The sequence below is a fragment of the Runella sp. R0.1_18 genome (assembly GCF_057652155.1).
In genome coordinates this window covers 288,357-391,154 of record NZ_JBYFCK010000006.1, presented here as the reverse complement: position 1 = coordinate 391,154, position 102,798 = coordinate 288,357, and the positions used below count along the sequence as shown (strand labels likewise).

95 protein-coding genes, 1 tRNA gene and 1 other RNA gene (1 of these 97 cut by a window edge) are annotated in these 102,798 nt (G+C 45.2%); 54 read left to right on the top strand and 43 right to left on the bottom strand.

What is annotated here, in order from left to right; all coding sequences use genetic code 11:
• Positions 1-197: 197 nt before the first annotated feature.
• Positions 198-2,033, top strand: a complete 1,836-nt coding sequence (locus tag AC23P2_RS13865; protein ID WP_487773751.1) for a tetratricopeptide repeat-containing sensor histidine kinase — start codon at positions 198-200, stop codon at positions 2,031-2,033.
• A 45-nt stretch (positions 2,034-2,078) separates the two neighbouring features.
• Here the strand turns inward: AC23P2_RS13865 and AC23P2_RS13860 are convergent, their stop codons facing one another.
• The 4 genes from AC23P2_RS13860 to AC23P2_RS13845 all read right to left on the bottom strand — a co-directional run bounded on the left by AC23P2_RS13860 (position 2,079) and on the right by AC23P2_RS13845 (position 9,093).
• A complete protein-coding gene (locus tag AC23P2_RS13860) occupies positions 2,079-3,476 on the bottom strand; it encodes a hypothetical protein (RefSeq protein ID WP_487773750.1) in 1,398 nt (465 codons plus the stop codon).
• 20 nt (positions 3,477-3,496) lie between these two features.
• A complete protein-coding gene (locus AC23P2_RS13855; RefSeq protein WP_487773749.1) occupies positions 3,497-4,744 on the bottom strand; it encodes a cysteine dioxygenase in 1,248 nt (415 codons plus the stop codon).
• A gap of 430 nt (positions 4,745-5,174) precedes the next feature.
• On the bottom strand, positions 5,175-7,937 hold the full coding sequence (locus AC23P2_RS13850; RefSeq protein ID WP_487773748.1) for a M14 family metallopeptidase: 2,763 nt from the start codon (positions 7,935-7,937) through the stop codon (positions 5,175-5,177).
• A 211-nt stretch (positions 7,938-8,148) separates the two neighbouring features.
• Positions 8,149-9,093: a LysR substrate-binding domain-containing protein gene (locus tag AC23P2_RS13845; RefSeq protein ID WP_487773747.1), complete on the bottom strand. Its 945-nt coding sequence runs from the start codon at positions 9,091-9,093 to the stop codon at positions 8,149-8,151.
• A 115-nt stretch (positions 9,094-9,208) separates the two neighbouring features.
• On the opposite strand from AC23P2_RS13845, the gene katG reads away from it, so the two are divergent.
• A complete protein-coding gene (gene katG, locus AC23P2_RS13840) occupies positions 9,209-11,428 on the top strand; it encodes a catalase/peroxidase HPI (RefSeq protein WP_487773746.1) in 2,220 nt (739 codons plus the stop codon).
• 53 nt (positions 11,429-11,481) lie between these two features.
• Here the strand turns inward: katG and AC23P2_RS13835 are convergent, their stop codons facing one another.
• Entirely contained in the window at positions 11,482-11,787 is a 306-nt protein-coding gene (locus AC23P2_RS13835; protein WP_487773745.1) for a hypothetical protein, read from the bottom strand.
• Positions 11,788-11,857: 70 nt separating this feature from the next.
• Positions 11,858-12,181, bottom strand: coding sequence for an AAA family ATPase (locus AC23P2_RS13830; RefSeq protein ID WP_487773744.1), 324 nt, complete (start codon positions 12,179-12,181; stop codon positions 11,858-11,860).
• Between the two features lie 215 nt (positions 12,182-12,396).
• On the opposite strand from AC23P2_RS13830, the gene AC23P2_RS13825 reads away from it, so the two are divergent.
• Positions 12,397-14,856, top strand: coding sequence for a DUF5686 and carboxypeptidase regulatory-like domain-containing protein (locus AC23P2_RS13825; RefSeq protein WP_487773743.1), 2,460 nt, complete (start codon positions 12,397-12,399; stop codon positions 14,854-14,856).
• A gap of 294 nt (positions 14,857-15,150) precedes the next feature.
• On the opposite strand, the gene AC23P2_RS13820 is transcribed toward AC23P2_RS13825, so the two are convergent.
• A complete protein-coding gene (locus tag AC23P2_RS13820; RefSeq protein WP_487773742.1) occupies positions 15,151-16,026 on the bottom strand; it encodes an Rpn family recombination-promoting nuclease/putative transposase in 876 nt (291 codons plus the stop codon).
• Between the two features lie 143 nt (positions 16,027-16,169).
• Between AC23P2_RS13820 and AC23P2_RS13815 the strand changes: the two genes are divergently transcribed.
• Positions 16,170-16,505 carry a PadR family transcriptional regulator gene (locus AC23P2_RS13815; protein WP_487773741.1) on the top strand — a complete coding sequence of 112 codons (336 nt, stop codon included), beginning with the start codon at positions 16,170-16,172 and terminating at the stop codon, positions 16,503-16,505.
• Positions 16,502-19,123, top strand: a complete 2,622-nt coding sequence (locus AC23P2_RS13810; RefSeq protein ID WP_487773740.1) for an ABC transporter permease — start codon at positions 16,502-16,504, stop codon at positions 19,121-19,123. The genes AC23P2_RS13815 and AC23P2_RS13810 overlap by 4 nt, the downstream gene beginning before the upstream one ends.
• A gap of 66 nt (positions 19,124-19,189) precedes the next feature.
• Here the strand turns inward: AC23P2_RS13810 and AC23P2_RS13805 are convergent, their stop codons facing one another.
• The 7 genes from AC23P2_RS13805 to AC23P2_RS13775 all read right to left on the bottom strand — a co-directional run bounded on the left by AC23P2_RS13805 (position 19,190) and on the right by AC23P2_RS13775 (position 39,424).
• A complete protein-coding gene (locus AC23P2_RS13805) occupies positions 19,190-20,308 on the bottom strand; it encodes an OmpA family protein (protein ID WP_487773739.1) in 1,119 nt (372 codons plus the stop codon).
• A 34-nt stretch (positions 20,309-20,342) separates the two neighbouring features.
• On the bottom strand, positions 20,343-29,852 hold the full coding sequence (locus tag AC23P2_RS13800; protein ID WP_487773738.1) for a SpvB/TcaC N-terminal domain-containing protein: 9,510 nt from the start codon (positions 29,850-29,852) through the stop codon (positions 20,343-20,345).
• 31 nt (positions 29,853-29,883) lie between these two features.
• A complete protein-coding gene (locus AC23P2_RS13795; RefSeq protein ID WP_487773737.1) occupies positions 29,884-31,773 on the bottom strand; it encodes a DUF8202 domain-containing protein in 1,890 nt (629 codons plus the stop codon).
• Between the two features lie 37 nt (positions 31,774-31,810).
• The gene (locus tag AC23P2_RS13790; protein WP_487773736.1) at positions 31,811-32,644 is read right to left on the bottom strand and encodes a porin family protein; all 834 of its coding nucleotides are present in this window, start codon (positions 32,642-32,644) and stop codon (positions 31,811-31,813) included.
• A gap of 377 nt (positions 32,645-33,021) precedes the next feature.
• Positions 33,022-33,504, bottom strand: a complete 483-nt coding sequence (locus AC23P2_RS13785) for a hypothetical protein (RefSeq protein WP_487773735.1) — start codon at positions 33,502-33,504, stop codon at positions 33,022-33,024.
• A gap of 321 nt (positions 33,505-33,825) precedes the next feature.
• A complete protein-coding gene (locus tag AC23P2_RS13780; RefSeq protein ID WP_487773734.1) occupies positions 33,826-36,603 on the bottom strand; it encodes a M14 family zinc carboxypeptidase in 2,778 nt (925 codons plus the stop codon).
• A 52-nt stretch (positions 36,604-36,655) separates the two neighbouring features.
• On the bottom strand, positions 36,656-39,424 hold the full coding sequence (locus AC23P2_RS13775) for a M14 family zinc carboxypeptidase (RefSeq protein WP_487773733.1): 2,769 nt from the start codon (positions 39,422-39,424) through the stop codon (positions 36,656-36,658).
• Positions 39,425-39,680: 256 nt separating this feature from the next.
• Between AC23P2_RS13775 and AC23P2_RS13770 the strand changes: the two genes are divergently transcribed.
• Complete coding sequence (locus tag AC23P2_RS13770) at positions 39,681-42,860, top strand: S41 family peptidase (protein ID WP_487773732.1); 3,180 nt, start codon at positions 39,681-39,683, stop codon at positions 42,858-42,860.
• A gap of 115 nt (positions 42,861-42,975) precedes the next feature.
• Positions 42,976-43,485, top strand: a complete 510-nt coding sequence (locus AC23P2_RS13765; protein ID WP_487773731.1) for a DUF4494 domain-containing protein — start codon at positions 42,976-42,978, stop codon at positions 43,483-43,485.
• A 44-nt stretch (positions 43,486-43,529) separates the two neighbouring features.
• Here AC23P2_RS13765 and AC23P2_RS13760 read toward each other — a convergent pair whose 3' ends face one another.
• The 9 genes from AC23P2_RS13760 to AC23P2_RS13720 form a co-directional block, all read right to left on the bottom strand.
• A complete protein-coding gene (locus tag AC23P2_RS13760; RefSeq protein ID WP_487773730.1) occupies positions 43,530-44,357 on the bottom strand; it encodes a toxin-antitoxin system YwqK family antitoxin in 828 nt (275 codons plus the stop codon).
• Positions 44,358-44,392: 35 nt separating this feature from the next.
• Entirely contained in the window at positions 44,393-45,136 is a 744-nt protein-coding gene (locus AC23P2_RS13755) for a toxin-antitoxin system YwqK family antitoxin (protein ID WP_487773729.1), read from the bottom strand.
• Positions 45,137-45,186: 50 nt separating this feature from the next.
• Positions 45,187-45,942, bottom strand: a complete 756-nt coding sequence (gene deoC / locus AC23P2_RS13750; protein ID WP_487773728.1) for a deoxyribose-phosphate aldolase — start codon at positions 45,940-45,942, stop codon at positions 45,187-45,189.
• Between the two features lie 49 nt (positions 45,943-45,991).
• The gene (locus AC23P2_RS13745) at positions 45,992-47,320 is read right to left on the bottom strand and encodes a tetratricopeptide repeat protein (protein WP_487773727.1); all 1,329 of its coding nucleotides are present in this window, start codon (positions 47,318-47,320) and stop codon (positions 45,992-45,994) included.
• A gap of 91 nt (positions 47,321-47,411) precedes the next feature.
• Positions 47,412-48,449: an oxygenase MpaB family protein gene (locus tag AC23P2_RS13740; protein WP_487773726.1), complete on the bottom strand. Its 1,038-nt coding sequence runs from the start codon at positions 48,447-48,449 to the stop codon at positions 47,412-47,414.
• A 14-nt stretch (positions 48,450-48,463) separates the two neighbouring features.
• Positions 48,464-49,456, bottom strand: a complete 993-nt coding sequence (locus tag AC23P2_RS13735; protein WP_487773725.1) for a mevalonate kinase family protein — start codon at positions 49,454-49,456, stop codon at positions 48,464-48,466.
• A 111-nt stretch (positions 49,457-49,567) separates the two neighbouring features.
• Complete coding sequence (locus AC23P2_RS13730) at positions 49,568-51,349, bottom strand: M56 family metallopeptidase (RefSeq protein WP_487773724.1); 1,782 nt, start codon at positions 51,347-51,349, stop codon at positions 49,568-49,570.
• Positions 51,350-51,476: 127 nt separating this feature from the next.
• Positions 51,477-51,842 (bottom strand): BlaI/MecI/CopY family transcriptional regulator, encoded by a 366-nt coding sequence (locus AC23P2_RS13725; RefSeq protein ID WP_122931478.1) that lies wholly within the window; start codon positions 51,840-51,842, stop codon positions 51,477-51,479.
• 121 nt (positions 51,843-51,963) lie between these two features.
• Positions 51,964-52,413 (bottom strand): RidA family protein, encoded by a 450-nt coding sequence (locus AC23P2_RS13720; RefSeq protein ID WP_487773723.1) that lies wholly within the window; start codon positions 52,411-52,413, stop codon positions 51,964-51,966.
• A 94-nt stretch (positions 52,414-52,507) separates the two neighbouring features.
• On the opposite strand from AC23P2_RS13720, the gene AC23P2_RS13715 reads away from it, so the two are divergent.
• On the top strand, positions 52,508-52,807 hold the full coding sequence (locus AC23P2_RS13715; RefSeq protein WP_487773722.1) for an SCP2 sterol-binding domain-containing protein: 300 nt from the start codon (positions 52,508-52,510) through the stop codon (positions 52,805-52,807).
• A gap of 53 nt (positions 52,808-52,860) precedes the next feature.
• Here the strand turns inward: AC23P2_RS13715 and AC23P2_RS13710 are convergent, their stop codons facing one another.
• From AC23P2_RS13710 to AC23P2_RS13655, 12 genes are all read right to left on the bottom strand, one after another.
• Positions 52,861-53,040, bottom strand: a complete 180-nt coding sequence (locus AC23P2_RS13710) for a histone H1 (RefSeq protein WP_122931480.1) — start codon at positions 53,038-53,040, stop codon at positions 52,861-52,863.
• A 263-nt stretch (positions 53,041-53,303) separates the two neighbouring features.
• Positions 53,304-53,861: a DinB family protein gene (locus AC23P2_RS13705; protein ID WP_487773721.1), complete on the bottom strand. Its 558-nt coding sequence runs from the start codon at positions 53,859-53,861 to the stop codon at positions 53,304-53,306.
• 1 nt (position 53,862) lies between these two features.
• The gene (locus AC23P2_RS13700; RefSeq protein ID WP_487773720.1) at positions 53,863-54,213 is read right to left on the bottom strand and encodes an MmcQ/YjbR family DNA-binding protein; all 351 of its coding nucleotides are present in this window, start codon (positions 54,211-54,213) and stop codon (positions 53,863-53,865) included.
• Between the two features lie 7 nt (positions 54,214-54,220).
• The gene (locus tag AC23P2_RS13695) at positions 54,221-54,409 is read right to left on the bottom strand and encodes a DUF6728 family protein (protein WP_028523084.1); all 189 of its coding nucleotides are present in this window, start codon (positions 54,407-54,409) and stop codon (positions 54,221-54,223) included.
• Between the two features lie 12 nt (positions 54,410-54,421).
• Positions 54,422-56,410, bottom strand: coding sequence for a (E)-4-hydroxy-3-methylbut-2-enyl-diphosphate synthase (gene ispG / locus AC23P2_RS13690; RefSeq protein WP_487773719.1), 1,989 nt, complete (start codon positions 56,408-56,410; stop codon positions 54,422-54,424).
• Between the two features lie 91 nt (positions 56,411-56,501).
• Complete coding sequence (locus AC23P2_RS13685; protein ID WP_487773718.1) at positions 56,502-57,740, bottom strand: chorismate-binding protein; 1,239 nt, start codon at positions 57,738-57,740, stop codon at positions 56,502-56,504.
• Between the two features lie 132 nt (positions 57,741-57,872).
• The gene (locus AC23P2_RS13680) at positions 57,873-58,430 is read right to left on the bottom strand and encodes a hypothetical protein (RefSeq protein ID WP_487773717.1); all 558 of its coding nucleotides are present in this window, start codon (positions 58,428-58,430) and stop codon (positions 57,873-57,875) included.
• Positions 58,431-58,565: 135 nt separating this feature from the next.
• Positions 58,566-58,829: a Txe/YoeB family addiction module toxin gene (locus AC23P2_RS13675; protein WP_487773716.1), complete on the bottom strand. Its 264-nt coding sequence runs from the start codon at positions 58,827-58,829 to the stop codon at positions 58,566-58,568.
• Positions 58,826-59,098, bottom strand: a complete 273-nt coding sequence (locus tag AC23P2_RS13670) for a hypothetical protein (RefSeq protein WP_472487699.1) — start codon at positions 59,096-59,098, stop codon at positions 58,826-58,828. Before AC23P2_RS13670 ends, AC23P2_RS13675 begins: the two co-directional genes overlap by 4 nt.
• 216 nt (positions 59,099-59,314) lie before the next feature.
• Entirely contained in the window at positions 59,315-59,794 is a 480-nt protein-coding gene (locus AC23P2_RS13665) for a helix-turn-helix domain-containing protein (protein WP_487773715.1), read from the bottom strand.
• A 47-nt stretch (positions 59,795-59,841) separates the two neighbouring features.
• A complete protein-coding gene (locus AC23P2_RS13660; protein WP_487773714.1) occupies positions 59,842-60,423 on the bottom strand; it encodes a hypothetical protein in 582 nt (193 codons plus the stop codon).
• Between the two features lie 89 nt (positions 60,424-60,512).
• Positions 60,513-61,283 carry an HIRAN domain-containing protein gene (locus AC23P2_RS13655; RefSeq protein ID WP_487773713.1) on the bottom strand — a complete coding sequence of 257 codons (771 nt, stop codon included), beginning with the start codon at positions 61,281-61,283 and terminating at the stop codon, positions 60,513-60,515.
• Positions 61,284-61,505: 222 nt separating this feature from the next.
• On the opposite strand from AC23P2_RS13655, the gene AC23P2_RS13650 reads away from it, so the two are divergent.
• The 24 genes from AC23P2_RS13650 to AC23P2_RS13535 all read left to right on the top strand — a co-directional run bounded on the left by AC23P2_RS13650 (position 61,506) and on the right by AC23P2_RS13535 (position 75,593).
• Complete coding sequence (locus AC23P2_RS13650) at positions 61,506-61,760, top strand: hypothetical protein (RefSeq protein WP_487773712.1); 255 nt, start codon at positions 61,506-61,508, stop codon at positions 61,758-61,760.
• Between the two features lie 493 nt (positions 61,761-62,253).
• Complete coding sequence (locus AC23P2_RS13645; RefSeq protein ID WP_487773711.1) at positions 62,254-62,511, top strand: hypothetical protein; 258 nt, start codon at positions 62,254-62,256, stop codon at positions 62,509-62,511.
• 37 nt (positions 62,512-62,548) lie between these two features.
• Positions 62,549-62,827 (top strand): hypothetical protein, encoded by a 279-nt coding sequence (locus AC23P2_RS13640; protein WP_487773710.1) that lies wholly within the window; start codon positions 62,549-62,551, stop codon positions 62,825-62,827.
• Between the two features lie 124 nt (positions 62,828-62,951).
• A tRNA-Met gene (locus AC23P2_RS13635) sits at positions 62,952-63,023 on the top strand.
• A gap of 133 nt (positions 63,024-63,156) precedes the next feature.
• Positions 63,157-64,620: a hypothetical protein gene (locus AC23P2_RS13630; RefSeq protein ID WP_487773709.1), complete on the top strand. Its 1,464-nt coding sequence runs from the start codon at positions 63,157-63,159 to the stop codon at positions 64,618-64,620.
• Between the two features lie 34 nt (positions 64,621-64,654).
• The gene (locus tag AC23P2_RS13625) at positions 64,655-65,026 is read left to right on the top strand and encodes a hypothetical protein (protein WP_487773708.1); all 372 of its coding nucleotides are present in this window, start codon (positions 64,655-64,657) and stop codon (positions 65,024-65,026) included.
• 5 nt (positions 65,027-65,031) lie between these two features.
• Positions 65,032-65,781 (top strand): DNA adenine methylase, encoded by a 750-nt coding sequence (locus AC23P2_RS13620; protein ID WP_487773707.1) that lies wholly within the window; start codon positions 65,032-65,034, stop codon positions 65,779-65,781.
• A 37-nt stretch (positions 65,782-65,818) separates the two neighbouring features.
• Positions 65,819-66,229 (top strand): hypothetical protein, encoded by a 411-nt coding sequence (locus AC23P2_RS13615; RefSeq protein WP_487773706.1) that lies wholly within the window; start codon positions 65,819-65,821, stop codon positions 66,227-66,229.
• A gap of 41 nt (positions 66,230-66,270) precedes the next feature.
• The gene (locus AC23P2_RS13610) at positions 66,271-67,047 is read left to right on the top strand and encodes a DNA cytosine methyltransferase (protein ID WP_487773705.1); all 777 of its coding nucleotides are present in this window, start codon (positions 66,271-66,273) and stop codon (positions 67,045-67,047) included.
• A gap of 24 nt (positions 67,048-67,071) precedes the next feature.
• Entirely contained in the window at positions 67,072-67,452 is a 381-nt protein-coding gene (locus AC23P2_RS13605) for a hypothetical protein (RefSeq protein WP_487773704.1), read from the top strand.
• Complete coding sequence (locus tag AC23P2_RS13600) at positions 67,430-67,891, top strand: hypothetical protein (RefSeq protein WP_487773703.1); 462 nt, start codon at positions 67,430-67,432, stop codon at positions 67,889-67,891. Before AC23P2_RS13605 ends, AC23P2_RS13600 begins: the two co-directional genes overlap by 23 nt.
• Positions 67,836-68,117 (top strand): hypothetical protein, encoded by a 282-nt coding sequence (locus tag AC23P2_RS13595; RefSeq protein ID WP_487773702.1) that lies wholly within the window; start codon positions 67,836-67,838, stop codon positions 68,115-68,117. The genes AC23P2_RS13600 and AC23P2_RS13595 overlap by 56 nt, the downstream gene beginning before the upstream one ends.
• Positions 68,114-68,500, top strand: coding sequence for a hypothetical protein (locus tag AC23P2_RS13590; RefSeq protein WP_487773701.1), 387 nt, complete (start codon positions 68,114-68,116; stop codon positions 68,498-68,500). The genes AC23P2_RS13595 and AC23P2_RS13590 overlap by 4 nt, the downstream gene beginning before the upstream one ends.
• Positions 68,501-68,517: 17 nt before the next feature.
• Positions 68,518-69,072 (top strand): hypothetical protein, encoded by a 555-nt coding sequence (locus AC23P2_RS13585; protein WP_487773700.1) that lies wholly within the window; start codon positions 68,518-68,520, stop codon positions 69,070-69,072.
• Positions 69,073-69,339: 267 nt separating this feature from the next.
• The gene (locus AC23P2_RS13580) at positions 69,340-69,606 is read left to right on the top strand and encodes a hypothetical protein (protein WP_487773699.1); all 267 of its coding nucleotides are present in this window, start codon (positions 69,340-69,342) and stop codon (positions 69,604-69,606) included.
• Between the two features lie 70 nt (positions 69,607-69,676).
• Positions 69,677-70,576 (top strand): adenine nucleotide alpha hydrolase family protein, encoded by a 900-nt coding sequence (locus AC23P2_RS13575; protein WP_487773698.1) that lies wholly within the window; start codon positions 69,677-69,679, stop codon positions 70,574-70,576.
• 58 nt (positions 70,577-70,634) lie between these two features.
• Positions 70,635-70,943 carry a hypothetical protein gene (locus tag AC23P2_RS13570; RefSeq protein WP_487773697.1) on the top strand — a complete coding sequence of 103 codons (309 nt, stop codon included), beginning with the start codon at positions 70,635-70,637 and terminating at the stop codon, positions 70,941-70,943.
• A gap of 167 nt (positions 70,944-71,110) precedes the next feature.
• Positions 71,111-72,028 carry a hypothetical protein gene (locus AC23P2_RS13565; RefSeq protein WP_487773696.1) on the top strand — a complete coding sequence of 306 codons (918 nt, stop codon included), beginning with the start codon at positions 71,111-71,113 and terminating at the stop codon, positions 72,026-72,028.
• 1 nt (position 72,029) lies between these two features.
• Positions 72,030-72,440 carry a hypothetical protein gene (locus AC23P2_RS13560; protein ID WP_487773695.1) on the top strand — a complete coding sequence of 137 codons (411 nt, stop codon included), beginning with the start codon at positions 72,030-72,032 and terminating at the stop codon, positions 72,438-72,440.
• Positions 72,437-72,826 carry a DUF1353 domain-containing protein gene (locus AC23P2_RS13555; protein ID WP_487773694.1) on the top strand — a complete coding sequence of 130 codons (390 nt, stop codon included), beginning with the start codon at positions 72,437-72,439 and terminating at the stop codon, positions 72,824-72,826. The genes AC23P2_RS13560 and AC23P2_RS13555 overlap by 4 nt, the downstream gene beginning before the upstream one ends.
• Positions 72,823-73,212, top strand: coding sequence for a hypothetical protein (locus tag AC23P2_RS13550; RefSeq protein ID WP_487773693.1), 390 nt, complete (start codon positions 72,823-72,825; stop codon positions 73,210-73,212). The genes AC23P2_RS13555 and AC23P2_RS13550 overlap by 4 nt, the downstream gene beginning before the upstream one ends.
• A 97-nt stretch (positions 73,213-73,309) precedes the next feature.
• Positions 73,310-73,561 (top strand): hypothetical protein, encoded by a 252-nt coding sequence (locus AC23P2_RS13545; protein ID WP_487773692.1) that lies wholly within the window; start codon positions 73,310-73,312, stop codon positions 73,559-73,561.
• A gap of 54 nt (positions 73,562-73,615) precedes the next feature.
• Complete coding sequence (locus tag AC23P2_RS13540) at positions 73,616-74,176, top strand: hypothetical protein (RefSeq protein WP_487773691.1); 561 nt, start codon at positions 73,616-73,618, stop codon at positions 74,174-74,176.
• Entirely contained in the window at positions 74,097-75,593 is a 1,497-nt protein-coding gene (locus AC23P2_RS13535) for a hypothetical protein (RefSeq protein WP_487773690.1), read from the top strand. Before AC23P2_RS13540 ends, AC23P2_RS13535 begins: the two co-directional genes overlap by 80 nt.
• 14 nt (positions 75,594-75,607) lie before the next feature.
• Here the strand turns inward: AC23P2_RS13535 and AC23P2_RS13530 are convergent, their stop codons facing one another.
• The gene (locus AC23P2_RS13530; RefSeq protein WP_487773689.1) at positions 75,608-75,958 is read right to left on the bottom strand and encodes a hypothetical protein; all 351 of its coding nucleotides are present in this window, start codon (positions 75,956-75,958) and stop codon (positions 75,608-75,610) included.
• A 119-nt stretch (positions 75,959-76,077) separates the two neighbouring features.
• Between AC23P2_RS13530 and AC23P2_RS13525 the strand changes: the two genes are divergently transcribed.
• From AC23P2_RS13525 to AC23P2_RS13430, 20 genes are all read left to right on the top strand, one after another.
• Entirely contained in the window at positions 76,078-76,446 is a 369-nt protein-coding gene (locus AC23P2_RS13525; protein WP_487773688.1) for a hypothetical protein, read from the top strand.
• Positions 76,447-76,478: 32 nt separating this feature from the next.
• Positions 76,479-77,771: a hypothetical protein gene (locus AC23P2_RS13520; protein WP_487773687.1), complete on the top strand. Its 1,293-nt coding sequence runs from the start codon at positions 76,479-76,481 to the stop codon at positions 77,769-77,771.
• 57 nt (positions 77,772-77,828) lie between these two features.
• On the top strand, positions 77,829-78,806 hold the full coding sequence (locus tag AC23P2_RS13515; protein WP_487773686.1) for a DUF6712 family protein: 978 nt from the start codon (positions 77,829-77,831) through the stop codon (positions 78,804-78,806).
• A 24-nt stretch (positions 78,807-78,830) separates the two neighbouring features.
• The gene (locus AC23P2_RS13510; RefSeq protein WP_487773685.1) at positions 78,831-79,640 is read left to right on the top strand and encodes a hypothetical protein; all 810 of its coding nucleotides are present in this window, start codon (positions 78,831-78,833) and stop codon (positions 79,638-79,640) included.
• A complete protein-coding gene (locus AC23P2_RS13505) occupies positions 79,559-80,176 on the top strand; it encodes a hypothetical protein (RefSeq protein ID WP_487773684.1) in 618 nt (205 codons plus the stop codon). Before AC23P2_RS13510 ends, AC23P2_RS13505 begins: the two co-directional genes overlap by 82 nt.
• Positions 80,173-80,409, top strand: a complete 237-nt coding sequence (locus AC23P2_RS13500) for a hypothetical protein (protein WP_487773683.1) — start codon at positions 80,173-80,175, stop codon at positions 80,407-80,409. Before AC23P2_RS13505 ends, AC23P2_RS13500 begins: the two co-directional genes overlap by 4 nt.
• A gap of 53 nt (positions 80,410-80,462) precedes the next feature.
• Positions 80,463-81,353 carry a hypothetical protein gene (locus AC23P2_RS13495; RefSeq protein ID WP_487773682.1) on the top strand — a complete coding sequence of 297 codons (891 nt, stop codon included), beginning with the start codon at positions 80,463-80,465 and terminating at the stop codon, positions 81,351-81,353.
• A complete protein-coding gene (locus tag AC23P2_RS13490; protein ID WP_487773681.1) occupies positions 81,340-81,840 on the top strand; it encodes a hypothetical protein in 501 nt (166 codons plus the stop codon). The genes AC23P2_RS13495 and AC23P2_RS13490 overlap by 14 nt, the downstream gene beginning before the upstream one ends.
• A 2-nt stretch (positions 81,841-81,842) precedes the next feature.
• A complete protein-coding gene (locus AC23P2_RS13485) occupies positions 81,843-84,119 on the top strand; it encodes a DUF5977 domain-containing protein (protein WP_487773680.1) in 2,277 nt (758 codons plus the stop codon).
• A gap of 7 nt (positions 84,120-84,126) precedes the next feature.
• Positions 84,127-85,563, top strand: coding sequence for a hypothetical protein (locus tag AC23P2_RS13480; protein WP_487773679.1), 1,437 nt, complete (start codon positions 84,127-84,129; stop codon positions 85,561-85,563).
• Between the two features lie 186 nt (positions 85,564-85,749).
• Positions 85,750-86,259, top strand: a complete 510-nt coding sequence (locus AC23P2_RS13475; protein WP_487773678.1) for a hypothetical protein — start codon at positions 85,750-85,752, stop codon at positions 86,257-86,259.
• A gap of 51 nt (positions 86,260-86,310) precedes the next feature.
• Complete coding sequence (locus tag AC23P2_RS13470) at positions 86,311-90,342, top strand: hypothetical protein (protein WP_487773677.1); 4,032 nt, start codon at positions 86,311-86,313, stop codon at positions 90,340-90,342.
• A 29-nt stretch (positions 90,343-90,371) separates the two neighbouring features.
• Positions 90,372-90,860, top strand: a complete 489-nt coding sequence (locus AC23P2_RS13465) for a hypothetical protein (protein ID WP_487773676.1) — start codon at positions 90,372-90,374, stop codon at positions 90,858-90,860.
• A 137-nt stretch (positions 90,861-90,997) separates the two neighbouring features.
• Entirely contained in the window at positions 90,998-91,543 is a 546-nt protein-coding gene (locus tag AC23P2_RS13460) for a hypothetical protein (protein ID WP_487773675.1), read from the top strand.
• Positions 91,544-91,603: 60 nt separating this feature from the next.
• Positions 91,604-92,374 (top strand): S49 family peptidase, encoded by a 771-nt coding sequence (locus AC23P2_RS13455; RefSeq protein WP_487773674.1) that lies wholly within the window; start codon positions 91,604-91,606, stop codon positions 92,372-92,374.
• 6 nt (positions 92,375-92,380) lie between these two features.
• Positions 92,381-92,797: a hypothetical protein gene (locus AC23P2_RS13450; RefSeq protein ID WP_487773673.1), complete on the top strand. Its 417-nt coding sequence runs from the start codon at positions 92,381-92,383 to the stop codon at positions 92,795-92,797.
• A gap of 39 nt (positions 92,798-92,836) precedes the next feature.
• A complete protein-coding gene (locus tag AC23P2_RS13445; RefSeq protein ID WP_487773672.1) occupies positions 92,837-93,805 on the top strand; it encodes a hypothetical protein in 969 nt (322 codons plus the stop codon).
• Positions 93,806-93,896: 91 nt separating this feature from the next.
• Entirely contained in the window at positions 93,897-94,658 is a 762-nt protein-coding gene (locus AC23P2_RS13440) for a hypothetical protein (RefSeq protein ID WP_487773671.1), read from the top strand.
• A 72-nt stretch (positions 94,659-94,730) separates the two neighbouring features.
• Positions 94,731-94,958, top strand: coding sequence for a hypothetical protein (locus tag AC23P2_RS13435; protein ID WP_487773670.1), 228 nt, complete (start codon positions 94,731-94,733; stop codon positions 94,956-94,958).
• 40 nt (positions 94,959-94,998) lie between these two features.
• Positions 94,999-95,265, top strand: coding sequence for a hypothetical protein (locus AC23P2_RS13430; RefSeq protein WP_487773669.1), 267 nt, complete (start codon positions 94,999-95,001; stop codon positions 95,263-95,265).
• 324 nt (positions 95,266-95,589) lie between these two features.
• On the opposite strand, the gene AC23P2_RS13425 is transcribed toward AC23P2_RS13430, so the two are convergent.
• On the bottom strand, positions 95,590-95,868 hold the full coding sequence (locus tag AC23P2_RS13425; protein WP_487773668.1) for a hypothetical protein: 279 nt from the start codon (positions 95,866-95,868) through the stop codon (positions 95,590-95,592).
• A gap of 381 nt (positions 95,869-96,249) precedes the next feature.
• Here AC23P2_RS13425 and AC23P2_RS13420 point away from each other — a divergent pair, with 381 nt between their 5' ends.
• Positions 96,250-97,053 carry a DNA adenine methylase gene (locus AC23P2_RS13420; protein ID WP_487773667.1) on the top strand — a complete coding sequence of 268 codons (804 nt, stop codon included), beginning with the start codon at positions 96,250-96,252 and terminating at the stop codon, positions 97,051-97,053.
• Positions 97,054-97,162: 109 nt separating this feature from the next.
• On the opposite strand, the gene AC23P2_RS13415 is transcribed toward AC23P2_RS13420, so the two are convergent.
• The 6 genes from AC23P2_RS13415 to tsaB form a co-directional block, all read right to left on the bottom strand.
• Positions 97,163-97,408: a hypothetical protein gene (locus tag AC23P2_RS13415; protein ID WP_472486972.1), complete on the bottom strand. Its 246-nt coding sequence runs from the start codon at positions 97,406-97,408 to the stop codon at positions 97,163-97,165.
• Complete coding sequence (locus AC23P2_RS13410) at positions 97,401-98,321, bottom strand: amidoligase family protein (RefSeq protein ID WP_487773666.1); 921 nt, start codon at positions 98,319-98,321, stop codon at positions 97,401-97,403. Before AC23P2_RS13410 ends, AC23P2_RS13415 begins: the two co-directional genes overlap by 8 nt.
• A 372-nt stretch (positions 98,322-98,693) precedes the next feature.
• Positions 98,694-99,926, bottom strand: a complete 1,233-nt coding sequence (locus AC23P2_RS13405; protein ID WP_487773665.1) for a phage integrase SAM-like domain-containing protein — start codon at positions 99,924-99,926, stop codon at positions 98,694-98,696.
• Between the two features lie 254 nt (positions 99,927-100,180).
• Positions 100,181-100,555: a transfer-messenger RNA gene (gene ssrA, locus AC23P2_RS13400) on the bottom strand.
• Between the two features lie 242 nt (positions 100,556-100,797).
• A complete protein-coding gene (locus AC23P2_RS13395) occupies positions 100,798-101,925 on the bottom strand; it encodes an outer membrane protein assembly factor BamB family protein (RefSeq protein ID WP_487773664.1) in 1,128 nt (375 codons plus the stop codon).
• 51 nt (positions 101,926-101,976) lie between these two features.
• On the bottom strand, positions 101,977-102,669 hold the full coding sequence (gene tsaB / locus AC23P2_RS13390; protein ID WP_487773663.1) for a tRNA (adenosine(37)-N6)-threonylcarbamoyltransferase complex dimerization subunit type 1 TsaB: 693 nt from the start codon (positions 102,667-102,669) through the stop codon (positions 101,977-101,979).
• A gap of 69 nt (positions 102,670-102,738) precedes the next feature.
• Here tsaB and AC23P2_RS13385 point away from each other — a divergent pair, with 69 nt between their 5' ends.
• Positions 102,739-102,798, top strand: the 5' end (the start) of a protein-coding gene (locus tag AC23P2_RS13385) for a UDP-N-acetylmuramate--L-alanine ligase (RefSeq protein ID WP_487773662.1). Its footprint extends 1,308 nt past the window's final position; only the first 60 of its 1,368 coding nucleotides appear in the window; its start codon is at positions 102,739-102,741; its stop codon lies beyond the right edge, outside the window.

Below are 102,798 nucleotides of genomic sequence, written 5' to 3'. Positions count from 1 at the left end.
ACGCCTTCAAGTCTGATATTTCTTTGATCAACTCTTCCATAATCTCATCTATGCAAATAGCGTACCTAAACAGTTACGATATTTCAATAAGCCTCTCAATCTCTTTTTAACGTAACTAGAATATTGTTCAATTGAAGTATGATAGCTACTACTATTTACGTTATATTTGTTGTCGTTTATATTTTCCACAAGCGTTTATGAGAAAACTTCTCCTCTTTGTTATCATTCTATTCTGTTGCCAATTATCCGTTTTTTCCAAAAACTCAGTGAGTTTTGATGAGCTTGTTACCGCCTACAAAAAGGCAAACTCGGACACCGCCAAACTACGGATTTTGTTTTCCGAAAAACCAACAAAATATACCGATAGGGCAGATGAGTTATTACCACTTTACCATGAGGGGTACCGTTTGGCCAAAAGGAACAATGATAAAGTAAATCGTTTTAAAGCCGTTCACTATATTGCGCTTACCTATTTGTACGGAAAAGTTGATGAATCAACGGCCTTTCAGTGGTTACAAAAAGCGTTGATAGAAGCCGAAAACGCCCAAAATAACCTATTTATTGGCTGGGTTTATTACGCCATGGGAATCATTCATCACCACCAAAACAACCGCCCCGAAATGTATAAAGTCATGTACACGGCGATTGAATACCTTGAAAAAGCCCCTGATCCCGTTGATGGTCCCTTTATTTCAATTTCACAAAATCTCGAAAACGATAAAAAGTGGGATGAGCAAGTCATTGTAAATCGACGATTGGTTAAACTAATGGAACGAACCAACGCCGACCCTTTTACCAAGATTACAGCCTATAATAGTTTGGTAGATGCCCTGAAAAATCACCCCGATAAAAAAGAAGAACAAAACCTGTATCACGCCAAAACGATGGCTCTAGTGGACAAAATCTCGGCAACTAACCTTGATTTAGACGACAAACTGATTGTCGCCTCCATCTATTTCAAAAATGACCGCCTCGACTTAGCCATCAAACACGCCAATGAAGTAGCATCGCTTCGCGATACGGTTGGGTTTAATTTGCCAGCAAAAGGTACGGCTTTTGAACTTTTATCAGAAATATACGAAAAGAAAAAACAATACGCCCTTGCCCTCGAATATCATAAAAAATTTCACGCCATCGAAAATCAGCAAGTTATCGAGCGACTTACGGACGATGCAGGTAAAAAAGTTATTCAAGCCGAAGCCGAACGTGATGTGGCAATTAAACAAAAGGAAGTGGAGAAACAACAGCTTTTTACCTATTTAGCAATCGCCGTCGCTTTGTTAATTTTGGCGCTAAGTGGCTCTATTTACCACTTTTATCGCAAAGAACAGTCCAGAAAAAAAGAACTTCAAGGTATCAATTCCACCAAAGACAAACTTTTTGCCATTCTTTCTCACGACTTACGCTCACCCATTATTGGCCTAAAAAACTATTTGATGCTGGTCAATTGGGGCGAATTGAGCCAAGAAGAGTTTAAAGAATCAGCGCAAAGTCTTACGTCTCAGCTTGGTTCAGTGTATGACATGTTAGAGAATGTTTTGCACTGGTCGGTCTCGCAACTCGGTGGTTTTTTTCCAAAGAAAAAATTAATCCACATTCATCCTATCATTGAAGAGCAAGTAAACATTTTAATTCATTCATTTAAAACTAAAAATATTAATGTACATAATTTAACCGCTTCAGAAAACCAAATTTGTATTGACGAAAATCATTTTATCATTATCATACGGAACCTGCTTCACAACTCGTTAAAATTTAGTCACCCTGGCGGTAATATTCTACTAAATTACAGCATAACAAAAAATAGTAACTTTATTGAAATAAAAGACTCAGGCGTCGGAATGTCACCAGAGAAAGTAAAAAGTTTATTCCAATTAAGTAAACAAACTTCTCAGGTTGGAACAGGCCGTGAAAAAGGAACAGGTCTCGGTTTGGTACTTGTGAAGGAATTGGTCGAAGCCAATGGCGGCAACATTGTGGTCACGAGCAAACCCAACGAGGGGACAACATTTAGACTTGAATTCAAAAAATAGCCCCCTCCGTGGTCTTTGGAGAGGGCTATTTTACACTACAAATCCTTAATCCAAATCCACGCTACCATCACGGCTTACCATCGGGATAGGTTTGCGTTTTGCAGCCCGAAGCATTCCCTGCTTAGCCGCAGGAGGCGGCAAAAGTGCCATAAAATTACGAATACCATTGACCAATTGAAACGAATAATCGCCCGTCGTAAACTTAGTTTCGTTTCCTTTAGAGTCCTTCTGGGTAATCGTCGTTACCCCGCACGGAATGGTGCTAAAGTAGGTTTGAAAATCTTGGTACGTGTATTTTTTTGCTCCAAAGTTGGCAATACTGGCAGGAACGCCTTCGTCGCTAATCGCCGCCCGCGCGTGGCACGAAATACACGAAGAAATGGGATTATCCACGGGGCCGTTCATGCGCCCACCCATCCCGAGGTGCGTCACATACGCTTTGTTTGAACCCGCAGGCGGCACCGTTAGCAAGCTCTGGTTAATGACCGATTGCTTGAGCGATGGGTTGTATTTGTTGGACACGTTCAACATCGTCGAATCGCCCGAATCATCGCCCCACATGAGTCCCACAGGCACCATACGATCTACCCACGACGAGCCCGACTGTGACGCGTCATAAATGAAAGTCCCATACACCCAGCCCGAAGTTTCGGTAGCTCGCTCATCTTTGATGGCGATGTCGAGCTGCAACAAACGCACATCTTTATTGACACGCTCCGCGTAGGCATTGTACGGATAAAAGATATTGGCCGTCCACTTTTTAGAATTGGCCAAATACGGTACTTGCGTGGTATCTGCTTCGGTAAAAAGTAATTTAAAAGCCACCGTTCCTTCGGGGAATGTACTCTGTTTTACCGCAGGTTTTTCTGGATTTTTCCACACTTTACCCATCGTGTAGCCACCAGGTTGGTTATAAAATGCTATGGCGTAGGTTTGATAAGGTACGGTTTGAGCAGCGGCCAAAGTTCCGACAGGAATGGTGATTTCGCGCGTGAGTCCGTGTAAGCACTCCCGACCCGAGTTTTGGCCTTTTTCGGCAGGGCGCTTACCATCGTCGTGCATCCAAGGCGCGCTGTACCACTGCCGAATGGCATTTTTTTGCACGTTAAAATCCACCTCCAAATTGCCTTCCATCGCATACGAGAGGACGGTTTTCATGTATTTTTGATAATCGGTACGAAAATCCACCTCCATCCAAGGTTCCGCTGCATTCACATCAAATGTGTCGGGATACGCCTGACTAAGCGAAAAGGTATCTTTGGTGCCAGCTGGAACGGGAAAAATGGGGCAATAGCTGGGAAAATTTCCCGCAGCTGAACTCGTGATAACGAGCGCTTCGGAAGCCGAAGAAGTAGTTTGCTCTGAGCCAGTTTTACAGGCGAGCATCATCAATCCACCCACGGCTGCCATGGCCAAGGTGTTCGTAAATCGTTGAGAATTCATACGGTTGAGACGGGTTTTAGTTATAAATTGCTTTTGAGAAATTGTTCTTCCTGTTCCTTCAAATGGGCATCCCATTCGCTTTTCATTTGGGCTTTGAACCAAACAAAATCAGCGTCCGAATCGGGTTCGTAATGTTCGGTATTCCCTTTTGTACCAAGGTAGTCGAAATAATCGTAGTGCGTTTGGTCCTCCGCATCGTACATGTAGCACTGAATTGTAATGCACGTTTCGACGTTGCCGTCTAGGTTTTTGAGCTGGTGGATTTGATTCATTTCGGGGCTAATCCACGTAATATCGTCTTTTGAAAACGTAGCCACCGCAAAGCCTGCGACACTTTCTTCGTCGTCAGTGCCTAAAAATGGAAAAAGTTTGACCGAAATCGCCCCGTGCAACACCCGAATGATGGCATTGGCTCCCGCATGATTGTGAATGGGGGAATAATGCCCTGGAGGCCAAATTTCCATCACATAGGGTACCCCAGGCGACTCCCCACTGTTGACTCCCAGGGTAATACGCAAATAGGTTTTATTAAGATTTTTCTCACCAAACTCGCCACTTTTTTTGATAAGGGTGGCATTACACCAACCGTCTGGATTGGCAATACTGTACTCAATGGCCTGCGAAAACTGCGGAAACGACTCATCATCAAGCACAAAGCGCTTTCCTGCTACGTTGTCGTAGAGTTTTTGGGCAATGGTCGAAAGGTTTGATTTAGGTAAAAATGAGTTATTGGCAATGTCGCCCATGGTCAATTCTTCCGTATTTTTCACCCTCAAAGGCGACGATTGTACGATGGGGTCACGCAACAATTTGATAGGTTTGAAAGCATCAACTGAGGGTACTTTAATCGTGGTGAGTTTTTCCAAAAAGCGCACCAATTCGTGGTTTTCGTCGGTCGTATTGCCTTCTAAAACGTATTGAAACGACATCGTTTCTAACCGCGCTTCCCCCACCCCAAACTTAATAGCGCGTTGGTGTGCATCAAGACTTATCCAATAAAACGCATTTTTGTTCTGAACCAAGCCCGTATTGGCGGTTGCTAAAGGGGTGTCTTCCGACATCCGCGACAGCTCTAAGGTACCCACTCCGAGGGTAAAACGAAGGCCATCTTTGTAAAAAGTATCCCAGAAGGAAATGGATACAGTTGTTCCTTCTAAGTTAGCTGGTTCGGTGACTGAAAACAGGAATACCCCTTGCCCGTGAATTGGTAAAACGTAGGTTTTTACCCCACTTTCTTCCATTTCGAGTGCGGGCGCGGAAAATTCCACTGGGGGAAGTAAACTAATTGCCCGTGGCAAATTTTTTTGCGAGTTACTGTAAGACATAAAGCGTTGAGTATTAATTGTTAAATAGGCAAAAATGACCAAACCATACGTTTTGAAAACGTACTAAATGGACAGAAAAAAGGAGAAAAACCGCTTTTAGGGAGCTATTGTTAGCGGTGAGGTAAGAAGATTAATGTTCTTTTTTTCATAATCGTTAACGTTGAGGTTTAAGCATTTAAGACTTGCGAGCAAGATAGAAAAAAAAGTACATTTTTCAACACATCTACTATGAATAAATGACAATTATTTAACTCCCAAAACGGCGTCAGAGACGCCGCACCTTTTCGCCCCAAATTACAGTTTGGGGCGTACTACTGCAAAAAACGCCAAGCTACCGAAGCAACTTGGCGTTTTGAACGGAGTCAACTAAACGTTAGTTGGTCGTATAAAGTTGGTTAAACAGCAACTTAAACGTTCCTTGTGATTGGGCACGGAAGGTAATTTCTGGCCCAAAAACGGTGAGTTTTCCAGAGCCAATTGGTGCTTCAAAAGCAGCTACGCCATCGCGCAGGTAGCTTTGTCCCCACGCCCATCCCGAGCGGAGCGGCTTGTCGGCAGTAAACCAAATCAACGGTTTTACTTCACCTTTGGCAACGGCTGCTGGCGCCAATTTAAACACAGGGCTTGAGTCAAAATAGACGTCAGCTTGGTTGGCCATTCCCCACGTAGCAGCTTGCGTCGAATCGAGCGTTACGCGCAACAAACTTCCTGGAATGTAGTATTTTTCGGCAGGCAATGGACGCTCTACCCCTGCATTTGTCATTTCAGTAAGTGCATTACGTACTGGCAAACCAAGGTGATAAGCAAGGTTGGCACTGGTACCGATGGTCACAATTTTCCCACCTTCTTCCATAAACTTCTTCAATTGTGGAATCGACTTGTCAGCCGTAATACGTCCCAATGAAGCACGGAACTCCGCTGGAATATCATCGGCTTTGGGTTCACCTCCCGCAAAAGCCGCATACGGGTCATTTTCACGACCTGCGCTTGGTGGCGCAGGAATCGCGCGCGTTACGAATACTATTACGTCATATTTTTTACGCAACTCACCCGCGTCAACTTCCTGCGAATAAATCACTTGCATTGGAAAACGATATTGTTCCATCAACAAACGTACCCAACCCGAAGGCATCGAACCGCCATAAGTATCCCACAAAGCAATTCGCGAAGGCGCTACTTTTACCAACGTACCCGTAGGTTTTTTGGCAACACCCACGGCATCTACCCCCAATTCTTTGGCTGCTTTTTCCAACAATGGCTTCACTTTCGCCGAAGCTGGCACATAAAACGCACCCGCCTCCGCGCTTCCTGCCCCTTGTGGCAAACGGAATACTGGAATACCTGCACTCAATAAATCATTCACGGCAATGTAAACGTTGTTGGCTTGGCTGCTCAACGTATAACCTGCTGGGGCAGCTGCGTCCACTTTACCCGTTACTGACTGAAGCTCTCCGTAAGGAATTGCTTGGAATGGCCCTTCAAAACCGTTTAAGATACGGTCAAATTTCACACCCATTTGGTAAGCCAACGTCCAACCTGCGGCATCGTAAGGACGCGTTGGAGGGCCACCTGGATAAGGGAAGTCGTTGGGGTGATCTTGCGGTTCAAACATATCCAACACGTGCGGACGGAACGACTGAGCGGTTTTTACCACGAACGAACCTGCGGGGTAAGTTTTGCCTTCTACCGTAAAATCGGCAGTAGCTTTGTGTACCTGAATACCTGTACGAATCAAGGCATTGACAAATTTTGTAGCTGTTGCCACATCCGCTTGCACTGCTGGAATGATGTAGCCACGCGCGTCACGTGTTTTAGGATCTTTCAACACTTGGTCGTAGTACTTGGCAGGGATTCCGCCACGCATTCCGAATGGATCGGGTGCTTCTGGAGCCGCAGGTTTTTCGGTTTTGTCGTTTTTCTGGGCTTCTACGATGGCTTCTGATTTTTTGGGAGAAAGTGTCCAATAATCTTTACTTCCACGTTCGATGGAGTTTTTACCCATTACATATATATTGTACAACAATTCGTCGTGGTGACGAGCTGCATAGTCCAACACGGCATAATTACACGATACCGAGTAATCAATTGACTGCTTAAAGTACCATTTTTGAGGCGTTACGGGGTATGGTGTATTGCCGTTTGGAATCAAACGATTTGGCACCAACGGTACGGTTTCGGGTGTTGGTCCACCGATGATTTCAGTCAACAAACCGATTTGATTGTGGAAGTGCGTCGTCGTACGCAAGCCTCCGTTGTACCAAGTCGAGAAAACCGAGCCACCCAAACGCGTGAAACCAGGTTTTTCTTCGGCAATCAAACGATTAATCATCGCCGCGCCTAGGGCATCAATTCCCGTAATCATCAACGGGTGAAAGACGTAGTTAAAAGGGTCACGATAAGGAGGCCCCGCCAACACTGACCCCGCAGGCCCACGTTGGTGGTGGTTATACATAATCTGCGGAATCCAGTCAACAAACAACTGACGACCTACGTTTTGGGTTTCTTTCAACTGCAACATAAAGAAATCGCGGTTGTTGTCGTGACCTGCGTATTTTTGATACAAGCGAGGCAATTGTCCCAACGAACGTTTCTCAGGCGTTGCGTTACGCATATACCAATTAGCAACCAATTCTTGTCCGTCGGGGTTAATGTGGGTCATCAAAATCACCACATTGTCAAGAATACGAGTCACTTCCGCATCTTTACGCGAAACAAGCTGATAAGCTGTTTCGATGAGCTGCATCCAAGCTACCGTTTCGTTGGAGTGAATTCCTCCATCAATCCAAACAATGGCCTTACCTTCATTGGCAAGGGCGCGGGCTTGGGCGTCGGTTAAACCTTCTGCGCGCGCCATTTTGGTTGAAATTTCTTGGTAACGCGCCAATTTTTTGTGGTTTTCGGGCGACGTTACGATCAACATAGGTTGGTCGCGGCCTTCTTCTGTTTTACCAATGTTTACTAATTTAACACGGTCAGAAGTGGCTAATTTTTTAAAATAAGCCTCGGTTTGGGTGTAGGTGGCAAGCATGTAATCGTCGCCAATGTTGAAGCCAAAATGCTCCTTAGGCGTTGGGATTTGCGCCCACCCAACGTGGCATACAAGCGCCAGGATTAAAAGCGGTAACAGTTTTCTCATTAGGATATTTAGTTTGTTTGTGGTCAATACGGGCAGAACACCCAATTCACTCCACAAAGTAATAAGAAAATGAGAAAACTGGACGATTGGAGGGGCGTTTCAGGGAGTTTTGTTGATAAATCCCCGTTATTTAGCGATTTGTGGGTTGTCGGGCACTTTGTCACCCCTCCTGTCGTCGGAACCATAAACCCGAAACCATAAACGGTAAAAACTACACCAACGCTGTCTCAATGACTTGTTTCTGGCTGCTGGTCTTCATTGCTTCGGGAATGTGCGCCAAGATTTCGGTTTTGAGGGCTTCTATCAACTTTTCTTTGACAAAATACCGAAAACTCGCAATGCCTATCTCCCGTACTGGGGCGGGCAATTGAAAATGGCGAATGTTATTTTTTTCTTGTTCGCTCAAATCACTGACCGCCAAGGCAGGTAAAACCGTAATGCCTTCGTTGATTTCAACAATTTTTTTAATCGTCTCAATACTCGCCGAAGACAAATCAACCTGACGAAAATGGCGCTCCTGCACTTTCAACTCACAAAGGTTAATCACCTGATTGCGCAAACAATGCCCTTCGTCCAACAACCACAAGCGCTTGAGATCAATGTCTTTAGGAAGTAGGTACTTTTTGGTTAGTAGTTGGTCGGTTTTGGCCGTATATACCACAAACTCCTCGTAAAACAAATGCTGAACGGAGATGTCCGTATCTTGTAACGGAATCGCCAGCAGCCCCGCATCTAACTGATTTTGTTTCAACTGTCGGATAATTTCATTGGTTGTTAGCTCATGAATTTGTAATTTTATCTCTGGATATTTCTGCAAGAAAGAAGGCAGAAATAACGGAATCAAGTACGGAGAAAGCGTCGGGATAATCCCTATTTTTAGCGTTCCTTGCATGTGTTGCGTATCCGACTCCACCAATTCGCGAATACGAGCAGTTTCTTTGAGGATGACCTTGGCCTGCTCTACAATTTTTTTGCCAATTTCAGTAGGCACCACGGGCTGCCGACTGCGGTCAAAGACCTTGACCCCAAGCTCATCTTCCAATTTTTTAATCATCATACTCAAAGTCGCCTGGGTAACAAAACACTTTTCGGCCGCCGTAACGAAATGTCGGTAGGTATCAACAGCAATAATGTATTCTAGTTGTTGAAGATTCATATAGATAAAATTTATGCAAATATAGAAAATATCAGTTTGGTAGATACCGCGTATATCCCTACTTTTGACAAAAAATCAGAAACAACAAACCACTTCAAACCACAACCTCACACAGATGGATTCAGTACATCACAATGGCAATGGCGAAGGTAAATGCCCATTTTCTGGGGCAGTACTAACCAAAGGCGCAGGCGGCAGAGGCATGGCCAACCGCGACTGGTGGCCTAACATGTTGAAATTGAACATTCTTCGTCAACATTCTACGTTGTCGAACCCAATGGACAAAGGCTTTAACTACGCCGAAGAGTTCAAATCACTTGATTTACAAGCGGTTAAAAATGACCTTTTCGAATTGATGACCACCTCACAAGATTGGTGGCCAGCCGATTATGGTCACTATGGCCCATTCTTTATCCGTATGGCGTGGCACAGCGCGGGTACGTACCGCACCGCTGACGGGCGCGGAGGCGCTGGTACTGGAACTCAACGCTTTGCGCCATTAAACAGTTGGCCAGACAATGGCAACCTCGACAAAGCTCGTTTGTTGCTTTGGCCTATCAAAAAGAAATATGGCAAAAAGCTCTCTTGGGCTGATTTGATGATTTTGGCAGGAAACTGCGCTCTTGAGTCAATGGGTTTCAAAACGTTTGGCTTCGGTGGTGGTCGTGAAGACATTTGGGAACCCGAAGAGGACGTGTATTGGGGAGCAGAAAAAGAGTGGTTGGCACTCAGCAACAACCCGCACAGCCGCTATTCTGGTGAGCGTAACTTGGAAAATCCGTTGGCAGCTGTACAAATGGGCTTGATTTACGTCAACCCAGAAGGCCCAGATGGCAATCCAGACCCACTTGCTGCTGCGCACGATATTCGCGTGACGTTTGGTCGCATGGCCATGAACGACGAAGAAACTGTTGCTTTAATTGCAGGTGGTCACACATTTGGAAAAGCACACGGTGCTGCTGATCCAGGTCAGTACGTTGGTGCAGAACCCGCAGGAGCTGACATTACGGCGCAAAGCATGGGATGGCTCAACTCATACGAAACAGGAAACGCCCAATATACGATTACGAGTGGTTTGGAAGGAGCTTGGACTTCGACTCCAACGAAGTGGAGCAACAACTATTTTTGGAACCTCTTCGGATACGAGTGGGAATTGACAAAAAGCCCAGCGGGTGCGCACCAGTGGAAACCGAAGCACGGCATGGGAGCTGATAGCGTACCTGATGCTCACGACCCATCAAAACGCCACGCCCCTATCATGTTTACGACTGACTTAGCGTTACGTTTTGACCCTGCTTACGAAAAAATCTCGCGTCGTTTCTACGAAAACCCTGACGAGTTTGCTGATGCGTTTGCCCGTGCATGGTTCAAATTGACGCACCGCGACATGGGTCCACGTGCTCGCTACCTTGGCCCAGAAGTACCCGCAGAAGAATTGATTTGGCAAGACCCAATTCCTGCTGTTACGCACGATTTGATTAATGACCAAGACATTGCATCGCTCAAAGCCGCTATTTTGGCGTCAGGATTGTCAGTATCTGAACTCGTGTCAACCGCTTGGGCTTCGGCTTCAACTTTCCGTGGTTCGGACAAGCGCGGTGGAGCCAACGGCGCACGCGTTCGTCTTGCTCCTCAGAAAGATTGGGCAGCCAACGATCCTGCACAATTGGCTAAGGTATTGGGAGTATTGGAAGGTATCCAAGCCTCGTTCAACAAGCCAGTATCTATCGCTGACCTTATTGTGTTGGGTGGAAGTGCGGGTATTGAGCAAGCGGCGAAAAACGCAGGACTTGACATTACAGTGCCATTTACCCCAGGCCGTAGCGATGCGTCACAAGAACAAACTGACGTAGAATCGTTTGATGTACTTGAGCCAATCGCCGATGGTTTCCGTAACTTCTCTAAAGGGACTTACACCGTTTCAGCCGAAGAAATGCTCGTTGACAAAGCGCAATTATTGACTTTGACAGCGCCAGAAATGACGGCGTTGGTGGGTGGTTTGCGCGTTCTCAATGCCAATACTGGTAAGTCGAAGCATGGCGTATTTACTGACCGTCCAGAAACGCTTACCAACGATTTCTTCGTTAATTTGATTGACTTTGGTACTACTTGGAGAGCTACGTCAGATGCCCAAAACGTATTTGTAGGCAGCGACCGCGCTACGGGTGAGCCAAAGTGGACTGCAACGCGGGTTGACCTTATTTTTGGTTCAAACTCTGAGCTTCGTGCCATCGCCGAAGTGTATGCTTGCGAAGATGCTCACGAGAAATTTGCGAACGATTTCGTAGCTGCTTGGACGAAGGTGATGAACCTCGACCGTTTTGATTTAGCATAAATAGCCTATTCTCTTATATGCTCCGCGCGGTGGCCTCCCAGTAGGTCACCGCGTTAAATATTATTGAGTACTCGGCTCACTTCACTTACCGACATACCTGTCAGCTTTGCAAGTACCTCTACCGAAAGCCCTTCTGAATACCCTTTTTTTATCACTTCAATCGCTTTTGATACTTCTCCTTCTATTTTGCCTTCTATTTTGCCTTCTTCAAAAGCAGTATCTAACGAGTTTTTCAAATCACGGTAATATTTCAAACTATCTTCATAAGACTGCAATTCCTTATTCGGTTCTTCTCCAAACAACTTCTTAAAACCTAAGTCAGTAAAAGGATTGACGTATCGCTCTCTTATCTCGCTCATTTTCTTATGATTGGCTAACAAAAATACAATTTTTCGGATTAGGTGTAGTCTTTTAAACGTTAATCGTCATCTACATTACACTCGAAAAAAGGCGGTTTGTCAATACTACCTGAATTTCATCAGTAAAAATCAATGTCTTAGCTTTATCAACTAATCGTTGGTTTTTGAGAAAAAATAAGGCTTGGATTAATTGCTCAAAAGACACAAATTGTTCAAACGGGCCTCTATCGTCTGGCAATTCTAAGTTCAGATAGATATACTGTTGAAATTGTTGAGCGAAATGATTGACAATTGTCGTTTTCCCAACTTGCCTTGCACCTCTTAGTACCAATGGTTTTCGCATTGGTTTTACTGACCATTCTTCTAGTTCTTTTAATAAAGTCCGATTGAACATGTCATAAAAAAAGGGCAATTTTTTGGAATTTTTGTCACAGAATTAGGGTAACGCCTAAAAAAGATGCTGATTTCTTAGGCGTTGAGGCGAACCCTCCCGAAAGTTTTAGAACTTTCGGGAGGGTGGTGTTAGACTAATTTTTATGTCTCTACATAACAGAAATACCTATTGACTCGTTAGAGAATCAACAGCCATTCCTTAAACCAACCATCGTCTTGAGAACTCCTTTATTTATTTTATTCTGCCTTTTTGTTGTCGTACCAGCCTTTTCCCAAGAGTTTTACCAGCTACGCGGGTTTGTGTACTCCGAATCCAACGAGCCTATCCCTGGCGTCACGGTGCGGGTAGTCAATGCAGGTACGGGGACCATCACCGACAAAGATGGGCGCTACCAAATCAAATTATTAGAGGGCCTCAACCGTATTTCGGTGTCGTCGATGGGCTACCAGACCGAAGTGTTTGAAGTAGTAGCGGCCAAGAATCTGGTCAAAAACGTTTACCTAAAAATAGACCAAAAGCAACTCGATGAAGTAGTAGTCAAGGTCAAAAAAAAGGATTATTCGTACGAAGTCATCAAGCAGGTACTCCAGCGTAAAGACTCGCTACTGAATCAATATCAAAACTACCGTGCCAAAGCCTATATCAAGAGCGTTGAACGACTTGAAACCAAAAAAGTTGCTCCCAAAAAAGACGATGACACGCCCGCCAAAGTAGAAGACGCACTCAAAAAACCTGTGCTCACCGACAGTATCCCCAAATTAAATCTCTTTGAATGTCAGTTAGTCCGACACCAAAGTCGGGTAGGACAACAAAAAGAAGAGCGCGAAGCTGTTAAGCGGATTGGCGACCAAAGTACGCTGTTTTTTAAGTCGGTGACCGATGGGGAGTTTAATCTTTACCAAAACCACCAAAAAATCGCGAAAATTGGTGACAATGAAATTACCTCTCCGTTGAGCGACCTGACGTTTTTGAGCTATCGTTTTCAACTGTTGAAGTACTACATCGACGGCCCGCATAAAATCTACCAAATAAAAGTCATCCCTCGCGAGCTGGGCAACGCGCTCTACGAAGGCACCATCGAAGTCATTGAGGACGAGTGGGTTTTACGCAACGTTGACCTTCAAATCACCAAGCGCGGACTACTACGTTATGATGAGTTTGGCGTAAAACAGCAGTTTGAACTTGTGCAAGGGCGCTGGATGCCGACGCGGGTCACGTACCATTGGAAAGTAAAAGAAGGCAACACCAAGAAAGCAGGTAAAACCGAAGTGTTGCAGTCCGATTACGCTTTTGATTTAACCCTGCCCAAGCGCTTTTTTGGGGACGAGGTGGGTGTAACAACCGCCGAGGCGTACAAACGCGATACAACTTTTTGGGAACAGATTCGTCCGCAGCCGTTGACCCGAGATGAACAGAAATTTATCAAAGAACGAGAGCGATTAGAAGCCTTGGTAAATTCTAAAGCATACTTAGATTCGATTGATAAAGTTTTTAACCGCATCACCATTCCCAAAGTCGTCTATCTGGGTATGGGGCACATCAACCGAGAGAAAAAGATGACTTGGCACTTTGACCCCGTTTTAGGACTGGTTGACCCGTTGGCCATTGGTGGGTGGCGGGTTCGCTACGGAGCAGGTTTTTACAAACGTCAAGAAAATCGAAAACAACTATGGCTCAATAGTAACTTAGGCTATGGATTCAAAAACAAAGATGTCATTGGTTTTGTCAATGTCAGCTACTTTTATAACCCTCTCAAGGTCTCCAACATTAGCCTGTCGATGGGCTCAGGATTCAACGTCATCAACGGAGCTGCAACGATCAGCGACATTGCCCGACGTAGTAACTTTTACCGAAATCGGTACATCAATCTTACCCACCGAACCGAGCTTTTCAACGGCTTTTACTTCAGCGCCCAAGCCTATTACGAAACCCGTAGCGACTTGTCGAATTTCCAGTTTAGCTCACTCGGCGACCGCATTTTTAGTAACAATACACCCCAACCCTTCCCAACGACGCACATTTACCGAACCGTTTTCGGTATCGACTATACGCCACGTCAACTTTACCTGCGTGAGCCAAACGAGAAAGTCATTTTGGGATCTAACTACCCTACTTTTAGTCTGAGCATCGACCGTGCCTGGCCTGTTTCGGGCAAAAATACCAACGTTTACACCAAACTCTCCGCCTCTATTCACCAAACGTTCAACGTCGGAATCATCGGCACGTCGGAGTATCGCATCAGTGCGGGTAAGTTTTTGGATACCACGAGCCTAGCCGTGATGGACTACTCCTACATGCGGGGCGGCGACCGCTATTTTTTCTCGCCTGCCATGTACACCTATCAGCTTATCCCACAGACATTTCCTGTATTTAATTGGCATTTAGAGACGCATTATGTACATCAGTTCAACGGTTTTCTGACCAGTAAAATCCCATTTTTAAATAAAACCAAAATCCGCGAAATGGCAGGAGGTGGCTTTTTGTACGTCCCCGAACGGAAATTTCAGTATTCGGAATTGTATTTTGGGTTAAATCGCATCTTCAAAATCGGTCGGGAGCGGATACGCTTAGGTGCGTATTATGTCATCGGTCAATCCAACACTTTTGGGGTGAGCAACGGCATCAAATTCTCGATTGAGCCTTATAATGCCGCTAAAAATACGTGGAGTTTCTAAATTGAAAACACATAGTTCACTTAGAGTTTTCACATAAACTCGTGCTCTATATGAAAATTCTAATGTGTTACTCCGCCCGAGTATTTTTTAAATCCATAAAATCCGTGTCTAATCCGTATCGTCCGTGTGCTCAAATCGTCAATAATGGCACACGGATAACACGGATAGAACAGGTTCACACGGATAAAAGGTAGATAAAATAAAAATCTTCGACTACAGTACTAATGTGTCCTATGTGTTAAAAAAATATTTTACATACAAATAATGAAAGTACAAAATTTGGCAGAAGGCAAACTATAGCAAATTTTCTTTCAATCTTGCAATCAACTCCAATGGTAACTCTGTTATCTCACCTACCAAATCAATAGGAAGCCCCTTTTTTAACATATTAGAAGCTATTTCGGTGGCTCGTTCTTCCTTACCTTTAGCTTCACCTTCGTCAAAGGCAGTATCAATAACGTTCTTGAGATCTCTATACGATTTTAAGCTTTCCTCGTATTGCTCTTTCTCTTCATGACTAAATTTAGCTATTTCTGCTGCCTCGAATAGACGTTGAAATATCCGATCTTGGAGTTTTTGTGGCCTTTCTGTTAGGTTCGGCAAATGTTTCAGCACAAAGAGCCATTTATCATAGGCCGTTTCTAACTCATCTTCCGACTTGTTAAAATGTGGCATTTCAAGATAAACAAAAGTCAATTTATCATAAAATACATCTCCCTTTTGGTTTTTCAATTGCACCTCATGCCGTACTTCTTTGATCAAATTACCCTTAGAATCATCATCATTAAAGGTAAAATCTAAAATTCCTACGGTATAGACCGCCGAAAGTCTATAATTCCAGTCCCCTGCTTGAGCTTGTTCTTGAATGGGAAATGTGGAATAAAAAACACTTCTATCCTTAAAATAATTTTGCTTGGCTTTTTGCATTTCCACAATAAACCGTTCTCCACTTGGGCTTACGCAATACAAATCAAAAATAGCTTTTCGATCCATTTCTGTATGCCCTATATGCTCGTTCCTACGGTAACTCAAATCAGCTACTTTCTTTTGTTGAGGCAGAATGACTTCATTTAAAAAGTTTATTAATAAGTCTTTATTTGGCTCAGTGCCAAAGAGCTTCTTAAATCCAAAATCAGTAAACGGATTAATGTATTTTTCTTTGAATGTCATTGATTTCTTCATTTAGATTGCAAAGTTACGCTTTTTAAATTCTAAAGTTTAGGATATTTCTGGGCAGAAAAATATTTTACATACAAATAATGAATTTATAAAACCTATTTTACATACATTTACAGAATAAATAGAAACAGTCAATGAAAGGAACAAATTTGGGGGAGTTTGAGGAATTGGTTTTACTCACAATTGCAGCACTTGTTAGCGATGCTTACAGTGTAGCGATTTGCGACGAATTGGAGAAACATACGGGCAGGGCCGCCAAATTAGGCGTTGTCCATGCTGTTCTTAATCGACTGGAAGAAAAGGGCTTAGCTAAAAGTTTTTTGGGAGAAGCTACCAATGCACGCGGCGGAAAACGTAAACGCTACTACGAAGTAACCCAAGCGGGAAAAATGGCACTGGTCAACGCCCGTGAAGTTCGCGAAGGACTTTGGCGAATCATCCCCGACCTCAACCTTGGCGGTGCAGTATGAGTCTCCATCCCGAACCTCCCCGCAGGGCACAGCAACTTTTGAAGTGGTATTGTCGCCCCGAACTCGCCGAAGATTTACAAGGCGACCTCTACGAATTTTTTGAGCGTAATCTTCAACGCCGTGGCCTTCGCTACGCCCGTTTTATTTATTGGATAGACGTCCTGAAGTTTATCCGACTTTACACCCTACGTGCGCCCAATTTTTATTCATTTTTTACTCATACCATCATGTTTAACAGCTATTTTAAAACATCACGACGCAGTTTGGTTCGCAACAAACTCTTTTCAGCCATCAACATTATCGGACTTTCCATCAGTATGTCGGTGGGATTATTGATGATTTCTTTTTTGAGTGACTTGCTTTCTTACGATGATTTTCACGAAAAAAAGAGCCGTATTTACCGCATCAACACCTCACTCCAACCCACGGGACAACCCTCCATTGAACTCGCCTCGGGGTCGGTGTTGGCGGGCAAAAAAATTCAAGAAACTTTCCCCAACGTGGAGCAAGTGACGTTATTACGGCGTGGCTTCGGCGGGGATGCCAAAGTCAACGAAACAACACTTCCCCTCAGTGGCTTGTGGGCGGATGCGTCCTTTTTTAAGGTGTTTACCTTTCCGTTACTTTCTGGAAATCCTTCCACCGCGTTAAAAAACCCCTACACGATTGTTTTGCCCGAAAAAACGGCCCAAAAACTGTTTGGGGACACCGACGTGCTGGGCAAAAGTATTCGATTTGATACCACCGAATACACCATCACGGGGGTTATGAAAGACATTCCCAAACTGTCTCACTTACGTTTTGAAGCCTTGGTTTCTTTCGCCAGTATCGAACTCCAAAAACCCGATTTTGACGGTGGTTTTATGAGTTGGGGCAACGTTTTTTCAAATTATACTTACGTAGTACTACCCGAAAACAGCTCGCTTGAAACCCTGCAAGCAAACCTCGATAAGCTTTGTTTGTCGGAAAACAAACAACTTAAAAATCAACAAATTCAGTTGAGTCCCCAATCCTTAAACAGCATTACGATTGGCAACCGCTTAGAAAATGCCATTGGCCCCACCATGAACCAAATAACCATCTGGATACTGGCAGGCTTGGTGCTGGTTGTCATTTTATCGGCCTGTTTCAATTACACCAATCTCTCCATCGCGCGGTCGCTTCGCCGAGCACGGGAGGTGGGCGTGCGCAAAATCATTGGAGCATTTAAGGAACACGTACTGCTCCAATTTATTACTGAGTCGGTGCTTATTTCTCTGATGGCGCTGCTGTTGGCCTTTTTACTTTTTCTGGTGCTACGGGCACAGTTTTTAGGTCTAGCCCCTCAGCTTACCGAAATTGTTTCACTAGAGCTTTCGCCCAAAATCATCTTCTATTTTATCGGTTTATCGGCCTTGGTGGGCATTGCTGCGGGTTTCTTACCTGCGTTATTTTTTGCCCGTATCAAAGCCATACAGGTATTAAAAGATGCTTCTTCAATGCCTCTTTTCCGCCGCGTTAACCTCCGCAAAGCGCTTATCGTTGTTCAATATACGTTCTCCCTGATTTTCATCACTACCACTATCCTTGGTTATCATCAATACAAACATTTTATCGTTTTTGACCTTGGATTTTCTACCGAAAACATCCTGAATATCAATCTACAAGGCAATAAAAGTGAAACTCTTCGCAAAGAATTGGCCGAAATCCCAAGCTTGACTGACATTTCCACCTCTCGAATCGTCACAAGCCTAGGAAGCGTGTATGGCACCATGATCAAGTATAAACAGCCTGACGACTCTTCCAACATCGCCCAAAACTACGTGGACGAACGCTATTTGCCCTTACACGGGCATCGACTGCTTGCGGGACAACATTTTAGGCCACGGGCTAAAAGCGAAGAAAGCTCAGATGTCATTGTAAATGAGCAAGTCATAAAACGATTCAACATCGGCGGCGGTCATCCGACCAAGGCCATCGGAGAACAAATCAAAACCCTAGATGGGAAAAAGTTTACCATTATTGGAGTGGTTAAGGACTTTCATTACCGAACGGTAGAACACCGCATTGAGCCTTTTGTGTTTTTTTATTCCCCCAACGAAGGCAACCTTAACCTCAAAATCAACGCCAAAGACTTGCCCGCCACCATGGCGCAAATTGAAGCCGTGTGGAAGCGCATTGACAAGGTTCATCCTTTGGATGCCCATTTTTACGACGATCAAATCGAAGAAGCCTACCGCCAATTTTCGGTTATCGTGAAGGTTATTGGGTTTCTGGCCTTTTTAGCCGTTTGCATTGCTTCGTTAGGCTTGTTTGGGATGGTCGTGTTTACGACCGAAACCAAACTCAAAGAAATCAGCATTCGTAAAGTGCTGGGTGCCAATGAACCTTCGTTGGTTTATTTTCTTAGCAAAGGATTTTTGGGGTTGTTGGTACTTTCGGCGGCCATTGCTCTGCCTAGCACGTATTTGTTGTTTGACAAATTGGTACTTACCCAATTTGCCTACCACCAGCCCATCCATTTTTGGGAATTAACGGTCGGTTTTTGGTCAGTTTTGACGCTAGCGATTGTCCTTATTGGCTCTCAAACTCTAAAAGCCGCCCGCACCAATCCTGCGAATGTGCTGAAGAATGAGTAGTGATTTGTGTTGTGCTCGAAGGCTTTGCTTTTGAGCACAACACTCACTGGTCGAACCCAAGGTTTTTCATTTGTTCAAAATCACAAACTCAATTCGGCGATTTCGATACTGGTCGTTTTTACTGTTTTCAGGATACACCATCGGTTGCTTCATGCCGTATCCTGCATACGATAGGCGGGTTTTATCGGAACCATTTGCAACCAAAAACTCATACACTTCTTTGGCACGATTGATAGAAAGATCGTACTGACTTGTTTGTTTGTCATATACATCTTGCCCCAAATCGCCACAACAAACGTGCCCACGAATTTCCAATTTAAGATCAGGATGGGTTTTAAGCGCAGTTGCCACCGCTTCCAATGCTGCCAGGTTGGTGGTGGGCATGAGGTGGTAGCCAAACTCAAAACTCAGCCGTCGAATGATGATTGCATCGCCCACTCCACTGTTTTGCAAGCTGTCTAAGAAAGCCCGAGCAATGGCCGTTCCCTTGGTTTTTTCAGGTATTTCTTTCACTCCTTTGGTGTAAAAAACGTGGGTAGTATCATTGGCTACATAAATTTTACGGGTGATGAACAGGGTCGTTTTTACCTGCCACATCGTCGTATCAATGTGTAGCGTATCGCCCTTTAGCGGTTTTCGGTTGCCCACCAAATAGGCCAAAGGAAAAGGGGGCAACAGTTGAATGAGGGTATCTCTGATTGAAACTGTTTTAATGGCGGGTTTGGACGGAAGCGAGTCACGATATACAATCACCGTTTTTATTTTTTTTGCAGTGTCTTCTTGCGCATAAACTGTAATCCACACAACGCGATTTTCGGCATCAATATAGGGCTTCGTTCGTTCGACAGGATTGCGACGACCATAGCCAATGATGGCATGAATGTTTACGCGAGCGAAGCCGTTGGCCATTAAAAAACTCTTTACCGCCAGTGCGCGTTTGAGCGACAGGCTGTCGTTGAGGGCATCGGAACCGTGGCGGTCGCCGCGCCCAACGATGTTGATGTGTGACTGGTTTTTGTGCTGCACGGCAAAGTCTTTAAGCAACGTTTTAGCCGCAGGACTCAGCCCAAATTTCCCCTCCGAAAAATAGATTTTGAGCAAGAGGCTGTCCTTTTGGGCATGGACTTGCTGGATGCTCAAGAGGATGAAGAGCAGGGAGAATATACTAGGGTGGTTATTCTTCATAATAGGTGTTTTTGTTATAAGAAAGTAAAAGCCATCATTCGGCTTTTACTTTCTTTTTCTTTTGCTGTAACTCTAAATTTGTTTTTTTTCCTGCATACCATATCGCATCTCCTGCTCCAGTAATCTTGACTATATGATGCCCCAGAGGAGTAGCTGTAGCAGCTTGAGTTAACGCTACTTCAGCTTGAGTCAATGATATAGCAGCGTTCATAAATTCTCCATTCTTACGTTCTGCATTTGCACGTGCTCGATGTGCATTAGCCTCTTTTGAAGCATTGGTAAGTGCAATAGGATCAAAGCCTGTTAAAAGCTGAGAAGCAGAAGAAAGCCATGGTATCATTTTTTTCAAGTTAAAACGCTCACCAGACCAAGGAGTCCATCCGTGAGCTGTTTCTGCATCATGTGTTGCCCACCAAGATCTGCCCACTTTGGGAGGAGTAGAACTTGCCGATTGGGGTTGTTTGGCCATTCGCTTTACATGAGGGCCTGACCTTTGTCTAAGCCCACTTGGTTTATCTCCTGGGGCATTTCCATCGGGGTCTGTTAGTATGATGGGTCGTTGATATACATACCCATATACTTCTAAATTGTGGGGATTAAATACGCCCTCATTACGATTACCGTCCAGATACTCCCCAAAAATCGGCGGGTCAACTGATAACCACATTGAACTTGTAGCATCATAATACCTCGCTCCGTAATAATACAATCCCGTTTCGGCATCTCGTTCTTTGGCATTGTACAAATAGGGGGTTGCATCGGAACTGTTACGTTCTTCAAAAAACGTTTCTCCAAACGCCGAATACTCTACGTGTTGAACGGCTTCTCCTAGCACGTTGCTTACGTAGGAAGTACTTCCTAAATGGTCTCCGTGGTAAAAATATTGGTTGAGCTCTGCTATGTGTCCCGTTCCCCGAAACCCATACCCTGCCTTTACAGAGTCATTACTCGGAATCGGACTGACATAAATGGGTGGGCCGTTGGTTGGTTTGGTGGTATTGCCTGGCCACCCAGCAGGGATGTTCCCTGCGGTACTGTCCACCAACACGGGCGGTGCAATACCACTGTTTTGGGGTTCGGCATAAAACAATTTTTGGGTCGGTGGGCCAGGGCTAACCCCCAAAGTAGCATAATAATTGACCCGGTCTTGTTTCAACTGCGCAGCTCGCTGAATGTAATTGACTCCCCCTGCCGTCAGTGCCGATTGAGGAAAAGAAATATTGGTAAAATTTCCCGTACCAATTTTGGAAACAATCCGCTCAGTTTCGACGTAAATGTGTTTGGTAAAACCCGTCCTTCTACATACCAAATACGGACTTACATAAACCGTATAATTGTCGCGGTGGTTGATGGTGCCCGCCGCAGCGCCGTTGAGCCAAGTCCCTTGCACTCCGCCACTGCTTTTTATCGCCCTCTCGCCCGCCGCATCGTAGGTGTATTCGCTGAGTAGGCCGCTGTCGAGGATGGCCATTAAGCGATTGTCTTCGTCCCAAAAATACTCGGCACTACCGAAAGCCGTGAGGTTTCCGTTGAGGTTATACAAGCTTTTTTTGTTGCCAATCTGAGTGGGTTGGTGGGGAGCAGTGCCACCGTATTGGTAGTTATATTCGTAATTTCCCGACGTGTCGCGTTTTGTTAATTTTTTGCGGAGGATGTTCGACAAATTATCGTAGGCCATTCCCAACATATAGGACGCCGTGTCTTTGCTGCTTTCGTACTGCCCCGTGGCGGCGACGAGTCGGTACAAATTGTCGTAGCTGTATTTTTGACTGGCTTTTCCTCCAAGTTTTCCTTGTTGAGGTGGGCTGTTGTTAATAATCCCTGTGATGTTACTGACGGCATCGTAGGTATAGCTGTTGTTCAGCATCAAACGACCACTTGCTGCCGTGGTTTGCAAGCCTTTAAGGCGGCGACGCTGCTCATCAAAGGTATAATTCATTTCGGTGCCATTGCCGTACTTCATATACACTTTGGCTTCGTATTCATCGTAGCCTATTTTGCTGACGTACGAATACGCATTCCCCGTCTTTTGTCCATCGATACTGTACAAGCTACCTGCCCGATTGTAGTGATAATTAACCACTTCACCGTCGGGGTAAGTCATTTTTTTGAGGCGATTCCAAGTGTCATATTCTTGCTCGCTGACGTAGGTAGTATAAAAAACTTCATTGACCAACACCGTCCGAATCTCTTTGGTGACTTCGCCTAATTTTCCATAGAAAAGCTCTCGCCCACCGCTGGCGTCTTTTACCAGCGTCATCCGCCCCGCTCGATTGCCCGAGTTGGGAGCGCCGTAGCTATAACTTACTTTGTTTTGGTAATAAATGGGATAATCGATGTCCACAATGCGTTCGTAATCGTAACCGTACTTGATAGCCCCTCCTTTTGCAATTGCTTTTCGAAGTTGGGCGCTTGTTTTTTGTAATAAGTTCCCAGCCAAATCGTAGCTAAATTCGGTTAAACCCGCATCAGGATGCAAAGTGCTAAGACGACGTCCTAGGTTGTCATAAGTATTAACAATGTTATTTTTAAGGTGGTCTTCTACCCGCAACAATTCACTCAGGGCATTGTAGAAATAATTGGTAACAATCGTTCCATCGGGGCCTCCATACTGCCTTACTTGGACTTGACGCCCTCTTACATCGTCCAATTTTTCAATTTTATTCCCCAGCCCATCCTTGCTTTCGGTAATGAGCTGATTATTAAGTACCGAGTAGCTCATAGTTTCAACCGTACCATCGGCCAATTCTCGCCGCACCACTCGGTCGGTGATGTCATAACTGACTGATTCGAGGAGGTTTCCAACCGTGGTTGATAACTTGGCATTTTCAGCGCCCAGCGCCTCTGTCGTAGGGTAATACTTCTTGACAACCCGTCCGAAAGCATCGTATATATCGCCCCCCGATACAATCATTTTTAATTCATCGGCGAGGTTTTTACCTCTAAAAAGTGCCCCCATTTTTTTGGTCTCAATTTCTCTCCCCAAACCATCCATAAAAGTCACAATGTCGATGGAGCTGTCGTATTCAGGGTCGTAGTAACGGGTAATGGCGTACGGGGTGCTGGCCTCGGGATGGTACTCAAAGGCCAAGGTGTATGCTTTGCCCTCGGCCAATTCATAAGGCCCCGTAATGGTACTAATACGTCCTCGGTTGTCGATTCCGAATCGAATTGGTTGGTTTTGAATACTGTTGCTTTGTATTTTATTTCCAAAACGGTATTCATACTCCGCCGTACTGCTATAGCCATAAGCGTCAGTGGTTTTTACGGGGTAGCTGTGCGTTACGTTGTCGTAGGCATATTGATAAAACATGCGTTGTCCTCGGTAATTGGCGGGACGTAAAAGTTTACTCAAATTACCGTATTCGTCGTATTCAAGGTCATAATTGGCCGAAGTTCCATCGGCTAGAAACGCTCGCACTTGGGTGAGATGCCCTTTGCTATCTATGGCGGTAACTCGTCTTCTTTTGGTTCCTTCAACCGTTGTCACAACTACCTCCGCAGGAATGTTTTTGAGGTAAGTAACCTCGTTGTTATGGTACGAAACCTTGGCAGTGAGCAAGTCTTGGGGCGTGCCATTGCCCGCATCAATGAGCTTGCTGATGTTTCCAAAAGAATCATAATCGTACTGCATAAACGTACTCGCACCTGCTACGGCCTTTCCTTCGTATATCCATTTATCGTTTCGAATCAGGGCAGGAAAAAACACGCTGTCGCGCACGGCTCTTAACTCATAGGTGTTACTACTTTCATTGAATTTATTACCCGCAGCGTCGCGCAAGATTTCGTTTTTGAGCAACCCTTTTAGGTAATAGTTTTGGTTCAAAAAAACTTCCTCAGAAGTACGGTACACCGCATTGTTGTTGGCGGTATTTAGCTCTTCAGTAACGACATTTGCAAAACCGTAAAACTCTCTTTCACGGCGATCATAACGTCCGTTGGCATAACGAAACCGACTACGCAGGGTATCTATCCCGTCGCCCGCTACACCATCGTACACTTCTAAGCTACTCAACGCCCACACGCTTTGGGACGACATTTCGTAGGTATTGCCCAAGCGTTCGTAATTCATTGAAAAATAAGAACCTAAAGGCCGTTGAACGCGCCGTAGCATATTGGTACGCCCAATGGTAGAACTACGCACCGACAAATCTCCTTCGTTTTCGGAATGTACCACGTCGAGGTAACCATCGCCATTAACGTCCAGCAACTGATCCATTTGTCCCGAAACACCGTGACCAACATTAAAAGAAGGGTTAATACAAATTTTTATGATGATAATGTTGATGGCAATGGTCAGGGCGGCGTTGATGGACTCCCCAACGGAAACAGTTTTATTGAGACTTGTCGCTCCTTTCCACAGCAGCGGGGGGCCAAAGCGGTTGCCCATATTCAATTGAACCGTCAGTGGATTGGTCGAGGTAATTCGGTCGGGTAAGCCATCGCCGTTGATGTCTTGGAAGGTCAGTTGGGTATTATCGTCACTGCGCGACATTCCAATGCCCGCTTCAATGGTTCCCGAAAAGAGGTTTACCCCAATTCCCGCCCCAAAGCTAGTAGATTTACTTTCTTCGATATTTTCAAAATTCCAGCGCTCGGGAGTCGCAAACGAATACCCGAGGTTTAGGGCTACTTCGCCATTTTTATACACTTTATCGGGCAAACCATCGCCATTCATATCAATCCAAGCCGCCGTGCCTGATTGTTCGTTGTAGCCCACACTTCCCGAAAGACCAATAGAGGTATTTGCTGAATTATGTTCACTTCGGGAATTGGAGGCCGTTTTATTATTTTTAGCACCGCTTCCACTACGTTTGTTAGAAGCCGAAGCTTTGGGAAACTTTCCGCCCAAACTAAGCCCAAATGAGTTGGCGGAGGTGTTGGTGGGCAACAGTGCATTGGGTCGTCCCTTCGATTCTAGCCCTCCATTTGGCAAAGTAAACTGTACATCATTGACGTGCAAAACATCGGGATAATCGTCCCCGTTCATGTCCATCATGTCGAGCACATTGGTCGTTGAGGCCTTGGAATAGCTACCCGAAATCACAAATCCCCCCGCAAGGCTATTGACATCACTTCGTTCGATTTTGGAAACCGCCGTCAACGACGCCCCAGCGCCCAACATCAGGCTATCTACGGTCACATCGTGCTTCCACAAACGGGAGCTACTCATGGTCGTTTTTGACACAAATACCGAACTATCGCGCCCTATCCACGCGTTTTTTGTCGCATTGCCGTACAGCGGGCCAAAATCCGAATTAGTAGGGCTTTGCACACTTTTAAGGGAATTGGGGTCTTTTCGGTAGCTGACTGTGTCGGCGAGTATTTTTTTGTAATCAATATTTTTCAGTTCGTTGAAATTCAATTTTGACTCATCCAAAGGGCCATTGCCTTTGTCGCCCGCGAACGAAAACTGTCCCCATCCGCGAAAAAGCGGGCTTAACTCATCGTCCGAATTGGTATATATTCCTGCTGGCAGCACCTTATGCAGTACTTTGCGGTGTTTTCCTGTAGAGTCACTTACGAGCGTATCTATTTTGCTACCATAGCCAATTTGTTGCATGGCTTTGGCAAAACCCACGTTGGGTACGTGATATTCAACAAAAATGGGGGTTTGGGCGGGCAAAATGAGCGATAGCGTATCAACCGCCCCCGCGACCTTCCCGCTTTTCACCTCAACGATTCGCTTGGCTATCACCGCATTAGGGCTTTTGATGGTAAAAACAACGGTTCCACTACTGTCGGCCTTGAGAGAAACCAACGGATACAAACGAACTGTATCCGAGGTGTTTTTTTCGACGACGGGGGTAGGTGAAAACCAAGTGGTATAATTGTTATTTTCTGGCACTATCCCCCCTTTTTGTGTCACAGGCTGGCGCGTCGAAACATCCACAAACGTTAATTCATAGTTTGGCGACCAACGCACTGCCGTTCGGTCAATGTACGAATCGGCATATATTTCAAACCGTAACAAGTCTTTGGCCGTTACATTTAGTACGGTATCTTTCAGCAGGCCACTGGCGTTGGTATTCCCTGCAAATACTTTCTGAAAAGGGATAGAAATACCCCCCAGCGAATCCTTCCGAACGATTCGAACAATGACAGTATCCGAGGTAATTGACTTGAAAAAATCACCCGAAATTTTTAAAGTTCCCGAAGCAGGAATCCCTAACGGCTGAATGGCACTGAGGATAAAGTCTTCGGAGGCTTGGTAGTGCCGCATATCTTTTTTGTTGACATCCAGCACGGGTGAAACCGCGCTCACGTAGTCAATGATGGGATCCCACGCCACTTCGTCGTTTTCCCCATTATATACCGACTGTACCCTAAAATAGACTCGATCGCCTTTTTTTACCCTTATATTATTCACTCCTGTCGGAATTTTAGGGGTAAAGTTTCCCGCGCCAATGGCATCGCTCCACACGATTCCGTCTCGTACCTGAATACTCACCCTTACCCCATCTTCTTTTTTTGACCGAAGGCTGTCCGCTGCTTTCAGCAATTGAATGGGGCCTGAAATACGAACTGCTCCGTCGAAAGGTGCCGTCCAAAAGCGTATGATGTCCTGTAAGGGAAACTCTTTTTCTTGGCGGTGTTGCAAGGCCGTATCTGGGGCAAAAAAAGTTTTATCCACCGTTCCCCCCAAAAAAAGCGGATTGGGAGTACGGGTACTCGTTCGTTCAAAGATAGGCTCCCCCTGCGGGTCGAGGTGGTTGAAAAAAACCTGTCCGTCAGAAGCAATGTCTATCAAACCATCTCCGTTAAAATCAGACAGGTAGGTGGTGGTCGTGGTGGTGGTATTGGTATAATTATACCCAAAAAAGCCCAAAGGCGGGACAATTTGTAAACCCAATGAGAACGAAAGCGCGTTGCTGGCACTAAAATCGTTGACGCCACTGATGGGCTTTAAACCTCCAAAAGTATTGGCATTTTTTAGATTGGCCCGATAAAACAGCCGATTCCCTAGTTTAATGATTTTGTCAGGAAGACCATCACCATTGATGTCCGTCATGCTTACCACCCCTTCGTTGCCCGTGTAGTCAAACTCAAAACTTCCTCCCACCGTAAACTGCTTGGTCCAGCCATCGCCAATAAACCCCACGGTGAGGGCCAACCCTGCCCCAAAGCTGTTAGATTTTTCGGTACTCAGCACCGAACTCTGGTCATTAAACCCTGGAATGGGATTGATGATACCACCTTTCGCACCATCATTCTCTACTTTCCATTTTGTCAATTCGCCCAACGGAGCGTAACCTGAGGACGCAAGAACATCATCGTAATAATCGAAACGATGCGTATAAAACTCCTTTCCTGCATCATCTAGTTCGGTCACGCTTTCCAACAATGTTTTGTAAAAAGCCCCTTCTTTGTATTTCAAATCGTAAGTACGAACAAGCTGATTTGTAAATGTTATCGTAACTTTTCGGAGCAAATCGGCCGTGACCATTTTAAAACCATAACGGGCATCAATACTAACATCTTTCCGCTGTGGCTCCCTCAATTGTCGGTCTCTCGTAAACGTCACCGTATAAGGCCCTTCGGTGGAAGCTTTGTTCGTATAATTAATTTTATCAATGTACAGTTGTTGACCCAGCCTACCACCTACTACCCCTGGGTCTTTTACATTGACGTAGGTATATTGTACTCGGTTATCGTCCAAGTCGCGCGTTTGTACCAACGCCCAATAGGCTATGTTTCCTAGTGTATCTTTGAGAACGGCCTCGTCCACTACGCCTTTCTCAGGTAAACCTCCGTAAAAATTTTTAACCCCGTTCTTATTGGTAACTTCCCACCAATAATTCGACGGATGCGAACCATGACGGACGATTTTATCAAATTTCCCCTCCACTCGTGGAAAAAATTCTTTTTCAGTGCCGCGTTTTTCCAACGTAGCTCGGTGAGCCGTGGGCGCCAATTGTCCCCCTTCCAACTGATACGTTTCGGTCTCCCATTGTGCATCGTACCTCGGCACACCCCAACGAGTATCTAGGTTTATGGAAGGTATAGACAAATCCCAGCCTAACCCCAACCAGCCATTGCCCCCACCATTGTTGTAGCGGATGCTTAGTTCTGGCTGCATTCCTTGCCGCCCCACAGGGAGTTTTAGACCAAAATCCAACGCCGCATTGCCCATGTTATTTGCCGTGGGCGGCGCTATCATTTCAATACCCGTCGAAGGGTCGGCAGGTTTAAAATCTTTAATGGTCGTAGGCGCATAGCCTTGCGTTTCGGGGGATTCGGGCACTTTTATAATGCCATTAATCATGTCCGTAAAATGCAATGTATGAGACAAAACTACGTTTGAGGGCATCGCCATCGAATCTAACGGTAGAACAAACCACTTGCGGGTTTGCTCATCAAAATAATAAGTGCGTATGTCGCTGGCCGTGTAGCCTTCAGGAATGAGCGTACTATCGTAAGGAATACTCAATTGGGCGGCTTTACTAAATTGACTTCCGTGCGGCAAGAAACGATACCCTGCCGCCCCCGCTGTTACGTTGACCATGTCTTCGTTCAACGCAGGCAAGTCGATTGCGCGTAGGGCAGTGATTGAAATTGTTTTACTTTGGGGCAAAGCAAAAGCAGGAAGCTGAATCGACGCGCCGTTTGAAATCGCGGTCGTACCCAAGGTTAAATTCAGCCCTTTTTCACGGTCAAAACGCCCCAAACTTTCTCCTTTCCTCGCCTCAGGCTTGTAAACTTGATCGGCTTTTTCAGAGCGAATAAAGACAATGTCCTTGGTAAAGACTTCACCATTGGGAAAGGTGGCTTGCAACGATGTGCTAAACGATGTCTTGCCAGGGTTGGTAAGCAACGCTTCAAATTCACCACGATATACAGGGATGCGTTGGCCACCGCAGGTCAACAAAACAGGTTCTTTCGAGCCCCCTTTTTGCGATTGAGGAAGGCGGATTATTCCTTTGATGTATGCGTTTTGTCCATAAAAAACGCTATCGGGTTGGTTGAGAACAATCGCGTCCTTTCCCTTTGGCTGGTGCTTAAAAACGATGCGTACTTGTTTAACTTCGTAATGATAATTCGCCCCCAAAGGCAACGAAAAACGAATGACATTGTCGCCAGAATGCAAAAGTGTCAAGGGGATGGTCTCTTGTTGGCTACGCCACGCCTTATTGAGCTGCACAAAATGCGCCCCAATCGCCTGCGATTCATTGATGCTTCGTGCAACAGACTCGTGGGTGCTTACACCGTACAGGTCATACGCCAAAAATGCTTGAAAGTCAGTACCAGGCAGCTCAGGAATTTGTACGTGAAATACATTATCGAAAGGACTATCAATTGATTTTTTGTCCGTCGTCCCAATGCAACCATAGGCAATATCTGCATCGAATCCATATCTTACTGGCTTTGAAACAGGTACACTTACCACCGAAAGCGTTTTAGTAGTGGGGAATCCCTCCGTTTCAAAAACGTTGGTTGTTTTAATTTTTGAACCATAAAACGCAAACAAAACAACAAGCGAGGCAACGGCCACCCCTCCTTTGGCAAAAACAGACACCCATCGAATGGGTCTTAGGGTTTTCAAAAGGTGGATTAATTGGTGCGCATTTTTCATTTTATCGAACGATAAATAGTTTATGGGTTGTCACTGACGTGCCCGACTGCAACACAATTAGATAAAGGCCATGCGTGGTTAGCTGTTCACTAAACAGGTACTGGTCAGCCCCGAAAGCCTCATCGGTAAGTACTTGCTTTCCTTCTGCTGAGAAAATAGACACATGAACGGGAGCAGGTTGATGCAACCTCACTTTGATTGTAAACCTTCCGCTGGAAGGATTAGGATACACTATTTCCGAATGAAATACGCTGATTTGTGGGCCATCTACTTGGATTTCTCGGGTTGAACTACAGCCATTTTGAGTCGTAATAAGTGTATAAATACCTTGTTGATTCAACTCAATTTCAGGCAATTGCGACTCTATCTTATCGGGACTTCGCCAGCGATACGTTATCCCAGCGGGCATATTTTCAGCCGCGTTGACTCGAACGGGCGCAGCACCTTCCACCAAATAGTAGGTATCAGACAAACCCAGCGGTAACGGCGCTTCGGCGGGGTTGACCCAAAACGAATCAACGTACATTTGCTGCAACGCGTCCGTTACGTTGAGGACATAATGGCCCGCAAAAAGACCGCCGAATTGTGCAGTCGAAAGCACTTCTGACTGCTGACGATGGGTCACAAATCCAGTCGATTTATTAAAAATTGTGAGAGAATAAGGTGGCTGCCCCCCAAAAATACGCACCTCAAACTGCCCCAAATCGGGTTGTGAACAGCTCGGAGTTGTTACTTTAGTGGTTACGAGCAGGTCTTGCGCTACGACAAAAGAAAAGTGATTTTTTTGTAACTTATTCATTTTCCAAGTCGTATTAAAATAAGCCAAACCCTGCTTATCAAGGCTTTTCATTTTAAAAAAACAGGTTGTCAAAGGCGCAAACTCGCCCGTTCCTGTGGTATCTACCGCCAGCCAAAACACAGGATTTGGGGGAATGGCAGCAAACACCTGTTTCGTATCCCATACAACCTCCGTCTCCCACAAGTTCTTGCCCAAAGAAGATACAAGCCCTTTTCTTTTCAAAAACGTTGGCATTCCTATCGTTTTGGGAGCAGAAACGAAGGCTTGGTCATTGTCTCCCCACAACAAATACTGGTGATTGTCGAGGGGGGAAGGCGTCGAAATAGTGAGCAAATTGGGAGAATGACTACTACTAGCGATTTTCTGCCACCAGCCCGAGGCATCGTCACGGCCAATACCCGCAATGTTGTGGTGAAAAATGGGGGATTCTTCCCCATTCCAAAGGGTTTTACCTAAACTATTCACGTACTTCCCGCTCGATTCAGTGAGCGTAATTCCGTATTTTAGTGCCAGATAAGACGCTACTTTTAATCGTTCTTCACGGTCAAGAACTCGGTTAAAAGCAATCAGTTCAGGCACCAGTCCGTTAAAAACGCTGACGGGCAACTCAGGGTAAGTAGGTAGATTGCCGATGTTCCATGTCTGCTCAGCTACTTCACTACTATCGACGGATTTTAATTGCCCATAAATAGCAATTTTTGGCATAGTAGGCGCCAAATCCGTAAAATTCATGTATCTCATCGCTTCCAAATCAGCCATGCGTTCGTTGGTCAGGACAAGGCTTGTTTTCTGATTTTTATCAATGCTCCAAATCAGTTGGTCTTTTTGTCGTTCTTTTGTCTGATATACCGTAAAAAAAGTGGTGCTTGGCAATTTAGCCTTCCCTAATGGGATTGAAAGGCCATTGGAGGTAGTAAGCCGCCTAGCAGGGTGGAAATTGAGCCGCTCGGCGTTAGTACTGTCTGCCATCCACCATCGAATGACTCCAGCTACCCCTCCAGGCGAAGGTGTTGGCTGATTTTGGGAAAACGACGTTGAGGCTCCCCAACAAAAGACAACGAAAAAAAAGGCTTTAATAGAAGCTGAGTTCATAGGAGTAATGGTTACGATTGTGACAGAATCGACGCTACTAGCTTCTTGGTTTCTTGATGAGAAGAACTCGTTTTTTGGGATAGCTACTCAAAAACTCCCAGCCCAAAGTAAATTGAATTGTATTGTTGGTATTTTTATTTTCGATAAAATTATACGCGTTGGCTTCGGTACGAACCATGTCCGTCAGGCCATAATGATAACGTGCTTCAAGGTTGAGTCCCCACCCTACAAATTCATACCCAAGCTGGAAATTTAGCCCAAAATTGTTTTTTCCTTTCAGTACATTTCGAAGTTGCTGTTGTTGTTCGAGGTCGCTACCAAAAGCGGGCAATTTTCCTGCCCCGCCCGATGTGTAATTGATTTTTTCGGGGGTTAAATTTAGCCCCAATTGGGGACCTACTCCCACATTAAACCCATGCAATCCATCGTGTACTTTTTCAAACGGATACAGCTTCAACATCAGCGGGAAGTTAAGGTAACGGTAGTTGAATTGCAGGGTATAGTTGAAGTCTTTCTCCAAATTGTTGAAAGCCAATTCAGTACCTTGCTGGGAATATAAAACGTCCAAATTGAGCGAAGCAATGGTATTTTTCAATTCCCAATTGATGCCAAATCCACCCGTAAATCCCCATTTTCGGTTATTATTCAAGGTATAATTTGTAAAAAATGGCTCACTCAATATGGTTGTTTGTAAGGCACCAATGCCCGAATAAACCACTCCTCCTTTAAGCCCAACTCGCAAACCGTCCACTGTTTGAGCTTTAGAAAACTGTACAAAAAACCCGCAAAAGAGGAGAAAAAAACAGCATGTAGTTTTCGCTGCCGTTGAGTAACAGCGTAACGGATAGGAAGTACTAATTAGCGCTTTCATTGTTGAGAGTAGTTTGTTCAAACACCGACAATTGTTTTTTCTATTTCCCGCCACTCCGACAATGCTTTTTTTGAGCAGTCGTCAAAGTTCTATGTTGATTTTTGGCGTTGATAGCTCCCGTATAGGATATACGTTTAGCTCGTATATCTTGGAATTGAATTGTGCCAGCTACAAAACTTACCACTATTACGGTAGAAAGTGCCGATAATGAACATAAAACATCCGACGGTAATAAGGGCAAAACTGCGAAGAGGCTTATTTTTCCATTTAGCTAGGGTATCGTAAAACAAGGTAAAAAAGAAAATTGAAATAACCTACTGAAAATCAGTATATTTTTCACCTAAAGAGTTGTTATTTTTTTTGCATTTCATCCCCCCCTATTTTACCCGAAAATACCCATCCAGCATTGTTTCTTCTGGTTGGTCTTGCTGTTTGACTTTTAGGGTTATGTACCAAGTGTTATTATCCATTTTTTTGCCCTCAATTTTTCTCGAAACGATACGGCTCGCCCACGGCCCAAAGAAGCTACTCGTCATCCCACTAATTGCTTGGGCATTTTCAAAATCCGAAGGGGTCGTGTAAGAAAAGGTTGAAAGGGTCGGGTCAAATTCAAACGCAATAAAAGGGTTTCCGCAATCATTACAGGCCAAATCTCCTATCATATCTTTCTCATAATACCCCACATACTTGTTTCCCGTCTTGTCAAAACGATACGCCAAAAATGAGCTTTGGCCACTTCTGGACAACAAGGCAACGGAGTGGTTTGGCAAAATTTCAAAAATTTCGGAAGGACGAACATCTGCCTGCTTTCTACAACCAAATAGCAAGAATAAACATAGAACGGGTAGGAGCTTTTTCATAAGTGTGTAGTTTTTTAAAACAACGAATTAAGTGTATTTTGCGGTCTATCAGGAATCCCCTTCTCAAAAATAAGTTGTTGCCATATATCAGCTACCTTTACTCCTCAAAATCAGCAACTTACGACTCCCCCTTCGCCTTCCAATCAAGAAGTTTTTGTTCTAATTTTCTTTGAAAATTACCCATAACTGTAACAGATGATGGGCAAATTTATATTTTTTTGTTACAAATGAGGGGCAAATTTCAAGAAATTTTGTAACAGATGACGGGCAAATTTTACACCTATAAGGTTTTGAAACCTTATAGGTGTTGATATAAGAAGATCAACGCAACGCGTTCCAATTTAAAATCGCATTCCACAAAAGTGGGGCGTCGTGGTGGTTGAGGTAGCGGTGCAGCGGGTCAAACGTGAATGCTACCACTTGGCCTTTGCCTACGGGTACGTTGAAAATTGCACCGTGCCCAATGATGGTTTGCTCGTTGCGCACCATCCCCGACAGCACATACGGCGGTTCTGGTTTGGGCGTGGCGGGTTTGGGGTCTTTTACCTCTTTTTTATCAGGCATTCCCATAATCAGCCCCTTGTATTCTTCTTCTTCCTTGAGTGGCTTGGTGCCGTATTGCATCAACATCATGTCGCGGTCGCGCTTTTCCGTTTGCAACAATGCCCCTTGTCCTTTGAAAATAGGGAACGTTTCGGGATAACCATACATGATTGGGTGCGATGGCTTGCGATTTTTCACCTGGATGATAGAGCCTGGGTGAAACAAGGTGGGCGATTCGTACCGTTTCAATTCGCGCACAATGCCCAAATCAGACATAATGCTCGACGAGTTGTCGAGGGTAATCAATACCCCACCTTCATCGACAAACTTTTTCAATTCCGCGACTCCCTCAAACCCTGGGCCACCCGTCATATCATCGGTGCTACTTGGCGTGCCGTGCGACGGAAACTCGGCCGTTTTGGTATAAGGCATTGGGCCAAATTTGGAATCCACTTCGTGCAAGAAGTTCGCACCCGTACCACCCACGCGAGGTACCAAAATCACATCAAACTGCGACCGCAAGTTGCCTTTTTTCAGATGGTCTTTGTGAATCGATGTGTAAGGAATGCCACGTTGTTCAAACGTATAGCGTGACCAGCCTTCATCTTGCGTTTGGTACCACGTATGGTAAATAGCTACGCGCGGCAAACTCACCTCGTGCTGTTTCACCGACGGCAGGGTTTTGGTCGAAATCAAGTCCACGCTAAACTTCTCGGCCAATTGCTTCGCTTGGTCGGTCGTTAAGCCCGAAAATACCACGGCTCCCTGTGCCAACGTGTCTTTGCGGCCTTCGAGGGTTACTTTTGCATCTAACACGATGGTTTTGGCGTTCTGAGATTTTGCCCAATAGGCGGCAGGTAATACCGTATTTTGTGCTTTGTAATTGACCACATAGTACGTTCCCTCGCCTTCGATTTTCCCATCGTACTTTACATCGGACGTGAGCAATTTCAAGTCCGACAATTCGTATTTTAAGGTGTCTTGTTGCGCCACATTTACCCCGTTGAGGTATTGCAACGTCCACGCAATCGCGTCGTAAGGCGGGAATTTCGCTTCTTTCGGGTAGTTTTGTTTGGTCAACAACGAGTAGGCATAGTTGCGGTAAGGCTGATTCAACAGCACCACATAATCTCCTTGATTTTTACCCGTTTCGGCCTTGTGAACTTCAATTCCTTGGGTACGTAACTGATTGACCAAATAGGCGGCCATCGCAGGGTCGCGCTGTTGCTTGCCAATCACAAATGCCTTTGGCGTGTCCTTGGCTGCTTTGTTGAGGTTGTTTAGGCTTTTTTGGTAAAAATTCTTCAACAATAACTTACCATTCGCCGCCGCGTACCCCAACGAAGCCAATACGCCCGCTTGCATATAATTGATGTTGTTCCGAAACGACCAATATACTTTTTCAGTCGCAGGATACGGACGATACCACTCACGGCTTGTCACGTTATCGCCCGCAAATTTGGCACTGGCCAAGTCACGCATGAACGTATTGGCGCCCGCATTACCGTAGGTTTCGTAAAAACGCCCAACAGAGTTGTGGTTGTTGGCTACCCAAATTCCGTAGCCAGGGTACCAGCCGTCATAAAACGCCCAGTTGAATACCCCTGGAAGCCCTTGCGCGGCCAAAGTCGTCATGTCGTGGTCGGCCATGATTTGCCATTCACCAATCGCTACGGGATCTACGGCTTCGCTGTAAGGCCCCGTTCCCGTTGAAATGTACAACAACGGCACAGACTCGTGCAAGTCGAGCATCACCGTAGGATGCCAGTCAAAATAAGCTTTAAAAATACTTTTTGTAATGGCTTGCGACACCTGCAAGCCGTCGCGGTTGTTGTCGTGATAGACATACTTTCCCCAATACGGTGGTGAAGCAGGCATTCCGTCCTCAAAATCTTTGCGTTTTTTAGTGTAACGGTTGTACCAATCCACCATTTTGTCCCAGCCATCGGGCTCAGACACAGGGTTAATGATCACAATCAGGTTATCACGAATGGCCTTGATTTCATCAGCCTGTCCCGTTACCAAACGATAGGCCAATTCCATCAGCATTTCAGGCGAACCCGTTTCGGAAGCGTGCATTCCCCCGTTCAAAAAATAGACCACTTTGCTATCGCCCAAGATTTTTTGCACATCGGCAGCATTTACTTTGCGCGGGTCAGCAAGGAGTGCCAGTTGTTTTTTATAATGGTCGAGGCGCTTGATAGTGGCAGGATTGGCAATAACGGACATTTGAATGGGACGATTTTCTTCGGTCGTACCAATCTGTTCGTTGACAATGTTGGGCGACGTTTGGGCTAATTTTTGAAAATAGCCGTAAATATCCGCCGTTCGGTGCAGCACGCCTGGCGCTCCGATGATTTGCCCAAATTGCTTCAACGGCGACGGAATTTTAGGGTCATTGACCAAATCCAGCACCGACGATGGCAAAAAGCGCTGGTCGGTCGTAAACTCTTTAATTTTTTGGTTGTAAGACTCGTCGATTTGCTGGGACTGTGCCGTCAGTGCAAGGACACTCGCACACGCTCCCGACAACAAAAAACGATAAAGTGGTTTCATAAAGATTAGGTTAGAGCTTTGGCAAAGTTTGAAACTTTGCCAAAGATTTGTTTTACAAATGATTCCAGTTAATCAGCGTGTTCCAAACCATCGGTGCATCGTGAAGGTTGATATAACGATGCAGAGGATTAAACGTAAACGCCACCAAACGACCAGCTCCCACGGGAACGTTAAAAATTCCGCCGTGCCCGACGATGGTCTGCTCGTTTCTTACCATTCCTGAAAGCACATAAGGTTCTTCCTTCTTAGGTTTGGCAGACGTGGTCTCTTTTGCCATTTTGCTGTCAGGCAATCCCATGATTGGGCCGCTGTATTCTTCATCTTCTTTCAATGATTTAGTGCCGTATTGAAGCACCATCATGTCACGATTGTACTTTTTGGTCTGTAACAACGGTGAAATGCCTTTGAAAATCGGGAATACTTCAGGAAACCCGTACACAATCGGGCTATCCGATTTGCGTACTTTTACGTTCACAATGGAGCCTGGATGATAGAGACCAGGCGTTTCTACTTTATCCAAGTCGCGGGTAATTCCTGTTTCAGCAATCATTGCAGAAGTATTGTCCAACGTCACCAATACTCCCCCTGCTTCCACAAACATTCTGAGTTGGTTCATGCCATCAAAGCCAGGCCCACCCGTCATGTCAGGAGTGGAATCAGGAAACCCGTGCGAAGGAAATTCGGGGGTTTTGGTATAAGGCAATGGACCAAATTTTTTATCAATTTCGTGAATAAAATCGCTGCCTGTGCCACGCATTTTTGGAATCACAATGACATCGTATTTACTACGTAGGTCGCCCGCCTTCAAATCATCTTTTTCGATGGAGGTGTAAGGAATACCACGTTGATCAAACGTAAAACGCACCCAACCTTCGTCTTGGGTATTGAACCAACTGTGGTAAATGGCTGTCCGTGGGAGGGTTACTTCGTGTTGTTTGACGTTGGCCGTCGCTTTGGTCGCGGTTAGGTCAAGTCCAAACTGCGCTGTAATATTTTTAGCCTGCTCAGGCGTAATTCCCTGCAACACCACTGACCCTGCCGCCAAGGTATCTTTTACGCCACTCAGGGTAGTTTTAGCATCCAGCACCATCGCCTTGCTCGTTTTATTCTGCGCTTTTAGCCAATACAAGGCCGACAACACCGTGTTTTGCGCTTTGTAATTGAGGACATAATCCGTCCCTTCTCCTTCCATTTTGCCCGTGTATTTCACTTCCTGATTCACGAGGGTAAGGTCGTTTGAAGCATACGGCACATTGTCAAGGGCTTTTACCTCAACCCCATTCAAATACCCGAGTGTCCACGCAATGTCGTCATACGATGGGTATTTAGTTTCTTTGGGATAGTTTTGTTTGGTCAACAACGACACGGCCAAATTACGGTAAGGCTGCTCCAGCAACACGACATAATCACCCGAAGATGCTTTGTGAACCTCAATTCCTTGCCCACGCAACTGATTGACCAAGTAGGCCGCCATCGTGGGGTCATTTTGTTTTTGGGGAATGGAAAACGCACGCGGCGATTCGGTTTTTCCTTTTTGGATAGCATTCACTCCTTTTTGGTAAAAATTGGTCAACAACAACCGTCGGTTATTGGCCGCATAGGTCAAGCCCGCCAACACACCTGCTTGCATATAATTGATGTTGTTTCGGTACGACCAGTTTACTTTTTCAGTAGCGGGATTAGGTCGATACCATTCTTTGCTCGTTACGGGGTCACCTGAATATTTTTGATTCGACAAGTCGCGCACATACGTAGTGGCACCCGCGTTGCCAAAAGTCTCATAAAAACGCCCTATTGAGTTGTGATTGTTGGCAATAAAAAACGCGTAGCCAGGGTTCCATCCGTCATAAAAGGCCCACGTAAACACACCTGGCAACCCCTGAGAGGCTAATGCTGTCATTTCGTGGTTGGCCATGGTTTGCCATTCGCCGATGGTAATTGGATCGATGGCATCGTTGTAAGGCCCCGTTCCCGTAGAAATATAAAGCAAAGGCACCGACTCGTGCAAATCGAGCATCACTGTTGGATGCCAGTCGTAGTAAATTTTATACATGGCTTTGGTCAACGCCTGCGACGACTGCAACCCATCGCGGTTGTTGTCGTGATAGGTATATTTTCCCCAATATGGTACGCGTGGAAAGCCATCTTCATAGTTTTTGCGGTCTTTGGTGTAGCGATTGTACCAATCTACTTGTTTGTCCCAGCCATCGGGTTCAGAAACTGGGTTGATGAGTACAATAATATTATCACGTACGGCCTTAATGTCGGGCGTTTGGGCGGTGATTAAACGGTAGGCTAACTCCATCACCATTTCAGGAGAACCCATCTCGGGCGAGTGAAGTCCGCAGTTGATGTAGTACACCAATTTGGTATCACCTAACACTTTTTCTAGCTCCGTCGCGGGCAATTTACGGGGGTCAGCCAGCAACGAAAGTTGTTTTTGGTAATGTGCCACGCGTTTCATGGCATCTTCGTTACCGATGGCTACCAAGTGAATCGGGCGGCCTTCTTCGCTCGTACCCACTTGCTGCATGGTCAGGTAAGGCGAACTTTGCGACAGTTTTTGAAAATACCCATAAATAGCCGTGGTGTTGTGCAAAATACCTGGCGCACCCACAATTTCGCCAAAATGTTTGCGCGGCGATGGAACCTTCGGGTCATCGGTTAGATTGAGCACCGACGACGGCAAAAAGCGGGAATCTGTGGTGTACTCTTTGATTTTTTGGTTGTACACCTCGTCGATTTTCTGGGCGTACGTAGCTGCCGAACAAAAAGCAATAGTAGAAACGGCAAGCGGTCTAAGCAGACGTTTGAAGTACATGTGAGTTAGTTTGGTTAGGACGGATGAAGTAATGCAGGCATTAACAGCCTTTAAAGATGGCATTATATCTTGCCTATTTCAAGTATCATTACGATTAAATTTTCTATCCCAACCCTTAAACTTTTCATATTCGTACAAAACATTTTTATAATCCATAAATAGCCCATCCCTTTCTTTTCAAGACCTGTTGTATTCGCTCCAGATTCACTATTTTTGGCTTTTCAATCCATTTAGTTTCATCAACCCTTACGTAGCCATGTTTAAACCCCTATTGTGGGCCAGCCTTTTCTCTGCCAGCGCCGCTATTGCCCAATCAAGCGTGCATTTCGCCACCCACCCCACCCTTAGTCCCGACGCTAAAACGGCTATTTTTGCCTACGAGTCTGACCTGTGGAAAACCGACCTTACCTCAGGGCTCACCTCTCGTATCACTGCCATGCAAGGCAATGAGTCAAACCCACGCATTTCACCCGATGGAAAATGGCTCGCTTTTACGGGTACTGAAAATGGGAATGCCGATGTATTTGTGATGCCCCTCGAAGGCGGTACGATTCGACAACTTACCTACCACAGCACCTACGATTTTGTAGAAGCGTGGTCGTGGGATTCCCAAACGATTTATTTTGAATCGGGTGTACAAAACGGTGGCACTACCTACACCATCTCGGTACTTGGCGGAACGCCTAAACGCGTTTTTAAACACTATTTCAACCGTACGCACAACGTCGCCGAGAGTCCAACGGGTGAAGTCTTTTTCAACGATACGTGGGAAAGCGATAACCAAGCCATGCGCAAGCGCTACAAAGGCGACTTTAACCCCGATATTCAGTCGTATAACCTAAAAACCAACACCTATAAACGCTATACCGACTATCGTGGAAAAGACATGTGGGCGACGGTTGACAAAAAAGGAACGATTTATTTTGTGTCGGACGAAGCCAACGGTGAATACAATTTATACACCTTCGTAAACGGACAAAAAACCGCCCTCACTTCGTTCAAAGAATCCATCAAACGGCCTCAAGTAAGTGCCGATGGCAGCAAGGTTATTTTTGAAAAAGACTACCAACCTTGGGTATATGACGTTGCGACCAAAGCTGCTGCTCCGCTCAAAATCAACCTAGTCAGAAATTTTACGCTGACCAAGTGGCAAGATTTTAAAGTAAGTGGGTCAATCTCGGCCTTTGATGTAGCTCCAGACAATAAAAAACTGGCCTTTATTTCGCGGGGAGAATTATTTGTCTCTGACATTGAAGGAAAGTACATCAAACAACTCAAAACCACTCCTAACGAGCGTGTCCAAGAAGTAAAATGGTTGGCCGATACCCTGACCTTGTTGGTGGGTCAAACCGTAGGGGGCTACCAAAACTGGTTTACCCTCAAAGCCGACGGCAAAGGAACGCTCAAACAGCTTACTACCGACACCCAAAATAACCGCCAGATTGTTTTTAACAAAGACCGTAGCTCAGGAGTATATCTCAGTGGCCGCAACGAAGTCCGCTTGCTCGACCTTAAAACCTTTGAAAATAAGACGATTGTCAAAGACGAACTTTGGGGATTTTATAACGACAACGCCTATTTTTCTCCCAACGGTGAGTACGTGATGTTTACGGCCTATCGTAATTTTGAGAAAGATATTTTTCTCCATCACCTCACCAAAAACGAAACTATTAACCTCACCAACACGGGTATTTCTGAATCAGCCCCTGTATGGTCGCCCGATAGTAAATATATTTATTTTGAGTCTGACCGTAATAACCCAAGTTACCCGTTTGGGTCACGCAATCTGAAAGTGTATCGGTTGGCACTTACCAAAATCGAAACGCCTTTCCGCTCCGATAAATGGGAAGATTTGTTCAAAGTAACCAAAAAAGATTCGACTGCTACCGCCGCCAAAACACCCGAAAAAAACAGTAAGAAAAAGAAAACCGCACCTGTTGAACCTAAAAAAGAAACCAAAAAAGAAATCAAGCCCATTGAGATTGATTTGGCGGACATTTGGGAACGCATGGAGCAAGTGGGACCATCATTTGGCCAACAGGGCTCTCCTACTGTTTTTCAAAAAGACGACAAAACCTACGTCATTTACGTATCTGACCACAGCGAGGGTGAAAACAAACTTTGGCGCACTACGTACGAACCTTTCAAAGCCCCAAAAACCGAGAAAGTAGAAGACGGCGTTCGCGGCTACGATTGGGTACAGGTAGGAGACAAATCGTATTTACTCATCAATGGTAAACTCAAAAAATTTACCCCAGAATCGGGTAAAGCAGAAGATATTACGATTGACTTTACCTTCCGTCGCAACTTGGAAGAGGAGTTTCGTCAAATGTATTATGAAGCATGGGCGAGTGTAGAGGAGAACTTTTATAACGAAACCTTCCACGGCGCCGACTGGAAAGCCCTGCGCGACCGCTACGCGAAGTTTTTACCTTACCTCAACCAACGCGACGATTTTCGGACGTTGTTTAACGACATGCTTGGCGAACTAAACGCCTCTCACTTAGGATTTTATAGCAACGGAAAAGAAGAGGAAGTTTTCTACAAATCGCGCACGATGGAAACGGGGATTCTTTTCGACAATCAGCGCCCGTTTGTCGTTGACCGTATTTTAAAACGTAGTGCCGCCGACAAACACGGTAAAAAAATTGGCAAAGGTGATATTCTTACCCACGTCAACGGCGAGGCCGTCGATTCGCTCCAAAACCGCGATGTGTATTTTACCAAGCCTTCGTCTGATACCGAAATTACCTTGACGTTCCGTCGCAGTAACGTCGATTCTAGCTACACGGTGAGAGTGCATCCGCGAGGGTCATTATCTGGAAATTTCTACGATGAATGGATGGATTGGAACCAAAATTACGTGGACGAAAAAAGCAAAAAACGGATTGCGTACGTTCACATGAAGGACATGGGCATGGACGAGTACGAGCGTTTTGTACAAGACATGACCCGCGATTGGTACAAAAAAGACGCCTTAATTCTTGATTTACGCTACAATACAGGCGGAAACGTCCACGATTTGGTGCTTAATTTCTTGTCGCAAAAACCGTACTTGCAGTGGAAATACCGCGAAGGAAAACCCACGCCTCAGCCCAACTTTGGCGTATCGGCCAAGCCAATTGTATTGCTTATCAACGAACAATCGCTTTCGGATGCCGAAATGACTGCCACGGGTTTCAAAGCCCTCAAGTTGGGTAAAATTATCGGTACCGAAACCTACCGTTGGATTATCTTTACGTCGGGTAAAGGACTTGTCGATGGGTCGTTTTATCGTTTACCTTCGTGGGGATGTTATACGCTTGATGGCAAAAACATTGAGCAAGAAGGTGTCGCGCCTGACATTTACATCAAGCAAACATTCACCGATAGGCTTACCGACAAAGACCCCCAACTCGACCGCGCCATCGAAGAGATTTTAAAAGACCTCAAGTAGAATTTCTGTTATCTTTGGCGTCCTTTTTTGGAAACTGGAAACTGGAAACTGGAAACTGGAAACTGGAAACTGGAAACTGGAAACTAGAAATACCGAAAACTTTAAACTGTAAAATATGCCCAGCTGGTACTTAGGAAAAATCAAATACCAACAAGAACAAGAAAACGGCGCGCTCAAGACAATCTCGGAAGCGTACCTGGTGGACGCGGTTTCATATACCGACGCCGAAGCTCGAATTTATCGCATAGTAGCCGACAACACCCCTGATTTTCAGGTAAGTAGTCTCACAAAAATGAAACTATCTGACGTGTTTCATTTTGAGGACGAAGGCGGGGAAAAATGGTTTAAATGCAAGACCTTTTACGTCTCTATCGACGATAGCAAAGGCACTGCCAAAGAGAAAAAAATCATCAGCTACATGCTCGTCAATGCCGATAGCCCCAAACAAGCCATCGAACGCATTGAAAAGAGTTTGGCGACGATGTTGATTCCCTACGAAATCACGGACGTGAACCTAACGCCTATTTTGGAAGTGTATCCTTATTCCCCCGAAGACGAAGCACAACAAGTTCCTGCGGGTTTTCGCCCCCTCGCCGAAGTGATGGCGGAGCGCGGAGCTGAGTAAAATAACAAAACGAGGCTGTCTGAAAAGAGCAGCCTCGTTTTGTTTTATCTTCTTCGCAATGTTTGCAAAGGTGGCATCACGGGAGTAGCAAAAGGTTGAACCTGCTTGCGGTACGCACCCGCAAAATCGAGGGCTAAATTAGAGAGATACACCATGCCTCGTTTAAACACCAAATTGACGACCACAATATCATCGTGGGGTACTTTATCAAAATGAGCGGGAAGCCATTTGGGCATGTCTTTGATAATCTCCGCGATTCGAGAAAGCGTTATTTTTTCGCTTTTACTAAACTGATGTAAAACCACCACGCTGTCCTGCTGTACCAACAATTCAAAGGTAAACATCGACATTTCTGAACCTACGTGGACGTCTTTGAGCTTCGACCGTAAATACGCCTGAAACGCGTAATCTCCGCCTGGAAATGTAGCCACTTCCGAAAAGGGATAAAAACCGATTTCTTTTCCCTCTTCATCGTAACAATGTTTTTCCTTCTGCAAACCTGCCCAATACGTTTCGCGGCGTTTTAGCTCGCCGTTTTCGTGATAAACACGCATTTCTCCCCAAAGGTCATTGTTACGGTAATCGGCAATCCAGTACAATTGCCCCGTAGGATAATACCCTTTGGAAAACCCTTGACGAACCCCCGCTTGATAATCTTTGAAGTTGGTTTCGGTTAGCAAAACCCCTTCTTTATTGTAGGTTTTAAGGGTGGCGAAGCGTTTTTTTCGGTCGTGAAATGTCAGTTCTTCGTCGTGGTCAACAAATTCCCGACGAATGACTGTACGCGACAACGAATCAGGGGGTGATGCTTGCACTACCTGAAGTGTTATTCCCCACAAACAGACCAACAATAAACCACCTATTCTGGCCATAACTTGCTAATTTTCAAAAAACAATCAAAAAACACTTAACGTAACGAAGACAGATAAACCCTGCCGTTTTGAAAAATAAGTGAAATAGGCACAATTTCTCCTTGAGGATTTTTGTCGTAACGGGCAGGTTTCCATTTAGGCATATCTTTCAGAATACCCGTCAACCTATTGATTGTCATCAGGTCACTATTGGTAAACTTATGCAGTACCGCTTTTCCATCCTCTTCTATAAAAATCTCGAACGTATAGATTTGCGCAGTATTACCAATCACGGCATCATTTAGTTTGGTTTGCAAATACGCTTGTAAGGCCCTATCTCCCCCTGGGAAACTTGCATTTTCTACCAATTCATAATACGGAATTTCGTTGCCCTCCCTATCGTAGCAATATTTTTTCTTTTGCAACCCCGAACGGTACGTCTCTCGGCGCTTTAAACCTCCGTCTTCATAATATACCCGCAGCTCTCCGTGAAGTTGATTGTCGCGGTAATCTGCGAGCCAATATAGATTTCCGCTTGGATAATACCCCTTCGAAAACCCTTGACGAATGCCCTCTGCGTAGTCTTTGAAGTTGGTTTCAACCAGTAAAGTCCCGTTTTTACTAAAGTGTTTTAACGTAGCAAAACGTTTTTTACGGTCATGAAACACCAGTTCTTCATCATAGTCCGCAAACGCACGGTGGCGTATCGTACGCCACAACGAATCGGGCGAGAAAGCTTCTGCTTCTTGAAAAGCGATACCCCACATACAAATTAACAAAACACTGATTTTCTTTAACATAGCTGTTCACTTTGACATTCAATCAAAATTAACTGCTTTTTTTATCAATATCAATACCCATCAGTCATAGCAGGAGTAATGTCTCTTGTATCTAAGCCAAGTCGTTTTTTAGCTTCTTCAAGCATCACAACAGTGGCAGTAGCGCCAATACGGGTAGCGCCGAGTGCTTTCATTTTAAGCAGTTCGTCTAGTGTTCTTATCCCTCCTGCGGCCTTTACTTGTACTTCAGGCGCGGAGTTTTTACGCATCAAACGAACATCCGCTTCCGTCGCACCTTTGTAGTTATAACTTCCGTCGGCTTGCTTGGTATAGCCGTATCCCGTCGAAGTTTTCACGAACTCCACGCCCAGGGTACTGCAAATTTTACAGAGCTTAACTTTGTATTTGTCTTTGGGAAGAAAATCGTTTTCGAAGATTACCTTCAAAATCGCTCCGTGCTTGTGGCATTCTTTCAAAATCGCGTAGATTTCTTTTTTGACGTAGCGCCAATCCTCACTTAGGACTTTCCCAACGTTTACCACCATGTCGATTTCGGTGGCACCGTCTTTGCAAGCCTGTCGGGTTTCGGCTACTTTAATCGCGATGGTATTGCCACCATGAGGAAACCCTACCACGGTACAGACGCCAACGTTACTTCCTTTTAAAAGTTCGGCGGCGCGTGTTACGTAGTAGGGTTTGATACAAACTGTTGCGACATCATATTGCAACGCCAACGCACAGCCTGCTTCCAATTCGGTATCGGTCAGGTGCGGTTGCAACAATGAATGGTCAATCATTTTAGCCAATTCTGAGAGAGAAGTAAACATAGCATGAACTTGTTATGGTCTTTTCTCATAAGAACGTAGCAAAGCTATCCTACTTAGAGCAAAGCTGGCTAATCACGTTGTATGCTTCTGCATAGCCATATTCCCCCGATTTGCTAAAGTCGTAGCAAGCTTCATTTTTATCAAGAAGCGAAAATTTAATAACTCCTCTCAAGAAAAAGGCTTCGGCGTGGCGTGGGGCTAGTTTAATCGCACTGCTGCAATCCACCAATGCTCCTTTTTGGTCACCTAAAGATGACTTTACCACCGCCCGAATGAAATAGCTATCGGCATTGGTAGGTTCAATCTCAATGGCCTTGTCTAAGTCGGCAACCGCAGATTTTCCTTCCCCGATTGTATTTTTGGCAATTCCTCTTGACAAATAAACCTCTGGACGGCCTGGTGATAAGTCTTTGGGTTGGGTGTATTTTGTGACAATTACGTCCAACAATTTGATGGTATTTTCCGTAATTAAGGTGTTATAATAGGGCAACGTATTGGCCGAAGCACCGTTGATTTCGATGGCTAAGTTATAATCAGCCACGGCATCTTTGGGTTGCCCAAGTTTTACTTTACAAACCCCTCTCCCATAATAGGCCATATAATTTTGTGGGTTGATTCGCACCGATTCGTTAAAGTCGGTCAGTGCTTCCGCAAACTTACCCATTTTACTACGCGCCAATCCGCGGTAATAAAACGATTCAGAGTCGTTGGGGTTCAGTTGAATGGCTTTAGACAAGTCAGTAACAGCGCCATTCAAGTCGTTCATGTTTGTACGCGCATTTCCCCGACCCGCATAGGCCCCGTTGTAACCCAAATCAATGGCTTTGGTAAAATCTGTAATACTTCCTTTGTAATCTTTAACTCCAATTTTGCACTGCCCGCGACTGTACCACGCTTGGGCGTTATTGGGTTCTAATGCCAGACCCTTGTCAAAGTCTTGCATAGCGCGACGTTGGTCTTCCATTTTAAACCAAATTTGGCCGCGTTGAAGCAATGCTTTTGCCTCGTTGGGATTGAGCTCAATGGCGGAGTTAAAATCGCGCAGTGCCCCCCCCAAATCGTCTTGAATAACTCGGCACATTCCTCGGTACAAAAAGGCTTTGGCATCTTTGGAAGTAATACCAATGGCCTCATCATAATCACGCATGGCGCCACGGTAGTCTTTTAGGGAAACCTTTAGCAGACCTCGTTGGTAGTAGCTCGGCGCGTGATCGGGATTGCTCTGAATGGCAGAGGTATAGGCTAACATCGCGCCCGATACGTCGCCTTTGGTCTGCTTCGTAAGCCCTTCTTCGTAATAGGTTTCCGCAGAGTTTTGGGCAAAAGTGATATGACACGAGAATAATATACCCAAAATAGGTAGTAGAGTTTTTCTCATAATTTAGCGGTTAGGATAGAAAGTACAATAATACGTCAATCGAGGTATTTTTTGCAACATAACCGACATAAATATTATCAATTTATGTCGGTTACAATTTTCGCAGGTAGGTTTTGAGTACGTCGGAGTTTGGGCTATTATTTCGGAATAAAAATTGCAAAAATGGTAGCTGGGTCGTTGTGCGAACAACAATGTCTTCCAACGGTACTTCTGGAACTCCCAATAAATCAGCGACTTCCTTACCCAACAAGAAGCGCATCTGGGCTATCGGAAAGTTCTGTAATTGTTTTGCAGGCACCTGATTTTGAAGCACTTTCGTGAGGGCTTGGGTCAGCCCTTTCCCCGCCGCTGATGGCTTAAATTGACGGCGATAAATGGCCCTATCTAGGTGGTATGCCTCGCGTAAATCGACGGGTAAAAGGCGCTCATTTACTCCAAGTAGGTACCCAATTATATCCCAAAAGTGCAAATACGATTCCTCCTCATTTGTTTGCGTCTTTACGTTCATTTTTCGCAACCCGCGGACAACAATATACGAAAAGGCGAGGTTTGTCCCTGCCATGTCTTCTTGGTTGATGGGAAGCCCCCAAGCCGAATCCCACTGGGCATACTGGCTGGTAAAATACCGAACTACGGCGTGCATCAGCCTTATTTTAAGTACTTTTATCACGTTACGACCATTGCGCCAATCCCGCTCTTGCATGATTTCAAACACAAATTCGCCCGTTTCTTCTAGCCGTTTGTAGGTGTCTTTTTTGATTCGTTCGGTCAGCCAAAGCACCTGTGCTCCATTGGCTGCGGCATAGCAATACGGCAGTGAATAGCAGCCCAATAATAGCGCTATCTCGGTTTCATGCTTCCAAAAGAAAGCCATGCCTTGCGCCATTTTTTGGGGATCTGTCCAGGAAGGTAAATGGCCCTGCTGTTCAAAAAAATGAACGACTTCGGGAAGCTGTTGGGAGAGCGACATATTTTTTAAGTCGCCCAAGAAACGCATAAAAACAGTTAACCCCTCTCGGCCTGTTTGCTGGGCTACTGCCGCTACCAATGCGTCGGCGGCGGGGTCGCCCAGTTGGCGAAAAGGGGTCAACAAAGTATCGTCAAAAATTCGCGTTTGTGCAGGTCTCATGACCTTGAAACCATTTAAACAATAAAAGGTTTAATAACGCGCGCGTTTTGTTTTTTAAGTTCGATAAAAAGACGATTAAGCATTTCTTCGTCGCGGTAAATTCCAATTATCGAGCCACCCGAACCCGTAAACGACGCCGAAGCCCCGCAAGCGCGAGCGGTGTCAATAAGCGCTTGGTTTCGGTCGGTGATGGTCATGATTTGGGTGCGATAGTCGAAATTCTGGTTTATCAGCTCTCCTAATCGTTTGAAATCTTGGTTTTTGATGACGTCACAGCCTTGTTCAGCTACCCCAGCAATGTTTTGCAACGTTCCGACCACGTGCGGGTCGCCTTGCTCCCACCGCTCGCGGATGGTGTTCAGTACTTTTCCCGACACTTTGCTAAGGTCAGTTTTATAAGCAATGTACAATTTGGGCAACATCCGAGGATCAAGAGGCTCGTAGTAGCCGTACCCTTGTTTTTCAATCAAATCCCGCGAAAAATCCATGTAAACGCAGCCTTCGTAGCACTGAATCACGCGGTCTTGTAAACCTGCCGTAATGCCCAATTCTTCCACTTCCGATTTGAGGGCCAAGGTCGGCAACATCGGCTGCGGAATTTCGACTTTGTAAAACTGCATCAACGCCCGAAGCGTAGCCACCACAATAGCGCTCGACCCAGCCAATCCCACTTGTCGGGGAATGGTCGTACGGTAACGAACGGTAAAGTTTTTATTGGAAAGTTTAATCCCTTCTTTGTCGCAATACTCAACAAACTTTTTAATGGACGCTTTCACCAACGGAACACCTCCGTGGTAGCCAAGCGTGCTTATCGTATCACGAAGGTGAAAGATGTTTTTATAAATGTGGGTATCCTGAACTTGGGGTTCAATCTGTAGCTCAGGCGATTCGTACAGCGTAATAGAGGCGCCAAAATTGCGTACCGAAATCGAAATTGTTTTCCCAAAATAACCATCGGAAGGATTTCCTAGAAGCCCAGCACGGGCATAAGCACGAGTTTCAATCATTTTTTGTGTGTCTGTCACGCCGTAAGCGACTTTCGCTCTCAGCAACCGCAAATTAACAACAAAAAAGCGAAGGCTGCTACCTTCGCTTTCTCATCTTGTGCATAGAATTAATCAGTTTTTCTTTTTTGTGGTAATAATAACCACCCCATTCTTCCCTTTATCACCATACGTCGCCGTTGCCGATTCATTTTTGAGCACCGAAATATTGTCAATTTCGCTGGGGTTTATCTTCTTTTCAAGTTCATCATACGTTATTTCCTTCCCATCAAGTATATAAAGCGGCTGTTCTTTAAAAGGACTTCCCTTTCCATTAAAAATAATTTTTACGGGGCCCTCGGTAAAAGTTGGATTGGCGGCAGCTTTCTCCAGCTCAAATCCAATCGGTAATTGATACGACATCGCGACGGGGTTGCCGTTTTGTTTCGCAGGTGTCCAGTTTGGCATAATACCCATGATGCGCATCGCTTCTTCATCACACCCAAAACCTATTCCCTTCACAACGCGCGGCTCTTTCACCACCCCGTTTTCATCAATCGTAAATTCAAGAAATACTTTCCCTGACACATGAGCCCGCCGCGCAGCTGCGGGGTATTTTAGGTTATTTGCTAAAAACTCGCTCAATCCTCTCGTTCCCCCTGGAAACTCAGGATGTTGTTCTGCCACTGTAAATATCGTCCCCTCTTTCGACATCGTAGGAGCCGTACGGCCACTTTCGACGCTTCGCCCGCCTCCATTCTTGGCTGGAATCGGCTCACCCACCACAGTAATACCTTTTAGCTCAGCGACTTCTGGAATCATCACAACATTTTGCTCACCTTGCAAAGCATCTATCACCTGCATTTTGAATCCGATAAAAGAAAAAGCCAACTGTCGTCCACGGGCAACGTTTATCGCGTAATTTCCCTTAGCATCAGTAATAGTGCCCCTTTGTAAATTTACTACGACGACATTGACGCCAGCGAGTCCTTTACCATCAGCTGTTACTACTTTTCCTTTGACCACCATATCTTCACCTGTACTTACCGACGTTTGTACTGGGGTAGCGCTACGAGCCGCCACCAATACCACCAAAGCAACCACAACGGGTACAACCATTAAATAACGGCCCAATACCCATTTTGAACTACGTTTTTTTGTCAACATGGCAATTCTACTTTTTAATTGTTTTACGTCAAAAAAATTATTTGTTAATGTCTGTGGCGATACCCCTAGTGCGTAGCCAGCTAACGTGTAAGCATAACTTAGACGATCACCGTTGGTCGCGTTTTCATCGGCTATAAATTCATGGATTTCTTTGAGCGAGCGCTTATAGAAAATCAAAATTGGATTAAACCATAAAAGCGCCTGAACCACTTCGACCCATAGCAAATCCCAACTATGGCGCTGTTGTATATGCACAAGCTCATGGCTTACAACCACTTGCCCGTAAACGCTGGCATCTTTTTGGTTTAATACTAAGTAATTAAAGAAAGAAAAAGAGCTCATTGACGAGTCATCGACTGTCACAAGTACACAATCTTCAAAAGGTTGGTGTTCACCTGCGCGAACCAGTTTGAAAACTTGAGACAGTCGCCAAATCAATCGGCCTAACATGAAAAAAACACCGACTAAATATGCCATTGCAAGGCCCTCTTCGAGGGTAAAAAGTGGTGGTTTTTCAACCTGAACGACACCTCCAGTTACGGCTCCTAGCGCCATTACCCGCATCGGTACTTGCTCGTGCGCTGCTTCGGGAAGCACCACCCAAGGCGCGAGACAAGAGAGCCCAATTGCCAGTAACAAATAGATACGGTTTGCGGTGAAATAGGTATGCTTACGCAGCAAACCCCAATATAAGGCATAGAACAACACTAGCCCAAAGCTGACTTTGAGGAGATAATGAAAGAATAACATGGCTTAGGTTAAGTTAGAAATAGTATGGTGTTTTGAACTTCCCGAAAGTTTTACCTTTCGGGAAGTTACGAGCTTGAAGCGACGCGGTTGCCGCCAACAGAAGAAGGCTTATGCCTGTAGAATGCGATTACTTACCGCCTTCCTGAAGCAACTTAATAATTTCATCGGCGTCCTGAACACTTAGGTCTTTGTCTTGAACAAAATACGACACTAAGTCTTTCACTGAGCCACTGAAGTAATTGGACATCAATTTATTAGCTTCATAGGCACGATAATCTTCCTTTGAAATAATTGGAAAATACTCGTACGTCTTACCACTAATCGGGCGGTGTGCAATGAAACCCTTTTGTTCCAAAATTCGGATAAAGGTAGAGATGGTATTGTACGCTGGTTTTGGCGTCGGAAAACGCTCCAGTACATTCCATACTACGCCTTTGCCCAAATCCCATAGGATTTGCATTACTTGTTCTTCGGCTTTGGTCAACTCTCTCATAGTTCTCAAAAAGTAGGTTAAAAAATAAAATAATAGACAAATATAAACTATCCGTGTAGTTTTTGCAATTAAATTTTTATTAAAAATTTAGGTTGTGCAAAAAACATTCATTTTAGCGCATTTATTTACGTTTCGGACCTCTGAGGGCAACAACCGCTATTTCAACGCTTGCGCCTCCTGGAAGGTTATTGACTCCTACGGTGGTGCGGGCAGGGAAATTTCCATTAAAATATTTTCCATAAATATCATTTATTTTTTGGAAGTATGCTACATCCTTTAAATAAATAGTTGTATTGACGATATCGTCCATTGTTAAACCTGCCGCCAGCAATATCGCTTTGATATTTTCCATGACCTGTGTCGCCTCTGCTTCGAAGCCTCCCGGTACCAGTTGACGAGTTTGTGGGTTCAGTCCTATTTGTCCTGCAACAAAAATTAGCCCGTTGGCTTCTACTGCTTGGCTGTAGGGAGCAATCGGGACTGGCGCTTGGTCAGTTTTAATAATTTTTTTCTGAGCAAAAATGCTCAAACTACTCAAAAACAAAGCAAAAATAAGGGTAAGGGTCTTCATAAACTTGGATTTATAATACATTCTGTCGATAATATACGGCAGACTACTAATTTTGCTTTCCAAATTCTGTTTTTTTTTACTAAAAACCAATTTTATGAGCTTACAAACGCTTACTGAGAAAGTAAAAACACTGGTTGGCACCGACAGTGGCCTTGGCGCGAGCTTCAAATTCGTCACAGATGAAGGTGTTGTCTTTGTTGACACCAAGCAAGTTCCGAACATCGTCTCAAACGAAGACTTAGAAACCGACTGTGCTATGGAAATCACTACTAAAAATGCTTTGGACCTTATTAATGGCGACCTTAATCCAATGATGGGTTACATGATGGGTAAGTTCAAAATTAAAGGTGATATGGCCGTAGCAATGAAAATTGCACAAACTTTCGGTAGCTAAACTAAAAAAGCGGGCTTGGTATGCCAAGCCCGCTTTTTTAAGTTTGAATAAAACTACTCTTTGTCATTCTTGCTACTCTGTACTTCCGAACGTATTGTTTGGGCCAAATTCTTCAACTCCTGCATTCCTTTACGGACGCGTGTTCCAGCTGCCTGGTTTCCCTTGCTGTAGAATTTATCAAAGTCAGCTTCAAGGCTTAACACGAGATTCTTGACTTCATCAAATCTTGCCATAATAATTTACGGTTTTTGGTTTTATAAAGTGTCCTAAACGCCTAAAACAGCGTGTTTTGGCCGAAATTTAGTAATTCTAACCTGAAACGCAACAGAAAAAATGAAAAAACTAATAAAAATAATGCAATTTCTTAGTCACAAAAAAGTGCAATACACATAATCACCTCAATAACAACAAGTTACACAATATCATGGATTTACTTAATTTTAAACCTTTTTCATCAAAAACGCCCTAATTCGCTCAAAAAGGCACATTTCTGAAATTAACGTGGGAAGGATGATTCTTGTTTTACCCGCATTGCTTGGTTGAGGTGACGTTGGTGGTGTGCCACCACAAACAGAAAAACATCACCCAGGCGAAACTTGAGCAAAGTTGTAAAAGGAGAAATAATTTTTTGATTCCAATCGACACCTTCGGAGCTTTCAATGCTATTTTCTAAATCCTGTAGAATCATAAAGTACCTTTCCAAAACTTTTGGCGCATCCAAATGATACGGTTTTGGTTTGAACATCGCAGGTGAAGGAATTTTTCGCGGGGAAGCAGGATCCACAAAACCAAGCATCATTTTGCCGTTGAAACTCATTTCAAAGTCCGTAGCAGTAGAGCGGATAGGTGATTGTGAAAACTTTAGTTTCAATTGGTTTGTATAATATTGGCTGGCCGCATTGAGATGCACCAAACATTCCAAAATTCCCCAACGCTCGGGAGCGGGTTTCCAGAGCAGTTGCGCCTCTGAAAGCGTTTTAAAATCTTGCTCAACGGTTTGACGAATATGCTGGATATCCTTCAAAAGTTGTTGTCTTGTCTCCGCAATGTTCATTTTAGCTCAATTGTTCACGCGTTTTTTTGGGCAACGACGCCACTACGAGTTCGTATGAATGATCAATCCAATCGCGGATGAGGGTATCTTTGACCGAGCCATCCACAACCACGGTATTCCAGTGTTTTTTATTCATGTGAAAACCTGGACGCACACAATCGTACTCTTCACGAAGCTGAAGGGCGCGTTCGGGATCACATTTAAGATTGATGCTCAAAGGGCTTGAATCAAGCGAGCTGAGTGCAAATATTTTTCCCACTACTTTATAAACCAGCGTTTCTTCTCCAAACGGGAACTCTTCTGTCACGCCAGCTTTCGATAAACAATACGCTTGTAAGGTCTCAATGTTCATTCCTAAACTATCTTGTAAAAAAGCGATACAACATCACGCCAAGACATAACAAGAACATGACGATGGAAATACGATTGATACCGTGCATCACGCGGAGGGAAGCCGTAGTGGGCTTTGATGGGTCTGGTTTTTGAAATACCCGCAGAAAGTATCCGAATACTTCTCCCAACTGCAAAAATTCAACAATTTTTTTCATTTCAGTACTGTATTAAGTTAACTCCAACGCTTCGGGTTCAAACCATTTGGCGTCTTCTTTGATTAAATTAATCAATTCATCGACTGCTGCCGCCGCAGATACCGATTTCTTGACTACTTGTTGTCCACGGTACAAGGCAATTTTATCTTTTCCAATACCTACATATCCATAATCAGCATCGGCCATTTCTCCTGGGCCATTGACGATACAGCCCATGATACCAATTTTTACTCCTTTGAGGTGATCGGTACGTTTGCGAATCATGGCCGTTGTTTCTTGCAAATCAAACAGCGTTCGTCCGCACGACGGACACGAAATGTATTCCGTTTTTGACATCCGAGTACGGGCCGCTTGAAGAATGCCAAAGCCAATGCTGTTTTGTTGTTTTGCTAGTGCCAAATCCGTTTGTACGGCACTGAGCATGATTCCGTCCCCGATTCCGTCCACCAACAATCCTCCACAATCAGTAGCGGCAAAAAGCGAAAGTTCGTCAAAATCGTTTCCTGAATAAGTCCGTTGGATAATGACAGGAATAGTCAAGTTCTTATCCATTAAATCAATCATAAAGCGACGCATTTCGGGCATAGCGTGCGCATTTTGACTTTCTAGTACCAAAACAACTGGCGCATTTCCAAGCGTTTCGGCTGACAATGGCGTACTTGTATCCACCTTCACAAAATTCAAGATAGAACTTTGTTCTTCGGCAACAATAAACTCATCAAGCGTAAACAAAGGGAACTTATGTTCGCGGTCGGACTGGGTTTTCCACGTTTCGTAATCCATGATTTCTTTCAATCCCATGGGCAACATAAACGGCACAGGACGCACTCCTGAGTAGATAAAATCAGCGCCAAGGTCATTCATTTTCCACTTATCGGGAACGGGCAAGTAAAAATGACCAATGCTGCGCAAGTCTTCATATTGTTCAACCGCAATTTGTGAAAAATCTGCAATCACCCGTGGCACGTTTCCGCCCCCGAAATTATAGACTTCCTGCGTTTTGCGGCGGCTGTATTGAAAAGGATTGATGGGTGAAACTGCCAAAGGCGCGATTGGTTTGCTTACTTGCGCCCGTTGCGTATATCGGTCAATGAGCGATTTTGCCACAGGGGCTTCAAACTCTGGGTCTTCAGTCAGCGACACCCGCACGGTATCTCCTAGCCCATCTTCAAGCAACGTACCAATACCAACGGCTGATTTTATACGACCATCTTCGCCTTCACCTGCTTCAGTCACACCCAAATGTAACGGATACGGTTTTAAACCTTCGACATCAAGTCGGTGTACAAGTAACCGATACGCTTCAACCATCACCAGCGGATTACTCGACTTCATCGAAAGCACCACTTGGTCGTAATTAAACTCTTCACAAATGCGTAAAAATTCTAACGCCGACTCCACCATTCCCAACGGTGAATCTCCGTAGCGGCTCATGATACGATCAGACAACGAACCGTGGTTGGTTCCAATCCGCATGGCCGTCCCGTACTCTTTACAAATATTTATTAATGGTATAAATTTTTCACGAATACGCTCAAGTTCACGCTGGTATTCATCTTCGGTATAGTCGATGATTTCAAAGCGTTTTTTATCGGCATAATTTCCTGGATTGATGCGCACTTTTTCAACAATCCGCGCCGCTAGTTCGGCGGCATTGGGCGTAAAGTGAATATCGGCAACGAGTGGCACGTCGTAGCCCCGCGCGCGCAAACCTTTACGAATATTTTCTAAGTTTTGGGCTTCTTTTACACTCGGAGCAGTGATACGGACATACTCACAACCCGACTCTACCATCCGAATCACCTGCTCAATCGAGCCTTCGGTGTTCATGGTATCGACAGTAGTCATGGACTGAACCCGAATTGGGTAGTCAGAGCCCATGGGCACCCCCCCAATATTGACGGTGATGGTTTTACGGCGAGAATACTCGGTCAACGAGTTAGCATATTGATACGACTTAATCGCGTCTTGAAGCGATACGGTGTCGTTGATGATTGTCATAAGCAAGAGTACATTTTGCAGTGAGCGATAAGCCTCACCCGTTTAACGCGACAAAATTACTGATAAAACCCCAAAGAAGCAGGGATTGTTTTTATCCCAACACCGAAAGCATGGTTTGGCATTTCATTTCGGTTTCTTGCCATTCCTTTTCAGGCTCCGAATCTTCTGTGATTCCGCCGCCTGCGTAAAGCGTCGCCACGTTGTTTTGGATTTTCATACAACGTAAATTCACAAAAAGATGCGTTTCGTTACCGACGTTTACGGGGCCCAAATAGCCACTGTAAAACTCGCGGTCGTAGCCTTCATATTGTTGGATAAAAGAGAGCGCTTCTATTCTGGGCATTCCACATACGGCCGAAGTTGGGTGTAGAAGCTCCAACATCACCGTTCCTAGTTCGGGGAAATTAATGGCTTTGGTATCCACTACAAAATCACTGCGAAGGTGCATCAAATTTCCTGCGACAACCGTCTTGGGTCCTTCCTCCAAGTATTCACGAACCCGAATTTTTTTGAAACACGAAATAATGTATCGCCCCACCAAGGCTTGTTCTTCAATTTCTTTCTGGGTCCAAGCTGCTTTTTTGACAGAAATCGGCGCTCCCGAAGCATCAAACGCCGACTGCGTACCCGCCAACGATATCGTCCGAAAAATGCCTTCTTTATCGACACTCACCAACGTTTCAGGCGTGGCTCCTAACCAAACTTGGTCGAGTTGCGGCAAATACACCATTGACACAAAAGCAGTTGGATACTTCTCGCACAGGCGTTCAAAGACTTCCGTTAGTGAAAAATCAGCCGCCAATTCAACCTGTTTTATCCGTGAAAAAACTACTTTTTTGAATTGCCCTGCTTCGATGGCCTCGACTGCTTTTTTAATGGCATCCAAGTAAGCTGTATCTGGTAATTCCGACTGACGCGTATCTTCAGAATTTATGCCCAATGAAGGCGTGTTCGTTATACGATTTCGATAATAATTGTACCACTTTTCACGATTTGGAGCCAGTAAATGGGCACTTTCTTGTTCAGATGCCACTGAACCATATTCGTCAAAACGAAAGTATAAATCGGCTTCAATGAAAAAAGCATCATCCCCTTCCATGTTCAGGAACGGACTTATTGCAAAGCCTGCGGGAAGTTCATCGAGCGTTATCCGCGTGCGCGGGAGCTCTGACCCAAAATTAACAATGAGGTGCTTGTCTTTCTGGTGTGGAAGCCGCCACAGCGCCGCCGCAAACCCCAATTCTCGGGTACTTTGCCACGCAGAAAGTGGATGTAAGCTGTGATCAAAAAGGGAAAAAGCCCCTGTTGTTTTTAGTTTGTCTGACATCATACTCACCTAACACTTTTTAAAGTAAAAGTGTGCCTTATTTTGGGCAAAAACATTTACTTATAAAAGTGCAAAGGAGCACAATTTGTTCGACAAAAGGGCACTTTTTGTGGCGAAGTTTGGGGACATCTTTCACTAATTACCACAAAAAGACCGATCTACGTACGTTTTATTGCCATTTGAGTTGATGTAATAGCAGCCTCCCCTCGGCCCCACCAGCAAGGGCTTTCCGTTGTAAGTTCTAACGGTCGCTTCCACGTCAAAACCTGCGTTTGCAACATCAAACTTTTTGTTTTTTAGCACAATCTGCAAGGGCATAGGAAGGCTACTTAGGAAATCTACCCCCGTGACTGACGACTCAATGTCCTTGATGGTAGTGACGTATTTTAACCAGCTGACATCTTGATTTGCTTCGTTTGTATTGGGGAAATTAGCCGCAATGACCGTCGAATTTGTGGTTATTGACCCCTGTTCAGGATAAAAAACCACAATACCCGCGATAATCACTGCCTTGTAACCCGTTTTGACCACATTTCGGCAATACTCTTCCAAATAAGCCCAAGGTTCGCGGTTGAGTACACTGTTGACTACTATATAATATAGAAACGTAATGGTGGAACTAGAATCCTTAAAAAAGGCGACTTCAACGCATAACAAATAGTCGTATAGGTAAGGGTAGTGGCTTAGAAGCAAAAAGACCTACCATTTTGGGGGCAGGTCAGTCATAAAAAACACTTTGTGGAGTCGGCGGAGTCGAGTTTGCATCCAGAACAAGAAGACATTACGCCTTGTGCACGCTTAGTTTTGAACTTTGGTGCGTGTTAATAGCTAATCATCATAATGTCCCCTCAACGACAGAATCACAATTTTATCAGCGGTTACTTCATATACCATTCGGTTTCCGTCGTCGATTCTACGTGACCAACAACCACTTAAATTACCTCGTAAAGGTTCTGGTTTTCCTATCCCCTCAAAAGGTGTACGCCTTACTTCATTAATCAGCCTCACAATACGTTGGTAGGCTTTACGGTCTTGGACTACCCAATGAGATAATTCTTCAAATGACTCTTGTTTGAATTCAACACTTCTCATTCTTTAACCTTCTTATATTTTTCTATATCAGTAGGCTCTTCTTTGAGAAGTTTACTTGCTATATCATCAAAACTATCTCCTTCAAATAGATACGATATGGAACTATTTTGACGCTCTTGAATCTTTTTCTCAAATTCAGTTTCGGTCATTTTACTCAACGATTCAGCTTTTAAATTTAACGTAAGTCGCTTTCCTTTAAAGGCAGCTTTGATAGATTTAAAAAACTTATAGTCTAATTCGCTTTCGTCTAAATGATAAGTCGCTTCCATACGAAATCAATTTTAATCAAACCATAGAATCAACTACATTAACAGTCTATTAAAAAAACCGCTAAATCAAAATGGTTTGCCATTGCAATGATTTAGCGGCTTTTGTGGAGTCGGCGGGAATTGAACACCCTACCCCAAATGCCTCTTAATGACTGTGTTAAGCTCTTAGCTTAACAGTGTGCCACCGACGTTTAGCCCGAATGGGCGAAAAAAAAGCTAGGCTGCTGGAGCCAAAACTTTTTCTTCACGAAGCTCTGCCGTAGCAGGATGCTCGCGTTTAACGCCAGTCGCGATGGCACACTTATACTTTCCCAGTTGCCCTTTCAACATCTCAATCATATACCGTTGGTCAGATATGACGCTATCTTTTTGGAGGAGAAGCTTCTCAAACTTCTCCTCCAATAGCCGTAGATATTCCTGAAGATAGGTATCTGCTTTAACTTCTATCGGGGCAGGGGCAACATCCACAAACATTTCACCTTTACCCTCTAAAAGCCATTCACGATTTACTTGAGGGTAAACCTTTAGAATTGAATCTAGTAATGCAAGTCTAGGTGTTGTGTTTCCTGTTACAGTATTAAATATAGCATTCTGAGAAACACCCACCGACTTGGCAAAAGAAGTCTGATTTAGATTCATTTTGAAAATCAGCTCTTTTATCCGTGAGCCTATTTCATTACTCGCCGTTTCTTTCATATTTTTCGTAGTTTTACGTTGTAGTGTGTATGTCAAAATGAAAAAGGTTATTCTGTTATCCTATTTATAAAAGACTTAATAGAAGGAAATTGAGACAGGATATAGAGGCATAAAAAGGCTAAAAGCCAATTGACAATATTTCCTATTACTTCATGGTCTGAGAATTCTCGAAACCACTTCCATCCACCTTTTAACTGTTGTTTTATGAGTTTAGGTTTTATTTTATACTCACTTCTTTGTTCTACTTTTGGATATTGGTTTGCGGTCTTTTGGAATCGGGAGAGATGGCGCAAAGGCAAATCTTGATTTTTTACCTCAGATTTGGAGTTTTGATTTTCATTAAGGTATTTTTTCCAGCCTCCCCTTCTGAAAACTTCTACTCCTTTAGGAGTTAGAGCGATGGCTTTTTCAGACTGCCCACGACCTTGGCATCTTTTTGCTACCCCATGTTTATACATCTTATCACGAACTAGCATTTCCATCGTTGGGTCGTAATAATGTTTTTCTTCGATGTAACAAAAGTCAGGTACTTGTAAGCAGCCACCTTCAAAATCAGTATTAAGGCGCATTAGAATATGCTCAATAATATCATCAACAGTAGTAACATCTTTGATATATTCAAATGCCATATATCTCTATTTTTTTAAAGTAGCCACATAGCAATAATGCTTTCCCAATTTTCTTGCTATACATAATTCAGGCAGATATTTTATTATGATTAAGCATTATCAATCCTGATTTCAATTTTTAGTCGATTATAGTGAATGTCGTTTGCGTCATAATCATCTATTGACGCCGATACATTTTTCCCTGAGTCCATAGCCTCAGATACTTCTTTTGAGTATTCACTTGGGACATATCCTAAAAAATGATTGTTCCAAAGAATTTTTGTCGCTGTAGCTCCATGTGGATTAAGTGGCTCACGTTCTAAATCAAGCAGTTCCCCCCAAGGTTCTTTTAGCATATCTTTCACCGCTTTTTTCTTGGCATCATGGTATTGAAGACCTGCTACGGTTGTCTTTATGATAACTGGGTCAATGATATTTATGGTCTGATTTGGGTAGTGAGTATCAAAGAATGGTTTCAGGTTCTTTATTTCATACTCACTTAGACTTATTGGAAGCCCTGCATCAATTTTTAGCTTCAATCTTTCAAACTGACGTTGATAGACCCATTGCATTGTGCCAGTAATTGATTGCTCATCTATTTTAGATTCTTGAATTGGTTGAGTAGATAGGTTATTGATTGGTTCGTTAGATTTCTTTTGCCAAAATTTTGGCTTACCAACAGCCCACCAAAGAACTAAGGCCCATATTGAAAATGTAATAACTCCTATAAAAAACATCCCTTTGGTAAATATTTCTGGCAATGACCCAAGCACACCTATACCCGCCACAATTGCCAGTATAAATTTTAGGGCTTTCCCACTACACCCCCATTCAAATTTTGTCTTCACAAACCGACCCTTATGGTCTCTTTTTCTTTTCATAATGTTTAATTTATAGTAAAATGTTTTATTCGCTAAACCAGATATCGTTAATCTATTGCTTTGCAAAAAAAGCTCAACTATTTGATTTTCAGAACAAAACAGATTTTTTAAAAAAAATATTTACACATAATTCTATTTTTTATAGAATTATCTATTATTATTGTAACACAATCTGATACAAATATTGTATCAAAAAGTGTAAAAACCAATACCGTTAACTCAATGGCCTCACTAAAAGAACACGCTCGTCACCTTGCAAGGCACAACCCCGCTCGTTTCAACGAGTTTGAAGTGGCGCTTGTCAAGGCTGGTTTATACCAGTATTACCGTCGCGGCCCAGGAATGCACGAAGACTACAATATCTCCAAAATGCGCGCTGGGCTGATGCCTATCATCAAAGAGTACTTCCCCTTCGAGGACTGGCATTTTACATCCAATACCCTGCCTGAGCTTTCAGAGTATAACCAAACCGCCTAAAACCATGCCACAAGAAGCGCGATTTTGGCTCGAAGCCGTCCTGTTTTTCGCCATCATTTTCGTGCCACCTACTTTGGTAGTCATGTGGCTGATTCGTAAACTCAACAAAAACGTAAAATGATACTCCTGTATGTTATAGCCTGCCTTCTTACGGGTGTTGGTGTGATGACGCTGCGCTCAATAAACGACGATATTACTCAGTTACGAAAGCGATTGAATCCCTAGAAAGTGCTACCATTTTACCCTACATAATATAAATAATGAGTTACTGGAACCCACAATCTACCCTGCTATATACAAATGCCCTTTTGGGCAAAGACGAAGAGTGAGAAAGCCCGAAGGAGGCCCCAATTTGGGTAAGTCCTCTCAGAGACCAGCGACAGGATAGCTAATGTGACCTGTGACAGAACGGAAAGGATAGAAATACGACGTTCACGGAGGGGTATGAAGCGTCTCTGGGGCTTTTTTTGTCAACTGAAACTAGTACAGAAAAATGAAAGCTTGGATTCAACAATCAAATACGCATTTCGACTATGTGGACATAGTAGAAGAGCCACGTCTCGACGGAGTCGCAAAAATAATACGCTTAGCACTGGGCGAAGTCAAAGACAATGGCGTACTGTGGGATATTTCGATTTTTGGACATGGGCATATCACCAGCTATACTAAGTTAGTGAATGCCATGAAGGCAGTAGAGTATTTAACACAACTTAACGATACTAACAATGTGCCTCCAATACACACCAAGTAAGGCCACAGCAAATCGTCTCGAAAAAGCGACAAAGCTGATGAATGAAATCTACAATGCACCTACTGATGAGCACTTGGCTCGGTGCAACATGAGGAACATCGAAACACAGCTTAGTTTGGCAGGAGTAGCATTGGGAACGTTTTTGGCAGATTTTTACCACGAGAAATTTGCGCCAGCTCTGGTAGTAGCTGAAGTATCGGCAGAGATAGTGGCAGAACAAAAATACATCTGCCAAGGCTGTGGAAGAACTTTCGATAATCCAAAAGCATTTCAAGGCCACGGCCAAAGCCGATGCCTGAAACGCCACAACAAATAATTACCTGCTGGACACTTTTAGGTGAAGGGTTATGAACGATTAGTTTAGGAAACAATCACTACTCTGCCAACAGCTTGTTGGTAAGAGTGTCCAGCAAAAACGCCCAAAGCGAGAGTAAAGGGAAAGTGGTGTGGGGAAGATGGTCATCCCGCAGACTCATTATCTGAGACCACTGGTTCGAGTCCAGTCACCACTTCAGGGTAGGACAGCCTACAAGCCTAAGTACCTACGGCGGAGTAACGCCCGCCGTGGGGAAAGGGGTATTTTTTCACATAAAAACACCAATCCCCCCTCTCCAAAAAGGAGAGGGGAAGGGGGTGAGGTTAAAAATGTATCGAAAAATCGACAATTCAGACGCTTTTGTAAGGTTTCTTACACGGTATCGTTCTCACAACGATTCGTGCCTATTACAGACGCACACGCGTAAAGTAAAAGGCCCCGATGGGACCCAACGCGAAATCTCCTATGAACGACGTTGTGGCCTTTTACCAGAGCAAATAAAGACTACATTTTACGTTATTCTACAGGAGTACGTAAAGGCTTACAACGAAATCGCGCTGTCGGCACCTGAAAAAGCGACAACGCTCCCAAGCCTCCTAACAAACAACGTCCGCCTCGCTGAAATGTGCGACTGTACCGACCGAACCATCAGAAACCACATACGTACTTTGACGGCTTTTAAGCTCATACAGACCAAATTCCGAGGCCGTTCGCACGATTTTGAATTGTGGATAAGTTCAGAAATCCTTTGGGAAGAAGCCGAATCGTCGAATTTGCGAACACGCTCAAAATCAGCACCTTCACTTAGCAACATGAAAACTTTTCCGCCTAGTAATATCTACGTAGAGTCAGAAGAAAACGAAAAAGGTAGAGCGGAAATGTTAAATTGTGGATACGGAGAGAACATCGACGGAGAGAGGGGTCGGACAGCCACCACAAAGCCCGAGAGAGAGGCTTCTGAGCCCTTCACAGAGAGAAGGGGGCTGGGGGGCGGCGCGGGGCCTGCCGATGAATTTGAAGGCTCTAGCGAGGAGATTCGCCAACTACGTGCCGACCGCGTAAAGGAAAAGCTCCCGCAGTTACCGCCGCGCTTAGAGAAATATTTCGCCGATATGCTCATGCAATTTTGGCTCTACGCTTGGAAAGTGCTCTATTCAAGCCGCGATTTTACCAAGCAACAGCAGGAAGCGGCACTAATCGCCATCTATTCAGACGTTTATCAAAAATTCGATACCGAAAGAACTGCCGAACAATGGGCTACTTTTCAAGCCCGTCAGCTAGAAAAACTCGACCGTGCCGCTCGTTACTACGATTACCATCCCGATGCTTACTTACCTGATCCTTACGCTGTTCATGTCAAAGGTCGTGGATATTTTGACGCCGAAAATACCCGTGGCTTTGCAGGTATAGAAGCTTGGCTTCAAAAAGACGAAGCCCTAGCCACCAAGCGCAAACGAGCTTATGAGGAAGAGCGTGAGAAAAAACAAAAACGCGGCGAAAGCCTTCTGCGTCAAGCTCGGCGCGATTTTGAAATGTTCAGGGCCGAACAACCCCTTCGTAAAGAGCTACTTGGTAAAGACCTCACAGGGATATGGAACTATTACCGACTCATATTCAATGGTTTGGGCAAGAAATGGGAGGCAAGATTTATGACTCAATTCTTAGAACAGCAAGCCAACGACTTTCAACCACCTGTCTATTTTAAGCCGAAACGCCAACGCCAAATGGCAAAAGGTCAAATCGTCGTCAATGTCGAAGACTGGATGACTTACGACGACGGATATTACTCATAGCAAACCAATTTATTCACCTAAACAATAGTTCAAAATGTCATCTCCTTACCTCATTCAAAAGCAAAAACAGAAGTCAAAGGCCACAAGAAAGCCACTCAACGACGAACAACGCGCCATGCAGCGCGAGAAAGCAAGCTGCTTCCTGACAGTCACTTTCTTCGATGGAAAAAAATGGTCGAAGTGGTCTAACGAGTGGCAGCAACCCAACAAAGGCTCCATCAATGTATGGATCAACGAAGCGCTACGGATTTGCGACGAGTACTTTAAAGGTAAAATATACGAGGCAGCCATCTTTGACACTCGCTACATCAAGCAGACCATTGCTTCCGAACGCCACCCTGACTGTAACAAAGTGTATCAATTTGAACGTGGGTCATGGCGACTTGTAAAACCTATCACTTGGTAAACTGTATGAAAAATGAATCGTATTATGGCGGAAAATCAGGCGATGGGCATTACCAGCAAATCATTAATTTGATTCCCCCACATTCTGCTTTTATAGAGCCTTTTGGTGGAAAGGTCGGTATTTTTAGACACAAAAAGCCTTCACATAAAACCTTTATAATTGAGCGCGATGCACGTTTGGAAGAGTATTACAAAAAGATTGGTGTCGAGCGTTGCCATCATTTAGACGCTTTCAAAAACCGACTCATCAAAACAGGTCCAGGAGCTTACTATATCATAGGCGATGCACTAGAAATACTAGATGACGCTTATTTATTATTCGACCGCATTGACCATTACCTGTACGTTGATCCTCCTTACCTCTTGAAATCTCGAAAAGACAATCGGCCAACGTACAAGTATGAACTAACAGATGAGGACCATCGTGATTTACTGGAAACGTTGAAAGGATTCAGCCAGTCCAAGATTGGTATTTCGACTTACCCAAACGAGCTTTATACTGACGCCCTTGCCGAACGTGATGGCTGGGACTTTGTAGAAATTTCGGCACAAACTAGGCATGGAAGAGTTATTGAAAATTTTTGGATGAACTATGCCATACCCAATGAGCTCCACGATTATCGGTACTTGGGCACCAACTACCGCGAACGGGAGGATATCACTAGAAAACAAAAACGTTGGCGTGACAAGTTCATAAAAATGCCGATGCTTGAGCGTCGTGCTATGATAGAAACTCTGTTGGCCACAATCGGCTAAAATACCGATACGGTACCTAATCAGAAAGTGAAATGACATGGCTGCCCCAAAACTCAAACAAAATTTTGGAATGACTCTCTCGGTAGAATTAAACAAGTCGGCGACGTTAACCATTTTTACGCTCATCGACAAAGCACTTAGGAGTGTAACAATGACAGAATTGCAGAGCCAGCCCCACGACTACGTAATAGCTGCCAACCTAATGGAGGTGCGCCGAAAGCTCTCAAAACGGGTTGACGACTACCTGATTTTTGGCGGCGAAAGAGAATGGAAGCTGAAACTGACCCGCGCTGAAGCACTGGCGTTTGATGTATGGTTTCATCCTTTTGAAACTGACCCCGACACCCCCATAAGCCTTGACAAGGCACTGATTAAGCCACAAACCTACGAATACGCCCTTGTGATTAAAATCTGTGGAATGGTCAATAAGCAATATTATACCAACTAAAATGTGATTCTCCTGGCACTAATAACCCAGGCCCCGTAACAATGTTAGTACTTAGTCTTTTTTCAGGCATCGACCTTCTTGGCAGAGGGTTTCGAGAGGTGGGCTTTTGCGTTGTCTCGGCAGGTGACCTCATTTTGGGGCAAGATATTCGCCACTTTCGGGGCCTTAAAGGCAGGTTTGATGGAGTCATTGGCGGTTCACCTTGTCAGGACTTTTCACTAGCTCGCCGCTGCGAACCAAGCGGAAACGGTATGGCCATGCTTGAGCAATTTGAGCGGGTTGTGAACGAATGCGACCCCTCGTGGTTTCTGCTTGAAAACGTGCCAAACGTCCCCAAAATCCACCCTGACGGTTACGAAATGCAGTATTTTTTACTGAATGCCTCCGAGTGTGGAAGCCCTCAAAACAGAAACAGACTCTTTCAATTTGGCTCCAAAGACGGGCTTTTACTCAACATTCAACGCCAACCGAAGCCATCAAAAACCGAACGGTGCGCGATGGCTTCGGAAGGGAACCACATCAATCGGCGTACGTGGGAGGAGTTTTGCGAACTTCAAGGAATCCCCGAACCGTTCGACTTACCCGACCTCACCAAGTCAGCAGCGTATAAGGTCGTAGGTAACGCCGTGAATTTGAACGTGAGTCGAACCGTTGCCACAGCTATTTGGAATGTCATACAAACGCCCATTTACCTCAAAGATGTGAGAACCTGTGCCTGCGGTTGCGGTCGCCCAATCACAGCTCGGCAAAAAACCGCCACTGATGCCTGCAGAAAAAGAGTATCTGTGAACCGACGTATAGCTATAACCGAAAGCTAAATCACACTTCAAAAATCAACCCAAATGTTTCGACTAACCATCATTACAGCATCCTCCGTAGATACCCTTATGGTATCAGGAGCCATCACTTTTCAAGAAACTTTCAAGATAAAAAGCCCCGAAGAGCTCAACAAGGTTTTTCTAATTAACGAAGATTTTGTCAAACGTTTTGGGCAAATGGAAACCTGCATTGGTTTCAATGAAGAAAAACGGGACCTTATTCTTAATCGCCTTAGAGGAGAGCTGTCTAAGCAAGCTATCATCACGACGAAGTGGCTCTCAACCACCAACACTGCCAACCGCGACTACTTACGCGGAATCGTTGCGCACCTAAACACAAATCAACCACTCACAATCCCCCAATCTAAACTCCTCAAATCGTATGGGATACAAATCAACAGCTGAGTGCATCAAGGCACTCGAAAAGTTAAGGGAGCAACAAAAGACTTGCCTCGTTTCAGGAACGATGGATTTATGGAACAGGCAGTTCAACACCTGCTACCAATACATGATAAAGAAAGTAGAAAATCTTTGTTGTAAGGTAATAAGGGCCAATCAAAAGAGTCATTTGTACTTTTCAATTCATATCAATAACGTTGCTCATGTTGAATTTTCAATTCATGATTCAGACAAAATCACAAGGCTCTATAGTATAGATTGGAACAGCATTCCAATAAAGCCAGAAAAATACATTGCAGGCTTTTATAGTGATGTGTCTTCTGATTTAATCAATGTTCTTATGACTTTGGATGGAATAGACACAGCAATCAAACAACACCTAAAAATCAATGAAAAAGAACGTCCTACACCTGTCGATAGTGCTTCTGACAATTTTGTGTTTTAGCGAAAGTTGCTCCTTTGTCACACCAACGAACGAGGTGCCTAAAACCGCTACCGATGCTGAAGCACAGTACATCACCGTGAGTGGTATGAAGTACCTGGTACTCACTACCCAAAACGATACGCACGTCATCAACGTAACCAAAGACAGCCTCGAAGTAATTGTGAGGCGTCGAAACGAAAAATACCTCGAAATCGCTAATCGTCAATTTAATCACTTACACAAATGAGCATCGTCTTAAAAAATAAGAGTCTCAATATCACTGAAGCTGATATTGCCCTTTGTTCTGACATGAATTTACTACTTGATTGGAAAATCAAAATTGATTCCGAAATCAACGCTATTAAATCACAGGTTGAACAAGCAAAAATTGAATACCAATACGATAATAAGCCCGCTGATAAAAAATGGCTTGTAAAAGCAATAGCAGCCAAGAAGTTTCATGGGCAATTTAGTCAGCTGATTCAAAACAGGATAAAAAAACTCCGAACAGAGCAAAAAGAAGAAAATAGGATTGTTCACGACAGAGCATTTGTGCTCTGTGCCAAAAAAATCCTTGACAATGACTTATTTATGAGGATTGTAAGTGAGGCAAATCAAGTTCATTTCTAATTAAATACCAATCGAAGATGAACGAGCAACAAATCTTGGACACAGGACTATTCGTAAAACACTACATAACGAACAATCACCAGAAAGTTGAAACAGGCCTTTTTGTACTCCCGAAGTACGCCAACGTAAAAGATAGCCATGCAATCTGTATCGAAACAAAAGTGATCCATGGCAAGCCACAATACGTAGGCAAAGTGGAGGCCCTTCGTTTTTCGCTTACAAGCAAGTTGCAGTTCGAAAGTTTTTTGGGGTTTGCTTGGGATGAAATACAAGATGGGCAAATAATAGAAGATAGTCAGCCCCAAACCTTTGTGAAAGTGTACGATGTAGTTGATGACTACTGGAAAGAATTTGAGCCAGTCGTTAGAAAATTACAGAATGAATCCCTCAGCAACGCAGGTGGTGAAAGTTGGTGGCGTTCGAGGTACTCTGACTTTCTTACTAAAAACAATTCGATTCACAAAACTTATGAAGAATGGAAATACAGGTCACAAGGGTTTGAGGTCTGGAACTCACTTTGGAAGCGATACAAAAACCAAATGGAAAACGTGACTATTCCAGGTGCATTATAGAAAGCTGAATCACAGATGAATAAATGTCACTACATCTACGACCCCCAATATGGCAAAGTATTAATCCCTCATTGTTGGGGTGTGGTCATCTCAGGTGATATGTCTCGGTGTACTTGCAGAGATTATCCTAAAACCGAGGCACAGTTTGAACGCCAAGAGTTCAACCAAATAAGAACAAAGAAATTAAAGACTTGGAGAAGGAAAATGCACGATTAAATCGAACCATAAAAAACTTGATTACACAAAAAAATGGAAAAAGAAAACCACATGGCAGCACTTCAATCCCCTGCCTTAAAACAAAAGTCAATCCATTATCCACCCGCTTGGGAAGGAAAAGTACCTCTAAAGGTCAGGGTATTGACTAATGTACGTTCCGACTTACCAGCGTTTATCGCTCCCCCAATCGCAGTTGATAAAGGAGCAGAGCACTACGTTTATGTCAATGTCCATGGATCTGTATCAGCTATCATTGGATCAGGACATACACTCGGTTTAAAACCAGCCGAATTTGAAGTCATTCAATGGCACGATTAAAACGCACCCTCCTTTGTCACACCGACGAAGGAGGGGTCTAAATCAAACAACCACCAAAACAGGAAAAATCATGCCAACAAAATTAAAACCAATGACAGTACTATGGTTTGGCGGCGGGCAAGATTCGACAGCATTACTATACCTTAGTCACTACTCGAAAGAGTTTCAAGACACTTATATAGGCAATACAGAGCTTATAGTAGTAATGTCCGATACTGGCAACGAATACCCTGATACATACTCGCATGTAGCCGAAATTAGTGAGTTTTGCCGCATCCAAAATATTTCCTTTCATTTTCTGACCAAAGAGCAAGGCTTCCATTCAAAAACGTGGATGAGCTTGCAAGCACAGATGGAAAAAAACAGTAGTATTATGTCTGTGGCTCTACCTAAAAGCTGCACTGACAAACTTAAAATAGGTGTTTGCTATAATTTTCTTGGGAAGCTAATATCTGAAAAGTATGGCTACAACCCTAAAAGGAAAAAAATGTATTACGACTACAAAGAAGAATTTGGCAAATTAAAAGTGTTGATTGGGTTTGCCAAAGGAGAGGAATCACGCATGGTTAACAAGGATGACGACCAAAGACCATTGTGGATGCAAAGGAATGTTGATGTTATCTACCCATTGATTGAAATGGGAATTGATAGGCAGGAGTGCCAAAATATAATTTCAAGTTATGGGCACAATGTCCCTTCCCCATCAAACTGTATGCTTTGTCCCTTCCAGTCAGACCCAGAAATAGTATATCTTCACAAATTTCATCCAAAAATGTGGGAATACTGGGTTGAGCGTGAAGCTGCCAAAATCGCCAAGAATGCCGAAAAACCAAAGAATTTAGGAGTTAAGGGAAGAAAAACATTACCTGAAACGCTCGAAATCGCAATGGCTAAATATGGACACTGGAGCAATTTGGAACTAATAGAGTATCGTCACTCGCATGGACATTGTGTAATGTCCCGATATTAAGTTACTTACCCCCCTCCTTTGTCACACCGACGAAGGAGGGGTCTAAATCAAACCACCTATGAAGCTGAAACGCGCCATCGAAATTCAAATTGAAAAAACACGGCAAAAGTTGGAAGAATTGGAGAAAGCTTTGGCCAACGCTGACGACGGCTCAACTTGCCGAACGTGCGCCGATTGCTCTACCAAAAACCTGATGTATAACGCCCAAACCAATGATTGGAGTTGTGCCTATTGTGGGAGTTTTCAAAAGGAAATCAACACTAATAGATACTCACACACTCATACTTTCAAGGTTGATATGAACGAAATAGTAAAAGCTACAAAACAGTTTGGGATGCCTTGCCCTTGTTGCAAAAGATGGCCATAGGTGTCACCACTCATCTTTTCTGTGACTCGTCTGGTTCTACCAAATATCGAGGTATCACAGCTACACAATCCCAACTTCAAACAGAGTTGGGATTTTTACTACTACTCAAAATCACGTCCTTTCGACAGCCTTTAACAAGTGCCAACTTCGTCAAAAAAAACGAAGCTATGCCTACGTACTCTCAAACCCAAGCTTTCATCGACGAGCTTAGGAATGCTACCCCCGCCAACCCAATTTCCCATACTGAGTTAGCCGATGCACTGGGAGCAATTTTAGATTATTTCTCAAACACAGGCGCATTTAATCCAGCCGATGCCACCACCCAGATAAATCTAAAAGCCAACAAAGCATCCGAATCCTTCACTGGAACTACGAGTTTTGAGAATATAGTCGCTCCATTGGTAGGCAACTCCGCCGCAACTACAGCCAAAGGAATAACTTTCAAACAGCTCGAATACCTAATCGGCTACGCTGCCGATACCGCAGGTGCAAACCTGATAGGTGCTTTATTTTCTCACTTGGATTCGGCCTCGTATGCTTTTCGCCTCGGCAAGCACACAGGTACACAAGGCGTGTTGGCCAACGGCTCCAACTTCCTTACGCAGTTTCTACTTGCAAATTCAGGGGTGGCACACTTTGCCTCACGCCTTCATGTAAATACTGGAGCCGACTTTACGGATCAAGGTATTCCTGCCTATATCAACGGCGCAACTCGTATAGTGGGTTTACTTACCCCCAATCGGATAGCAGGTGCAGGAAACACCCCCACCATCGCCGCTGGTACTGGCGCAGGCACTTCGCCTACCGTGAGCGTAGTCGGCACCGACACCGCAGGCACCATCACAATTACGACAGGTACAAGCCCAACAGCCAATGCCACCATTGCCACCATCACCTTTGCGGGTGGAGCATACAATTCAGCACCTTATGTATCGCTTACACCTACCAACAAGGCCGCTGCCACACTATCAGGCAACAATATGCCCTTTCCGTCCAGTACCACCACTACCTTTGTGCTTACCTCTTCCACCACCGCCCTCACCGCCGCCACTACTTATACGTTCAACTATCTAATCGTCCAATAACATGAACATCTGGAAAATTGTCCCTTGGTCAGTGCCCTCTACCAACCGCACCGCCCCACCCATCGAAATCGTCGGTTTTCGGATTTCCTATACTGACGGTGTCATCGGCGTTGTCAACAACAACGACAACCCTGTGTTGCTCCTCATCAGCTACTTCGACAATGAAGGCCGCGAACGAGCTTTCCTTCGTGACAATATCAGTGCCGCCATCATCCGTACCAAAGGTTCAGAGTTAGGAATGTCAGGTCAAGACCTCACCGACTGGGTAAACTCTACAATGAACCTCATTATTACCTATGCCATTGGCGGCCAAGACATTGGCGAACGATATGCCACCATTTCAATGCTTGCCCAGATGTACGGCCAAACCCTCCTGCCCATTCAAGACCAAAACGGCATCATCGAACCATGACCCAGTATCCAAACATTATCCTACTAAAGCCACTCAACACCAAAAATGATTGGTGGCAAGTAGCCGCGCCCGTACGGGTCAAGTGCGACCTGCACCCCTATGGTCGATTTATTATTCCTGCGGGATTTTATTCCGACTTCGCATCGGCTCCCCAATGCTTTTGGTGGCTTATTCCCCCACACGGTTTAAGTGCAATGGCCTGCGTTGTGCACGACTATATGTATGAGCACCGTAAGTTCAATTACTCGCGCCTCGAAGCCGACGTATTTTGGTACAATCTTATGGTTCAATCGGGTGTACCACGCTGGCAACGTCGGTTGATGTACGCCTACGTGCGTGTTTTTGGTGGCATTACGTGGAAAAAATTCACAAAACCTAGCCCATGAGAATCTACTTACACATCATTAAGCCATTATTAGCTTGGTTTAAGGCCAAAAAATCAGTACCTGAAGCCATTCAATTCCCCCAATGGGTACTCCCCACCATCACCTATATCCTTACCTTGGCTACAGGGCTTTGGTTAGGAATCATGATCCAGCAACCCCGTATTCGCCGATACCAGCTGCTAACTACAGATGCCCAAAACCGTGAACAACAAATAGCTGATTCGCTACGCATAATCACCCAAATCGCCGTCAAAGACCACACCATTGCCCTCAAAGATGAAACCATTCTTAACCTCCGTCAGCAGATTCGCTCTGATAGCATTGCTCACCTTACTGAGCTTCAAGCCATTCGCACAATCAACACACACCTCGCAAAAAAACGTTAACCAAGCTGAGACATCCCCCACTCTCCTTTTTGGAGAGGGGGCGGGGGGTGAGGTTACCATCTACCTCAAAAACTCCCGTGCCATTCTTGACAGTCTTATGCGTTTTCAAGACGCAAAAATTAACCTACAGCTTAAAAATAAGCAGCTTACTGCTTATCAAGCCCAACTTACTGGCTGTCAAACCCAAAATACCAAACTACGCTCAGATGCCAACGAAATGGCCGAACGCCTTTTCAAAGCCAACGAAGCCTACGACCAAAAGCGCAAAAAACTCCGCAACGCTAACCTAGAAAAATGGGCTTGGCGTGTCGCCGCAGCGGCCACCACTTATCTAATTATCACACATTAATAGAACTCTCACCCCCTCTCTTGCAAGGAGAGGGGGCAGGGGGTGAGGTTAAAAATGAACATAATCCGCATCAAACCCGACGAAGACAAACTCCAAAAGTTTCGTGATTACTACGCAGGCGAACGCGAACTTGACGAAGAAGAAAAACGAAGTCTCGACCGCTACGAGCGAGTGATGTTGTTGTTTGAGCAAAACGAACCAAACGAAGAGAATCCAGTTTGGACTCGGGCTTCTATCGTGAAATTTGTTCGTAACAACTACAAAGTATCCGTCCAGATGGCAAACCGCATCGTCAACGAAGCCCTCGAACTCTTTGGCGATATGCAGCAACTCTCCCTCAGAGCACGCAAAGCATTTCGTCTTCAGCATCTCGAACGCCGCGAAAAAGATGCGGTAAATGCGGGTGACCACACCGCCGCTGCCCGCCTCAACGACCAAATCAATAAAATCTTGGGTACTTACAACGAGGAAAAGACCACCGAAGAGGACTTAACCGACTACACAGTGCCTACCACGCTTAACTTTGAAGTAATAGATGTCCCTCACGAAGTTATCAGGCACGATACCCCTCAACCCGTGGCAATCACAGTTCCTGCAAGGCCCGCAACGGATTAAAGCCGCCGTCTGCGGTCGTGGCTCGGGCAAAACCAGTACCCTCAACCACCTCATTGGACTTTCGGCACGTAATCTACCCCGTGCCAAAGCGTCACTCAACTGCGTTAATTTTGGTCAAGCTCTCGAAATTGTCCTCGAACAGTCCGAAGAACTATGGAAATTGTACGGTTGGCATCCTTACGACCCCAAGACCGAGCGGGGGAACTACGTCTTGTTCCGACGTCCCCCTGCCGACTGGCCACGCCCACTGTATGCACCGAAAAAATGGGAAAGAGTAATTTCTTTCAAGTCGGGATACTGTTTGCAGCTACGCTCCTACGACCGTCCCAACGTCAACCGTGGTGCCAACGACTCTCAAAACTTTATAGACGAAGCCGCGTGGTTCAAAGAAGATTGGGTCAACAAGATTATCCTACCCCGCAACCGCGCCCCCATTGACCTGCCTTCGCATCTTAACTTAGGCTTCTATTTTTTTACCTCTGTACCCACTGACAGTACAGGGCAATGGATATGGAAGTACGAAGAATTGGCCAAGTCCGACCCCAAAAAATACTACTGGGCATCTGCTACAGCTTACGATAATCATGCGCTACTTTCCAAAGTTCCCGATTACGTCAAAACCCAACACGAGCTTCTTGACCCTATCACCTTCGCCGTTGAGATGATGAACGAGCGCATGACCGCGCTCGACAATGGCTTCTATCCATCTTTCAGTACCGACAAACACGTTCAACATGGCTACAATTACGACTTCGACGACGAACTAGGACTGTGGCATAAAGAACACAGCGACTACGACCCCGAAGCCGCCCTCGAAGTCTCACTGGATGCCAACGCTGCTTTCACTTCTTGTTCAGTTTGGCAAGAAAAAGCAGGTGTCGAAAACTGCATCAATGCCCTTTTTGTGAAGCCCAACCAAGAAAAATCTAACTTGGTACAGCGGCTTGCGTTCAAATTACATGAGAACTACCCTGCACATAAAAAGAAAATTATTTATCTGTGGGGTGACCGCAACCTCGCCTCCAAAGCTGCCCAAACCGCTGCTACCCAGCAGGATGTATTCACAGAGACGCTACGCGCCCTGAGCTGGACAGTTATTTCGCGCCTAAACGGCACCAACTGGCTACACAAAGACCGACATTTTTTCATCGACGAAGTTCTTTCCGAGAAAAACCCCCGTTTGCCCAAAGTACGTTTCAACGCCAAAAAGTGTACTCCAGTTATCTACTCTATTCAGCAAGCCCCCATCAATGACGATTTCACCAAAGATAAAAAATCCGAAAACCGCTCCATGCCGCAGGAACTAGCAACCCACTTTTCCGACACCTTCGACTACTATATCTGTGGCAAATACGGCGCCCGTACTGGCCGCTTCGGAGCTTCTACCTCCATCATCCCCGCCATTTCGTGGATGTAAAAAAAAGCCCCGCATCACGCAGGGCTTTTTCTCATAGCTTCAAGTTGTTGTAGTGTCATCCCCCACCGCCGATGGTTATCAATCCATATCTGATATACCGCCATCCTTGTCATCTTATACTTATCAGCAAAGGTCGTAATAGACTCAATGTCATCGTCGGGTAGCTGCCGTATCGGTGCTTCCAGTATTGGCCTAAGCACATACTTTTTCTTCAGGGCGTCATAAACCATCTTCATACGTTTATGTGCGGCCTTAAAACCACCAAATCCACGAGGCACTGTAATCAGCCACGCAATTGGAGACAACAGATACCACACTAAGTGGAATCCCAAATATCTCCAGAAATACTCCCAATTAACTTTCATAGCTTTTTGTATTTATTCCCCATTGGGGCGGGGCTGCCGTGTGGTAGGGGGCTAAAACCCGTCCTTTCTCTCCCCAAAGATACCCGCTAATTTCGTTCAAAAAAAAGTTTTTCCCACAAATGCAAACCCTCAAGCGCGAAGCAGTACTACACGATTTTTTCTCAGTGACAGAAGCCAACGGCTCACCACGAGTTGCTTCATTTCGCTATTATAAAACCGATGGCTCACCTTCCGAAAAATTAAACTGTACCCGATCCTTCGAGGATGTTGCGAAAATTATCACGAAAAAGGAAAGCCAAACAAAGGAGGTAGCGGTGGGATTGAAGCAGCGCGAAACACCAAACCTTAAACAAAACCACATGATTCGCATTCGTTTTGTCAACAAAAAGGGTGAAACCGACTTTCGTAACCTCAAAATCAAGCTACTAACCCATTATCGTCCAAGCGGCTATGCCGAGTGGTTCGAGATAATCCACCCATCACGTTAATTTTTTCATTCCTCCTTTGTCGGAATCTAACCATGCTCACCCCCATTTCCAATAACCTGACCCTTGCCACCAACGCCAAATCTGGGGCATTCCTCACTTTAGTAGGTAGAGACCAAGCCCATACGCCCAATGTAGGCTGGTACGATACCTCAGAAGCCCTCTACCCAGAGCATTATCCGTGGGGTTTCCATGATGACAAGCCAAACCAAATGCACAAACTAATGTCGGCCAACGACAAAGCGTTGCAGCTGCTTCGTACCCAAACCAAGTACATCGTGGGCGGTGGTGTAGGCGCATTCCGAAAAATCGTCGAAAATCGAAAAACCATCTACGAACCCTACGAAGCCCCCGAATTGCAAGATTGGTTAGAAGCCGCAGAGATTCAAGACTTTTTCAAGGCGTTATCGTGGCAATGGGCATTTTCTTGGAACAGCTTCGCCAACATGAGCATCACTTACAACCATGGGCGTTTCTTTGCCAAGCCTACTGTACGCGATTTGTTCACAGTTCGTATTGGTCGCATTTTGGCAGGCGAACACCGCGTTCAACGTTTCTATCTGTCCGACAAATTTGCTACGCCATACCACCGCGTTGCCCCCAAGGTCATCGTTCCCGCCTTCGACCCTGCCAATCCTTTGGCCTTTTCGGAGTCCATCATGCACGTCAAAGAGCCTATTCCTGGGCAACCTTTCTACGCATTTGCAGGATGGTGGGGTGGCGAAAAATGGCTGGAAGTTTCTAACCTCATTCCACAGTTTCACATTAGCGGCCTGAAAAATGGGTACAATATCAAGTACCTCATTAAGATACCCGTTGACTACTTCATTCAGCAAGGAATCATTGAAGAAGACGCCCAACGCGCCGCTTTTGCTGCCTTGCAATCTGAGTTTGACAAGTGGCTTTCGGGAGTCAACAACGTCAACAAAGCGCTGTTGACCCGCTATTTTATGGACAATTCGGGTAAGCAAATCAGCGGTATCGTCATCGAACCCCTCAACAATCCAATGAGCGATGAAGCCTATACCCGCGTAAGTCAGGTAGCCGATACCAACCATGCCAGTGCTCATGGTATCCCCGCAGCCTTGGCAGGTATTGACACTGGTTCAAAGCTAGGAGGGTCAGGCTCTGAACTCCGATTGGCCTATGATTATGTAAAAATGATGACCGCTTCCGACCGCGCTGCCCAAATGAAGCCCATCCTTGCCGCCGCCCGCATTTCAGGTGTTTTGCCACGTGACGTCACGTTTCAAGTCATCGACGCCCAAATGACCACATTGGATGTCAACCCCACAGGAACACAAAACGTCATCGCCCCCAACCAATAAAACTTTGTCATTCCTCCCCCGAACGCTTTCGGGGGAGGAATCTAAAAACGACTTTCCATGCCAACCCTCATAAATAATACCGAAACCCTCAAAGCCCAATTGGGCGGCATCCAAAAAAGCCTTGATTTTAAGACCATCGAACCATTCGTGGCCATCGCCGAGCGCCGCTTCGTTAAAACTGCTATTGGCGAAGATTTTTTCAATTTTTTGTGCAATAGTACCGACGCTAACTATGCCACTATCAAAACCCTTGCTGTAAGAGCCACGGCTTGGTATGCCTATTTCTTGGCCTTACCCCACCTCCGAATCGTAACGGGTGACTTGGGCGTAATGATGAACCAACCCGCCCGCACCACGATGGCTCCCAAATGGGCGCACACTGATTTGGCCTCGAGCGCCGCCGAACTTGCCGATGCCGCAATGGAAGATTTATTGGCCGAGCTCGACAATCTCCCTGCCGACTCTGCCTATGCTGCCTGGACTACTTCAGCAGGTTTTCGTGCCAACCGTAAAAGCTTTATTCGCAACGCTACCCAGCTCACTGAGTCGTTGCCAGTTATCCAAAACCGCCGTCGTACTTACTTGGCCTTGCGTTTCTATCTTTCTAAAGCCGAAGACACCATCGTCCGTGGCATTGTCACCGATGCAGTACTGGATACCCTAAAAGCCAAATATACCGATGCTCCAGATACGCTCTCGACGCAGGAACAACGTCTCTTAAAACTCATCGCCGACCTCATTGCTCCCTATGCGTTGTACCGGGCCATTCCTGCACTTCGCCTCCGAGTAGAAGGCGATGGCCTCTATGTGCAGACCATCGACGATTCTATGAAAAACCAAGCCCCGACTACTTATCCTGCTGTCGATGAGTTGCGTAAAGAAATGCAAAACACCTACCTCGAAGCCGAATCAGCCCTTGTAAAGTACTTAGATGCCATCGCCACCGACGTGCTTTTTCCTACTTACTATGCCAAAAAGCAAGCCAGTGTGCGCAGCGTCGTCACAGTTTCAGAAAGCAGTTTAGGTTTTTTTTAGTCACCCATACCACACCAAATACCCATGTCAGGAGTCCCCAGAATCATCCGAAACAGCAACGTAACAGGCCCCGTTACAACTACATCCATTGGCCAAATTAGCCATGAAGAGCTTGAAGAACTTCAAAAGCAAGCAACTAAAGCAGCCGAAGCAGCCCAAAAAGCAGCTTTAGCGGTGCAGGAAGCAGAAAAAGCAAAAGAAGAAGCAAAGAAAAAGCAACTCCAGCGTGAGTATGATACCATGATGGGTGATGCTGAAAACTACCGACAATCATCCCGAAATCCATCAATATCAGACGGCGAGCGAGATAAGTTCCTCCGATGGGCCGCCGCCGCCGAGGCCAACGCCCGCCAGCTTGGTATTGAGTTGGGTATCATTGCTCCTGAGGATTGTCATCTCGACGAAGGAGGAAACTTAGCAGCCCGCCGCAACAAACTCCACCGAATGTTGGCTATTGCCCAAGTCGTTGGCTTGTTTGGTATCTTATGGATGACTCTCGACGCCTTCTTTTTTGTGGGTGAAGTTATCACAAAACACAATGCCAACGTTCCTGAAGGTGGCCAAACGCTTCGCCCTGCCTACGACCTCACGAGTGTACAAAAGTACATCTACGAGAGCTTTACCATGTTTGCCGACCTCCCACGCGCCGCCCTTCTGTGTCTGTTGGTGATGCCAACAGTAGTACTCTACATTGTCCCTATCATCAAATCTAAAAAAGACTTCTGGACGGAGTTCTTTAACGACCTCACACCATGGCAAAGAGCAATTATTTCAGTCGTTACGGTTATTGGCTTCTTATTATTATCGGTCTTAGCGCACATGGCCAAGCCGTAACCCCCAAAACAAACTTTCCGCCGAAACCAGTTGTGACCAATGAAACCGAGCTACGTCGTGCCATTCTTGACACTGGTAAAACCCAACTTAAACTCCGTGAGAAAGCAGGCGTGGCCAACAACAACCGACACCCCCAAATCAGTATCTATAACCGATCCGTTGGCGTGCCTGATAATGCCTTCTATTGTGCTTCAGGAGGGTACTGGTGCCACCTTAAAAACGGTGTTCGTCTCCCCATTTCCGCACCTGCTGCCGTGCGTTCGTGGTTTGCCGACCCCAAAAAGCACGTCAAATGGAAGCAGGGCGAAAAGGTGCAAGTGTTCGACGCCGTATCCATGTTCAAAAGCCACGTCGAATTCGTAGCCGACACCCAAGGCTTCGACGATGAAGACGAAGATTTCATTCAAACGATTGGATGGAATACGACGGGTCCAGGAAAAACAGCACAGGGCTGTCACGTTAATTATCGTCACAAAGACTGGATTAAAGCTGTCGCTAACCACATTACCCCATTTCTAAAAACACAAAAACCATGAAATTCGGACTCACTCAACTTGGCGTAAAAACCCCACGCCTCGTACTTCAAATCATCCAAATCTCTGCCGCTTTGGGTGCGGCATTAGTTGCTTTTTTTGCAGGTGTAGATTTCCCTGCCGAAACCGAATCCGCCATTTTAAAGGTATATTCAGCGGTGGCGGCCGCTGTTGCTATCCTAGGGCAATTCTTCGGAATCGAACCCACTACCACCTATCCAACCACCAAAAAATAAGCCCTCAAAGCACCCCTCTCCTACAAGGAGAGGGGCAGGGGGTGAGGTTACAAATGAAAATCTGGCTCAACAATATCGAATATACTTTACCTTCTGACTGGCCGCAAGTCCCTCCAACGAGCGTGATGGGCTTATTGCGCATTGCCCACGAGCAACCCTGCAACGAGCGTTCCAAGCTCGCCGCCCTGCGATTGGTCAACCCCATTCCCGCCAAAGTTTTCAACAAACTACTGGCTTGGCAAATCAACGAACTGGTTCAAACTTTTGATTGGCTCTGGGAACATCCCTTTGAAGGCCGTCCCTTCGAGTCGTTTGAGCACAAGGGGGCTGTTTACATCACTCCCAAAGAGAAATTTGGCGTTACTACCTTTGCCGAGTGGCTCACTGCCGTAGTATATCTTTTTCAAGCCTACTACGACACCGACACACCCCGCGAACTCTCCGCCGCCCGCCTAGTGGCCACCCTATGCCGCCCGCCTAGTGACCACCCTACTCCTTGTCACCCCGATCCCGAAAGCGTTCGGGAGAGGGGCCTAAACTTACCTCCCGATTGGAACGGCGACCACCGCCAGCCCTTCAACGAGCACCTCGTCGAAACCCGTGCTGAAGCCTTGTTAGACCTGCCCGTTGGGATATTGGCGGCGGTCATTCAATACTTTGTGGAAGAACTCAACTGGCTCTACGATACATACGATGTTTTCGACGATTCCACGCCCCAAACCGTCAGAGGTGAACCCATCGTCCAAGAATTCGACTGGCACGAGCGCCTTTTGGGCATGAAAAATCTCCGCTATGTGGTGGCCGAAGAAAACATTCTGGGCAATGTCAACGACGTAATGAAAGCCAACGTAAATGACGTCTTTGATGCCCTCGAACGCCTGAAAACAAAGCAAAACGTATCATCCCGACCCCGAACTAACTACCACGAAGATGAAATTGATTGACCAACATTTTAATACCTACAAAGCATATTTTGAACAGTTTGTTGCCTCCCCTCCCCAGCAAGTAGAGGGTGCGGGGGGGGTGAGGTCATACTACTGCGACTTTGTCGAAACCATCATCGCAGCTTCACGAAGTGAGGAAAGTTTCGGGTATCCACTTCTACACCTCGAACACCCTCAAATTCGCTTTGAGGAGCGTTCCGAAATGCTCATTGTACATTTCGATAGCACAGGCGTTGTTTTGGTCAGGTGCGAGGAAGATACCCCCGCCGCCAAAAATGCCGCCCTTGCCACCGCCCGCCAAATCTGGGATGTTATATTTTCCAAACTTAAATCCGAATCGGTCTATAAGGATATTCTGATACAGTTTGACCTCAACAACGTTCGCGGGGAAACCGTACTCCCCACTTTCGTTGACCGTACCATCGGCTATGAGTTTCGTTTCACTATCACATTTTGGGCCGAAGGCCACATCCAAAACGAAGATTAACCATGATAGATTTCCTCGCCACCAACCTCGTATATCAGCCCGTTACCCCTACCCGAAACACCGCGCGTTACAACATTCCAGCGGTGTCGCCTACCGTTACCGACAGAGCAAACCTAAAGTACAACCTCAAAATATCTGTCCCAAGCTATACTGGTAGTACCGATTATGTACCCCTTGTCGAAATCCCTAATCGTGAAAAACCCCCATTTCTTGACGGCACCACCACTATCTACGAAGGAGCTTCATTTATACTCGACTCCATATTAGATAGCATACTCAAACGTCAAAAACCAGATTATCGCCAAGCAAACATTTCAATTGTCTCAGGTCTATCCATTCCTTACCTTCTTCAGGAGGTTGTCTCACAGGGCGACACCATCATATCTACCACCAATCTCCCCGCCAAATACGCCCTCAAGTGCGGATTTAGCCCCGAGGATTTTGCCCAGTGGGGCGTCCGTTTTTTCTCTAATTACCTAGCTGGTCAAAAACAATTCCTTACCTGGCAGCTCAACAACAAACCAGTGGCTTCTAATCAGGAAGAATACCTCTATTTCCTCCTAAACTTCACACCTGTGCCCACTACCGTCAAGCTGCGTGTCAAGGCACTCTATAGCGACTATACCGAAGAAGTTTTCACCGCAAAGCAGATTTCTGGCGTAAAATATATGCAAGTGCTGTGCATTCCGTGCGGCGCGTTTTTGTTTGATTTTCAGCCTACCAAAACCCTACACTCCTATCAAGTTTGGCTCTCCAACGAAGCAGACAATCGAATCTCCGAGGTTCGCACCTACATAATTCAGGATATTAAGTACGCCCAAAAACGAGAAATTCTGTTCTCAAACTCATTTTCTTGTTTTGATACCCTCTCACTTACAGGGGTTTCTAACGAGAGCCTTCAGGTGGATCGATTCGCTGCCTATCGCGAAAAACCCGCCTACAAACCAAACGACTGGAGCGAGCTCTACGTTGCTTACCGCGACGCCACCCGCACCCTCACCGTTTCCACGGGTTTTTTGCAGCGCAACGTCGTCGAGAGCCTTCGTGCCCTCGATGAGCTATTTCTTAGCGAAGAAGTCTATCTTATCACCGACCGCAACCACGAGCAGCTAGAGCTAACATCTAACACCCTCCTCGACCACACCGACACCCCCGACCTAGTAGCACGCGAGCTCCAATTTCGACTTGTCCGCACAATTACGGGCTTCTCGCGTTTGCCCATTGCCCCGCCCGCCGCTTCGCGCCCTACTTACTGGAAACCTTTCGATACCACGCACGTTTTAGATGCCTACGGCAAAAGAACAGGCTACGTTGTCGCTGTCAAATTAGTCTTATACTATGCCGACGACGACACCCCCGTTCATCCGCATACCCAAAAACCCAACAACCCAAACGACCCCGACTACATCCCCCCAACTGTAAATCCCACCATAGTCGCTGGTTATACCCCCTATCCATCGGCTGCCATTTCGCGCCCATCCACTTTTGTGCGCAACAACTGCACCTTGGGTAAGGTAGGGCAAGCCATCCAAATTGCCATTCCTGCAGGCAAGTATGGTGGCGAGCAGCCTGGGCTCGCCGACTCCCTTGCCGAAGCCGAATACAACAGCCTCAATACCCAAGAAAATGTTAATGCCAACGCGGTGTGCTTATACCTTTCGGCTGCCATTTCGCGCCCATCCACTTTTGTGCGCAACAACTGCGCAAGCAACGCCACTGGAGCCACTTGGACCATCGTCGTACCCTACGGAGCCTACACAAGTACCGTTTCGCAATCTGAGGCCGATACCCTAGCCAACAATTACGCCAATAGCCTCGACACCCAAGCCAACGCAAACACCAACGCGGTATGTGTACCAGTATGGCAATACACCTATACCCCTCCAGCAGGCTATTTCCACATTCGATTCGGACACAGCTGGATCAACATAATGGGAGGGAAAAGGGGTATATATTACCAATCCAATGCCGCTGGCACAACAAACACCCCAATCACGGGGCCTTCAAACAAACTATATTTAGCTGAAAGTATCGCAAACAATATTTCGATTCCAGCCACCGACTCGACCCCAGGTTTTGCCATCAATCCTGCTGCTTTTACCATTTACACCGAGCTCACAGAATCCATCGTAGGAAACCCCATTGTACTAAAGGTGTACAAAAATGGAGCGCTTTGGGTAGAGCGTAATCGCTATATCGACAGCGCGGGCATTTGGGATCCATGGGGCAACCTCCCCATTCCCGTCGCGGGTGATTTATTGTACGTAGAAATATACTAACACAGCCATGCGTTCAACCATCGAAATCCGTATCAACGACCAAATAGTTGACCTGTCAGTTAAGCAAAAAGGCACTTTTGAGCGGCTCAACCCTTACCTTACCTACGAAGCCTCTGCCTTTTTTACCGATTCGGCCAGCATCCCTACCTTGCCAGATACCCCTACCAATCGGGGTATCTTTGGCTTTGTTGACATCCCAGCCCTAGGTTCAGATGTGCCCCGCTTTAGCTTTCAGCAGTACATCAATGGCCATCTTGTACTCGAAGGGCTTGCCCTTTTAGCTGACTTTATCCCTCTTCAAGGCTATACACTGCGTATCGTTCAACCCGTAGGGGAGTTTTTTGGGCAATACCAAACACAAAAATTGACCGACATCGACTTCGGTACCGTATCGCTGCCTACGCCGTTGGCAGCAGCTGGCGTAATACAGAGTGGCGCACAAGATGCGGTTTGTTTTCCCACCATTCTCAACCAAGACTTCTACGGTGACAAAGGGGCATCTATCAGCTACACCAACCGTGTCAACGATTATGCTTCGGGAGCATACACCACCTCGGGACCTCGCGTGCCGATGGTATTCCTCAAATACTTGCTTCGTCGTATTGCTCAGTTGGCTGGTGTGACTGTCCAGGGGGCGTTTATGAACGATACCGACACCGATGCCCTTGTATTGTATAATATCCGTGCCCTCGATGGTGCAACCTCCGTCACCCTCAATCGACACCTACCAGAGCTCACCGTCGTGGACTTGCTAGTCGAACTTCGTAAATACCTCAATTTATCCTTCACTTTCGACACCCTCAACAAAACACTTTCACTGGGCTACACCGACACTATTTTTGCCCAACCAACTATGACCGATTGGTCAGATAAGTTGGTGGTTGGTGCTCGTAAAATCCTCGAACGCAACCGTCGCCTTCAGCTCACCATGGAGCTCGACTCCAATGATGCCATCGTAAAGGATCGTCCCACCGCCCTTGCCGATTATCTGACAGCCACTTTTGCCGATGACCTGGCCATTGCCAAACTTTCAACCAAGTTTTCGACCCTCATGGTCGATAATACCACTGGCCTTGCCAATGCTCGACAACTAGGCGCCACCTCACAGTTTGCACAACTCGACAAGAAATCTACCCCTCGCTTACTTTTTTGGCAGGGAGTGCAATCAGGCTTTCCCCGTGCTTTACCTACCAATGTAGCAGGTACAAAAAGCCTGTATTGGAATGGGACAACGGGGGTTTTCAATTGGCTATGGGCACAAACGGAAGCTTTTCGTCGCCAAATCCACTACTTAGACTGTAGGTTGCTTCTATCCGAAGCCGACCTTGCTACCCTTGATATGACCCGAAAAGTACACATCAACGGTGTCAACTATCTACCCGTTCGTATAGCCAACAGCTATCCACTTACTGAGGCATCATCCGCACTGTTGGTAAGTGTATAAAGCCCACTACCCGCGCTGGGGAAATATGTGATGTATCGAGTGTGACTTTGCGCAGCATTGTCACGATCGCCACATCACATTTTTTTTACTATTCCCCCATTGGGGCGGGGCTTTTTCCGTCCTTTCCCCGCCCATTTCTCCCCATTTCTTTGCATCATCCCTCATTCTTTGCGAGGTAGCCACACCATGTTTTCTAACGAACACCTTCGAGTCGTACTCGAAAAATACGTAAACGAAGCCGTTGATGAAATGCAACGTAGGATTCGTTCAGCTGGACTAGTGATGACGGGAGAAATGCTTACCTCCTTTAAAATTGCTTCAACCGAAGCTGGAAAAGATTACTTGGCCAAACAAATAAGTATGGTCGATTACGTCCGAGTACTTGACCTTCGTTCCAGAAATTACGTACGGACTCCCCCACTAGAATCCATGGAGTACTTTGTCCGTTCGTATGGGGTTCACAGATTTTACTACGTCCCTGGCTACAATGGCGAGATGCCCGATGAAGAAACCGCCGTTAGACGTATTGCATGGGGGGTGAAAATGGCATTCAAACGTAACCCCAACATCAAACGTGGCTACCGAGGTATTTACTCAGCTTCGGTTCGCAAAGCCATGACCTCGCTCAAGGCTCAAGCCGCACAAGCTGGAGCCAGCTTCGCAATCAAGTACGTAAAAGAGACCCTTACCCAATAACATTCACTTTTTGTCACCCTGACGATAGGAAGGGTCTAAAACCACACCACAATGGATTTAAGAGAACAAGCAGTCATTGACCTTCGTCTCGAAACCAAAAACGCTAATACAGACCTTGCTGCGCTGGAGAAAAATGCCAAAGACCTAACCAAAGAGCTCCAAAAAGTAGCTAAAACGGTTGGAGAAGGGTCAGACGAATGGAAACAAGTAAAAGCCCAAGCCGATGCTGCCACTAAAGCCGTAGAAGAGCATCGCAAGAATATCGACATGAGTAAGCTGACTTATGGCCAGCTTCAGAACTATGTCAAGCAGTTGAATACTGAAGTAAAGGGGCTAGTACCTGGGACCGACGCTTTCAACGCGGCTGTCAAAAAACTCAATGCTGCCGAAGACCAGCTTGCCAAGGTAAAAACGCAGGTGAAAGGCACAAACGATGCCCTTGAAGAAACCGCAAAGCCAAGCCTTTGGAACAATATCACTGGGGGTGTGGGTAAGATGGCCACACTGATGCAGGGCTTTATTGCCCTTCAAGTTGTGCAGTTCTTGTGGGATATGGGCAAAGCCATTTTCGACATCACTGCCAAGTTCGAGAAATACGAAAAAGTGCTTTCGACTGCACTAGGAAGTGAAAAAGATGCGAAAGAAAGTATGAAGGCCATTCAAGTAATGGCAGCTAATACTGCCTATTCGGTTGATGAATTGACAGAAGGCTATGTAAAAATGGTAAACCGAGGGCTAAGGCCAAGCCAAAAAGAGATGACAGCCTTAGCCGACCTCGCTGCTTCTCAGGGCAAAACCTTTGACCAGCTAGTAGAAGCCGTTTTGGATGCAATGGGTGCAGAATTTGAACGCCTCAAAGAATTTGGTGCCAAAGGGAAAAAAGCAGGTGAAACTTTAGAGTTAAGCTTCAAAAATGTGCCTTATGTTATCAAAAATACAGGAGATGAATTCCAAATTTTGGAAAAAAATACGGGTAAGCTAATTGATAAATTTAGCTCTCAAGAGGATGCTGTTTTTGGGGTTATGACGGCTTTCGGAAAAATGGAAGGTGTTCAGGGTCAAAACGCCCAAATGATGGAAACGCTTGGTGGAAAAACTTCCAACTTGGGGGACAACTTCGATTCATTAATGGTGACATTGGGCAATGGTCTCCGCCCTGTTTTCGTGTCAATACTTAACCTTCTTAACGCATCAATTCCAGTACTTCTTGTCGTTGGGCAAACAATTGGGAGCGTTATTGTAATGGCCAAAAGTCTCATTGTTGGCATGGTCGAAACTGTTAAAAATGGAGGTATGGCCATCATCAGTCTTGGCGACGCTGTTGCACAAGTAGCGCAAGGAAACCTGACAGGTGCAAAAGAGTCATTAGACAAGGCTGTCGATTATGGCACTAAGACAATGACTTCGATGAAGACAAATATTCAAAAAGGGGTTGACGAAACTATTGCTATTTGGAAAGACCCAACGGCTGAAATTGAGGCAAAATTAGCGGCAAAAAAACAAGGAGAAGCACATTGGAAAACATTAAACGAAGAACAAAAAAAAGGATTTGATGAGCAAGTTAAAGCCTACAAAGCTCAAGGAATAACTTTGACTGAAGACCAAAAAAATACGCTTGCAAAGCAAATAAAAGCACATGAAGCTTTTAACATAAGTCTTACGGATGACCAACAAAAGTCACTTGAGGAACAAAAAAAAGCACACGAAAAGCACCTAAAGGAAGTAGAGAAAGCAAACGAAGATGCTGTTCAAAAGCTAAAAGAGCTAAATCAAGAGCTATACCTTGACCACGTAAAACGTACCAAGGGTGAGCTTGAAGCATCCCGCGAAAAGCTGCGCATTGAGCACGAAGCAGAGGTCGAAGCAGTGCAAAAGTCGGTGGCAAGCAAAACCCAAAAAGATGCCCTCATTGCGGCGATCGATAAAAAGTATCAAAACGACCTAACCAACCTCACCGAGCAACAAAATAAGACGCGTGCCGAAATCGTCGAGCGGTGGGTGGACGATGAGTTTGTAAAGAAAATCAAGAAAGCCCAAGACTTCGCCAACTCTGAGAAGAAGCGCATCGCCGAAAACATTGCCGACGAAAAGGAGCGAACCGAACTCATCCAAAAAGTAGAAAAATGGCTCGACGATGAGGTGCGCGGCATCAAAAAAGAGAAAGCAGACGACGAAGAAAAACAGCGGCAAGAAGACCTAAAAAAATCGCAGGAACTTGCTGATAAAAAACTCAAAGTTGAAAAGGAGCTCAACGAACAAGAACGCGAAGCAAAAAAAGCATTATTCGAGTGGAACGAGCTCAACGCCAAGGGCAATGCTTCTACCATTGCCCGAATAAAAAAAGAGCATCTCAAAGACGAGCTTGACTATATGCTCGAAAAGCTTCGCATTGAGGAAGCCGAGCAAAAGGCCAAAGCCCAGCGCGAAATAACCGACTCGGAACAGCTAAAGCAGACCATCACCAACATCGAAGACCGCTATCGTACTGAAAAGCTGGTTGCCGAAAAAAAGACGGCCGACGAAATAAAGCAGGTTGAAAAAGAACTCAAAGAGGCCCGAAACGCACGTTGGAAGGAGGGCTCTGATGCGATAAAGTCGTTGTTGGAAGGTGATTTGAGCGGCTTTGTCAGCCACATGGGCAACATCGTGAAAGGCGAGAAATCCGCGTGGCAAGAACGCCTCTCCGAAAACATGGAGAAATACGAGGCCGTGGCACAACTTGCCCAAGCCGCCGTCGATTTTCTAAAAAAGCTATCTGAAGAACGCCTCAAGCGGGAACTTGCGGACATTGAAAAGGAAAAAACCGCCAAAATCGCCGCTGAAGAAGCCAAGACCGAAGCCACCATCGAAGCCATCGAAGCCCAACGCGATGCCGAACTCGACCGCATTGAACAAGAATTGTTGGCCAGTCGGATGGAGGCGAAAGAACTGACTGCCCTCAATGACGAATTCACCAAAGCCAAGCAAAAATTAGAACTTGAGTATCAAGCAAAAATCAAAGAAGCCCGCGACAAAGGCAACAAGGAAGAAGTAGCCCGCCTAAAGGCCGAAAAAGACGAAAAGATTGCTACCGTCAAGTCTCAAATAACGCAGGATCAGTTGGGAGCCGACAAGGCAAAAGCCATAGAGACCCAATTGGCCGCCGACAAAAAAGTTGTCAATGACAAATACAACGCTTCCATCCTTTCGGCCAAAAAGAGTCAGGAGGCAAGCATTGAAAATATAAATAAAGAGGCGGCCGACAAAGAAAAAGCGGCTAAATTGAAGGCTTGGAAAGCCCAACAAAATGCAGATATCGCCTCGGCGATTATAGCGGGGGCGCTTGCTACGATTAAGGCCCTGGCATCGGGCTTCTTTCCTGTCAACTTGGTCTTTGCAGCTGCCACCGCCGTTGCCACAGGTATTCAAGTGGCCATGATAAAGCGCCAAGCTCCCCCAACCTTCGAGACGGGTGGATACTGGAAAAATGCGGGTATTTTGCGGGGAGCAACCCACAAACAAGGCGGAATCGACATGATAGACAATGCCACAGGGCAAAAGGTCGCCGAGGTCGAAAACAAAGAAGCCTACATTGTTAGCAGCCCCGTCACCGATTATCACCGCGACACCCTCAATGAGATTATTAACCAGTCACTCACAGGTCGCCCTGCTCCGCTCCGTCGCCGTGGTTCACGCCGCCGTTACCAAATGGGCGGAGCTTTCCGTCCAGAAGGCGCACGGCCATTTTGGGAAAAGAACTTTTTTGCCGAAGGCCGAGCCGTTGAAGACGAATATAGTAACGAAAACAATGGCGCATCAGACTATTCGGTAGGAGGCGCTTCATCTGGTGGTGAAGGCCTAAACGTTGATGAAGCAAAAGCGGCAGGCGAACAAGCCCGCCAGCAAGGAGAAAAGCAACTCCAGTTGCTTGAACAAATCTCTCAAAACACCAAGGACACCATTGATACCGTCAGGATGGTAAGCGACCGCATAAACGAAACTACCAATGCCGTACGCGGAGTCGAAAGTGCCGTTCGTAGCCAGGATCAAGGATGGCGTTTGGACAACATTGTCAATGCCATTTCAAACTTGGGAGGGAAATAGTAAATTCGCACATAAACTCCACTACACCCATGAACAGAAAGATTGAGGTCAAAGTACCCGTCCCGCGTTATGTAAAAAAGTTTTTAGAACGTAGCTATCGGTTTGAAAAAGGGTCGATTTATGTTCGTCGCGACGAGACCCTTGGAATAATCATCGAATCATTGCTTGAAAAAAACTTCACATCCCATCCCCCCAAGCAACCAGACGGCTGCTGGGTGAGTATTAAAATTTATCAGGATGGGAAGTTGTTGTACATCCCCGACAATCGAATTCATTATCTAACCAAGATACTGACCGATGAGTTTGACGAAGCCCTGAAGTATTACGTTCAGTGTGGTTATTCCATTTCGCGGGTCTATGAACCCCACATCAAACGCTTTTTAGCTACCTATGACATTACCGACGATGAGATAAGTGTCAATTCAGCCGCCCGCAAAATCCGTTCGTTTGAAGAAAAAACCGAGCTAAAACAGAGAAAATTTTGCGACGCTTTGTCACCAAATGCGACGTTTACGTAGTCATTGCGACGCTTTGTCACCAAATGCGACGTTTTGGAATCAATTCTCACGCTGGCAAAAAGCTGTCAATCAGTTCAAAAATGCCTTTTGAAAATAAATTTATATTCCACACCCCTTAAAAAACCCGTCCCTTCACAATGCAAAACACAAAAATTGGCAGCTGGAAAGGTACCTCAAATCAAGGCTATATTCGCCGCTTAGTTTTAGTGCCAAGCGATGATATTTCCTATTTGCCGTATCCATCAACGATACTTGGGTACGACGACTCCCAAACCATCCCTATTGCTTCCGTACCCATCGACCCAGACACCCAAACGTTAAGCTTTGAGTTTCGCCCCAAAAGTTGCCTGTATAACCTTACTCAAAATCCAGTCAACGATGGCCATATATATAATGTAAGTATCCAAGGAGCATTGCCAAAAATACTCGCACAAGTCACAAAGGAGCTTGAAGCCCGTAAATACATAAAGTGGGTCGCATTTTTTCAAGACCACAACCAAAACTACTACATAGCGGGCACACCTGATTATCCACTGGTGCTGAGTTATGGGCAATCCATCAACGACCAAAGCGAGACAGCTATTTTTTTGAATGGCAAGCTTCCTTTTGCCCCTTTGAACACTACCTCCTTGCCAACACAAACACGCACATTTTTGGGGACATTCAGTCGTGCATTCGCCTAAATACCGTCCTTTCTATTACCATTTGTAAGCTTCAAAATTGTACCGTCAACAATTGTAACCATGACGGTACATACTATTCCCTCGGGACTATACGCTATCAAAGACGAAACGCACATTGCCATTCCGCAGGCATCGGCGTTTCCCATTCTCAGTCGAGACGAAATATCTCGACTCAATTATTACCGCCACCCCGAATATCCCGCAATTCTTGAATTGTCCATAGACGGCTATATCAGCCCTTATGGAATTAATTACTACACTCGCCTACTTGACATTGCCGCCCGCGCTTCAGACATCAAAGGCGTGATACTTGAAGTCAAGACCGCAGGTGGAGCGGTTGACCAGCTAGTAGCGTTTGCCAACTTTATATACAATTACGACAAACCCATTGTTACCCACACTTCGTTTTGTTGCAGCGCGGGTTGTTGGATAGCCTCTCAAACCAATGAGATTTATGCCGAGCCCCAAAGTACCACCGAAATCGGTAGTATTGGTACTATCTACATCCACACTGACAATACCGCTCGAAATGAAAAGGAAGGAACAAAGTACATCACTTTTCGTTCGGCGGGTTCGGTGCGCAAGGGCAAACCTAATTCTTACGAGCCACTCGAACAACGCGACATTGACCGCTTTCAAAAGCGAGTAGATGCCGCCAATGTAGAATTCAAGTTTTACGTTCGTCGCGGTCGTGGCCGTCGCCTAAAATCTGATGCGATATGGGATGGCGACACGTACGATGCCGACGAATCGGTAGCCCTTGGCCTTGCCGACCGCAAAGGCACCTATGCCCAAGCCCTTCAACGAGTCATTCAACTTTCCGACAAATAACACACCATGCAAAAACCCGAATCCTCTGTTTTGTCTCGCCTACTTGCGTCAGCGTATGCTTACGTGGCAGGCAATGCCCCTCAGGAGGTTATCAACGCTGCCGAAGCAGATGCCTCCCAAATACAAGCCCGTATCGAAGGCTTAGAGTCGCAGGTGCAAACCATCACCGCCGAGCGCGATGGTTTCAAATCCCAAGTTTCAACCCTTCAAGGGCAGGTTACTAGCCTTACCACCGAGCGTGATAACTTAACTGCCGAAGCAACACAGTTGCGGACGTGGAAAGAGAATCATGCCAATGCCACAGGTGCCATTGTGCCAGGTGCCGACAAAACCACTACTTCTGAAGACATCGTCGCGAAGTTTCCAGAAGGTAGCCTAATGCGCCAAGCCATCGAAGCTGTGGTTGCAAAAGGCAAAAAGTAACCTATTCACTCCAAACCAACTTTTATTTTTTTTCACACCATGCCTACACAATCACTAGACATAACTGCAATCCCCGCCGATTTGCAAAGATATGTCGAAGCAAACCCCGAAATCATCACTGACCTTGTTCAGGATGGATTTCAGCAGCTCAACAATGACTTCGACGTTCGTTACGCAGACGACGAAGAAGTAATTACCAATATGCGCGTTATGGACATCCTGCGCGTAGCCTCCGACGATTTCACTGCGACGAAAGCCGCCGAGTTTGGTCACAGAAAATGGAAAATGCAGGACATAGATGCCGACATCTTTATCCCGCGCTCTCAAATCATGGGCATCGCTAAAAGCTGGCTTCGTGCGGCCAAGCGCGTGGGTTCGGTGCAGGAAGTTCTCGACAATCCAGTGGAAACGATGTTCTTACGCGAAATCATCCAAGGTCAAGGTTTGTTTTTGCGCGAAAACTCATCTTGGAAGGGTGATGCCGACGCCGCAGAAACAGGCTCCTTGTTTGCCGTCGATGGTTTGCTCCTAAAAATTGTCACTGGCGCAGGTGGTGGTGGTGATATTCCAGGGGCAAATACCGTTGCGGGGCCAGCCACGTTTACCACCGATGAGTCGGTGTATGACCACATCCAAGCAATGTGCGATAAGTATGCTGATGTATTGCCCCGCTTGGCCGAAAGCCGTGGTGAAATCCGCCTTTCACGCCGCATGAAGCAGCGTTACGACCGTGGCCGCCGCGCCAAATTTCCGCAATCAGTAGGACCCAAAGACGTAGCACTCGCACCCGATGACTACGAAAACTTGGTATTTGTGATAGATGTTGGTTTGGCAGGCAAAGAAACCGTCGTCATCACCCCACCAAATAACTTGTTTTTTGGTACAGATGGCGGACAAAATCGCCTCACCATCATTCAAGATGTCAAAGGCTGGAAAATGAACATGTTCTTCCGTTGCGCGTTCGATTATGCCTATGGCAAGTTCATCGTGCGTAACAACAAAGTCTAACGCGCGGGCTAAAATGATGCCCAACTACGCTTGGGGGGCGTAATCCCCCCATTTTTTTAATTAAAGTCACCTTAACACGGACACACTAAAAATGAAAAATCTTATTAAAATCTTAGCGTTATCGCTGCTTTTCCTCGGGATTGCTCCCCAAATCGAAGCCCAAAATGTCCCCCCACCAAAGGTTGAAATCGTAGCTCAGGGCACGGAAAGTATCTCAGTGGCTTACGTGAAAACAGAAATTGGAGCTCGCGTGCATAGCCACAATCCGTTTTCTGAGCAAAAATCTACAAATGGTATCAATGAAATTCTGGCTTTAACTGCCCTAACGGGTATCCGACGAAAGACCGGGCCAAAGCCAGGCGGGAATAAACGGTTATACATCTGCCCAATTGACCAGTTGGAAGACGAAGAATTTCCCACCTACGCCATGGCGGTCGCTGGGGAAATTACAGACCCAATTCCACTGATTACTGGCAAGAAATTCACGGAAATCCAAGCTGCTTACGATACTAACAAGTGGGGCTTTGCTTCCAAGGGCAAAACAGGAAATCAGTCCTTTGAACAAAACGTTGCCTTCGATATCTACGGAATTGACAAGGACTCTATTTCACTGGTAGCCAACCTTCTAAATCGCCCATGCGTTATTGTTGCGTTAGGAAACAACAACATTAAGTACTTCGTAGGCTCAATCGACGTACCGCTCGAATTTGAGATTCAGGCAGATTCGGGAGCGAAGGGGTCTGATCCACAAAAAATCACCTTCTCGGCCAAAAACGATGGCTTCATGTTCCCAGTGATTCCACTTGGAACAGGTGCAACCTTCGCCATTGAGCCACTTCCTGCTGTTGCGTAATTTGTGTAACCCCACTTAAAAAAGTTGGCGGAGTATTCTGTCAACTTTTTTAATATCCCCCCAATCAAAAAAATGGAAAAGTACAAAGTAAATCTCGAACTCGCCAAAAATGAAACTTGGCTACACCCAATCACCAATCGCACCGTGCGCATCGCTGAAATTGCCGATACAATGACCGATGAATTGGCAGAAATGTTTTTCAAAGCAGGCTGTAAAGCAATCGAAAAAGTAGAGGATTCTACCATGGCCACTACCGCTGATACTGCCGAGAAGCAAACCAAAAAGAAACCCACAGTTTAAAGCCAGTACGCTGGCTTTTTGCTTTTCCCCCTGATAAAAAATGAAAACACTCGCCACCCTCGAAGCCGATTTGTGGTTAGCTCAAAGAGCCAACCGCCGTAACCCAAGCGATGAGAACCTAGCCACCATCCAAGCCATCGAAGCAGAAATCGCCATTTTGACCGCTGAATCTGCCGATACTTCAGGCAAAATTCAATCACAAACATCGCCAGGTCAAACACCCGCTAAATCTACGGGTACTCAAGGTCAAAAAGAGGCTAAAAACAAGCAAAGCACTCCTAAAAAAAAAGAGCCGGAGGCGAAGTAACCTCCTCAGACCTGCTTCGAGAGGAAATTAGAAGCGTAGTACTTGAAGCAGGTCAACTTTCAAACCAACTCGCCAAACTATATCCCAACACTGCCCAAGAGTTGGTCACACGAATAATAGTTCTTGACAAAAAGCACACACAATTGCTTCTAAAATACCAGAAATCACTCGAAAAAAATTAAACTGAGTAGGATAGACAACAGTCAGATTGACAGATAGTTGTCTGTGTTGGGTATTTTGAATAATAAACCACGCACACGTCGAACTGTGCGCCCTTTAACGTTTTACGTTCTCTGATGTAATTTTTGACGAATATCTGAAACACTATTTATTGGATAGATAATCGTTCATCCAATGTTTTACTTTCTTCTTCAGCCATTCAATTCGTCGGAAATCGTCTGACTTTAGGTATTCCTGTACATGGACCAAAACTTGGTCATTGACTCGAATACATTCGTGCTGGGCTTCAAATAGTTGCATTTCTTCCTCGTTTGAAAAGGTTAGTATTTGAGCAACAAAGGAAGGGTCTTGAGTATGAACAATAAAAGCCGCTCCTGGTTGAGCGGCTTCATTGTGTGCAATCAAAAATTTTGGCGGCTTCATGTTGGACTTATTGGAACTTCCCCTTTAGCGAACAATATGAACGAGACCTTATCATTAGCTAATGGGAATTGAATAATGTATAGTCTTCTTTCATTCCCTACTTCGGTTATGTAATAGGGGACAAATAAATTCTCCCTGATAAATACAGGGACGTTGCGGTGTATCCATCTAGGACTCATCGCTTTGATTTGGGCATGATGCTTTCTCCCAAGCTCAATGCCATTGGTAAATAGTTCTTCCATAAAAAAGCCGTTTTATACAGCTGACACCGCTGTGCTCTGTCAGGATATTGACAGTAAAGCGTCATAAAATTGACAAATTCCGTCCTTTCGTGCAAGTATTGGTCACGGATAGTTTTGCAGCCCAACAAAACCATACACAATGACCACCGTAAAACCCCTTCTTAAAACTCCCATCACCTACTATGGAGGTAAGCAAATGATGCTTTCGCAAATCATCCCTAAAATCCCCCCACATACGACTTACATTGAACCTTTTTTTGGGGGAGGCGCTGTTTTTTGGGCTAAGCCACCATCTGCTGCCGAAGTTATAAATGACCTTAATAATAACCTCATTACCTTTTATAGGACTTTGAAATTTGATTTTGAATCACTGAAGGAAAAAATTGACGAGACCTTTCACTCACGGGTCCAGCATACAATGGCTGCTAAAATTTACGAGAACCAGACTCCCTCCCCTCAAGATGAGCTATCCTTAGCTTGGGCTGTATGGGTACAAACCAACATGAGTTTTAGTAGCATGATTGGGGCAGGGTTTGGATATGATAGATTTGGGAAATGTCCCCTGAAGCTATTTAACAAAAAGGGAAATTTGACGGTGGCCTACAAAGAACGTTTGAAAAGAGTCACCATTGAGAGTAATGATGCCCTTAAAGTTATGAAAGCTTTCGATTCTGAGGATGCTTTTTTTTACCTTGACCCTCCTTACGTTTCGGCAAATCAGGGTCATTATTCAGGTTATACCGAGACAGACTTTCGCAAGCTCCTTGACGTGTGTTCACAGCTAAAAGGGAAGTTCTTATTGAGTACGTACCCTGAACCATCACTTTTTGAGTACATCGAAAAATTGGGATGGAAGCATGAATCTCACGAAAAAACGCTGGCAGTAGATGGCCGCCGAGAAAAAACGAAGAAAAAGATAGAGTGTCTGACTTGGAATTATTAGCCCCTAGTCAAGCTGTCCACCCTCGCTATTTTTAGCGTTACTTCAGAATAAAACACCTCGCCGACAGCATCAGCGAGGTGTTTTCACAAAACAACCTTAGTGGCACTGATTATACCTCACTCAAAAACTCAGATTCGATAAGTTTTTGAAAGACTTGTTTTTCTAGGCTTTCAAATGACGCAGGCGATGGTGCTAAATTATTTTCCCAATCCTGAAGCCGAGTCCACAAATCTGCGATGTATGTTTCATAATCCTTCTCGGCATCAAATTTAGAACCTGCTTGATAAGCCTTTAAAATTTCGGTTGAGCTACCGCCTTGCAGTAGCTCCCCTTCTTGTGTTTTATAGTTAAGCATTTAAGTCGTTTTTACGGTTATAAAGGTAATTGTAAATTTCTTCTTGGTTAAATTTTTGGAAGCTCTCAAAAGTAGCCTCAGCCTGTTCTACTTTTTTCTTTTTCGAGAAATCCACCAAATTGTGTAAAAACAAAACCCAATTTTTGATTTTCTCAAATTCAATCGTTCCAGAGTGTTGTCTAAATTCAATGCTACCGTGTCTTACAAAGCTTTGTAGGTTAATTTTACGGTAGCGAGTGCCGATGGCGCTGGCTAATTCTCTGACGCTCGTTGCGATTTCTATTTTTGTCTTATCATTTTGAAGGCTTTGGCAGTAATTGTTTGTATTTCCGCGTCGGCTATTTGGTAGGATGCTATCAATGTGCTTTTCGTAAGTGGCATAGTTCAGCATCAAATTTTTAACCTCGCTAATTCCCATTTGGGAGGCATCAAAATGCACGTGCATTCCGCATGATTTATTGATTTTTGCCCTTACCTCTGTTAAAGCTTCGCACACTTTTTTCAATTCCTCTAATCCCGCTTGGCCTTCCAAAATAGGGCTGACGATTTCAAATCCGCTTTCACCGCTAATGCTGCTGTCGCTTACTATTTTCCACCATCCACGAGTAATGTGGTTATAACTTTCGTCTTCAATTCTAATCCCTTTTGTTCTGATGGCTGTGAGTACTTTCGAGCGTGATACCCCGTAGGCTTCAATCTCAATTCCAAATTTCTTATTGAATGTTAGTGGGTGAAATACCCCTTTTGATTGTACTTGTGAAGGCCAGTATTTCGCAAATACGTTCTGAACAAATCCGTAATTGCCTCCTGTCAAATTTGCTACCTCTTTGCGGGTCAATCCTAGGGCTAAAAGCTGCCGAATTTTCTCTGTTTTAGTGAGGTTTTCATTATTTAAAATCGCTTGCGTATTCATCTGTTTATCAGTGCTTTATTGTTGTTTTTGATAGGACAAACAACGCACTATCTTTCCCGACAAGCAAGTCTTTGGCGTACTATCTTCGCCTATTTTTTGTGAATTTTTGACCTGATTTTGAGTGTGTTACCAATCGATACTTTATAATGCCAGGCGCGTCACAGATTGACGTATGCTGTACAAAAAAAATGTACAATTACACTGCTTTTTCTATAGCTCTATCATTTGAATATCAATGATTTAAAATATGCTGTACAAAAAAAATGTATGATTACACTGCTTTTTTTTAAGTTGACTGTGACTCAGCTTCTGGCTCAATTACCAGGTCGCATCACAGATAATTTTTCAAAGTAGGGGGTGTGTAGGTAAATCTTATGCTATTTTCTGACGACGGAGCTCATTCAACACCCGCCGCTCATCTTCACGCACGTACGAATCAAGACACCTGTCAGTTTTCAGGCCAAGCACCACTTTAACGGCCTCTTTGCTCCAACTTAATTCGTTCAAAAGCCAATCTGCTAACGTTTTGCGGCCTGCCTTAACGGTTAGTTCAGGATTAACAAGCGTCAAATTTCTGCTTATACGTTCCTCGGGCGATAGCATTGCAATGGCCACATTGAGTTCAGCCGCCACCAGCTTCAAGTAATCATTCATTTTTTGGTTAGAAAGTATCGGCAGTTTGTCCCAGCCACCGTATTTTCTCACCACGTCATTTACCTCTGGCCACGCCGAAATGGGTACTTTGGCACTCACCGCCGTTTTCCCCCTCGCCCAGTCGATGAAGTTATACTCACCAATCGGCACTATCACGCTGGTACCAGCTTTTGCCATCTGCTTCAAGTCATCGTAATGAAAGCCCGTTCGACAATACACGATAAAACAATCAGCCACCCGTTGAATGCGCTCAGTTGAAAACGTATGACTTTTCAAAAGCTCAAACTGCGATGCAGATAAACAAACGTTTGGCTTTCTCCCCTCGTGTTTGATTCGATACCCTTCCAGCGGATTGCTCACAAGCAGCTTGTTGAGCTTCGCCCAGGTGAGCACCTGCTTAATCGTCGCAAGGTGCTTACGTATCGTCGAGTCCTCAAAATTTTGCTTATTCTTTAGCCAGTTTCGGTACTGTAGGAAGGTGTCCACGTCGAAATTTTCAAGCAAATCTTGCTGTCTTTTTTTCAAAATCAGGAAATCAAGCACCTTATTCCTGACATTTTTGTAAGCTTTCTTGGTTGACTTTGTTTTCTTCGCGTTCTCCAAGTCTTCGAGGTACTTGTCAAACGTGTCAATGAACCGCACATCATCATTATCGGTCATGTAAACTTCCTTGACCTGCTGAGGCGTAAAAGGCTTTCGCTTTCGACTAAGCGTTGTGTAAATCTCAAACAAATCACCTTCAATCTCATTGAGCCTACCATTTTTGTACAGATAATCTTTGTCGGCAGGCTTGAAACGTTGCTTATCAACGTCAAAATCCTCAAATCTGCACTTCAAATGTGTGCTGTACAGCTCCGCTCTATCACCGTTGATAGTGATCCTGTGATAGATGGTCGTCATGCCACGTTTTCGCTGCCCATCTGTTTGATGTCGGAAAAATAAAATTTCCATCCTTTTTTTTCATAAACTTATTTAACGGTTAAAATTTGGGGGTGCAAACCAACTTTATGCCGTTTTGTGAAGCAAATAAAAGGGGGTACAAAAAAATGCCATTTTAGTTAACGGTAGTGTGCGCCCGCGCTACCAAGGTGTGCGCCCGACTGTGCCCCCGCGACAATAAACCCATCAAAAACAGAGGATAAACGACTGGCTTAGAAGCAAAAAGACCTGCCATTTTGGGGGCAGGTCAGTCATTAAAAAACACTTAGTGGAGTCGGCGGGAGTCGAACCCGCGTCCAGAACAAGGAAACCGTACGCCTTCTACACGCTTAGTTTTGATTTAATTTTCGAGCTTCGGTAAGGTTCAAAACAGACCTGAGCCAATGCCTTATTTGCTGGTGTCTTACCGCGTGTTAGCAACGTTAGCGCGGCCAGTCTCGCGGTTCGACGCCCCTTGACCCAACCAGCAAGACGGAAGTTGGAGGAACGATGGCTAATGGTTAATCACTCCGGATTAAGCAGCCATAGCGTAGCTATAATTGCCAGCTATTGTTTATGCGTGTTTTTAACAGGACTCGCGCACACGTCCCGACGTGCTTATACGTATTGCTTCAACTCGCTGTCAAAACCAAGGCGACCCCTTCGAGTTGGTTTTAGGCTAACAGAAATGCTTGTTAAAAAAGTTCAAGCTTTCTGTTTTTCTTTTGAATTTCCTCCAATGCTCTATTGAGACAATTCTACAGTTGGTCAGGTGGTGAGCAACCCTTCTCCCTTTTGATTAAAGTCAGAGACTTTGAGCCGTAGAAGTCCCGATTACAAATCGGGACTGGCCGCTGACTAGCTCGCAATTAGGCGGGTTGTGAGCAACCCTCATCACCTCCAATTATTGCTGAAGGCCGCTTACACCCGAAAAATAGGTTTTGGCCGAACTACTCAATACAGCCGCCGATGAATATACCGCTCCCCCCGTTTGAAATTCCCATTTTTTAGCACCCGACTGGACGTCAACGGCAAAAAAGCGCCCGTCGATTCCTCCAACGTAAGCCAAACTATCCGTCACTACGGGCGAAGCTTGGATGCGGTTGGTGGACCATGTCTCCCACTTCTTAGCGCCTGTTTTGGCATCTACTGCGTACATCTTGTGGTCGTTGCTCGCCACATATACCACGCCATTGCTCACCGACGGCGAAGACAAAACAGGCCCGTCCGTTCTAAACTCCCACAATTTTGCCCCCGTTTGGCTATTTATGGCATATAATTTTCGGTCAAAACTACCGATAAACAGGCTTCCTCCTGTTACTGTGGGCGACGAACTCACTTCGCCTCCCGTCGAGAAGTTCCACTTTTTGGCTCCCGTTTCGGCATCAAGTGCATACACGTTGTAATCATTACTGCCGACATAGACTACCCCATCGACCACCGACGGCGACGAATCTACGCCTGCGCCTGTGCCAAACTCCCACAGTTTTGTCCCTTTTTTAGCATCAAGAGCATATAAGTTATTAAAACCACCCACAAATACCTTTCCATTGACGACCGTCGGTGACGAAATACTGATTCCATCGGCGGTAAACTCCCATTGCTTCGCTCCTGTCACAACATCCAACGCGTATAGTTTTGAGGTAAAATTCGACGTTCCTCCCATGCCTACATATACCGTATTTCCTGACACTGTGGGAGCCGACGAAATACCCATATCAAGGGCAAATTCCCAGACTTTAGCTCCAGTCTTGAGGTCAACTGCGTAAATATTTTGGTCTGAACTGCCGACAATTGCCATTCCAATGGCCAAGGTTGGCGAAGAGTGAACCGTACCTTTGGTGGCAAACTCCCACAGTTTAGCCCCTGTTTTAGAATTGAGTGCGTATAGTTTATTATCACTGCTTCCAACAAACACTGCATCAATCCCCTTCGGCATGGGGTCTTCTTTTTTGGAACAATAGGTAAAAATTTGAAAAGCGGCAAAGGTTGCTGCTGCAAAAAATGAACGATTGGCTATTGATTTTTTCATGAACAAAAAGATAGACGAGACGTTTTGTTGTCTAACGACTTTGTAGGTCAATTAGTATGATTTGGGTTTGGGCGTAGTGGCCATAAAATCTTTCAAATAAAAGGGTTCAAAAGCAGCCACCTCTTCAAATTGCTGGTCTTGAAAGCGTTTCCAAGCCAGTTCTCCCACTGTTTTGGCCGAAGGAAAAATCGCTTGTGAGGGAAAATGCGCATTGGGATATTTCCCCAATACCCGCTGACACTTTGCTGCACCGTCGCCAAAGAAAACCACCGACCGCTCAGTAAGTAATTCAGTAAAAGATTGTTCATCCATAATTTTGGCCTGGGTCGCTTCTACAAAATGAAGTTCGGCGTCCAGCACCGCGCAATATACTTCCATACGACGGGCATCGAGCATCGGACAAAACAAGTAATTGACAGGAAAAAACGCCTTTAACTGTAGTGTCATGGCCTCTAGGGTATTGACACTTATCAAAGGTTTATCTAACGCAAAACACAACCCTTTGGCCGTCGAGACAGCGATTCGCAGCCCCGTGTAAGAGCCTGGGCCTTTTGCTACGGCAAAGGCATCGACATCAACAAGCTGAAATCCAGCGTGTTCAACGGCATTATAAATCAAAGTCGTAAGCATTCCAGAAGACGATTTTTCGGCTAAAAGGTCGTAGCTGGATAGCAATTGGCCGTCTTGGTGGAGCGCCACCGAACAGCCGCGGGTCGAAGTATCTATGCTAAGTATTAGGGGCACTTTACAGATTAACGTTTGAAGTTTACAGTTTACAGTTATTTTTGCAAACTTAATTATTCGCCCTTCAAAATGAGTCAAAAAGTTCACTTTATCGCCATAGGTGGTAGCGTAATGCACAATTTAGCCATT

Bases quoted from the DNA above. Each gene is read 5' to 3' on its own strand.
- AC23P2_RS13490 (WP_487773681.1), top strand. From the start codon at position 81,340: ATGAAATTGATTGACCAACATTTTAATACCTACAAAGCATATTTTGAA.
- AC23P2_RS13740 (WP_487773726.1), bottom strand. From the start codon at position 48,449: ATGAGACCTGCACAAACGCGAATTTTTGACGATACTTTGTTGACCCCT.
- deoC (WP_487773728.1), bottom strand. From the start codon at position 45,942: ATGTTTACTTCTCTCTCAGAATTGGCTAAAATGATTGACCATTCATTG.
- AC23P2_RS13555 (WP_487773694.1), top strand. From the start codon at position 72,437: ATGACCCAGTATCCAAACATTATCCTACTAAAGCCACTCAACACCAAA.
- AC23P2_RS13430 (WP_487773669.1), top strand. From the start codon at position 94,999: ATGAAAACACTCGCCACCCTCGAAGCCGATTTGTGGTTAGCTCAAAGA.
- AC23P2_RS13695 (WP_028523084.1), bottom strand. From the start codon at position 54,409: ATGAAAAAAATTGTTGAATTTTTGCAGTTGGGAGAAGTATTCGGATAC.
- AC23P2_RS13505 (WP_487773684.1), top strand. From the start codon at position 79,559: ATGGCAAAGAGCAATTATTTCAGTCGTTACGGTTATTGGCTTCTTATT.
- AC23P2_RS13860 (WP_487773750.1), bottom strand. From the start codon at position 3,476: ATGAATTCTCAACGATTTACGAACACCTTGGCCATGGCAGCCGTGGGT.
- katG (WP_487773746.1), top strand. From the start codon at position 9,209: ATGGATTCAGTACATCACAATGGCAATGGCGAAGGTAAATGCCCATTT.
- AC23P2_RS13710 (WP_122931480.1), bottom strand. From the start codon at position 53,040: ATGGCAAGATTTGATGAAGTCAAGAATCTCGTGTTAAGCCTTGAAGCT.
- AC23P2_RS13700 (WP_487773720.1), bottom strand. From the start codon at position 54,213: ATGAACATTGAGACCTTACAAGCGTATTGTTTATCGAAAGCTGGCGTG.
- AC23P2_RS13580 (WP_487773699.1), top strand. From the start codon at position 69,340: ATGGCAGCACTTCAATCCCCTGCCTTAAAACAAAAGTCAATCCATTAT.
- AC23P2_RS13600 (WP_487773703.1), top strand. From the start codon at position 67,430: ATGGGATACAAATCAACAGCTGAGTGCATCAAGGCACTCGAAAAGTTA.
- AC23P2_RS13675 (WP_487773716.1), bottom strand. From the start codon at position 58,829: ATGAGAAGTGTTGAATTCAAACAAGAGTCATTTGAAGAATTATCTCAT.
- AC23P2_RS13735 (WP_487773725.1), bottom strand. From the start codon at position 49,456: ATGATTGAAACTCGTGCTTATGCCCGTGCTGGGCTTCTAGGAAATCCT.
- AC23P2_RS13530 (WP_487773689.1), bottom strand. From the start codon at position 75,958: ATGAAAGTTAATTGGGAGTATTTCTGGAGATATTTGGGATTCCACTTA.
- AC23P2_RS13715 (WP_487773722.1), top strand. From the start codon at position 52,508: ATGAGCTTACAAACGCTTACTGAGAAAGTAAAAACACTGGTTGGCACC.
- AC23P2_RS13590 (WP_487773701.1), top strand. From the start codon at position 68,114: ATGAGCATCGTCTTAAAAAATAAGAGTCTCAATATCACTGAAGCTGAT.
- AC23P2_RS13655 (WP_487773713.1), bottom strand. From the start codon at position 61,283: ATGAAAAGAAAAAGAGACCATAAGGGTCGGTTTGTGAAGACAAAATTT.
- AC23P2_RS13425 (WP_487773668.1), bottom strand. From the start codon at position 95,868: ATGAAGCCGCCAAAATTTTTGATTGCACACAATGAAGCCGCTCAACCA.
- AC23P2_RS13520 (WP_487773687.1), top strand. From the start codon at position 76,479: ATGCTCACCCCCATTTCCAATAACCTGACCCTTGCCACCAACGCCAAA.
- AC23P2_RS13500 (WP_487773683.1), top strand. From the start codon at position 80,173: ATGAAATTCGGACTCACTCAACTTGGCGTAAAAACCCCACGCCTCGTA.
- AC23P2_RS13660 (WP_487773714.1), bottom strand. From the start codon at position 60,423: ATGGCATTTGAATATATCAAAGATGTTACTACTGTTGATGATATTATT.
- AC23P2_RS13460 (WP_487773675.1), top strand. From the start codon at position 90,998: ATGCAAAACACAAAAATTGGCAGCTGGAAAGGTACCTCAAATCAAGGC.
- AC23P2_RS13630 (WP_487773709.1), top strand. From the start codon at position 63,157: ATGTATCGAAAAATCGACAATTCAGACGCTTTTGTAAGGTTTCTTACA.
- AC23P2_RS13450 (WP_487773673.1), top strand. From the start codon at position 92,381: ATGCAAAAACCCGAATCCTCTGTTTTGTCTCGCCTACTTGCGTCAGCG.
- AC23P2_RS13605 (WP_487773704.1), top strand. From the start codon at position 67,072: ATGTTTCGACTAACCATCATTACAGCATCCTCCGTAGATACCCTTATG.
- AC23P2_RS13485 (WP_487773680.1), top strand. From the start codon at position 81,843: ATGATAGATTTCCTCGCCACCAACCTCGTATATCAGCCCGTTACCCCT.
- AC23P2_RS13780 (WP_487773734.1), bottom strand. From the start codon at position 36,603: ATGAAACCACTTTATCGTTTTTTGTTGTCGGGAGCGTGTGCGAGTGTC.
- AC23P2_RS13420 (WP_487773667.1), top strand. From the start codon at position 96,250: ATGACCACCGTAAAACCCCTTCTTAAAACTCCCATCACCTACTATGGA.
- AC23P2_RS13415 (WP_472486972.1), bottom strand. From the start codon at position 97,408: ATGCTTAACTATAAAACACAAGAAGGGGAGCTACTGCAAGGCGGTAGC.
- AC23P2_RS13730 (WP_487773724.1), bottom strand. From the start codon at position 51,349: ATGTTATTCTTTCATTATCTCCTCAAAGTCAGCTTTGGGCTAGTGTTG.
- AC23P2_RS13830 (WP_487773744.1), bottom strand. From the start codon at position 12,181: ATGTTCAATCGGACTTTATTAAAAGAACTAGAAGAATGGTCAGTAAAA.
- AC23P2_RS13445 (WP_487773672.1), top strand. From the start codon at position 92,837: ATGCCTACACAATCACTAGACATAACTGCAATCCCCGCCGATTTGCAA.
- AC23P2_RS13405 (WP_487773665.1), bottom strand. From the start codon at position 99,926: ATGGAAATTTTATTTTTCCGACATCAAACAGATGGGCAGCGAAAACGT.
- AC23P2_RS13560 (WP_487773695.1), top strand. From the start codon at position 72,030: ATGAACATCTGGAAAATTGTCCCTTGGTCAGTGCCCTCTACCAACCGC.
- AC23P2_RS13480 (WP_487773679.1), top strand. From the start codon at position 84,127: ATGCGTTCAACCATCGAAATCCGTATCAACGACCAAATAGTTGACCTG.
- AC23P2_RS13475 (WP_487773678.1), top strand. From the start codon at position 85,750: ATGTTTTCTAACGAACACCTTCGAGTCGTACTCGAAAAATACGTAAAC.
- AC23P2_RS13495 (WP_487773682.1), top strand. From the start codon at position 80,463: ATGAAAATCTGGCTCAACAATATCGAATATACTTTACCTTCTGACTGG.
- AC23P2_RS13650 (WP_487773712.1), top strand. From the start codon at position 61,506: ATGGCCTCACTAAAAGAACACGCTCGTCACCTTGCAAGGCACAACCCC.
- AC23P2_RS13795 (WP_487773737.1), bottom strand. From the start codon at position 31,773: ATGAACTCAGCTTCTATTAAAGCCTTTTTTTTCGTTGTCTTTTGTTGG.
- AC23P2_RS13625 (WP_487773708.1), top strand. From the start codon at position 64,655: ATGTCATCTCCTTACCTCATTCAAAAGCAAAAACAGAAGTCAAAGGCC.
- AC23P2_RS13755 (WP_487773729.1), bottom strand. From the start codon at position 45,136: ATGTTAAAGAAAATCAGTGTTTTGTTAATTTGTATGTGGGGTATCGCT.
- AC23P2_RS13570 (WP_487773697.1), top strand. From the start codon at position 70,635: ATGAAGCTGAAACGCGCCATCGAAATTCAAATTGAAAAAACACGGCAA.
- AC23P2_RS13615 (WP_487773706.1), top strand. From the start codon at position 65,819: ATGGCTGCCCCAAAACTCAAACAAAATTTTGGAATGACTCTCTCGGTA.
- ispG (WP_487773719.1), bottom strand. From the start codon at position 56,410: ATGACAATCATCAACGACACCGTATCGCTTCAAGACGCGATTAAGTCG.
- AC23P2_RS13865 (WP_487773751.1), top strand. From the start codon at position 198: ATGAGAAAACTTCTCCTCTTTGTTATCATTCTATTCTGTTGCCAATTA.
- AC23P2_RS13705 (WP_487773721.1), bottom strand. From the start codon at position 53,861: ATGAACATTGCGGAGACAAGACAACAACTTTTGAAGGATATCCAGCAT.
- AC23P2_RS13545 (WP_487773692.1), top strand. From the start codon at position 73,310: ATGCGTTTTCAAGACGCAAAAATTAACCTACAGCTTAAAAATAAGCAG.
- AC23P2_RS13760 (WP_487773730.1), bottom strand. From the start codon at position 44,357: ATGGCCAGAATAGGTGGTTTATTGTTGGTCTGTTTGTGGGGAATAACA.
- AC23P2_RS13585 (WP_487773700.1), top strand. From the start codon at position 68,518: ATGAACGAGCAACAAATCTTGGACACAGGACTATTCGTAAAACACTAC.
- AC23P2_RS13565 (WP_487773696.1), top strand. From the start codon at position 71,111: ATGCCTACGTACTCTCAAACCCAAGCTTTCATCGACGAGCTTAGGAAT.
- AC23P2_RS13440 (WP_487773671.1), top strand. From the start codon at position 93,897: ATGAAAAATCTTATTAAAATCTTAGCGTTATCGCTGCTTTTCCTCGGG.
- AC23P2_RS13820 (WP_487773742.1), bottom strand. From the start codon at position 16,026: ATGACATTCAAAGAAAAATACATTAATCCGTTTACTGATTTTGGATTT.
- AC23P2_RS13410 (WP_487773666.1), bottom strand. From the start codon at position 98,321: ATGAATACGCAAGCGATTTTAAATAATGAAAACCTCACTAAAACAGAG.
- AC23P2_RS13620 (WP_487773707.1), top strand. From the start codon at position 65,032: ATGAAAAATGAATCGTATTATGGCGGAAAATCAGGCGATGGGCATTAC.
- AC23P2_RS13745 (WP_487773727.1), bottom strand. From the start codon at position 47,320: ATGAGAAAAACTCTACTACCTATTTTGGGTATATTATTCTCGTGTCAT.
- AC23P2_RS13515 (WP_487773686.1), top strand. From the start codon at position 77,829: ATGCCAACCCTCATAAATAATACCGAAACCCTCAAAGCCCAATTGGGC.
- AC23P2_RS13685 (WP_487773718.1), bottom strand. From the start codon at position 57,740: ATGATGTCAGACAAACTAAAAACAACAGGGGCTTTTTCCCTTTTTGAT.
- AC23P2_RS13845 (WP_487773747.1), bottom strand. From the start codon at position 9,093: ATGAATCTTCAACAACTAGAATACATTATTGCTGTTGATACCTACCGA.
- AC23P2_RS13540 (WP_487773691.1), top strand. From the start codon at position 73,616: ATGAACATAATCCGCATCAAACCCGACGAAGACAAACTCCAAAAGTTT.
- AC23P2_RS13645 (WP_487773711.1), top strand. From the start codon at position 62,254: ATGAAAGCTTGGATTCAACAATCAAATACGCATTTCGACTATGTGGAC.
- AC23P2_RS13670 (WP_472487699.1), bottom strand. From the start codon at position 59,098: ATGGAAGCGACTTATCATTTAGACGAAAGCGAATTAGACTATAAGTTT.
- AC23P2_RS13525 (WP_487773688.1), top strand. From the start codon at position 76,078: ATGCAAACCCTCAAGCGCGAAGCAGTACTACACGATTTTTTCTCAGTG.
- AC23P2_RS13665 (WP_487773715.1), bottom strand. From the start codon at position 59,794: ATGAAAGAAACGGCGAGTAATGAAATAGGCTCACGGATAAAAGAGCTG.
- AC23P2_RS13640 (WP_487773710.1), top strand. From the start codon at position 62,549: ATGAATGAAATCTACAATGCACCTACTGATGAGCACTTGGCTCGGTGC.
- AC23P2_RS13395 (WP_487773664.1), bottom strand. From the start codon at position 101,925: ATGAAAAAATCAATAGCCAATCGTTCATTTTTTGCAGCAGCAACCTTT.
- AC23P2_RS13465 (WP_487773676.1), top strand. From the start codon at position 90,372: ATGAACAGAAAGATTGAGGTCAAAGTACCCGTCCCGCGTTATGTAAAA.
- AC23P2_RS13775 (WP_487773733.1), bottom strand. From the start codon at position 39,424: ATGTACTTCAAACGTCTGCTTAGACCGCTTGCCGTTTCTACTATTGCT.
- AC23P2_RS13470 (WP_487773677.1), top strand. From the start codon at position 86,311: ATGGATTTAAGAGAACAAGCAGTCATTGACCTTCGTCTCGAAACCAAA.
- AC23P2_RS13770 (WP_487773732.1), top strand. From the start codon at position 39,681: ATGTTTAAACCCCTATTGTGGGCCAGCCTTTTCTCTGCCAGCGCCGCT.
- AC23P2_RS13575 (WP_487773698.1), top strand. From the start codon at position 69,677: ATGCCAACAAAATTAAAACCAATGACAGTACTATGGTTTGGCGGCGGG.
- AC23P2_RS13595 (WP_487773702.1), top strand. From the start codon at position 67,836: ATGAAAAAGAACGTCCTACACCTGTCGATAGTGCTTCTGACAATTTTG.
- AC23P2_RS13550 (WP_487773693.1), top strand. From the start codon at position 72,823: ATGAGAATCTACTTACACATCATTAAGCCATTATTAGCTTGGTTTAAG.
- AC23P2_RS13510 (WP_487773685.1), top strand. From the start codon at position 78,831: ATGTCAGGAGTCCCCAGAATCATCCGAAACAGCAACGTAACAGGCCCC.
- AC23P2_RS13610 (WP_487773705.1), top strand. From the start codon at position 66,271: ATGTTAGTACTTAGTCTTTTTTCAGGCATCGACCTTCTTGGCAGAGGG.
- AC23P2_RS13785 (WP_487773735.1), bottom strand. From the start codon at position 33,504: ATGAAAAAGCTCCTACCCGTTCTATGTTTATTCTTGCTATTTGGTTGT.
- AC23P2_RS13725 (WP_122931478.1), bottom strand. From the start codon at position 51,842: ATGAGAGAGTTGACCAAAGCCGAAGAACAAGTAATGCAAATCCTATGG.
- AC23P2_RS13720 (WP_487773723.1), bottom strand. From the start codon at position 52,413: ATGAAGACCCTTACCCTTATTTTTGCTTTGTTTTTGAGTAGTTTGAGC.
- AC23P2_RS13455 (WP_487773674.1), top strand. From the start codon at position 91,604: ATGACGGTACATACTATTCCCTCGGGACTATACGCTATCAAAGACGAA.
- AC23P2_RS13435 (WP_487773670.1), top strand. From the start codon at position 94,731: ATGGAAAAGTACAAAGTAAATCTCGAACTCGCCAAAAATGAAACTTGG.
- AC23P2_RS13850 (WP_487773748.1), bottom strand. From the start codon at position 7,937: ATGAGAAAACTGTTACCGCTTTTAATCCTGGCGCTTGTATGCCACGTT.
- AC23P2_RS13810 (WP_487773740.1), top strand. From the start codon at position 16,502: ATGAGTCTCCATCCCGAACCTCCCCGCAGGGCACAGCAACTTTTGAAG.
- AC23P2_RS13805 (WP_487773739.1), bottom strand. From the start codon at position 20,308: ATGAAGAATAACCACCCTAGTATATTCTCCCTGCTCTTCATCCTCTTG.
- AC23P2_RS13835 (WP_487773745.1), bottom strand. From the start codon at position 11,787: ATGAGCGAGATAAGAGAGCGATACGTCAATCCTTTTACTGACTTAGGT.
- AC23P2_RS13535 (WP_487773690.1), top strand. From the start codon at position 74,097: ATGTCCCTCACGAAGTTATCAGGCACGATACCCCTCAACCCGTGGCAA.
- AC23P2_RS13790 (WP_487773736.1), bottom strand. From the start codon at position 32,644: ATGAAAGCGCTAATTAGTACTTCCTATCCGTTACGCTGTTACTCAACG.
- AC23P2_RS13815 (WP_487773741.1), top strand. From the start codon at position 16,170: ATGAAAGGAACAAATTTGGGGGAGTTTGAGGAATTGGTTTTACTCACA.
- AC23P2_RS13765 (WP_487773731.1), top strand. From the start codon at position 42,976: ATGCCCAGCTGGTACTTAGGAAAAATCAAATACCAACAAGAACAAGAA.